This is a genomic window from Massilia paldalensis, from assembly GCF_044901715.1.
Lineage (GTDB): Bacteria > Pseudomonadota > Gammaproteobacteria > Burkholderiales > Burkholderiaceae_D > Telluria > Telluria paldalensis.
This window is the reverse complement of the sequence record NZ_JBJCIU010000002.1, coordinates 112,271-226,766: the sequence shown is the minus strand read 5'-3', so window position 1 is coordinate 226,766 and position 114,496 is coordinate 112,271. Positions and strand designations below refer to the sequence as shown.

At 67.2% G+C, this 114,496-nt stretch carries 94 protein-coding genes, 2 tRNA genes and 1 pseudogene (2 of these 97 cut by a window edge); 36 read left to right on the top strand and 61 right to left on the bottom strand.

The window, feature by feature from the left end:
* Together ACI1V7_RS10795 and map are read left to right on the top strand one after the other, a co-directional pair.
* A protein-coding gene (locus ACI1V7_RS10795) for a TonB-dependent receptor domain-containing protein (protein ID WP_404531762.1) crosses the window boundary here: on the top strand, positions 1-1,166 show its 3' portion. It extends 1,654 nt beyond the left edge of the window; 1,166 of the gene's 2,820 nt are visible here — the last part of the coding sequence; the start codon falls outside the window, past its left edge; it ends in the stop codon at positions 1,164-1,166.
* A gap of 164 nt (positions 1,167-1,330) precedes the next feature.
* On the top strand, positions 1,331-2,095 hold the full coding sequence (gene map / locus ACI1V7_RS10790) for a type I methionyl aminopeptidase (protein ID WP_404531761.1): 765 nt from the start codon (positions 1,331-1,333) through the stop codon (positions 2,093-2,095).
* 97 nt (positions 2,096-2,192) lie between these two features.
* Here the strand turns inward: map and ACI1V7_RS10785 are convergent, their stop codons facing one another.
* The 4 genes and pseudogenes from ACI1V7_RS10785 to tkt all read right to left on the bottom strand — a co-directional run bounded on the left by ACI1V7_RS10785 (position 2,193) and on the right by tkt (position 8,601).
* Positions 2,193-4,235, bottom strand: a complete 2,043-nt coding sequence (locus ACI1V7_RS10785) for a TonB-dependent receptor domain-containing protein (protein WP_404532510.1) — start codon at positions 4,233-4,235, stop codon at positions 2,193-2,195.
* 354 nt (positions 4,236-4,589) lie between these two features.
* Positions 4,590-5,108, bottom strand: a pseudogene (locus tag ACI1V7_RS10780) (TonB-dependent receptor); the annotation flags it as partial.
* 378 nt (positions 5,109-5,486) lie between these two features.
* Complete coding sequence (gap, locus tag ACI1V7_RS10775; RefSeq protein ID WP_290412200.1) at positions 5,487-6,497, bottom strand: type I glyceraldehyde-3-phosphate dehydrogenase; 1,011 nt, start codon at positions 6,495-6,497, stop codon at positions 5,487-5,489.
* A 109-nt stretch (positions 6,498-6,606) separates the two neighbouring features.
* The gene (tkt, locus tag ACI1V7_RS10770; RefSeq protein ID WP_404531760.1) at positions 6,607-8,601 is read right to left on the bottom strand and encodes a transketolase; all 1,995 of its coding nucleotides are present in this window, start codon (positions 8,599-8,601) and stop codon (positions 6,607-6,609) included.
* A gap of 126 nt (positions 8,602-8,727) precedes the next feature.
* On the opposite strand from tkt, the gene ACI1V7_RS10765 reads away from it, so the two are divergent.
* Positions 8,728-9,456, top strand: coding sequence for a 16S rRNA (uracil(1498)-N(3))-methyltransferase (locus tag ACI1V7_RS10765; RefSeq protein ID WP_404531759.1), 729 nt, complete (start codon positions 8,728-8,730; stop codon positions 9,454-9,456).
* Positions 9,457-9,625: 169 nt separating this feature from the next.
* Here ACI1V7_RS10765 and ACI1V7_RS10760 read toward each other — a convergent pair whose 3' ends face one another.
* The 3 genes from ACI1V7_RS10760 to ACI1V7_RS10750 all read right to left on the bottom strand — a co-directional run bounded on the left by ACI1V7_RS10760 (position 9,626) and on the right by ACI1V7_RS10750 (position 16,904).
* Positions 9,626-12,817 carry a TonB-dependent receptor gene (locus ACI1V7_RS10760; protein WP_404531758.1) on the bottom strand — a complete coding sequence of 1,064 codons (3,192 nt, stop codon included), beginning with the start codon at positions 12,815-12,817 and terminating at the stop codon, positions 9,626-9,628.
* Between the two features lie 621 nt (positions 12,818-13,438).
* Positions 13,439-16,237, bottom strand: coding sequence for a TonB-dependent receptor domain-containing protein (locus ACI1V7_RS10755; protein ID WP_404531757.1), 2,799 nt, complete (start codon positions 16,235-16,237; stop codon positions 13,439-13,441).
* Positions 16,238-16,568: 331 nt separating this feature from the next.
* Entirely contained in the window at positions 16,569-16,904 is a 336-nt protein-coding gene (locus ACI1V7_RS10750; RefSeq protein WP_404531756.1) for a hypothetical protein, read from the bottom strand.
* A 104-nt stretch (positions 16,905-17,008) separates the two neighbouring features.
* Here ACI1V7_RS10750 and ACI1V7_RS10745 point away from each other — a divergent pair, with 104 nt between their 5' ends.
* Positions 17,009-18,628, top strand: coding sequence for an NAD(P)/FAD-dependent oxidoreductase (locus tag ACI1V7_RS10745; protein ID WP_404531755.1), 1,620 nt, complete (start codon positions 17,009-17,011; stop codon positions 18,626-18,628).
* Between the two features lie 47 nt (positions 18,629-18,675).
* On the opposite strand, the gene corA is transcribed toward ACI1V7_RS10745, so the two are convergent.
* The 5 genes from corA to glnA all read right to left on the bottom strand — a co-directional run bounded on the left by corA (position 18,676) and on the right by glnA (position 24,667).
* A complete protein-coding gene (gene corA, locus ACI1V7_RS10740) occupies positions 18,676-19,641 on the bottom strand; it encodes a magnesium/cobalt transporter CorA (RefSeq protein ID WP_404531754.1) in 966 nt (321 codons plus the stop codon).
* Between the two features lie 197 nt (positions 19,642-19,838).
* A complete protein-coding gene (ntrC, locus tag ACI1V7_RS10735; protein ID WP_404531752.1) occupies positions 19,839-21,377 on the bottom strand; it encodes a nitrogen regulation protein NR(I) in 1,539 nt (512 codons plus the stop codon).
* Positions 21,378-21,438: 61 nt separating this feature from the next.
* On the bottom strand, positions 21,439-22,515 hold the full coding sequence (gene glnL / locus ACI1V7_RS10730; RefSeq protein WP_404531751.1) for a nitrogen regulation protein NR(II): 1,077 nt from the start codon (positions 22,513-22,515) through the stop codon (positions 21,439-21,441).
* Positions 22,516-22,549: 34 nt separating this feature from the next.
* On the bottom strand, positions 22,550-23,080 hold the full coding sequence (locus ACI1V7_RS10725) for a DUF4124 domain-containing protein (protein ID WP_404531750.1): 531 nt from the start codon (positions 23,078-23,080) through the stop codon (positions 22,550-22,552).
* 171 nt (positions 23,081-23,251) lie between these two features.
* Positions 23,252-24,667, bottom strand: coding sequence for a type I glutamate--ammonia ligase (gene glnA, locus ACI1V7_RS10720; RefSeq protein ID WP_290412706.1), 1,416 nt, complete (start codon positions 24,665-24,667; stop codon positions 23,252-23,254).
* A gap of 323 nt (positions 24,668-24,990) precedes the next feature.
* Here glnA and ACI1V7_RS10715 point away from each other — a divergent pair, with 323 nt between their 5' ends.
* Positions 24,991-25,449: a rhodanese-like domain-containing protein gene (locus ACI1V7_RS10715; RefSeq protein ID WP_404531749.1), complete on the top strand. Its 459-nt coding sequence runs from the start codon at positions 24,991-24,993 to the stop codon at positions 25,447-25,449.
* A gap of 115 nt (positions 25,450-25,564) precedes the next feature.
* On the opposite strand, the gene ACI1V7_RS10710 is transcribed toward ACI1V7_RS10715, so the two are convergent.
* From ACI1V7_RS10710 to ACI1V7_RS10700, 3 genes are all read right to left on the bottom strand, one after another.
* Entirely contained in the window at positions 25,565-26,920 is a 1,356-nt protein-coding gene (locus tag ACI1V7_RS10710; protein WP_404531748.1) for a TAXI family TRAP transporter solute-binding subunit, read from the bottom strand.
* Between the two features lie 7 nt (positions 26,921-26,927).
* On the bottom strand, positions 26,928-30,617 hold the full coding sequence (locus tag ACI1V7_RS10705) for a transglycosylase domain-containing protein (protein WP_404531747.1): 3,690 nt from the start codon (positions 30,615-30,617) through the stop codon (positions 26,928-26,930).
* A 236-nt stretch (positions 30,618-30,853) separates the two neighbouring features.
* On the bottom strand, positions 30,854-31,672 hold the full coding sequence (locus ACI1V7_RS10700; RefSeq protein WP_404531746.1) for a competence/damage-inducible protein A: 819 nt from the start codon (positions 31,670-31,672) through the stop codon (positions 30,854-30,856).
* Between the two features lie 188 nt (positions 31,673-31,860).
* Here ACI1V7_RS10700 and ACI1V7_RS10695 point away from each other — a divergent pair, with 188 nt between their 5' ends.
* Positions 31,861-33,111, top strand: a complete 1,251-nt coding sequence (locus ACI1V7_RS10695) for a beta propeller repeat protein (protein ID WP_404531745.1) — start codon at positions 31,861-31,863, stop codon at positions 33,109-33,111.
* 9 nt (positions 33,112-33,120) lie between these two features.
* On the opposite strand, the gene ACI1V7_RS10690 is transcribed toward ACI1V7_RS10695, so the two are convergent.
* Genes ACI1V7_RS10690 through ACI1V7_RS10675 form a run of 4 tightly spaced genes read right to left on the bottom strand, consistent with a single transcriptional unit; the run spans position 33,121 to position 36,784 of the window.
* Positions 33,121-33,960, bottom strand: a complete 840-nt coding sequence (locus ACI1V7_RS10690; protein ID WP_404531744.1) for an EI24 domain-containing protein — start codon at positions 33,958-33,960, stop codon at positions 33,121-33,123.
* Positions 33,957-34,994 carry a sterol desaturase family protein gene (locus ACI1V7_RS10685; RefSeq protein WP_404531743.1) on the bottom strand — a complete coding sequence of 346 codons (1,038 nt, stop codon included), beginning with the start codon at positions 34,992-34,994 and terminating at the stop codon, positions 33,957-33,959. Before ACI1V7_RS10685 ends, ACI1V7_RS10690 begins: the two co-directional genes overlap by 4 nt.
* Positions 34,995-35,015: 21 nt before the next feature.
* Complete coding sequence (locus tag ACI1V7_RS10680) at positions 35,016-35,813, bottom strand: polysaccharide deacetylase family protein (RefSeq protein WP_404531742.1); 798 nt, start codon at positions 35,811-35,813, stop codon at positions 35,016-35,018.
* Positions 35,813-36,784: a YVTN family beta-propeller repeat protein gene (locus tag ACI1V7_RS10675; protein ID WP_404531741.1), complete on the bottom strand. Its 972-nt coding sequence runs from the start codon at positions 36,782-36,784 to the stop codon at positions 35,813-35,815. The genes ACI1V7_RS10680 and ACI1V7_RS10675 overlap by 1 nt, the downstream gene beginning before the upstream one ends.
* 184 nt (positions 36,785-36,968) lie before the next feature.
* Between ACI1V7_RS10675 and ACI1V7_RS10670 the strand changes: the two genes are divergently transcribed.
* The 3 genes from ACI1V7_RS10670 to ACI1V7_RS10660 all read left to right on the top strand — a co-directional run bounded on the left by ACI1V7_RS10670 (position 36,969) and on the right by ACI1V7_RS10660 (position 37,945).
* Positions 36,969-37,325: an FKBP-type peptidyl-prolyl cis-trans isomerase gene (locus ACI1V7_RS10670; protein ID WP_404531740.1), complete on the top strand. Its 357-nt coding sequence runs from the start codon at positions 36,969-36,971 to the stop codon at positions 37,323-37,325.
* A gap of 2 nt (positions 37,326-37,327) precedes the next feature.
* The gene (locus tag ACI1V7_RS10665) at positions 37,328-37,519 is read left to right on the top strand and encodes a hypothetical protein (RefSeq protein ID WP_404531739.1); all 192 of its coding nucleotides are present in this window, start codon (positions 37,328-37,330) and stop codon (positions 37,517-37,519) included.
* 168 nt (positions 37,520-37,687) lie between these two features.
* A complete protein-coding gene (locus tag ACI1V7_RS10660) occupies positions 37,688-37,945 on the top strand; it encodes an acyl-CoA-binding protein (RefSeq protein ID WP_404531738.1) in 258 nt (85 codons plus the stop codon).
* A gap of 29 nt (positions 37,946-37,974) precedes the next feature.
* Here ACI1V7_RS10660 and ACI1V7_RS10655 read toward each other — a convergent pair whose 3' ends face one another.
* Entirely contained in the window at positions 37,975-38,253 is a 279-nt protein-coding gene (locus ACI1V7_RS10655) for a polyhydroxyalkanoic acid system family protein (protein ID WP_404531737.1), read from the bottom strand.
* A 183-nt stretch (positions 38,254-38,436) separates the two neighbouring features.
* On the opposite strand from ACI1V7_RS10655, the gene ACI1V7_RS10650 reads away from it, so the two are divergent.
* The 5 genes from ACI1V7_RS10650 (at position 38,437) to ACI1V7_RS10630 (ending at position 43,527) form a co-directional block, all read left to right on the top strand.
* Positions 38,437-40,002 carry a gluzincin family metallopeptidase gene (locus ACI1V7_RS10650; protein ID WP_404531736.1) on the top strand — a complete coding sequence of 522 codons (1,566 nt, stop codon included), beginning with the start codon at positions 38,437-38,439 and terminating at the stop codon, positions 40,000-40,002.
* A 24-nt stretch (positions 40,003-40,026) separates the two neighbouring features.
* Complete coding sequence (locus ACI1V7_RS10645; RefSeq protein ID WP_404531735.1) at positions 40,027-40,308, top strand: protealysin inhibitor emfourin; 282 nt, start codon at positions 40,027-40,029, stop codon at positions 40,306-40,308.
* 174 nt (positions 40,309-40,482) lie between these two features.
* The gene (gene fdxA / locus ACI1V7_RS10640) at positions 40,483-40,806 is read left to right on the top strand and encodes a ferredoxin FdxA (RefSeq protein ID WP_290412691.1); all 324 of its coding nucleotides are present in this window, start codon (positions 40,483-40,485) and stop codon (positions 40,804-40,806) included.
* A gap of 135 nt (positions 40,807-40,941) precedes the next feature.
* Positions 40,942-42,039, top strand: a complete 1,098-nt coding sequence (locus tag ACI1V7_RS10635; RefSeq protein ID WP_404531733.1) for an NAD(P)/FAD-dependent oxidoreductase — start codon at positions 40,942-40,944, stop codon at positions 42,037-42,039.
* Between the two features lie 252 nt (positions 42,040-42,291).
* Positions 42,292-43,527, top strand: coding sequence for a polyhydroxyalkanoate depolymerase (locus ACI1V7_RS10630; protein ID WP_404531732.1), 1,236 nt, complete (start codon positions 42,292-42,294; stop codon positions 43,525-43,527).
* Between the two features lie 218 nt (positions 43,528-43,745).
* Here ACI1V7_RS10630 and ACI1V7_RS10625 read toward each other — a convergent pair whose 3' ends face one another.
* Positions 43,746-44,156 carry an RcnB family protein gene (locus ACI1V7_RS10625; protein WP_404531731.1) on the bottom strand — a complete coding sequence of 137 codons (411 nt, stop codon included), beginning with the start codon at positions 44,154-44,156 and terminating at the stop codon, positions 43,746-43,748.
* Positions 44,157-44,345: 189 nt separating this feature from the next.
* Between ACI1V7_RS10625 and rsxB the strand changes: the two genes are divergently transcribed.
* The gene (gene rsxB, locus ACI1V7_RS10620) at positions 44,346-45,056 is read left to right on the top strand and encodes an electron transport complex subunit RsxB (protein ID WP_404531730.1); all 711 of its coding nucleotides are present in this window, start codon (positions 44,346-44,348) and stop codon (positions 45,054-45,056) included.
* A 16-nt stretch (positions 45,057-45,072) separates the two neighbouring features.
* Positions 45,073-45,720: an endonuclease III gene (gene nth / locus ACI1V7_RS10615; protein WP_404531729.1), complete on the top strand. Its 648-nt coding sequence runs from the start codon at positions 45,073-45,075 to the stop codon at positions 45,718-45,720.
* A gap of 48 nt (positions 45,721-45,768) precedes the next feature.
* On the opposite strand, the gene ACI1V7_RS10610 is transcribed toward nth, so the two are convergent.
* From ACI1V7_RS10610 to rplU, 12 genes are all read right to left on the bottom strand, one after another.
* Positions 45,769-46,182: a GtrA family protein gene (locus ACI1V7_RS10610; protein WP_404531728.1), complete on the bottom strand. Its 414-nt coding sequence runs from the start codon at positions 46,180-46,182 to the stop codon at positions 45,769-45,771.
* Positions 46,179-47,468, bottom strand: a complete 1,290-nt coding sequence (locus ACI1V7_RS10605; protein WP_404531727.1) for an NAD(P)/FAD-dependent oxidoreductase — start codon at positions 47,466-47,468, stop codon at positions 46,179-46,181. Before ACI1V7_RS10605 ends, ACI1V7_RS10610 begins: the two co-directional genes overlap by 4 nt.
* Positions 47,468-48,412, bottom strand: a complete 945-nt coding sequence (locus tag ACI1V7_RS10600) for an NAD-dependent epimerase/dehydratase family protein (protein ID WP_404531726.1) — start codon at positions 48,410-48,412, stop codon at positions 47,468-47,470. Before ACI1V7_RS10600 ends, ACI1V7_RS10605 begins: the two co-directional genes overlap by 1 nt.
* A gap of 2 nt (positions 48,413-48,414) precedes the next feature.
* Positions 48,415-50,382 carry a hypothetical protein gene (locus ACI1V7_RS10595; RefSeq protein ID WP_404531725.1) on the bottom strand — a complete coding sequence of 656 codons (1,968 nt, stop codon included), beginning with the start codon at positions 50,380-50,382 and terminating at the stop codon, positions 48,415-48,417.
* A gap of 14 nt (positions 50,383-50,396) precedes the next feature.
* Positions 50,397-51,149, bottom strand: a complete 753-nt coding sequence (locus ACI1V7_RS10590) for an SDR family NAD(P)-dependent oxidoreductase (protein WP_404531723.1) — start codon at positions 51,147-51,149, stop codon at positions 50,397-50,399.
* A gap of 1 nt (position 51,150) precedes the next feature.
* Positions 51,151-52,449, bottom strand: coding sequence for an FAD-binding oxidoreductase (locus ACI1V7_RS10585; RefSeq protein WP_404531722.1), 1,299 nt, complete (start codon positions 52,447-52,449; stop codon positions 51,151-51,153).
* Positions 52,443-53,876 (bottom strand): UbiA family prenyltransferase, encoded by a 1,434-nt coding sequence (locus tag ACI1V7_RS10580; protein ID WP_404531721.1) that lies wholly within the window; start codon positions 53,874-53,876, stop codon positions 52,443-52,445. Before ACI1V7_RS10580 ends, ACI1V7_RS10585 begins: the two co-directional genes overlap by 7 nt.
* Before the next feature lie 203 nt (positions 53,877-54,079).
* On the bottom strand, positions 54,080-55,222 hold the full coding sequence (gene proB, locus ACI1V7_RS10575) for a glutamate 5-kinase (protein ID WP_404531720.1): 1,143 nt from the start codon (positions 55,220-55,222) through the stop codon (positions 54,080-54,082).
* Positions 55,223-55,229: 7 nt separating this feature from the next.
* The gene (locus ACI1V7_RS10570) at positions 55,230-55,640 is read right to left on the bottom strand and encodes a hypothetical protein (RefSeq protein ID WP_404531719.1); all 411 of its coding nucleotides are present in this window, start codon (positions 55,638-55,640) and stop codon (positions 55,230-55,232) included.
* A 121-nt stretch (positions 55,641-55,761) separates the two neighbouring features.
* Entirely contained in the window at positions 55,762-56,874 is a 1,113-nt protein-coding gene (cgtA, locus tag ACI1V7_RS10565) for an Obg family GTPase CgtA (protein WP_404531718.1), read from the bottom strand.
* A 132-nt stretch (positions 56,875-57,006) separates the two neighbouring features.
* Positions 57,007-57,279: a 50S ribosomal protein L27 gene (gene rpmA, locus ACI1V7_RS10560; RefSeq protein ID WP_290412679.1), complete on the bottom strand. Its 273-nt coding sequence runs from the start codon at positions 57,277-57,279 to the stop codon at positions 57,007-57,009.
* 42 nt (positions 57,280-57,321) lie between these two features.
* Complete coding sequence (gene rplU / locus ACI1V7_RS10555; protein WP_036230184.1) at positions 57,322-57,633, bottom strand: 50S ribosomal protein L21; 312 nt, start codon at positions 57,631-57,633, stop codon at positions 57,322-57,324.
* Positions 57,634-57,888: 255 nt separating this feature from the next.
* On the opposite strand from rplU, the gene ispB reads away from it, so the two are divergent.
* From ispB to ACI1V7_RS10540, 3 genes are all read left to right on the top strand, one after another.
* A complete protein-coding gene (gene ispB / locus ACI1V7_RS10550; RefSeq protein WP_404531716.1) occupies positions 57,889-58,878 on the top strand; it encodes an octaprenyl diphosphate synthase in 990 nt (329 codons plus the stop codon).
* A 52-nt stretch (positions 58,879-58,930) separates the two neighbouring features.
* Positions 58,931-59,007, top strand: a tRNA-Pro gene (locus ACI1V7_RS10545).
* Between the two features lie 82 nt (positions 59,008-59,089).
* Positions 59,090-59,166, top strand: a tRNA-Pro gene (locus ACI1V7_RS10540).
* 86 nt (positions 59,167-59,252) lie between these two features.
* Here the strand turns inward: ACI1V7_RS10540 and ACI1V7_RS10535 are convergent.
* Complete coding sequence (locus ACI1V7_RS10535; RefSeq protein WP_404531715.1) at positions 59,253-60,407, bottom strand: hypothetical protein; 1,155 nt, start codon at positions 60,405-60,407, stop codon at positions 59,253-59,255.
* 331 nt (positions 60,408-60,738) lie between these two features.
* Between ACI1V7_RS10535 and ACI1V7_RS10530 the strand changes: the two genes are divergently transcribed.
* Both ACI1V7_RS10530 and ACI1V7_RS10525 read left to right on the top strand, forming a co-directional pair.
* Complete coding sequence (locus ACI1V7_RS10530; RefSeq protein WP_404531714.1) at positions 60,739-61,869, top strand: hypothetical protein; 1,131 nt, start codon at positions 60,739-60,741, stop codon at positions 61,867-61,869.
* Between the two features lie 66 nt (positions 61,870-61,935).
* The gene (locus tag ACI1V7_RS10525; RefSeq protein ID WP_404531713.1) at positions 61,936-62,895 is read left to right on the top strand and encodes a TerC family protein; all 960 of its coding nucleotides are present in this window, start codon (positions 61,936-61,938) and stop codon (positions 62,893-62,895) included.
* A gap of 3 nt (positions 62,896-62,898) precedes the next feature.
* Here ACI1V7_RS10525 and ACI1V7_RS10520 read toward each other — a convergent pair whose 3' ends face one another.
* Complete coding sequence (locus ACI1V7_RS10520; protein WP_404531712.1) at positions 62,899-64,104, bottom strand: MFS transporter; 1,206 nt, start codon at positions 64,102-64,104, stop codon at positions 62,899-62,901.
* Between the two features lie 95 nt (positions 64,105-64,199).
* Between ACI1V7_RS10520 and ACI1V7_RS10515 the strand changes: the two genes are divergently transcribed.
* Positions 64,200-65,144, top strand: a complete 945-nt coding sequence (locus ACI1V7_RS10515; RefSeq protein WP_404531711.1) for a LysR family transcriptional regulator — start codon at positions 64,200-64,202, stop codon at positions 65,142-65,144.
* Here ACI1V7_RS10515 and ACI1V7_RS10510 read toward each other — a convergent pair.
* The 7 genes from ACI1V7_RS10510 to ACI1V7_RS10480 all read right to left on the bottom strand — a co-directional run bounded on the left by ACI1V7_RS10510 (position 65,141) and on the right by ACI1V7_RS10480 (position 75,545).
* Positions 65,141-67,846, bottom strand: a complete 2,706-nt coding sequence (locus ACI1V7_RS10510; RefSeq protein ID WP_404531710.1) for a molybdopterin-dependent oxidoreductase — start codon at positions 67,844-67,846, stop codon at positions 65,141-65,143. The two genes, ACI1V7_RS10515 and ACI1V7_RS10510, sit on opposite strands and share 4 nt — an antisense overlap.
* Positions 67,847-67,861: 15 nt before the next feature.
* The gene (locus ACI1V7_RS10505; protein ID WP_404531709.1) at positions 67,862-69,085 is read right to left on the bottom strand and encodes an NAD(P)/FAD-dependent oxidoreductase; all 1,224 of its coding nucleotides are present in this window, start codon (positions 69,083-69,085) and stop codon (positions 67,862-67,864) included.
* A gap of 2 nt (positions 69,086-69,087) precedes the next feature.
* A complete protein-coding gene (nirD, locus tag ACI1V7_RS10500; RefSeq protein ID WP_404531708.1) occupies positions 69,088-69,438 on the bottom strand; it encodes a nitrite reductase small subunit NirD in 351 nt (116 codons plus the stop codon).
* A gap of 19 nt (positions 69,439-69,457) precedes the next feature.
* Entirely contained in the window at positions 69,458-72,007 is a 2,550-nt protein-coding gene (nirB, locus tag ACI1V7_RS10495) for a nitrite reductase large subunit NirB (protein ID WP_404531707.1), read from the bottom strand.
* A 22-nt stretch (positions 72,008-72,029) separates the two neighbouring features.
* A complete protein-coding gene (locus ACI1V7_RS10490) occupies positions 72,030-73,325 on the bottom strand; it encodes an MFS transporter (RefSeq protein WP_404531706.1) in 1,296 nt (431 codons plus the stop codon).
* Positions 73,326-73,608: 283 nt separating this feature from the next.
* The gene (locus ACI1V7_RS10485; RefSeq protein ID WP_404531705.1) at positions 73,609-74,784 is read right to left on the bottom strand and encodes a CmpA/NrtA family ABC transporter substrate-binding protein; all 1,176 of its coding nucleotides are present in this window, start codon (positions 74,782-74,784) and stop codon (positions 73,609-73,611) included.
* A 119-nt stretch (positions 74,785-74,903) separates the two neighbouring features.
* The gene (locus ACI1V7_RS10480; protein WP_404531704.1) at positions 74,904-75,545 is read right to left on the bottom strand and encodes an ANTAR domain-containing response regulator; all 642 of its coding nucleotides are present in this window, start codon (positions 75,543-75,545) and stop codon (positions 74,904-74,906) included.
* Between the two features lie 211 nt (positions 75,546-75,756).
* Between ACI1V7_RS10480 and ACI1V7_RS10475 the strand changes: the two genes are divergently transcribed.
* The 4 genes from ACI1V7_RS10475 (at position 75,757) to ACI1V7_RS10460 (ending at position 80,905) form a co-directional block, all read left to right on the top strand.
* Complete coding sequence (locus ACI1V7_RS10475) at positions 75,757-75,945, top strand: hypothetical protein (protein ID WP_404531703.1); 189 nt, start codon at positions 75,757-75,759, stop codon at positions 75,943-75,945.
* A 13-nt stretch (positions 75,946-75,958) separates the two neighbouring features.
* Positions 75,959-76,087 (top strand): hypothetical protein, encoded by a 129-nt coding sequence (locus ACI1V7_RS10470; RefSeq protein ID WP_404531702.1) that lies wholly within the window; start codon positions 75,959-75,961, stop codon positions 76,085-76,087.
* 212 nt (positions 76,088-76,299) lie between these two features.
* Positions 76,300-78,666 carry a prolyl oligopeptidase family serine peptidase gene (locus tag ACI1V7_RS10465; RefSeq protein WP_404531701.1) on the top strand — a complete coding sequence of 789 codons (2,367 nt, stop codon included), beginning with the start codon at positions 76,300-76,302 and terminating at the stop codon, positions 78,664-78,666.
* A 10-nt stretch (positions 78,667-78,676) separates the two neighbouring features.
* Positions 78,677-80,905: an RIFT barrel domain-containing protein gene (locus tag ACI1V7_RS10460; protein ID WP_404531700.1), complete on the top strand. Its 2,229-nt coding sequence runs from the start codon at positions 78,677-78,679 to the stop codon at positions 80,903-80,905.
* A 219-nt stretch (positions 80,906-81,124) separates the two neighbouring features.
* Here the strand turns inward: ACI1V7_RS10460 and ACI1V7_RS10455 are convergent, their stop codons facing one another.
* Together ACI1V7_RS10455 and ACI1V7_RS10450 are read right to left on the bottom strand one after the other, a co-directional pair.
* The gene (locus ACI1V7_RS10455; RefSeq protein ID WP_404532509.1) at positions 81,125-82,354 is read right to left on the bottom strand and encodes a M20/M25/M40 family metallo-hydrolase; all 1,230 of its coding nucleotides are present in this window, start codon (positions 82,352-82,354) and stop codon (positions 81,125-81,127) included.
* Between the two features lie 7 nt (positions 82,355-82,361).
* Positions 82,362-83,597 (bottom strand): urate hydroxylase PuuD, encoded by a 1,236-nt coding sequence (locus ACI1V7_RS10450; protein WP_404531699.1) that lies wholly within the window; start codon positions 83,595-83,597, stop codon positions 82,362-82,364.
* A 111-nt stretch (positions 83,598-83,708) separates the two neighbouring features.
* Here ACI1V7_RS10450 and ACI1V7_RS10445 point away from each other — a divergent pair, with 111 nt between their 5' ends.
* From ACI1V7_RS10445 to ACI1V7_RS10435, 3 genes are all read left to right on the top strand, one after another.
* The gene (locus ACI1V7_RS10445; RefSeq protein WP_404531697.1) at positions 83,709-84,647 is read left to right on the top strand and encodes a LysR substrate-binding domain-containing protein; all 939 of its coding nucleotides are present in this window, start codon (positions 83,709-83,711) and stop codon (positions 84,645-84,647) included.
* 85 nt (positions 84,648-84,732) lie between these two features.
* Complete coding sequence (locus ACI1V7_RS10440; protein WP_404531696.1) at positions 84,733-86,487, top strand: allantoate amidohydrolase; 1,755 nt, start codon at positions 84,733-84,735, stop codon at positions 86,485-86,487.
* 11 nt (positions 86,488-86,498) lie between these two features.
* On the top strand, positions 86,499-86,930 hold the full coding sequence (locus ACI1V7_RS10435) for a GNAT family N-acetyltransferase (protein ID WP_404531695.1): 432 nt from the start codon (positions 86,499-86,501) through the stop codon (positions 86,928-86,930).
* Between the two features lie 7 nt (positions 86,931-86,937).
* On the opposite strand, the gene ACI1V7_RS10430 is transcribed toward ACI1V7_RS10435, so the two are convergent.
* The 5 genes from ACI1V7_RS10430 to aptA all read right to left on the bottom strand — a co-directional run bounded on the left by ACI1V7_RS10430 (position 86,938) and on the right by aptA (position 95,284).
* Positions 86,938-88,782, bottom strand: coding sequence for a DUF885 domain-containing protein (locus ACI1V7_RS10430; RefSeq protein WP_404531694.1), 1,845 nt, complete (start codon positions 88,780-88,782; stop codon positions 86,938-86,940).
* Positions 88,783-88,853: 71 nt separating this feature from the next.
* Complete coding sequence (locus tag ACI1V7_RS10425; protein ID WP_404531693.1) at positions 88,854-90,857, bottom strand: MHYT domain-containing protein; 2,004 nt, start codon at positions 90,855-90,857, stop codon at positions 88,854-88,856.
* An 84-nt stretch (positions 90,858-90,941) separates the two neighbouring features.
* Entirely contained in the window at positions 90,942-92,411 is a 1,470-nt protein-coding gene (locus ACI1V7_RS10420) for an NCS1 family nucleobase:cation symporter-1 (protein WP_404531692.1), read from the bottom strand.
* 34 nt (positions 92,412-92,445) lie between these two features.
* On the bottom strand, positions 92,446-93,939 hold the full coding sequence (locus ACI1V7_RS10415; RefSeq protein ID WP_404531691.1) for a CoA-acylating methylmalonate-semialdehyde dehydrogenase: 1,494 nt from the start codon (positions 93,937-93,939) through the stop codon (positions 92,446-92,448).
* A 28-nt stretch (positions 93,940-93,967) separates the two neighbouring features.
* Positions 93,968-95,284 carry an omega-aminotransferase AptA gene (aptA, locus tag ACI1V7_RS10410; protein WP_404531690.1) on the bottom strand — a complete coding sequence of 439 codons (1,317 nt, stop codon included), beginning with the start codon at positions 95,282-95,284 and terminating at the stop codon, positions 93,968-93,970.
* Positions 95,285-95,398: 114 nt separating this feature from the next.
* Between aptA and ACI1V7_RS10405 the strand changes: the two genes are divergently transcribed.
* The gene (locus tag ACI1V7_RS10405; RefSeq protein ID WP_404531689.1) at positions 95,399-95,953 is read left to right on the top strand and encodes a GNAT family N-acetyltransferase; all 555 of its coding nucleotides are present in this window, start codon (positions 95,399-95,401) and stop codon (positions 95,951-95,953) included.
* A gap of 30 nt (positions 95,954-95,983) precedes the next feature.
* On the opposite strand, the gene ACI1V7_RS10400 is transcribed toward ACI1V7_RS10405, so the two are convergent.
* From ACI1V7_RS10400 to ACI1V7_RS10380, 5 genes are all read right to left on the bottom strand, one after another.
* Positions 95,984-98,014 (bottom strand): S9 family peptidase, encoded by a 2,031-nt coding sequence (locus tag ACI1V7_RS10400; RefSeq protein ID WP_404531688.1) that lies wholly within the window; start codon positions 98,012-98,014, stop codon positions 95,984-95,986.
* Positions 98,015-98,256: 242 nt separating this feature from the next.
* Entirely contained in the window at positions 98,257-99,054 is a 798-nt protein-coding gene (locus ACI1V7_RS10395; protein ID WP_404531687.1) for a c-type cytochrome, read from the bottom strand.
* On the bottom strand, positions 99,051-100,655 hold the full coding sequence (locus ACI1V7_RS10390) for a cbb3-type cytochrome c oxidase subunit I (RefSeq protein ID WP_404532508.1): 1,605 nt from the start codon (positions 100,653-100,655) through the stop codon (positions 99,051-99,053). The genes ACI1V7_RS10395 and ACI1V7_RS10390 overlap by 4 nt, the downstream gene beginning before the upstream one ends.
* A 16-nt stretch (positions 100,656-100,671) precedes the next feature.
* Positions 100,672-101,244 carry a cupredoxin domain-containing protein gene (locus ACI1V7_RS10385; protein ID WP_404531686.1) on the bottom strand — a complete coding sequence of 191 codons (573 nt, stop codon included), beginning with the start codon at positions 101,242-101,244 and terminating at the stop codon, positions 100,672-100,674.
* A 1-nt stretch (position 101,245) separates the two neighbouring features.
* Positions 101,246-101,422: a hypothetical protein gene (locus ACI1V7_RS10380; RefSeq protein WP_290412649.1), complete on the bottom strand. Its 177-nt coding sequence runs from the start codon at positions 101,420-101,422 to the stop codon at positions 101,246-101,248.
* 565 nt (positions 101,423-101,987) lie between these two features.
* Here ACI1V7_RS10380 and ACI1V7_RS10375 point away from each other — a divergent pair.
* Genes ACI1V7_RS10375 through ACI1V7_RS10360 form a run of 4 tightly spaced genes read left to right on the top strand, consistent with a single transcriptional unit; the run spans position 101,988 to position 104,470 of the window.
* The gene (locus tag ACI1V7_RS10375) at positions 101,988-102,266 is read left to right on the top strand and encodes a hypothetical protein (protein WP_404531685.1); all 279 of its coding nucleotides are present in this window, start codon (positions 101,988-101,990) and stop codon (positions 102,264-102,266) included.
* Positions 102,267-102,289: 23 nt separating this feature from the next.
* The gene (locus ACI1V7_RS10370) at positions 102,290-103,186 is read left to right on the top strand and encodes a sensor histidine kinase (protein WP_404531684.1); all 897 of its coding nucleotides are present in this window, start codon (positions 102,290-102,292) and stop codon (positions 103,184-103,186) included.
* Between the two features lie 11 nt (positions 103,187-103,197).
* Positions 103,198-103,989 (top strand): LytR/AlgR family response regulator transcription factor, encoded by a 792-nt coding sequence (locus ACI1V7_RS10365; RefSeq protein WP_404531683.1) that lies wholly within the window; start codon positions 103,198-103,200, stop codon positions 103,987-103,989.
* Positions 103,990-104,041: 52 nt separating this feature from the next.
* Positions 104,042-104,470, top strand: a complete 429-nt coding sequence (locus ACI1V7_RS10360) for a VOC family protein (protein ID WP_404531682.1) — start codon at positions 104,042-104,044, stop codon at positions 104,468-104,470.
* Between the two features lie 82 nt (positions 104,471-104,552).
* On the opposite strand, the gene ACI1V7_RS10355 is transcribed toward ACI1V7_RS10360, so the two are convergent.
* From ACI1V7_RS10355 to xapA, 7 genes are all read right to left on the bottom strand, one after another.
* The gene (locus ACI1V7_RS10355) at positions 104,553-105,308 is read right to left on the bottom strand and encodes a DUF2076 domain-containing protein (RefSeq protein ID WP_404531681.1); all 756 of its coding nucleotides are present in this window, start codon (positions 105,306-105,308) and stop codon (positions 104,553-104,555) included.
* 132 nt (positions 105,309-105,440) lie between these two features.
* A complete protein-coding gene (locus tag ACI1V7_RS10350) occupies positions 105,441-105,845 on the bottom strand; it encodes a cytidine deaminase (RefSeq protein WP_404531680.1) in 405 nt (134 codons plus the stop codon).
* A 106-nt stretch (positions 105,846-105,951) separates the two neighbouring features.
* A complete protein-coding gene (gene deoA / locus ACI1V7_RS10345) occupies positions 105,952-107,274 on the bottom strand; it encodes a thymidine phosphorylase (protein WP_404531679.1) in 1,323 nt (440 codons plus the stop codon).
* A 137-nt stretch (positions 107,275-107,411) separates the two neighbouring features.
* Entirely contained in the window at positions 107,412-109,796 is a 2,385-nt protein-coding gene (locus tag ACI1V7_RS10340) for an aldehyde dehydrogenase family protein (protein WP_404531678.1), read from the bottom strand.
* 15 nt (positions 109,797-109,811) lie between these two features.
* The gene (gene deoC, locus ACI1V7_RS10335; protein WP_404531677.1) at positions 109,812-110,768 is read right to left on the bottom strand and encodes a deoxyribose-phosphate aldolase; all 957 of its coding nucleotides are present in this window, start codon (positions 110,766-110,768) and stop codon (positions 109,812-109,814) included.
* Positions 110,765-111,958, bottom strand: coding sequence for a phosphopentomutase (locus ACI1V7_RS10330; protein ID WP_404531676.1), 1,194 nt, complete (start codon positions 111,956-111,958; stop codon positions 110,765-110,767). The genes deoC and ACI1V7_RS10330 overlap by 4 nt, the downstream gene beginning before the upstream one ends.
* A gap of 108 nt (positions 111,959-112,066) precedes the next feature.
* Entirely contained in the window at positions 112,067-112,909 is an 843-nt protein-coding gene (xapA, locus tag ACI1V7_RS10325) for a xanthosine phosphorylase (RefSeq protein WP_404531675.1), read from the bottom strand.
* 235 nt (positions 112,910-113,144) lie between these two features.
* Between xapA and ACI1V7_RS10320 the strand changes: the two genes are divergently transcribed.
* Complete coding sequence (locus ACI1V7_RS10320) at positions 113,145-114,299, top strand: carbohydrate kinase (protein ID WP_404531673.1); 1,155 nt, start codon at positions 113,145-113,147, stop codon at positions 114,297-114,299.
* 3 nt (positions 114,300-114,302) lie between these two features.
* A protein-coding gene (locus ACI1V7_RS10315) for a pseudouridine-5'-phosphate glycosidase (RefSeq protein ID WP_404531671.1) crosses the window boundary here: on the top strand, positions 114,303-114,496 show its start. 727 nt of this gene lie beyond the right edge of the window; only the first 194 of its 921 coding nucleotides appear in the window; the start codon lies at positions 114,303-114,305; its stop codon lies off the right edge, out of view.

Here is a 114,496-nt window from a genome sequence, read left to right as displayed (position 1 = left end):
TCCCGATCCTGAAGGGCGTTCGTTTCGCCGACCTGCTGAGCGTCGACCTGGCCTCGCGCTACTCGGACTACAGCAACTTCGGCAACACCCACAACAGCAAGGCCAGCTTCATGTGGAAGCCGAACAAGGACATCCTGGTCCGCGGTACCTGGGCCCAGGGCTTCCGTGCACCGACCGTGGGTGACACCTTCGGCGGCGGCTCGCAGACCTACGACACCTTCCTGGATCCGTGCGACAGCCAGTTCGGCGAAGCCGCGCGCAACCCGGTCGTGGCCCAGCGCTGCGCCCTGGGCGCTGGTTTCCGTCAAGTCGACCAGACCAACACCCCGATCACCAGCACCCGCGGCACGCAGAGTATCGCTCCGTTCCTGTCGGGCGCCGGCAACAACGCACTGCAACCGGAACGCGCGAAGACCAATACCCTGGGCTTCGTGTACAGCCCGGCCGCCGTGCCTGGCTTCTCGGGCTCGCTGGACTGGTACAACATCAAGGTCACCAACCTGATCACCGGCATCACCGCGAACGACGTTCTGAACTACTGCTACAACCAGAACATCTCGTCGTACTGCAGCTCGCTGAAGCGCGATGCCAACGGCCAGCTGGTCAACCTGTCGCGCGGCAACGCCAACCTGGGCTCGCTGGAAACCGAAGGCTGGGACCTGTCGTTCTCCTACCGCTTCCCGCGTAGCCAGTACGGCCAGTTCACCCTGCGTTCGGACTCGACCTTCGTCACGAAGTACGAGCAGAACCCGGGCGACGGTTCGGACACCATCAGCTACCTGGGCGACTACGACGAGAACGGCGTGGCCTACTACCGTGCCAAGTCGAACGTTGCGCTCGACTGGAACATGGGTAACTGGAGCGCCACCTGGACCGCCCGTATCTTCGGCCGCGTGAAGGACCTGTGCTACGACGACACCTCGTGCAAGTACCTGACCCAGGAAGCCAGCTTCGGCACCGGCTACAACAAGCTGGGCGCGATGGTCTACAACGACGTCAGCGTCGCGTACAAGACCTCGTGGAAGGGCACGATCATGGTCGGCGCCAACAACATCTTCGACAAGAACCCGCGCACCACGGTGCTGGGCGCCGCTTCGTCGTCGGCTGTTGACGCCAACCTGCCGATCGACCGCTTCGTCTACGTGCGCTACAACCAGGCCTTCTGATGACGGCGGCCACCCGGCCGCTTGCATGACAGCCTGACCGATGCCCGCCGGGTCCGCCCGGCGGGCATTTTCTTTGGTCGACGCCCATGGCCGCGACGCGGTATCATGAGCGTTTGGCCGCCGCCTCCCCTTCCCCGCGTGCGCGCCGTTACACCAACCGAACCATGGCCATCAAACTCAAGAACGACAAGGACATCGCCAAGATGCGCGTCTCCGGACGCCTCGCGGCCGAAGTGCTGGAAATGATCGGCGAGTACGTCGTCCCCGGCGTCTCGACCGAGGAACTCGACCGCCGCTGCAACGAATACATCCGCAAGGTGCAGAAGGCCACGCCGGCCAACGTCGGCTACCACGGCTTCCCGAAGACCCTGTGCACCTCGGTCAACGGCGTCGTCTGCCACGGCATCCCGAGCGAGACGGAAATCCTGCAGGACGGCGACATCATCAACATCGACGTCACCGTCATCAAGGACGGCTGGCACGGCGATACCAGCCGCATGTACTTCGCCGGCACCCCGTCGCCGGAAGCGAAGAAGCTGGTCGACACCACCTTCGACGCCATGATGGCCGGCATCCGCACCGTGCGTCCCGGCTCGCGCCTGGGCGACGTCGGCGCCGCCATCCAGAAGCTGGCCGAAGGCGCCGGCTACTCCGTGGTGCGCGAATACTGCGGCCACGGCATCGGCAAGGTCTACCACGAAGACCCGCAGGTGCTGCACTACGGCCGCCCGAACACGGGCCTGCTGCTCAAGGAAGGCATGACCTTCACGGTCGAGCCGATGATCAACCTGGGCGAGGCCGACGTCGAACAGCTCGACGACGGCTGGACCGTCGTCACGCGCGACCGCTCGCTGTCCGCGCAGTGGGAACACATGATCGCGGTGACGAAGAACGGCTTCGAGATCCTGACGCCCTGGCCCAAGGCATAAGGCGGCGACTCCCCGCCAACGAAAAAGCCCGCCGGTTCGCACCGGCGGGCTTTTTGTTTTCCTGCCGCCTGGCGAACCGGGCGGCATGGATGGCGCGTCAGAAGGTATAGCGCGCGCTGAAGTTGAAGTAGCGGCCGTACGGGTTGTGCAGGTCTTCGTTGAAGCCGGCGGTGACCGAGGAGCTGGTCGGATCGTACGGTGCCTTGGTGTCGAACAGGTTCTGCACGTTGGCGTTCAGGATCCAGTGCTTGAAGCCCGTGTAGGTGTAGCCGAGGTTGACCGTCACCCATTCCTTGATCGAGCACTTCGGATAGAACACTTCGTACAGCGGGTTCGAGGTGTCGCGGTCCTTGGCCGCGTCGGTCGGCTGCGCCTTGCCGTAATGGCAGAACGGCTGGGGATAGGTCGTGTCGCCGTCGTAACGACGCAGCAGCGAGATCGGACCCGTGTAGTTGATGCCGGCGTTGACGGCATGGTCGCCACGCGTCCAGGTGCTCGACAGCGTGCTCTTCCAGCGCGGCATGACGGTGCCGCTGCTCAGTGCCCAGTCGCTCAGGCCCGGGGCGGTGCCGGCCACGTTGTGCATGGCGTCGCCGTCGTTCTGCTGGATCTTGTAGGTCTGCACGTAGGTCGAGCGCAGCGTCGTCGACAGCGAACCCCACTCGCCCAGCTTGTTGCGCAGGCGTCCCTCGATGTCCACGCCGCCCAGCTCGGTCTTGCCCTGGTTGCGCCACGGCGTTGCGACCATCAGCAGCGAACCGGTGCCCGGAATCGGACGGCCCGAGGCATCGACCAGCAGGCTGGCCGTATTGGTGTCGCGCGACACGTTCTGCGGGAAGCGGTCCTCATCCTTCAGCGCCTGGTCCGAGCTGCCCAGGATGATCTCGTTGGTGCGCTTGATGTGGAAGAAGTCGAGCGTCATGTCGAAGTAGCTCGTCGGCGAGAAGATCAGGCCGATGTTGTAGCTCTTCGATTCTTCCGGCTTCAGGTCCGGGTTGAAACCGCCGGTACCGGCGATGCTGCGCGAGCAGTCCTGCGTGGTGCCGCCGCCCGGCAGCGGGGTGTTGTGGTCGGGGCCGCAACGCTTCGGATCCCATACGCCGGACAGGAAGTACTGGGCGCCGCCCGCCACGACCTGGCTCAGCGACGGTGCACGGAAGCCTTCGGCATAGGTGCCGCGGACAGCGAAGGTATCGCTGATGGTCCACTTGCCGCCGACCTTCGGCACGAAGTTGGTCTTGATGCTCGGGTACTTGTCGACGCGGCCGGCGAAGTCGAATTCCAGATTCTTCAGCACCGGGGTGCGGAACTCGACGAACGCCGACTTCACGGTGCGGCCGCTGTCGAGGATGGTATTGGCCAGGCCGTAGATCTGGCCCGAGGCGACCAGGGGATCCGGGTTCAGGTTGATCGTCTCGCGGCGCAGTTCGCCGCCGATCGCAACGCCGATCTTGCCGCCCGGGAGCTGGCCGAACTCGGTCGTCGCCTTGGCGTCCCACTGCGAGATCTGCGACTTGTTGTTGGCGACCACGTCATGGCCCAGGTTCGGATCGGCAGCCAGCGACGCCAGCGAACGGTTCTGGGTCATCAGGGTGCGCAGCACCGGCAGGTACAGGCGGCCGTAGGTGGTGTCGTCGCGCTCGGCGCGGTTCCACAGGCCCGCGGTCTCCCAATCCCAGCCAAAGTTGCTGCCGCGGAATCCGGCAACGGCGCGCACGCCTTCGTTCACGCTGCGCGAACCACCGCGCAGGTTCTCGAAGCGGTACTGGACCGAAGCGCGGGCATCGGTGAACGGATTGTCCGGATGGCCGATCGGCAGGATGGTCTGGTACGGCGTGGTGACGCCGGAATTGGTGAAGTTGGTGACGCTGGTCGTGCTGATCGTGATCGGGGCACCGGTATATTTGCGGTCCGAACGCGAATAGGCCACGTCCGCGAAGCCGACCACGCCCGTGCCGCCCAGCTTGATTTCGCCGTGGCTGATGACATTGATGTCGCGGCCCCAGCCCTGGGCTTCGAGGAACTGGTCGGCGTCGTAGTTACAGAAGGTACGGCCGAGATAGACGCTGGTCGGCAGCAGGCCCAACGCGGTGCTGCCCACCAGTTGCTGCGAGGTCGGGCAGCTGGTGTCGAAGCGCATATTGTTCGGGGCGGTTGCCTGCGTCACGCCGAAGCTGTTGCTACCGGGACGGGTTTCGCGGAAGTACGTCGCATACTTCGACACCGTGCTCGAATAGTTCGAACGGAAGCGGCCATTCAGGTCCTGCAGTTGCTTGTACTCGATGTCGGTGGCGTCGCGGCGCTTGGTACGGTCGCGCTGGTTGATGTCGCCGGTGATCATGAACGAGTAGCCGTCGGTGTCCAGGTTACCCTTGCCCCAGATGGCGTTGGCGCCCTTCTTGCGGAAGTTGCCGTCGTCGTTGGCGCCGCCGCGCGCCGAGATTTCCGCCCCTTCGTAGTTGGTCTTGAGGATGAAGTTGATGACGCCGGCGATCGCGTCGGAACCGTACACGGCCGATGCGCCGTCCTGCAGCACCTCGATGCGCTCGATCGCCGAGACGGGGATCTAGTTCAGGTCGTAGATGACGGAGTTGCCGTCGTTCGGATCGGCATACGGCGCCGGGGTCACGCGGCGGCCGTTCAGCAGGATCAGCGTCGAGGACGAACCCAGGCCGCGCAGCGAGGCGGTGGCCGCGCCCTTGGCGAAGCCGGAACCGCTGCCGAAGTCCTGGTTGCCATCGGTGCCCATCGACGGGATGTACTTCATCAGGTCGGACACGGTGGTCGCGCCCGTGTTCTTGATGTCCTGCGCCGTGACGACGCTGACCGGCGACGTGCCTTCCTTGTCGGTGCGCTTGATGTTCGAACCGGTCACGTAGACGGTGGCGGGAGCATTGGCGGTGGCGGTGGCACCGGTGGACGTCGTGGCGGCACTGGTGGTGCCGGACTGGGCAGCAGCATACGGAGCGGTTCCGATGGCGAGCAACACTGCGACGACGCCGGGTTTCAGCATGAGCGGTTTGTTCAAGTTCATCTCTCTTCGCGAATATTTTTGTAGTCAACGTGCATACAGCACAATTTCAGTTTGCCAAAGAGATTACTTTTGGAAAATCAATTTCTATTACATGCTCATGAATTTGTAAGAATATGTATCTTTTAGGCTACACGTAAATACTTCAATCTCCTGCGTTACGCAATTTTTAAGCAGAAAACTCATAAATAAGAGCGTAAAAGTTCGGTTTCTATCTCTTAAATAGACTTATATAGAAAATTTGGCCTGTGTTACAACTGCACACAATTCTTCCGCATACGCACCAAAGGCTCACCTGACGCACCGAAAAAGGGCAAAAAAAAAGCGCTCCCTCGGGAGCGCTTCGCTAGGCGGAACGGCTTATTTGGCGTTCATCAGCGCCACGGTGGTGTCCAGCATGCGGTTGCTGAAGCCCCACTCGTTGTCGTACCACGACGAGACCTTCACCAGGCGGCCCGAGACCTTGGTCAGCGTGGCGTCGAAGTTCGACGAGGCCGGGTTGTGGTTGTAGTCCACCGAGACCAGCGGGGCGGTGTTGTAGGTCAGGATGCCGGCCAGCGGACCGTCGGCGGCCGCCTTCATGATCTGGTTGATCTCGTCCACGGTCGTGTCGCGCTTCGCGATGAACGACAGGTCAACGATCGACACGTTGATGGTCGGCACGCGGATCGCGTAGCCGTCCAGCTTGCCGTTCAGTTCCGGCAGCACCAGGCCGACCGCGGCGGCGGCGCCGGTCTTGGTCGGGATCATCGAGTGCGTGGCCGAGCGGGCGCGGCGCAGGTCCTCGTGCATCACGTCGGTCAGCACCTGGTCGTTGGTGTAGGCGTGCACGGTGGTCATCAGGCCGTTTTCCAGGCCGATGGCATCGTTCAGCGGCTTGACCAGCGGGGCCAGGCAGTTGGTGGTGCAGGAGGCGTTCGAGATCACGGTATCCGACGCTTTCAGCACGTCGTTGTTGACGCCGAACACGATGGTGGCGTCGACGTCCTTGCCGCCCGGTGCCGAGATGATGACCTTCTTGGCGCCGCCCTTCAGGTGGGCCGATGCCTTTTCCTTGGTGGTGAAGAAGCCGGTGCACTCGAGCACGACGTCCACGCCCAGTTCGCCCCAGGGGATCTCGGCCGGATTGCGCTGTGCGAACACGCGGATGCGGTCGCCGTTGACGATCATGAAGTCGCCGTCGACTTCGACGGTGCCCGGGAACTTGCCGTGCGTGGTGTCGTAGCGGGTCAGGTGGGCGTTCGACTCCGAATTGCCGAGGTCGTTGATCGCCACGATCTGGATGTCCTGCTTCTTGCCGCCTTCGTAGAAGGCGCGCAGGACGTTGCGGCCGATGCGGCCATAACCGTTGATTGCTACTTTGATCGTCATTTATTCACTCCTGATTGAAAAAAATTCATCATCACGCAAGCATAGCGCGAAAATCGGCCGCGCGCTCCCGTCTCCTGGCGCGCGCGGCGGAGTACATCAACTCAAAGACTTATGCCAGCACCGACTTGACCTTGCCGACGACGTTCTCGACCGTGAAGCCGAAGTGCTTGAACAGCACCGGCGCCGGGGCCGATTCGCCGAAGGTGTCGATGCCGACCACGGCGCCTTCCAGGCCCACGTACTTGTACCAGAAGTCCGTCACGCCGGCTTCGATGGCCACGCGCGGGATGCCCTTGCCCAGCACCTGCGCCTTGTAGGCGGCGTCCTGGCGCTCGAACACGTCGGTCGACGGCATCGACACGACGCGGACCGGAATGCCCTGGCCGGCCAGCGCGTCGGCCGCCTTCATCGCCAGTTCGACTTCCGAACCGGTGGCGATCAGCACGGCGCGCGGCGCGTGCACGTCGCGCAGCACGTAGCCGCCCTTGGCCACGTTGGCGACGGTGGCGCCATCGCGTTCCATGTAGGGCAGGTTCTGGCGCGAGAAGATCAGCGTCGACGGGCCGTCCTTGCGCTTCAGGGCCTCGCCCCAGGCCACCATCGATTCGGTGGTGTCGCACGGACGCCAGTTGTCCAGGCCCGGGATCAGGCGCAGCGACGAGACGTGCTCGATCGACTGGTGGGTCGGGCCGTCTTCGCCCAGGCCGATCGAGTCGTGGGTGAACACGAACAGCGAACGGATCTTCATCAGCGACGCCATGCGCAGCGCGTTGCGGCTGTAGTCCGAGAAGGTCAGGAAGGTCGCGCCGAACGGGATGAAGCCGCCGTGCAGGGCGACGCCGTTCATCATGGCGGCCATGCCGAATTCGCGCACGCCGTAGTTGATGTGGTTGCCCGGGGTGCCCGAGCGCACCGGGACCGATTCCTTCCAGTTGGTCAGGTTCGAGCCGGTCAGGTCGGCCGAGCCGCCCAGGAATTCCGGCAGCACGCCGGCCAGCGCCTGGATCGCGTTCTGGCTCGCCTTGCGGGTGGCGATGGTTTCCTTCTTCTCGACGGTCGAGGCGACGGCGGCGGCCAGCGTTTCCTCGAACTTGCCCGGCAGCTCGCCCTTCATGCGGCGCTCGAATTCGGCCGCCAGTTCCGGGTACTGCGCGCGGTAGCCGGCGAACAGGGTGTCCCACTCCGCCTGCGCGGCCGCGCCCTTCTGCTTCTGGTCCCAGGCTTCGTAGATCGGGGCCGGGATGTCGAACGGGATCGCATCCCAGATCAGGTGTTCGCGCACCGCCGCGACTTCCTTCTCGCCCAGCGCGGCGCCGTGCACCTTGTCGCCGCCCTGCAGGTTCGGCGAGCCCTTGCCGATGATGGTCTTGCAGCAGATCAGCGTCGGACGGTCCGAATTCTTCGCCTGGGCGATCGCCGCATCGACGGCGGCCACATCATGGCCATCGACGTCGGGGATCACGTTCCAGCCGTAGGCCGCGAAGCGCTTCGGGGTGTCGTCGGTGAACCAGCCTTCGACCTTGCCGTCGATCGAGATGCCGTTGTCGTCGTACAGCCAGATCATCTTGTTCAGGCGCAGCGTGCCGGCCAGCGACGCCACTTCGTGCGAGATGCCTTCCATCAGGCAGCCGTCGCCGACGAAGGCGTAGGTGTAGTGGTCGACGATGTCGAAGCCCGGACGGTTGAATTCACGTGCCAGCAGCCACTCGGCCAGCGCCATGCCCACCGCGTTGGCGATGCCCTGGCCCAGCGGACCCGTGGTGGTCTCCACGCCCGGGGTGATGTGCACTTCCGGGTGGCCCGGGGTCTTGCTGTGCAGCTGGCGGAAGTTGCGGATGTCGTCCATGGTCAGGTCGTAGCCCGACAGGTGCAGCAGCGCATAGTGCAGCATCGAACCGTGGCCGTTCGACAGCAGGAAGCGGTCGCGGTTCATCCAGCCCGGATTGGCCGGGTTGTGGCGATAGTGGCCATCCCACAGCGCGACGGCGATCTCGGCCATGCCCATCGGCATGCCGGGGTGGCCGGAGTTAGCTTTCTGAACGGCGTCCATCGCCAGCGCACGGATCGCGTTGGCCATCAGGGTGGTGGTTTGCAGAGATTTCATGGGTGCGGTAGGTACTGAGGATTGGGAAGCGGGTGGCGTTGCGGCGTGCCTTAACCGAGTATTTTACCAGACAGCGGGTTCCCGGACTTAAAATGCCGGCTTGTCCTTTCCTGTCCATTGCCGTCCATGCCACGCTTCTACTGCCCGCAACCGCTTCCTCCCGGCGCCATCATCGACCTGCCGGAACCCGTCGCCCACCACCTGCACGTCGTGCGCCAGCAGGCCGGCGACGAGCTGGTGCTGTTCAACGGCGAGGGTGGCCAGGTGCGTGCCCGCCTGGTCGACATCGGCAAGCGCCGCGCCAGCGCCGAAGTCCTCGCCCACGACGCCGTCGATGCCGAACTGCCCTTTGCCGTCACGCTGGCCCAGGGCCTGCCGGAAGGCAGCAAGATGGACTGGATCGTGGAAAAGGCAGTCGAGCTGGGCGTGACGCGGATCCAGCCGCTGGCGGCCCGGCGCTCGGTGGTGAAACTGGCCGGCGAGCGCGCGGAAAAGCGCCTGGCGCACTGGGAGGGCGTGGTAGTGAGCGCTTCCGAACAATGCGGCCGCAACCGCCTTGCCGGCGTGGCCCCGGTGCAGGAATTCGGCCGCTGGATCGCCCAGCCGCAGGATGGCGCCTTGCGCATCCTGCTCAGCCCCCGCGCGGACGCCTCGCTGGCGCAATGGGCGCAGGCCAACCCGGCCCGCGACGTGGTACTGCTGGTCGGCCCCGAAGGCGGCTTCAGCGACGAGGAAGAAGCGGCGGCCGTCGCCGCCGGCGCCCTGCCCCTGTCGATGGGACCGCGCGTGCTGCGTACCGAGACGGCGGGCCTCGCCGCGCTGGCTATCCTGGCGGCGGGATGGGGCGGGATCTGACGCCGTACTCCGTACTATATATAGTCAAACAACGTCGTCCCCGCGCAGGCGGGGACCCAAGTTCTGCGCGCACCGTCCTACTGCTTGCAAATCGGGTCCCCGCCTGCGCGGGGACGACGCCTTTACTGCCACTTCGCTCGACACCATCAAGGCCGAAGCCTTGGGTGCATCAGAAGCGCTTGTTGTACTCCACGGTCAGCTTGATCGAGCGCGCAGCCTGGTAGGCCGTGTACTGGTTGTACGTGGCGGCGAGCACGTTCTCGTCACCCTCGTCGTAGGTCGGATCCTGGGTGATCGGACGCTGCGAGTTGAACACGTTGAACACATCGACCTTGACGGCGAGTCCCTTGAGCATATTGGGCGCATAGACCAGGTTCAGGTCCAGGCGCTTTTCCCAGGGCAGGCGGCCGAGCGACCCGCGTGGCGCCGGCTTGCCGCCGCAGTAGTAGTACTCGGCGCTGTAGCCCGGGCCGCCGTAGGCGACGTTGTAGGGGAAGCTCGGATCGAGGCCGTTGCCGTTCTCGTCGGAACCGTCGGACAGGTTGTTGGTCCCGAGGCACAGGCGCGGACGGCCGGACTGGATCGTCGCGAAGCCGCCGACCGTCAGTTCCGGCGTGATCTGGTACGCGCCGAAGGCCTTCAACTGGTGCTTGCGGTCGTTCGGCAGCAGGCCATCGCTACCCGGCGCGAATTCCGGGAAATCCCATGCTGCCGAGGTGCCGACGTCGGTCTGTCCGGTGTCCGAACGGGTCTGCCCTTCCATATTGCCCTTGGAACGGGACAGCGTGTAGTTGATCCGCCCGAACCAGCCGTTGCGCATCGGGTGCTCCAGGTATACATCCATCGCCGCATAGGTACGCTTGGCCTTCGGCTCGGCGATCTGCGCCGTGGTGAAGTGCGCATACTGGCCCTTGCCCGTCACGACCGGGTTGCCGGCCGCGTCGTTGCCATCCACCCACAAGGTCACGTCGCGGCCGGGGTTGTAGATGTAGCAGTTGACTGCACCGGGCGCCAGGATGGGGATGCCGTTCTTTTCCGCGAAGTCGAGGATGGGTCGGGTATCGCAGCTGTCGTCGATACCGGCACCCAGCTTGCGGTAGGTGACCCGGCCGCCGAAGTTCAGCTCCGGCGACCATGCCTTGTCGAAGCCGATCGTCAATTCGTCCTGGTAGTTCGGCTTCAGCCCCTGCGCCACGACGGCACGCGGGTCCTTGCGCTGGTTGTATTCACCGTCCGGGGACTGCTGCGTATTGATCGGCACCAGGCCCAGCGGCGCACCGGTGTTCGGATCGACACCGGTATAGGTGAAGTCCTGGTTCAGGTAGGTCGAGCGCGATGCCGCGCGCGCCGCCACCGAAGTCGGCAATTGCAGGTAGTAGCGGCCCAGGCTGCCATAGACTTTCAGCGACTGGTCGCCGTTCACGTCCCAGATCGCCGAGAAGCGCGGCGCCACCTGGCTCTTCATGTCGATGAATTTTTCGCCATCGCCGTTCGAGTTGGAATAGGTGTCGTTGCGCACGCCCAGGGTCAGCAGTACGTTCTTGCTGACCTGCCATTGGTCTTCGAGGTACTGGGCGTTCTGTTTCGCGGACGCGTCGGTGATCGAGCTGAAGATGTTCGAACGGACGTAGTAACCCGCCAGGCCCGAGCCGCCGTAATTGGCGACGACGCCCGGACGGCTGAAGGACAGGGGCACCGAGGTATTGGCGTTGCCGGCGCCGACCCAGCGGTAGCTCCAGCTCACGCCGCCACTGGTCGCGACACCCGCGCCGCTGACGTCGATCTTGACGGAGTCGATACCGGCACGCAGCTTGTGGTCGCCGATCTTGTATTCGATGTCGAAGCGGGCTGCCTTCGTCTCGTCTTCGCCCGGCGTGGCGCGGTTGCCCGGGAAAATATTGTGTGTACGGAACAGATTCGGATCGAGCGCCGGCCAACGGCCGTTGCCACCGGTGTAATTGATGACCGAAACGGTCGGCGGCACGGCGCCGCCCGTATTCTGGCCCGCCTGCTCGTAGACCGTGCCGCGCTCGCTCTTCAGGACGCCGTACAGCGCGGTGATGGTCAGGTCGTCGGTGATCTGGCCGTTGTAGCGCAGCGAGTTCAGCTTGGAACCGGGGGGCTGCGGATAATACGCGTCGGTCGGCCCCATATTGGTCGCCACGGCCGACGAGTACAAGGTGTTGTTCGGGTGGCCGTTCAGGTTGACGATGCCGTTGTTGACGGACTTGTCATCCAGCACGTAGCCATATTTCTGGTAGCGACCGCGATAGTCGTCGCCGGCGCTGGTGAACTCGAGGCGGTGGTTGTCGGTGATGTTCCAGTCCAGCTTGCCGAGCCAGCGGTTTTCCCACGTCCGGTTGGCATTCCAGCCGCTTTCGCCGATCGTCGTCGGGGCGGCGGAACTGGCTGAGCCGACGTAGCTGTCGGTGCCGAGGGTCTGGTCCGCGGCGATGAACATGAACAGCTTGTCGCGGATGATCGGACCGCCGACGTAGCCGCCATACTGGCGCGTGGTGGTCGAGCGGTTGTCGCGGCGCAGGTCGATCTGGCCATCGGTGTCGGCGCCGTTATTGGGGTAGATGATGTTGCGGCGGTTCGCGCGCCATGCGTTCGGCTCGATCGAGTAGGTGGCGCCCGCTTCCCAGGTATTGGTACCGCTCTTCGACGTCACCGCCAGCACGCCGCCGATCGAACGGCCGAACTCGGCGCCGAAGCCGCCCGTCAGTACGTTGGCTTGCTGGATCGCGCCGAACGGCAGTTCCATCGAACCCAGCTGGCTGAGCGGATTCGTGATCGGGAAGCCGTTCAGGTAGAACGCGTTCTCGGACACGCCACTGCCGCCGAAGGAAGCGGTGTTGCCGAACGCCGGATCGCCGCGCGTGGTGTTCGGGGCCAGCAGCACGATGGAAGTCAGGTTCTGCTGCACCGGCAGCTTGTTCAGTTCCTTGGCGGTAAACGTGACGCCGTTGGCGGCCGTGGTGAGGTCGATGCGGCTGCGGCGGCCCGTCACCTGGACTTCCTGGACATTGGTGAACGACGCGTCGACGCCCTGGGCCAACAACACGTCGACTTCGGTGCTGCGCACCACGTTGCCGTTCTGTACCAGGTCCACGCGATAGTGCCCCGGCGGCAGCGACGTCGCCTGGTAGCGGCCGGCAGCATCGATGGATGCCGTGCGGCGCAGGCCCGTTTCGACGTTCGTCAGGGCGATGCTGGCGCCCGGCGTGCCTTCCACGCGGCCGAACACGGTGCCGGTGGCGTTCGACTGTGCGAAAGCGGGCGAAGCAATGCCCAGTACGAGGGCGGTGCCCCCGAACGCCAGGGCGAGCGCGTGGACTACGACAGTTTTCTTCAACATGTGATCTTTCCTGTTCTGTTATCGAAGCCGGCGCTAGCGCCGGCTGCATCTGTTTTCAATCACGAAGCGGTTCATCTCTCATCTCTATCCGCCGAAAACAAACATTTCTTGGCTGGCGGATATGCATGTCATAAAAACATATCCTTTCTTTAAGCGTCAATTTAAAAAATGACACAATATTTACGACAAGAACCGCATTTGTTTGCACTTAAATAGTGCGTGAGAATCCGTGATAATGTGCGAATGCAATACAAAACACGTATTTACGGATATGGAATTGCGCTTGGAAGCGTGAATGCGCAATATCGTGGAAAGTGCGAATGGGGCAATTTGAAGGATTTATTGCATTGCACCCATAATGCTCACGAGGCGTGATGGGGCGCTGAAAATGCACAGCGGTAGCGCATTTTCACCGCGTCGTAGAACGGGTTTTCTCGAAAAGAGCGTTGGAAAGAAACAACGTATTGAGTGGCGCGTTGGCTACCGAGTGACTGCCACGAGCGAATTGAAAAAACGTCTCCGTTAACGAAAACGGGGCGGGCTAGTCATCCACGATGACTAGCCCGCCCCTGTCGGAGACGGTGATGACGGCGCAGGCGCCGTCATCCGTTCAAGCGAAGCTTAGAACGTGTAGGCCAGGCCCAGGCTGTAGAAGCGACCCACGGCGCCCGCCTGGTGCAGCGAGGCGTTGTACGGGGTCTGGACCGACGCGTTGCCGTAGGTGTTGAAGTCGATCGGCGGTTCGCGGTGGAACAGGTTCAGGATCGAACCCTTCAGCGTCAGGTTCGGGCTCAGCTTGTACTGGACGTTCAGGTTGGTCGCGGTGAACGACGACACGCGGCAGAACTGCACCGGCTGCGACAGGCCCTGGAAGTAGGCACGGCCGGTGATGGTCGACGAGCCGGTCGCGCAGTCCGTCGCGCCGACCGACGGGTCGAGCGCCGAGTAGTCGCTGGTGTAGTTGATGGTCGCATTGATGTCCAGCGGACCCTTGGCATAGCCCAGGCTCAGCTGCGCGCGGTTCTTCGGCGAACCGGTTGCGCCCGAGACCACCGACGGACCCTGGGTACCGGCCAGCTGGTAGGTCACGCCTGCGACGGTCTGCTCGTAGCTGAAGGTGTGAGCGATGCTCAGGCCGGCGCGAACCTGGCCCATGTCGCTCGGCAGGCGCCAGCGGTAGTTGACGTCGGCTTCAACGCCGTCGGTCTTGGTCGAACCGGCGTTGATGTACGGCGACTGCGCGTACAGGATCGGACCGGCCGCCGGGGTGCCGACGACGGTGTTCTGGCCCACGCCGGTAGCGATGTCGACCGGGGTGATCGGGCCGCGCACGAAGGTCGGGACGTAGCCCGGATCGTTACCCGCTGCCGTCACGATCTGGTTGTTCACGTCGATCTTGAAGTAGTCCAGGGTGGCGTTCAGGCCCTTGACCGGCTCGACCACGATACCCAGGGTGTACGACTTCGATTTCTCAGGCGACAGGTTCTTGCTGGTCGTCTGGACGTAGGCCGGCTGCAGGCCGCACGCGCCCGGCACGGTGCCGGCGGCGTACTGCTGGCCGGTCGGGCACAGGATCGGGTCGTCGATACCGTTGAACGAGAAGAACGAACCGGCATTGCCCGTCTCGGCCGGGTTCGGCGCGCGGAAACCGCGGGCGAACGTGCCGCGCAGGGCGAACTGCTGGATCGGCTGCCACTTGAAGTTGGCGGCCGGCGTGAACGAATTGCCGTAGGTGTCGAAGTGGTCGTAACGGCTGGAAATGCCCAGTTCCACGTTCTTGATCGGGGTGGCACGCAGCTCACCGAACACAGCGCTGTTGGTTTCCGAACCCATCACGAAGGCCGAGGTGTTGGCGACCTGGCCGTTGGCCGTCAGCGACGAGGCCGGCGCATCCCAGGTACGCTTGTGCCAGTGCACGCCAGCAGCCAGCGACAGCGGGCCGGCGCCCAGTTGCGGGATCAGTTCACGCGAACCGACGGCGTCGAAGTAGTTCAGCTTCGAGGTCAGCGTGTTCGAGAAGCGCGGCGAGACGGTGTCGATGAGGGCTTGCGAGTTACCGCCCAGGACGTTCCACTGGCCGGCGTTGATCGCGCGGTACAGGGCAGCGCGGTCCAGGTAGCCGCTGTAGTCGATGTCGACCTTGACCTTGGTCAGGCCGCCTGCGACTTGCACGTCCCAGCCGAAGGCGCTACCGGTCAGGTCGAGGGCGAAGCGGGTCGAGGTCGAGGTATTGTCCTGCTGGGCCTGGCCGGCGATGCCCGGCACGTAGCCGTACAGGCGGGCGTTGTTCGCGAACGGATTGGTCAAGCCGCCCGCGCCGACGACGGCGCCCGGTGCGAACAGGGTGCTCGGCACGCGGCCGACGCCGGTGTTGAGGACGCCGTTGTTCAGCGTGGTGCTGCCGGCGAAGGTCGTCGGCGAGTAGGTCAGCGGCACGCCGCGGTTGTTGGTGCTGTCACGCTTGAACATCGAGCCCTTGAAGGCCAGTTCCCAGTCCGCGTTCAGCTTCTTGGTCATGCCGACCAGGATGTTCAGGTTTTCGCTTTCCGGCTGGATGAAGCCGGTGGTGTCTTCCACCGCGCAACCGCCGGCGCGGTACAGGGTGTAGTTGCACTTCGGATCCAGGAACAGGAAGTTTGCGGCATTGTTGGCGCCGCCCGTGCCCGACGGGTTGTACAGGAACGGCGTGTTGGCGGCGACCAGGTTGCTGTTCAGCGAGGTCGGGACGCCCAGGGTCAGGTTGTTACCACCGACCGAGCGGAAGTCGCGGCGGTCCCAGTAGGTGCCGGCGCGGTCCGACGTCTTGATCGAACCCTGGTGACGCCATTCGGCGGTGATGAAGGCGTTGTAGCCGTCGGTGTCCAGGTCGCCGATACCGGTGCTCAGCGATGCGCGGTGGGTCTGGCCGCCACCGTGCTGGGTGTCGCCCGACTCGGCCGCGAAGCGGGTGCCGGTGAAGTTTTTCTTCAGCTTGATGTTGATCACACCTGCCACGGCGTCCGAACCGTACAGCGACGAGGCGCCGGACTTCAGGACTTCGATGGTCTCGATGGCGTCGAACGGGATGTTCGACACGTCGACGAAGGAGCGCTGCGAGTCGTCGCCGATTGCGTACGGCGACATGCGGTGGCCGTCGATCAGGACCAGGGTCGAGCCCACGGTCAGGCCGCGCAGCGAGACGCCCGATGCGCCGTTCGCGAATGCGCCGGAGAAGCCGGTGCCCAGGGTGCCTGCGCCGTTGGCGGCCAGGTCGTTCAGCAGCTCGGCGACCGAGGTCTTGCCGCTGCGCTGGATGTCTTGTGCGGTCAGCACCTGGACCGGGGTCGGGGTCTCGGTGTCGGCGCGGCTGATCAGCGAGCCGGTCACGACCACGCGTTGCGGGGCGGTCGATGCGCCGCCGCTTTCGGTGGTCTGTGCCATTGCAGGCGCTACGGCTGCCACCAGGGCACCGCTCGCGACGACGCACGAGACTGCAAACGGCAACGACTTCAATTTGAACGTCATGAAAACTTCTCCTTCTGGATTTCTCTCAAAGTGGTTTCTTCGACTGCATTCGCCACCGGCTCCACAGCGTCTACCGGATAGGGCGTCCCTGCGGCGGAAAATGCGTGGCCGGTGAGCCTGTTTACTGCTGGATACCGCGTTTCCTGCAACTTTCTGGTTGCGTCTTTACCCAATAGGACAAACGCTCTCAATTAACATTGGATGTAAATCAAACGTTACTGATTTATCCATAAAACCATAGTGAAAGTTAAGGTGTCAATAAAACATAGGTCATTGGATACATAGAAACAACACATGCGCCAAAAAGAACAGAGAATGTGTGCTTGTGGTGCATTGCAGCACCAAAGTGGACGAAAAACCGAAGTAAATTTGCTTGACGCATACTGATATGCGGTTTTTGATGCAAGATGGCGCAAAAAGTGTTTTCTGCGGGAATGTGCGATGCACCATGATGAATTTGACAACGCCAGTCTTTACGACTGTCATCGCGGATCACGCGAGAATGTTTGTTCTCTTTATTTGCGGCAACAAGTAGTTTTACATTCGTCGTGACTGTGGCGCGGCGGTCGCGGCCTGGCCCCATGCTTCCTATCGGCGCCGACGCCGATGCCTTATACTTGCCGTTTGTTCCGATCGACCCGCGCCGTCCGGCGCTCGCGCAAAACCAGCGCGCACCCCACTCTTGCCATGCTCCGAATTAACGAACTCAAGCTCCCCCTCGACCATCCCGAACCCGCCCTGCGCGAAGCCATCCTCAAGCGCCTGGGCATCCCCGCCGCCGACCTGGTCGACTTCACGGTCTTCAAGCGCAGCTACGATGCCCGCAAGCGCAGCGCCATCGTCCTCATCTATGCGCTCGACGTGCAGGTGCGCGACGAAGCGGCCGTACTGGCGCGCATGGCGGCCGACCCGCACGTCGGCCTCGCCCCGGACACCGGCTACAAATTCGTCACCACGGCCAAACCGGCGCCAGGTTCGAACCGTCCCGTGGTCGTCGGCATGGGGCCGTGCGGCCTGTTCGTGGCACTGATCCTGGCGCAGATGGGCTTCAATCCCCTGGTGCTGGAACGCGGCAAGACGGTGCGCGAGCGGACCGTCGACACCTTCGGTTTCTGGCGCAAGCGCAAGCTGAACACGGAGTCGAACGTGCAGTTCGGCGAAGGCGGCGCCGGCACCTTCTCGGACGGCAAGCTGTACAGCCAGATCAAGGATCCGAAGCACTACGGCCGCAAGGTGCTGTCCGAATTCGTGAAGTCCGGCGCGCCCGAGGAAATCCTGTACGTCAGCAAGCCGCACATCGGCACGTTCAGGCTGGTCAAGATGGTCGAGCAGATGCGCGCCGAGATCGTGTCGCTGGGCGGCGAGATCCGTTTCGAATCGCGCGTGGAAGACGTGCTGGTCGAGGACGGCGGCGGCAAGCGCCAGGTGGTCGGCGTCAAGCTCGCGTCCGGCGAGACGATTCCCACCCGCCACCTGGTGATGGCGGTGGGCCACAGCGCGCGCGACACCTTCCAGATGCTGTACGACCGCGGCGTGTACGTCGAAGCGAAGCCGTTCTCGATCGGCTTCCGCGTCGAGCATCCGCAGTCGCTGATCGACACCTGCCGCTTCGGCCCGAACGCCGGCAACAAGATCCTCGGCGCGGCCGACTACAAGATCGTGCACCATGCCTCGAATGGCCGCAGCGTGTACAGCTTCTGCATGTGCCCGGGCGGCACCGTGGTCGCGGCATCGTCCGAGGAAGGCCGCGTCGTCACCAACGGCATGAGCCAGTATTCGCGCGCCGAGCGCAATGCCAACAGCGCGATCGTCGTCGGCATCACCCCGGCCGACTTCCCCAGCCAGCACCCGCTGGCCGGCATCGAGCTGCAGCGCGAGCTGGAGTCGCGCGCCTTCGTCCTGGGCGGCAGCACCTACGATGCGCCGGGCCAGCTGATGGGCGACTTCGTCAAGGGCGTAGCCTCGACCGAGTTCGGTTCCGTGATCCCCTCGTTCAAGCCGGCCGTGCACCTGACCGACCTGGCCCCTTCCCTGCCCGACTATGCCATCGTCGCGCTGCGCGAAGCCTTCGTCGCCTTCGACAAGCAGATCAAGGGCTACTACAAGCACGACGCCGTGCTGACGGGCGTCGAGACCCGCACCTCCTCGCCGATCCGCATCAAGCGTCACGACGACAGCCTGGAGAGCCTGAACACGCACGGCCTGTACCCGGCCGGCGAAGGCGCCGGCTACGCGGGCGGCATCATGTCGGCGGCCGTGGACGGCATCCGCGTCGCCGAAGCCGTGGCGCTGTCGATGGTCGCCTGACCGGGACGGCTTTCCTCCGGGCCGACGCTGCCTCGCGCCGGCCCGTCCTACAGCCAGCCGGCCTTGCGGAAGCGCCGGTACATGTACAGCGCGACGCCGACCATGCAACCGATCGCGAACGGATAGCCCCACTTCCATTCCAGCTCCGGCATGAACTTGAAGTTCATGCCCCAGATGCCGGCAAAGGCGGTGAACACGGCAAAGATCGCGGCCCACGCGGCCAGCTTCTTGTTCACCTCGCTCTCGTCGATCGAGACCATCGACAGGTTCACCTGGATCGCCGTGCCGATGGTGTCGCGGATCGCATCGAGGCGGCCGGCGATGCGGATCAGGTGGTCGTGCACGTCGCGGAAGTAATCCTGGGTGCCGGACACCAGCACCGGCACGCGCCCGCCCTGCAGGCGCCCCAGCGCTTCCAGCAACGGGAACACGGCGTGGCGCAGCACCAGGCCCTTGCGCTTCAACTGGTACAGGCGCTCGACGTTCTCGCGCTGGGCGCCGTCCATGAAGATGCGGTCCTCGATGGTCTCGAGTTCCGATTCCAGCATGTCGACGATGGGGAAGTAGCGGTCGACCACGGCGTCCATCAGTGCGTACATGACGAAGGACGCGCCCATGGACAGGAGGTGCGGTTCGCGCTCGGCGCGGGCGCGCACGCCCAGGAAGCCGCGGCCGACGTCGCGCCGGACCGACAGCACGTAATTGGATCCGGCGAAGATCGCCAGTTCTCCCGTGACCAGCTCGTCGCCCTCGAGGTCGACCGTGTGCACGACGGTGAACAGGCAGTCGCCGTATTCCTCGATCTTGGGGCGCTGGTGGCCGCGCGCGGCGTCTTCCACGGCCAGTTCGTGCAGATTGAACTCTTCCTTCATCTGCGCCATCTCGGCGTCGGAGGCGTCGCGTAGCGCCACCCAGACGAAGCAGCCGGGTCGGTCCAGGTAGTCGCTGATGTTCTCGACGGGGATGTCGTCCAGCTTCTTGCCTTCCTGGTAGGCGACGCAGTTGATCAGCATGCGGGTTCTTCGAATGATGTTGTTGCTCGTGAAACAGAGCTTACACCATGATGGGGCATGCATGCGGCGCCGGTGGGCACGGGTCACGCGGGGCAACACGGCTTAGGGTGGGCATCACATGCCCACCATGACCGGCAGCGCGGCTGAACACCGGGGTCAGAGCCCTTTAAAAGAAGAACCGGGCTCTGACCCCTCCGTTATTCGTCTTTGGCCCCGTCGATGCCCAGTTCGGCGATCTTGCGCGTGATGGTGTTGCGTCCGATGCCCAGGCGGATCGCCGCGTCGTTCTTGCGGCCGTGCGTGTGCTTCAGGGCCGTGCGGATCAGCGCCGATTCGAACTGGCGGCCCAGCACGTCCATCACCTCGACCTGGCCGTCGGACAGCATGCGCGCGGCCTGCAGTTCCAGCAGGCCGATCCAGCCGTCTGCGCCGCTGGGCGCCAGCGCCGGCATCATGCCGGGCAAGCCGCCGACCAGCATGCCGTCGGCGCCCGCATGCAGCGGTCCGGCGGACGGCGCCGGCATCGCCACCGCGCCCGGCATCGCCAGCGCCGCCGACAGGCTGTTGGCGCCGGCGCTCGTCTGGGACTGGGTCAGGTCGCGCGGCAGGTCCTTGACCTCGACGGTCTGGCCCGGCGCCATCACGGTGATCCAGTTGCACAGGTTCTCGAGCTGGCGCACATTGCCCGGCAATTCCAGGCCGGACAGGAAGCGCAGCGCCTCCTCGCTCATGCGCTTGGTCTCGACGCCCAGCTGGCGTGCGCTTTGCACCAAAAAGTGGCGCACCAGAATGGGGATGTCCTCGCGCCGCTCGCGCAGGCTGGGGAGGCGCAGGCGGATGACGTTCAGGCGGTGGTACAAGTCTTCGCGGAACAGGCCGTCGCGCACGCGCTGTTCCAGGTTCTGGTGGGTGGCCGCGATCACCCGCACGTTGGCCTTCACGGGCTGGTGGCCGCCCACGCGGTAGAAATGGCCGTCGGACAGCACGCGCAGCAGGCGCGTCTGCAGGTCGAACGGCATGTCGCCGATCTCGTCCAGGAACAGCGTGCCGTTCTCGGCCTGCTCGAAGCGGCCGCGCCGCATCGCCTGGGCGCCCGTGAAGGCGCCGCGCTCGTGGCCGAACAGTTCGGATTCCAGCAAGTCCTTCGGGATCGCCGCCGTGTTCAGCGCGATGAACGGCTGCTGGGCGCGCGGGCTGTGCTTGTGCAGGGCGCGCGCGACCAGTTCCTTGCCGGTGCCGGACTCGCCCGTGATCAGCACGGTGACGTTCGACTGCGACAGGCGGCCGATGGCGCGGAACACTTCCTGCATGGCCGGCGCCTGGCCCAGGATTTCCGGGGTCTCGGTCGGCGCGATCTCGACGCTGGCTTCGCGCAGGCTCTCGTCCAGCGCGCGCCGGATCAGCGCGACGGCCTTGTCGATGTCGAAGGGCTTGGCCAGGTATTCGAAGGCGCCGCCCTGGAACGAGGCGACGGCGGAATCGAGGTCGGAAAAGGCCGTGATGACGATGACCGGCAGGCCGGGATGGGTTTCCTTGACGGCGGCCAGCAGGTCCAGGCCGGATTCGCCGGGCATGCGGATGTCCGACACCAGCACCTGCGGCGTCTCGTGCTCGAACGCGGCCAGGGCCTCGCGCCCGCTGGCAAAGCTCCGGGTGGCGAGGTTTTCGCGCGCCAGGGCTTTTTCCAGCACCCAGCGGATCGATGCATCGTCGTCGACAATCCAGATTGGTTTCATGTAGTTCTGCTTCCCGCGCTAGTTCAAGGGGGACTTCCCGTTCCGCCCTCTCACCCGGTGCTCATGGCAAGGGGATCAGGATACGGAAATCGGTCAGTCCAGGCCGGCTTTCGCATTCGATCAGTCCCATGTGCTGCTGCACGAAGGTCTGCGCCAGCGTCAGCCCGAGTCCGCTGCCGCCTTCGCGCCCGGAGACGAGCGGGTAGAAGATGCGGTCGCGGATGTCGGGGGCAATGCCCGGTCCGTTATCGATGATATGCAAGTCTAATGCCAGCCCGTAACGCACCTTCGCCAGGGTCACCTGGCGTGCGACCCGGGTGCGCAGCACGATCTCGGCGTCGCCCGCCGCGATCCGTTCGCGCAGCGCCTGGGTGGCATTGTGGACGATGTTCAGCACCGTCTGGATCAGTTGCTCCTTGTCGCCGCGGAACTCGGGAATCGAGGCGTCGTAGTCGCGCCGGATCGCCAGGCCGGCCGGGAATTCGGCCAGCACCAGGCTGCGCACCCGTTCGCAGACTTCGTGGATATTGACGTCGCCGACGATGTGCGGGCGGCGGTGCGGCGCCAGCAGGCGGTCGACCAGGGTCTGCAGGCGGTCGGCTTCCTTGATGATCACCTGCGTGTATTCGCGCAGCGCGTTCAGGTGCGCATCCGGCAGCTCCAGCTCGAGCAGCTGGGCGGCGCCGCGGATCCCGCCCAGCGGGTTCTTGATCTCATGCGCCAGGTTGCGGATCAGCTCCTTGTTGGCCTGGCTCTGGTCGAGGATGCGTTCCTCGCGGTCCAGCTTGAGCTGCTGCACGTTCTCGCGCAGCTCGACCACCACCTCGGCCTCGCCGGCGGCGCTGACGATGCTGTGCACCTGCAGCGGCTCGCGTCCCGCCCGCTGCAGCGACAATTCCTGGCGCAGGTCGGCGTACTTGTGGGCGATCGCCTGGCGGCACAGGGCCCACAGGGCGTCGCCGTTGGTGAACAGGCCGGCCAGGCGCTGGCGCGACAGCGACTTCACGGAAATCTCGAGCAGGTGCTCGGCGGCCGGGTTGGCATAGCGCACCAGGCCTTCGGCATCCACCACCAGCACGGCGGACGCCAGCAGGTCGAGGCCTGCAAATCGTTCTTGGGAAGGGAGGGAATCGTTCATCGCAGGCCGTGTTTTCCTCTTGTTGTCGCCGCCTTCAGCGGATGTTGCCGATTTCGCGCTTGAGCGCTTCGATGTTCTTTTCCGAACGGCCGATATCGTCGCGCATGCGCGCCACGCGTTCCTGGTACTTGGCATAGTTCTTCTCGTTGCCCTGGCGCTCGGGCTCGCCGTTGTTGAAGACGGCCTTCAGCTCCGCCAGCTTCTTCTCTTCGGCGCGCAACTCCTCGTTGAGGATGTCGCGGCGGTCGTCGTCGCGCTGGCGCTGGGCATAGCTGTCCACGCGCGGGAAGTTGGCAGGGCTGCTGGCGGCCGGACGGGCGGCGCCCTGGCGCATCGTGTTGCCGCCGCTGGCCGCGGGGGCCGGCACGGCCGGGCGCGTGCTGGGGGCCGGGATATAGCCGGGCAGGTCCAGCGCCTTGCAGCCGGGCTTGTTGACGTCGGTGAACTCCACCCTTCCCTCCTTGTCGACGCATTTGTAGACGGCGTCGGCATGGGCGCCGGGATGGATCGCCAGCACGGCAGCCAGCAAGATGGCCGGGCGCAACATGAAGCGCTTGCTTGTCATTCGCATCGGGTCGGTGCGGCGCGATCGCGCCTGGTTGGGAACCCGACGACTATACCGCACCGGCATAAAAAAACGCGAGGAGGCCAGCCGGCTTCCCCGCGTTCATGTTACCAGCTGGATACACTCCGATGCCATCCCGATCACAGTTTGGCATCGCAGCATGTCCGCCGATTACGACGAGTAGTACATGTCGAATTCGGCCGGGTGCGGGGTCATGCGCATGCGCTGGACTTCCGCCATCTTCAGTTCCAGGTAGGCGTCGATCATGCTGTCGCTGAACACGCCGCCGCGGGTCAGGAACTCGCGGTCCTTGTCCAGGGCTTCCAGCGCTTCTTCCAGCGAGGCGCACACGGTCGGGATCAGCTTGTCTTCTTCCGGCGGCAGGTGGTACAGGTCCTTGGTCGCGGCTTCGCCCGGGTGGATCTTGTTCTGGATGCCGTCCAGGCCGGCCATCAGCAGCGCGGCGAAGCACAGGTAGACGTTGGCCAGCGGGTCCGGGAAGCGGGTCTCGATGCGGCGGCCCTTCGGGTTCGCCACGTGCGGGATGCGGATCGAGGCCGAACGGTTGCGGGCCGAGTAGGCCAGCTTGACCGGGGCTTCGAAGCCCGGCACCAGGCGCTTGTACGAGTTGGTGCCCGGGTTGGTGATCGCGTTCAGGGCCTTGGCGTGCTTGATGATGCCGCCGATGTAGTACAGGGCCGTTTCCGACAGGCCGGCGTAGCCGTCGCCCGCGAACAGGTTCTTGCCGTCCTTCCAGATCGACTGGTGCACGTGCATGCCCGAGCCGTTGTCGCCGGCCATCGGCTTCGGCATGAAGGTGGCGGTCTTGCCGTAGCTGTGGGCGACGTTCCAGACGACGTATTTCAGGTTCTGGGTCCAGTCGGCGCGCTCGACCAGGGTCGAGAACTTGGTGCCGATTTCGTTCTGGCCGGCGCCGGCCACTTCGTGGTGGTGCACTTCGACCGGGATGCCCAGCGATTCGAGGATCAGGCACATTTCCGAGCGCATGTCCTGGAAGCTGTCGACCGGCGGGACCGGGAAGTAGCCACCCTTGACGGTCGGACGGTGGCCGCTGTTGCCGCCTTCGAAGTCCTTGTCGGTCGACCAGGATGCTTCTTCCGAATCGATCTTGACCATCGAACCGGCCATCTCGACCTTCCACTTGACGGAGTCGAAGATGAAGAATTCCGGCTCCGGGCCGAAGAAGGCGGTGTCGCCGATGCCCGACGACTTCAGGTAGGCTTCGGCGCGCTTGGCGATCGAGCGCGGGTCGCGGTCGTAGCCCTTGCCGTCCGACGGTTCAATCACGTCGCACTGCATGAAGACCGTGGTCTCTTCCATGAACGGGTCGATATTGGCGGTGTTCGGGTCCGGGATCAGCAGCATGTCGGATGCTTCGATGCCTTTCCAGCCGGCGATCGACGAGCCGTCGAAGGCGTGGCCGGATTCGAATTTGTCTTCGTCGAAATGCGAGATAGGAACGGTGACGTGCTGTTCCTTACCGCGGGTATCGGCGAAACGCAAATCAACGAATTTCACTTCGTTGTCCTTCAGCATCTGCATTACATCTGCGGCGGTCCTTGCCATTCGTATCTCCTAAAGAAAAAGGGGTGTCGGCGACGCCAACGGGGCGTGCGACAAACGCATATGCTACTAAGCAGAAATTATGCCAGCATTTGTCCATGAGCAAATCATTAATCAATCGTTGGTGGGCTTGGAATTTGCCCATTAAAATCAATGATCCAGCATGGGTGCACGGAATTGATGCAATCCACCGCCAGCGCACCGGCGCGGTGCGAGCGAGGCAGTATGCACCAAGTTGATGCGGCATGCACCAAATGTGCGAGCCCTGCCGCCGACGGATCGCCATGGTGCGTCCGTCTGCACCATACCGATATTTGGGAGGAATCATGAGCAAGACCGAAGACATTCTCGACGCCGCCAGGGAGCGCGCACCGGGCCAGCCGTATGCCGGTGCCGTCACGCCGGCCGAAGCCTATGCGCTGGTGCAGGACGATCCGCGCGTGAAACTGATCGACGTACGCACGAATGCGGAGCGCGACTGGATCGGCCGCCCCGCCATCCCGGCCGAACGCCACGGCGCGGTGCAATGGAGCCTGTATCCCGGTGGTGCGCCGAACCCCGACTTCGCCGAACAATTGCAGGCCAGCGCCGGCAAGGACGACGTGGTGCTGTTCCTGTGCCGCTCGGGCGTGCGCTCGCGCCACGCGGCCCGCGTGGCGACCGAACTGGGCTACCGGAACGCGTTCGACATCCTGGAAGGCTTCGAGGGCGACCGCGATGCCGAGGGACACCGCAAGACGGTGGGCGGCTGGTGCAAGGCGGGGTTGCCCTGGGTGGGGGCGTAAAACGCCGTCGTTCCCGGCATTGCCGGAAACGGCTCCCTGCGCAGGCAGGGCCCAAGTTCTGCAAACGCCGCCGGCTGCTCCAGATTGGGTCCCTGCCTGCGCAGGGACGACGTAGTCAGGCCTGCACGCGCTGGCGCACGAAGTTGATGTGGCTGCGCAGGCCGTACAGCGCATCCGCATAGGCCAGCGGGATCGAGATGTGGTTCACCCGCTCCTCGATCTCGTCCAGGCGGCGCAGCAGCGCCGCGCGCACCTCGTCCCGCTGCGCGGCCGGCGCATCGGCCGGCACCTGTTCCAGTTCCCCTTCCACCGCGCGCAGCTGGCCGTACCAGCGGTACACGCGCGAACGGATCCGCCACACGTACAGCGGCGGCACGATCTTCGACAGCGGGATGATCAGCGCGGCCAGCGCCACCACCACGACCCATAGCCGGTCGAACAGGTTGGCGAGCCAGAACGACAGGTAGCGCTGCAGGAAAGGCGGGCCATCCTTGTAGTACTTGGCCGCTTCCTTCGCCACCGGGATCTCCGTGTAGCGCGGCGACGGGAACTGGCCCTGCTGCTGGAACCAGCCGGCGCCGCCGTGGATGTCGATCGCCGCCTTGACGAACAGGTCGACGAGGGCCGGATGCAGGTCCTCGCGCGCGACCAGCGTGGCCGTCGGCGCGATCAGGTGGAAGTCCTGCGCCGGAATGTCGCGGCCGAGGTCGACGATCCCGCGCGGCAGCACGACGTGCGTGAGGAACGGCAGGCGCCGCGTATAGGCTTCGGCCTGGCGGAAGTCGAACAGGCGGATGCCGGGCGTCTGCAGCAGCATCTGGATCAAGGGGGCTTCCGGCGCGGAGCTGAACACGAGGCCGTCGATGCGGCCGGCCAGCAGCTCCACCGTGGCCGGCGTGTTTTCCAGGCTCGACACCTGCAGGTCCTTCGCTTCCAGGCCGTTCACGGCCAGCACCTGGCGGAACAGCTTGGGCACGCCCGTGCCTTCCGGTCCCAGGTTGATGCGCAGGCCCTTCAGGTCCGTGAGGCGCTGCACGCCGCTGTTGTCGCCCTTCTTGCCTTTCCCTGCCCCGTCGCGCAGGAATAACCACACGGGTTCGGTGAACAGGCTGCCCAGCGAGACCAGGCCGCGCTGCTGCGCATCGTCCTCGCTGGTGGAACCGCTCTGCACGAAGGCGACGTCGGCCTGGCCGTCGACGAGGCGCTGCAGGTTCTGCTCGGACCCGAGCGACCGTTCCAGCGTCACCCGGATGTCCTCGCGCTGGAGGATCGCCGCGTACTTCTTGCCGAATTCCTCGTAGGCGCCGTTCTCCTGGCCGGTGGACAGCAGCACGCGCCGCGGCGGCGCCGGGTCGACCACGACATAGGCCACCACGCAGGCGGCCAGCACCAGCACGATGGTGGGCGCCGACGCGGCCAGCAGGTCGCGCAGCGAGACGAGGCTGAACTTGCGCAGGACCCGGCGGTTCATGCGACCGTCACTGCAGGACTTCCTCCACGGCGGGCGGCTTGGCGCGCGGCTTCGGTGGCGTGTCGGCGTCCGGCGCCGGCTTGCGCGGTGCCGGCGGCACGCGGGCCGGCGCGCGTTCGGCCGCCGTTGGCTTGGGCTTGGCGGCTTCCGCCGCCGGCTGGCGCGCGCGCGGCTCGGCCTTTGGATGGCCTGCTTCGGCGGCCTTCGGATGGTCCGCCTCGGTGGCCTTGGCGGCCGGCTTCGGCGCGGCCGGCTTGGCCGGCACTGCCGGCTCGACGGCCTTCGGCGCCGGCTTGGGCGCTGCCGGCGTGGCTGCCGCGGCCGGCTCCACGTCCGCTTCGACCTCGGCCGCCGCCGCGTCGCCGCCCGTGTGCTCGGTGTCGGTCGCCACGGCATCGGTCGGGCCGGACGGCGCCGCGACGCCCGGGCGCTCGACGTGCGCGCCCGGCACCAGCACGGTGTCGGTCTTCTCGATCATCGGCATCAGGCTCGGGGCCAGCGTCACCAGCAGCTGCACCGGCAAGGCGCTGGTGAAGTCGTAGTTGGCCGATTGCGGACCGTGCACGTAGGCCGTCATGCTGCCGAAGAAGCGCTCGCCGATGTTGAACACGAAGGTCGCCGAGCGGTTCACGTAGCGCGACTCGATCAGGCGGCCGCCGGCGCCGTAGACGTCGAAGCGCTGGTCGCCGGTACCGGTCTTGCCGCCCATCGCGATCACGCTGCCGTCTTCCTTGACGAAGGCGCTCTTGACGCGCTTGGCGGTGCCCTCCTGGGCCACGCCGTGGATGGCGTCGGCGACGGCGCGCGCCACGTCGGGGCTCAGCACCTGCTCGTTCTTGACGTTGTCGCCGCGCTTGACCAGGGTCTCGTACGGCGTGCCCTTGGCGAAGTGCAGCGACTCGACGCGCTGCGTGGTCTTGCGCACGCCGCCGTTGATGATGATGCCCATCAGTTCGGCCAGCGCGATCGGACGGTCGGCCGAGGCGCCCAGCGTGGTCGCGTAGGACGGCACCAGCGAGTCGAACGGATAGCCCATCTTCTTCCACTGGGCGTGGATCTTCAGGAAGGCTTCCACTTCGAGCAGGCCGGCGATGCGCTTGTCCTGGGCGTGCTTGCGGTGGGTCTTGAACAGCCAGGAATACACTTCCTGGCGCTCCTTCACCGACGCGTTCGTGACCTCGGTCCAGCCGGCCTTCGGATGCGTGCGCAGGTAGCCGACCAGCCACAGCTCGAGCGGGTGGATCGAGGCGACGTAGCCGCGGTCGGCGAGCGACATGCTGGCCGGGTCGTACAGCGCGTACATCTTCTCGACCTTGTCTTCCTCGACTTCGTTCTCGGACGGCAGGTTGGCGTGCAGGAAGGCGCTGAACTGGGCCAGCGAGCCTTCCGGATGGATCGTGCGGTACACGGCGGCCAGCTTGCCGGCCTTCGGGCGCACGCTCTGCATCAGCGTCGGCTCGATCTCTTCCGGCGCCTTGCCGCGGTACTTGTTCCAGAAGCGCGCCAGGAAGTCCTTGCCTTCGCGGTCGGCGAAGCGCGACAGGTACTCGGCGCGGCGCGGATCGTCGGCGTCGGCCAGCAGCTGGGCCGAGGAGCCCGGCAGCTGGAACATGTAGTAGCGCACGACGTCGCGCATCAGGCGCACGAACACGAGGTTGGTCGAATTCTGCAGCGCCTGCTGCACGGTCAGGATGCGCGAGTCGTCCAGCTTGCTGAAGTTGCCGAAGGTGTGCAGGCCGCCGCCCGTGAAGAAGGCTTCGCCGGGGTTGCCCGAATACTTGCGCTCCATCGCGGCGGCCAGCATCGGCTTCAGGCCGCGGTCGGCGCCGGCCGGCAGCGTCGTGAAGTACTCGACGGCCCACTGGCTCAGGCGGTCCTTCGGATCGGGCGTGACCTTGGCCAGCTCGCCCTTCGACATCGGCTCGTAGCGCGCATGCAGCTGGTCGACGATGTCGAGGTAGCTCACGAGCGTGCGCAGCTTGGCCGTCGAGCCCAGGTCCAGCTTGGCGCCCTCGTTGATGTCGAGCGGCTGGTCGTAGTTGTCGGTCTGGACGCGCAGGTAGTTGACCTTGTCGCCGCGCTCCATCAGCGTGAAGCTGTACACGACCTTGGACGGGTCGCCGTTGCCGAGCATGCCCTTGCCGGTCAGGCCGGCCGCGGCGGCCGCCTCGTTGTCCGACAGCTTGCGCAGCGCGGCCGTGACGGCCTGCTGGGCATCGCCGTTGAGCGTCGTGACGACGGCCAGGTCGAGGCGGTCCAGGTTGTACAGGCGCGAATCGCCCAGCAGGTTGGCCAGGTGGTTGCGCACCGCGTTGGCGGCCTTGCGGGTGACGAAGGCATTCGCCGCCGGCGGCGCCACGCCCGACGCCTGGGATGGATGCAGCGTGACCTGCAGCGCGGCGTCGCGCAGCGCGGGCGAAATGACGCCGGCCTGGGCCAGCACGCGCAGGTGGCTGTTGGTCAGGACTTCCAGGTCCTTCTCGCCGGCGCCCAGGTAGTAGGCCGGGCGGCGCTGGGCGATGGTCAGCGACAGCGCTTCCTTGTACACCAGCGCCATCTCCGGCGTGACGGTCTTGCCGGACAGGATGCGGTTGACGTCGGCGAACTCGCGTCCGTACCAGACCCACATGCCGTCGCCCACGCCGTTCACTTCGCCGTAGCCCGGCTTGGCCGACAGCGGCACCGTGTTCAGGTATTCGAGCACGATGCGGCGCCGTGCCTTGCCCGTGTTCTCGCCGTCCTGGTAGGAACGCAGCATGGCCGACGCCATCTGGCGCAGCTTGTCGGTGGTGGACGCCGTGCGGCCTTCCGGCGAGTGGCGGTATTTCTCGATCTGGGTGGCGAGCGTGCTGCCGCCGGCCACGCGCGAGCCGCTGCCCAGGCCGACCGAATGCAGCGTCTTGTCGAACACCGCCTTCGAGAAGCGGTCCCATTCGACGGCCGGGTTGCGCTTCGGGTAGGTGGTGTCGAGCAGCTCGCGGTTCTCGATGAACAGCAGGCTCTCGACCAGCAGCGTGGGCACGCCTTCGAACTTGTCGTACAGGCGCTCGGGGAAGCGCGCCGAGAACAGCGGATGGCCGCCGTCGTCCAGGATGTCGAGGCCGGCGCGGGTCTTCTCGTGGTAGGTCGGGTACAGGCCCATGTCGGCCAGCTCGACCATCTTGGGCGACATGCGCGCCTGCGACGCGATCACGTAGTCGCGCGTCTTCAGCTTGGCCAGGTAGTCCGGCAGGTTCGAGTAGCCGAGGCGGTCGTCGTAGGGGCTCGCTTGCGGGAAGCGGATCGCATCGCTCGGCCCCTGCGCCACGCGGTAGTTGATCTTCTTGACCAGGCCGGCGAAGAACTTCGCCTGCATCGCCGAGGTGCGGCTCTCGTAGACGGCGAAGGCCGACGCGGCCGCGACCAGCAGCAGGAGCAGCACGAGGAAGGCGCGCTTGACCTTGCGCCAGCGGCGCCGCGGCGGTGCCGGCGGTTCGTCGCCGGGTTCGGTCGGGACGCCGTCGGCGGCCGGTTCGAGAACGGAACCGAAGCCGGGTTCGACACGCGGCCGCGAACGTGCCGGGACGTCCTGCACGGCGGCCATCGGCACGCCGGCCAGCGCCGGTTCGGTGGGGTGGCCAGGAACAACCAGGTGGCGGATGCGGCGCACGAGGCGGGCGATGAGGCGGGGCCGTCGGAGACGGCGATTACTTTCCATGATGGCTCGACCGGTTTGAATCAATTACTGCGATTGCCGTAAACCTGCTCGCCATCCCGCTACCGGTTCGAGTGATCAGGTCTGCAAAAGTTCACAATGTGGAAGCGACCTCACTCCGGATCGTTCTTCTCATTGTCCTGCTTGGAGACATCATTCCACCACATCAATGTGTCATCGCGGGTCCACATGTGAATTTTTTTGAGCTTGCCCGTCTATTTTCGCAAAAAAACAACGGCTCAGTTTGTCGGGCCGTCCCCGCTCCGCAACGGTACGACCTCGGCCCCCAGCGCATCGAGTCCGGCGCGCAAGTCGGCATAGGCCGGCGCGACGCGGGCGGGGTCGCCCTTCACGCCCAGCTCGATATGGCGCCGCGTCGTCGCATCGCCCACGCTGGGCAGGCTGAAGACGCGCACGCCGGGGTGGGATGCCTCGATCCGTTCCATCAAGGGGGTCAGCACCGACTCCGCCTGTTCGTACACGAGCACCGCCTGCTCGACATGGGCCTCGCGGTGGAAGCGGTCGGCATACAGCGTGTCCAGCACCCAGGCGATCATGGGCGCGGCCATCACGGGAAAGCCCGGCACGAAATGGTGGTGTCCGACGGTGAAGCCGGGGATCTTGTTGTACGGGTTCGGGATCAGGCTGGCGCCGCGCGGGAACTCGGCCATCTTGAGCCGTTGCAGGTTGTCGGGCGCATCCAGGTCCGCTTCGATGCCGGCTTCGCGCGCCGTTTCGCGGATGCGTTCCTGGATCAGCAGGCGCCCCTGCGGATGCAGTTCCAGTGGCACCCCGAGCGCGGCGGCCGCGCACTGGCGCGTGTGGTCGTCCGGCGTGGCGCCGATGCCGCCGCAGGAAAACACGATGTCGCCGCTCGCCATCGTGCGCGACAGCAGCGCCGTGATGCGCGCCGGATCGTCGCCGACGATCTCGGCCCAGGACAGGTGCAGGCCCCGTTCGTTCAACAGTTCGATCACCTTGGGCAGGTGCTTGTCGGCGCGCTTGCCGGACAGGATCTCGTCGCCGACGATGACGAGGCCGAATGCCGTGTGTTCCATCGCTATTCCTTTCGTGTGCAGTGCACAGTGTGACACGAAGCGGCCCCCGCCGCCGCTCCCCTGCCCGTCCCCATCCTTTGCTACAGATTCTCGACAAGTTCGCGACAAAGCCCCCGAAGACCGCGACGCCTGCCCGCTCCTAGAATCGGGCACCCGCACGGGACCATCCAAAAAAAAAGGAGAGAACAATGATGAAAGCAACAAGCTGGAGCGCGCTGGCCGCGGCCGCCATCGTGCTGGCCGCCTGCGGCGGCTCGGACGATCCGGTCGCGCCGCCGCAGGCCACTCCTGCCCGGCCGCCGGTCGCGCAAGTTCCGCAGGTCACCAAGGTCGACGTGCTGGCCACGTCGGCCAGCGGCATCGAAAGCATCGCGTACAAGGATGGGCAGGCCTACCTGGGCCTGTCGAATTCGTCGAGCGCGGGCAGTTCGGTGCTCAGGACGGCGCTACCGCTGAAGGCCGGCGCGACCTGGAGCGCGATGCCGCTGGGCGCCTGCGGCGTCGCCGCGGCCGCCGACACGCCGCTGCGCGCGCCGACGCTGCGCGTGCTGGGCGCGACGCTGTGGCTGTTCCAGCCCTGGTACGACGGCGGCACGGCGGCGGCCGACGAGCACGCGCTGTGCGCGCTCGATACCAGCGCCGGCGCCGGCGCCGGCGCCAGCGCCTTCGTCGCGCGCGACGCGGGCCTGAAGGCCTGCTACGGCGAATTCTGCTCGACGCTGTCGATGACGGACCTCAAGCAGAACGGCAACGTCCTGTACAGCAATGCGGGCGGCGCACCGAACCTGCTCGCCTCGAACGACGGCGGCAACAAGTGGACCGCGGTGCTGGGCCAGCTCGATACGATGATGTGCTACCACCAGTCCTTCGAGGTGGTCGGCGACCGCGTGCTGGTCGGCGGCGAATGCCCGCTCGACATGGCCTACGTGCGCGCCTACCGGCTGCGCGGCGACGGGCTGGGACTGGCCTCGGAACAGGCGCTGCCGGTGACCCTGCCGGACCTGGAAAACCGCAACGTCCAGTTCATCAGCCGCATCGGCACCAGCCAGCGCGTGTTCATCGGCGTCGAGGGCGGCCTGCTGCGCAGCGACGACGGCGGCCAGTCGTTCAAGTTCGTCATCGAGCAGCCGCTCTCGGGCGGCACCAGCTATCCGTACATCGGCCGGCTGCTGGCCATGCCGGACAAGCCGGACACCATCGTGGCCGGCGGCTTCGACAAGGCGACCGGCAAGCCCTACCTGGCCTGGTCGGCGGACGGCGGCGCCAAGTGGACCGACATCTCGGCGCTGCTGCCGGGCTACGCGAACGCGGCCGGACGCACGTCGGCGGCCATGGTGACCTCGCTCGGGCTCGACCCGCAGGGCCGCATCGTCGTGACGGTCAACGAAGAGGAACATGCCAAGGGCAGCGTGCTGCTGCTGACCCTCGGCACGCCCTGAGACGATCGCTCAGGAAGGCAGGTCCGCGGACGGCGCGTCCGCGGCCTTGCCGGCGGCGCGCAGGTCCGCCAGCGCCTGCAGGCAGAAATACTGGAACCACAGGCCGGTGAAGATGAAGATCACCAGGTACAGCCAGATCGACAGCACCGCCAGCACGGGGAACAGCACCACCGACAGCAGCGCGCCGCCGATCCAGACGATGCCCGGCAAGGCGCCCAGCAGGCCCGAGACGGTGCCGATCGCCAGCAACTGGCGCCGGTGCGCGCGCACGACGGCGCGGCGTTCCTCCAGGCTGGCGTGGATCGACAGCGCGTCGTAGCTCATCACGCGCGCCGTCAGCCAGCCCCACAGCGCGGCCTGCACCACCAGCGCCAGCGGCGCCAGCGCGTACAGCGGCACCGTGACGATCCACAGCAGCGCGAACACGACGATCCCGGACACGTTCACGCCCAGGCTGCCCAGGAAGCTGCCGCCCTCCTTGCGCTCCAGCTGGGGGAACTGGACGCGGCTGACGTGGCGCGCGATCGCCGGCATCGCCCCCACGCCGATGAACAGCAGCGAGGTGATGATCATCAGCGGCAGCAGCGCCAGCATCGCCACCAGCGGCACGACGACGTTGTTCAGGAAGCCGAGGCCCAGCGTCCTGAGAATGCTGCCGCTGGTCTGGAACCAGCCGTAGTCGAGGAAGACGCCGTGCAGCCAGTCCAGCAGCGGCTGCATGCTGGCATACAGCAGGCCGCCCCACAGGGCCAGCGACAGCAGCAGGGGCACCACGGACAGCAGCAGCATGCGCCGGGAGAACTGCGAGCGCAGCGCGCGCCCGTAGGCCACCGCGATGGGGCGCATCATTGGGCGGCACCCGATGCGCCATCGGGCACGCCCTCGCGCGCCTTGGCGGCCGGGCGGCGCGAAAACTCGACCATGCGCGCGAGGCCCAGCCACTGCTGGCGCCAGAAGCCGCGGCCGTAGTCGCGGCCGGCGCGCACGCTGCCGTCGGCATTCACGCGCTCGAACTGGTCGCGCACGCCGGTGCGGTGGAAGCGTTCGTCGAAATTCGCCGTGCGGAACAGGATGTCCCAGACCGGCAGCAGCACGCCGAAATTGCAGCCGCCGATGTCGCGCCCCTTCGATTCGTGGCCGATGCCGACCGCGTGGTGGGTGCGGTGGAAGCGCGGCGACACCAGCAGGCGCTCGCCCAGGCGGCCGAAGTGGATGCGCACGTTCGCGTGCTGCAGGCTTTGCAACACGCGCGAGACCGAGACGAGCAGCACGTACTGGCTCGGCGCCACGCCGATCGCCAGCGCGATGCAGGCCAGCACGACGTCGCGCAGCAAATCGTCCAGCAAGTGGTTCCGGTCATCGCTCCACAGGTTCATGTCCTGCTGGCTGTGGTGCAGGCTGTGCAGCGCCCACCACCAGCGGAACTTGTGCTGGCCGCGGTGGAACCAGTAGTCGAAGAAATCGAGCACCACCAGATACAGCAGGAAGCTGGCCAGCGGCGGCATGTCGGCCACCAGCGACTCCAGGTTGAACGGCCGCACGCCCTCCATGCGCAGCATGCCCGCCACGTGGTCCATGACGGGACCCAGCGTGAAGAATACCGCCATCGTGAAGAAGCCGAGGCGGTGGATGAGCGTGTAGACGAAGTCGTTCCAGCGCGCGCGCCGGTCCGCCATCGGCTGGGCCGGCAGCGCCGCCTCCAGCGGGCGCAGCACCAGGTACAGGGCGGCCACCTCGACGATGCCGGCCAGGAACCATTCGACGCCCTCGAAGGCATCCTCGGTGTACTCCCCCATGCCGGTATAGAACAGGAAAGGCTCGACCACGGATTCGAACAACCATCCCTGGAGGAAGGAGAACCAATCGAGAAAATGCTGGATCATGTGCTGTCGAAAAAATAAGAATCAGGGACGGCCCGCCGCCGCGCGGTAGGCCGGATGCTCGCGCAGTGTAGCGAAACAGAAGCCTTTCTGCTCGAGGCCGGTCAGCAGGGGCTCCAGGTTGGCCGGCATCCAGGGATCCTTGCGCGACCAGATGCCCATGTGGGCCATGAAGATGTCGCCGTCCTTGAGGCCGGACAGAACGCGCTTGAGCAGCACGGCGTTCGGGTAGGCGTCGCTGGACGTCTCGTCGCCCGAGAAGCCGGCCGGCGCCCAGCCGGCGTGGCGGTAGCCGCAGCTGCTGGCGGCGGCCAGCACGTTGGGCGAGGTATGGCCGCCGGGCGCGCGGAACAGCGGATCGATGTGGTGTCCCGTCAGTTCGGCGAAGCGCGCGTCGACGCGGCGCAGCTCGTCGCAGTACTGCGCCGCGCTCCAGGTCATGGTCTTGCCGGCCTGCGCGCCGAACTGCGGGCGCACGCGGATGCTGCCGTCCTTGCCGTCGCCGCGCCAGTAGACGTGGTCGAAGGTATGGGTGCCGAACGCATGGCCCTCGGCCACGCGCGCCTTCCAGTAATCGGCCCAGGAGGCATCGAGCGACCAGTCGCCGCGCACCGTCTTCTCGTTGGCGAGGAAGAAGGTGGCCCTGGCGTGGTGGCGCTTGAGCGTGTCGGCGATCAGCGCGGCCTGCGACTGGCTGCCCGTGTCGAAGGTCAGGTAGATCGTGCCCTTGCAGGCATCGGCCGCATGGGCCGACGGCAGGGCCGGAAGGATCGAGGCCGCCAGCAGCAGCGCCGCCGCGGCCCGTGCGGGCCGCGGACGCATCACATCCTCGGCGCCGCGTTGGCGAAGAACACGCCGTGCGGCGAGCGGCCGACCGGGATCTGCTTGATCACCTTGCGGCTGGCGACGTCGATCACGGCCACCTTCTTGATCCAGCGCTGCGTCACCCACAGGGTCTTGCCGTCGGCCGACAGTTCCATGCAGTCCGGACCGCCCGGCACGGGGATCATGCCGACGTTCTGCAGCGTGGTCTGGTCGATGATGTTGATCGAGTTCTGCACGCGGTTCGACACGAAGATGTGGCGGCGGTCGCCCAGCGCGCGGAAGTTGTGGGCACCGTTGCCCGTCTTGATGCGCTTGACGGTCTTCTGGGTGCGCCAGTCGATCACCTCGACGTAGTCGCTGCCCATGATGCCGACCAGCAGGTACTTGTCGTCCGGCGTCATGGAAATGCCGGCCGGGAGCTTGCCGACCGGGATCGTCCACTTGACGGTCTGGGTTTTCAGGTCGATGCCGCTGACCTGGTCGCTGCCCTGCTGGGTCACGAAGGCCATCGTGCTGGCCGCGTCGAAGGCGATGTGGCTGGGCATGCGCGCCAGCGGCAGGCGCTTGCTCAGCAGCAGATTGTTGCCGTCGTACTTGTAGACGTCGACGCGGTCCAGGCGCAGCGAGGCCGACACGAACCATTTCTGGTCCGGCGAGAAGCCGATCTGGTAGGGGTCGAGCACGTCGGTCAGGCGGCGCTGCACCTTGCCCGTCACAGAGTCCAGGAAGATCAGCTCGTTGCCCATCGAGCTGGCGACGATCACGGACTTGTTGTCCGGCGTGGCCATCAGGTGGTGCGGTTCCTTGCCGACCGGGAGCGTGCCGGCGTCGGCGCCGGTGGCCTGGTCGATCAGCTGGACGGTGGCGTCGCGCGAATTGAGCACCACGACCACGTTCGCGTGGGCGGCCTGGACGGCGGAAGCGAGGCAGAGACCGGAGAGGATGAGCTTACTGAAGCGGCGCAGCATGGCAGGATAGTTCCGGAAGGAAGAAAAACCTTATTCTACGGGGAAACTTGGCCCCTTCGCTGTGCAAGCAGCAGGAATAAGATCGTTTCGGCGCGCCGCCGCAACACAGTGGACAAGGCGTCAATAGCGCTTTGACAGGCCATGCACTACAATCGCCCTTCACTTTGAACAAGAAGGGAATCCCATGTCCACCACCACCACGAATTCCGGCCTGCAGTACGAAGACACCGTCGTCGGCGACGGCGCCGAAGCCAAGGCCGGCAGCTACGTCACCGTGCACTACACGGGCTGGCTGCAGAACGACGACGGCAGCGCCGGCGCCAAGTTCGATTCGAGCAAAGACCGCAACGACCCGTTCCAGTTCCCGCTGGGCGCCGGCCACGTGATCCGCGGCTGGGACGAAGGCGTGCAGGGCATGAAGGTCGGTGGCGCGCGCCGCCTGATCATCCCGGCCAGCCTGGGCTATGGCGCCCGCGGCGCCGGCGGCGTGATCCCGCCGAACGCGACCCTGATTTTCGACGTCGAACTGCTGGGCGTCTGAGCATGATCCGCACCCTTGCCCTGCTCGGCCTCGTTGCCGCCCTCGGCGGCTGCACGGCCATGGCCGTCGGCGGCGCCGTGATCGGCACCGGCGTCTCGGTCGCCTCGACTGCCGTCGGCGCCGGCGTGGCGGTCGGCAAGGGCGCCGTCAACGTCGCCACCTATCCGTTCCGCGGCGGCGACGACGACAAATAACGGGACGACGGCTTCGGCCTCGTCCCCGGGTGGGCACCACGTGCCCGCCGTGCGCCACCACCGAACGTTTCCTCTAAAGTTGACTCCGATCCACGCATGATGCGCTAAGATGCCGCAAGTGTTGCCACGAAGGCATCCCGAACATCGCACATCTATGAAGGAGTCACCATGAGTTTGCAAGAACAGTTCGCCCAGGCCCAGATCGATTCGAAGAACCTGCCGGAGCGTCCGGACAACATGACCCTGCTGAAGATCTATGCGCTGTACAAGCAGGGCGCGAACGGCGACGTGACGGGCGAGCGCCCGGGCTTCACCGACATGGTCGGGCGCGCCAAGTACGACGCCTGGGCGGGCCTGCAGGGCACGTCGCGGGAAGACGCGATGCAGCAGTACGTCGACCTGATCGAGGAACTGAAGGACGCGTAAGCGTCAGCGCCAGCCCGCGCCGGGCGGCGTCAGGCCGCGAACGTCTTGCGCATGCTTTCCGCCACCTTCTGCTCGATGGCCGGCGCGAACGCACTCATCATGAAGCCCAGCTTGATGCGCAAGGCGGCCTGGCTCGGCTCCAGCGCGAGCACGCCTTCCACCCCGCTGCGTTCGAAGCGCAGCACGTCGCCTTCCCACTTGCACTGCAATCCATAGTCGCTGGCCAGCTTGTCCGCCACCTTCTGGGCCGCCGCGCGCGCCGCCGGCTGGGAAAGCGTGTGTTGCTGGATGATGCTGATGTCCGCCATCTGGCTGTTCCTTCTATCTTGAATACTGATCTGCCGCAAAAGCTCGCCATGATGCCAGCTCAGCCCGTCTTAAGCCAGTATTGACCCTAGAGAATGGTCAATTGACCAAGCTCAATGCTTCTCCGAAGCAAGCAGCGACCATTCCTCGAAGCCGCCTCCCGCGGCCGCCATCGAGGAGAACCCATGGAATCGTCCACCTTGCCGCCGGTCGGCTTCATTCCCACCCCCAGCGCACCCTACCGCCAGCACCGCAAGGCGGCGCAACTGCTCGACCAGCCGGGCCGCCCGCGGCTCGCGGCCGCATCCGAGCCACCCTCTCCTGCCGACAGCGGCACCGGGGACGTGCCCCTGCCCTACGCCTTCGGCGCGCGCGTGCTGATGTGGAAACAGGATCCGTCGGTGTCCGAGATCGGCACGCGCAAGGCCTTCCTGCCCGGCATCGTGCTGGCCGGGCCGCGCGACGCCCGCATCGAGATCGTCGACACGGCCAATGCGCCGGTCGAGCCGAACGCCTTCGGCGACTTCGTCACCATGCCGGACACGCCCCAGTTCGACGCCGTGCACACCTTCGCCGTCGTGCGCCAGACGCTGACCATGTACCAGCGCGCCCTGTCCGCGGCCGGGGATGCCATGCCGCTGCCCTGGCAATGGAACAGCAGCACCGACACGACGCCGCTGCAGGTTCATCCCTACGGCCTGCCGAACGTGATGAATGCCTTCTACAGCCGTTCCCAGGGCTGCCTGAAGTTCGGCGACTTCGTCCCCAGCGGCGAGAGCGCGCGCGTGTACACCTGCCGCTCCTTCGACATCGTCGCCCACGAGACGGGCCATGCCGTGCTGGACGGCCTCAAGCCGCAATGGCTGCAGGCCGACAACCCGCCCCAGACGGGCGGCCTGCACGAAGCCTTCGGCGACCTGACCGCGATCTTCCTGGCGCTGTCCCAGCTCGACCAGTGCGAGGCCGTGGTGGCGCAGACCAAGGCGCACCTGCACGACAAGACCTTCCTGGCCGACATCGCCGAGCAGTTCGGCCTGGCGCTGGGCAGCACGACGGGCTTGCGCAATGCCGACAACGACCTGACGCTGTCGCAGGCCGGCACGGAAGTGCATGCGCTGTCGCAGGTGTTCACGGGCGCCGTCTACGACATCCTGGCCGACGCGTTCGCCTTCGAGCGGCACCCGGAGCTGGAGGATTGCGCCAGCGTGCTGCACCGTACGGCCGGCTGGCTGCGCGGCCTGGTGCTGCGCGCCCTGGTCGCCGCGCCCGACGTGGCCGCCACCTATGCCGACGTGGCCAACGAGATGCTGCGCCTGGCGGCCGAAGACGGCAAGCCGCAGGCCTACCTGGACTTCATCCGTGACCGCTTCGCCCTGCGCGAAGTGCTGGATGTGGCCGCCCCGCAGGCCGGCACGCCGGATGCCCGTACGCCGGATGCCCGTACGCCGGATGCCCGTATGCCGGATGCCCCCGCGCCGTCCGTGCCCGCGCAGCGCTTCGCGCCCTTGGTCTGCGATGCGCCCGGTGCCCGCCAGGACCGCCGCGCCTGCTGCGGCACGATGAACCTGGCCGAGTACTACCAGGTCGAACGCTTGCTGGACCGGGAAGCGCAGGCGCTGGCGCGCTGGTGCCTGGAGCATGGGCGCACGGGACCGGCCGGCGTCGCCGTGGCCGCCGTTGCCGCCGTTGCCGGTTTGGCCGTGGCCGTCGCCGGAACGGACGAGGCGTTGCCGGCGGCCGGCCGGGCATGAAAGAGCGGAGATGAGGGAGCGGAGATGAGAATCACGGCCAGGACCAGCGGCGGCTTCGCCGGCATCGCACGATGCGTCGAACTGGATACCGGCCGCCACGCCGACGGCAAGGCGGTCGAGGCGCTGCTCGAGCGCCTGGATTTCTTCGAGCCGGCGCCCGCCTGCCCCGTCGGCGCCGACCTGCGGCGCTGGGACATCACGGCGGACGACGGCCGCCGCTGCCGCACGGTGACGGTGGCGGAAGACGACTTGCCGCCCGGCGCGGCCTGGCAAGCGCTGCTGGACTACCTGCGCGGCGCCGCCTAGACATCACTCACGGCGATAATGCGTTGCGGACTGAACACATTTGCTTATGTGTATTGTGTATAAGTCCGATTTGTCGTAGAAGCCGAATTGCCCTAAAATACAGTGCTTTGCCGCGTCCGGCGAGCCTTCTCGCGCGCATCCGCCGCCGCCCCCACTCTGATTGATAGGACTGTTATGACCCACGTTGTCACCGAATCGTGCATCCGTTGTCGCTATACCGATTGCGTGGATGTATGCCCGGTAGATTGTTTCCGGGAAGGCCCGAACTTCCTCGCCATCGACCCGGACGAGTGCATCGACTGCGCCGTGTGCGTGGCCGAGTGCCCGGTGAACGCCATCTATGCGGAAGAGGACGTGCCGTCGGACCAGCAGCAATTCATCAAGATCAACGCCGACCTGGCACGCAGCTGGCCGTCGATCACCAAAACGAAGCCCGCCCTGCCCGACGCGGAAGAGTGGAAGGACGTCAAGAGCAAGCTGGACCAACTGGCCCGCTGATCCCGCCGACCGTCCAGGCATGCACGCAAGACCCTGATTGATAAAGGGTTTTGCGCCGCCAGCCCCAGCGAACATGCGCCATTCGTGGCACACTGGCCGCCCTCGCCCCCCAATACAAATCAACAGGAAGTAAGCATGACAATCAGTGCGACCTCGGAAGCGGTCACCATCGCTCCCAACAGCTCCTTTGCCGGCGCCATCGAAGCCGATGCCGTGATCATCGGTGCGGGCCCGGTCGGCCTGTTCCAGGTATTCGAGCTGGGCCTGCTGGAGATCAAAGCCCACGTGATCGATTCGCTGCCCGCCGTCGGCGGCCAGTGCGTGGAACTGTACCCGGACAAGCCGATCTACGACATTCCCGCCGTGCCCGTCTGCACCGGCCAGGAACTGACCGACAACCTGCTCAAGCAGATCGAGCCGTTCGAGCCGACGTTCCACCTGGGCCAGGAAGTGACCACCGTGCAGCGCCGCGAAGACCAGCGCTTCAACGTCGAGACCTCGACCGGCACCCGCTTCATCACCAAGACCATCTTCATCGCCGCCGGCGTCGGTTCCTTCCAGGCGCGCACGATCAAGGTCGACGGCATCGAGAAGTTCGAGAACAGCCAGCTGTTCTACCGCGTCAAGGATCCGAGCCTGTTCGACGGCAAGAACCTGGTCATCTGCGGCGGCGGCGACTCCGCGCTGGACTGGGCGCTGAACTTCGTCGGCAAGGCCGAGTCCGTCGTGCTGGTGCACCGCCGCGAAGATTTCCGCGCCGCGCCCGCTTCCGTCGCCAAGATGAAGCAGCTGTGCGACGAGTACGAGATGCAGCTGATCACCGGCCAGGTGACGGGCTTCGACGAGAAGGACGGCAAGCTGTCCGAAGTGAAAGTGACCGGTGCCGATGGCGTGACCCGCCGCGTGCCGCTGGACATGCTGATGGTGTTCTTCGGCCTGTCGCCCAAGCTGGGTCCGATCGCCGAATGGGGCCTGGACATCGAGCGCCGCCAGCTGAAAGTCATGGACACCGAGAAGTTCGAGACCAACGTGCCGGGCATCTTCGCCGTGGGTGACATCAACACCTACCCGGGCAAGAAGAAGCTGATCCTGTCGGGCTTCCACGAAGCCGCGCTGGCCGCCTTCGGCGCCGCGCCGTACATCTTCCCGGACAAGAAGATCCACATGCAGTACACGACGACCTCGCCGAAGCTGCACAAGATCCTGGGCGTCGAGACGCCGCAGTTCGACTGATCGGCCAAGATGAGCTTGCCGTTCCGTAACACGGCACCCACGAAAAACGCCCCGCTCCACGGGGCGTTTTTCTTATGTAGTGCACTTAACGAACCGGCCCGCGGGAAGTGTGATACAAATGTTGCATTGCACTATTGTCAGTTTGCGACACCAGTTTGATGTTGCCCCACGCCAAGCTGATTAAGCCTATAATGCATTACCACGTTGCGCAGACGTTTGCAATTGCGCACAGAGTCAAGAAGGAAAAAAATTATGCTTTATCAACTGCACGAGATGCAACGCTCCTTCCTGAACCCACTGATGCAGTGGGCCGATGCCTCTGCCAAACTGTTTTCGAATCCAGTTTCGCCGTTCGCGCACACCCCGTTCTCGCAGCGTATCGCTGCCGGCTACGAGCTGATGTACCGCCTCGGCAAGGACTATGAGAAACCTGCTTTCGGCCTGAACTCGACCACCATCAACGGCCAGGAAGTCGGCATCATGGAGCACACGGTCGTCAGCAAGCCGTTCTGCAAGCTGCTCCATTTCAAGAAGGACATGAGCGACAGCGACTTCGCGGCGCTCGAACAACCGACGGTCCTCGTCGTGGCGCCGCTGTCCGGCCACCACGCCACCCTGCTGCGCGACACGGTGCGCGCCCTGCTGCCCAACCAGGACGTCTACATCACAGACTGGGTCGATGCCCGCATGGTGCCGCTGTCCGATGGCCCGTTCCACCTCGACGACTACGTGTATTACGTCCAGGATTTCATCCGCCACCTGGGCCCGGACGTGCACGTGATTTCCGTGTGCCAGCCGACCGTGCCGGTGCTCGCCGCGATCTCGCTGATGGCCAGCAACAAGGATCCGAAGCTGCCCAAGTCGATGATCATGATGGGCGGCCCGATCGATCCGCGCAAGTCGCCGACGGCCGTCAACGACCTGGCCACCGAGAAACCGTTCTCGTGGTTCGAGAACACGGTGATCTATGCCGTGCCGGGCAATTACCCGGGCGTGGGCCGCAAGGTCTATCCGGGCTTCCTGCAGCACGCCGGCTTCATCGCCATGAACCCGGGCCGCCATGCCCAGTCGCACCGCGAGTTCTACCAGCACCTGGTGCGCGGCGACGACGACTCGGCCGAGGCGCACCGCAAGTTCTACGACGAATACAACGCCGTGCTCGACATGCCGGCCGAGTACTACCTCGAGACCATCAAGACGGTATTCCAGGAATCGCGCCTGCCCAAGGGCACCTGGGAAGTGGGCGGCCAGCTGGTCCGCCCGCAGGATATCGAGAACGTCGCCCTGTTCACCATCGAAGGCGAGCTGGACGACATCTCCGGCCTGGGCCAGACCCACGCGGCGCACGAGCTGTGCAGCAAGATCCCGCCCGAGCTGCACCAGCAGTTCACGGCGCCGAAGTGCGGCCACTACGGCATCTTCTCGGGCCGCCGCTGGCGCGAGATCATCTGCCCGATGATCGGCGAGTTCATCCGCAAGCACCCGTAAGCGGTCCGCTGACGAGATTGGGTCCCTGCCTTCGCAGGGACGACGGTAGATGATGCGTCGTCCCTGCGAAGGCAGGGACCCAATTTTTCATGCCCTCAAACGCAAACGGCCCGCCTCGAATCCGAAGCAAGCCGTCCACGCCGCCTCCCCCCGCGGAAGCGAAACCGTGCACACCTGGCGGGGCCGCCCTGCGGGCAGCCCACGACGCGGTGAATGACTCAGTGATTGATGATCAGGTCGGCGATGACGCCGGTGGCGATGGCCGCCAGCACGTAGTCGCTGCCCGTCTGCACCCAGTGGTAGCCGCGCGGCGGCTGGCGCAGGCGGTGGCCGCGCCAGTCGTTCACGACGTACTGGTTGTGGCGGTAGCGGTCGGGCAGGCGTTCGCCGCGGTGGAAGTTGCGGTCCGGGCCGGCGCCGTCGTGGCGGCCGTCATGGCGGGCATAGCGGTCGTCACGGTGGTCGCGGCGCTCATCGCGACGGTCGTCACGGTAATCACGGCGGTCGTCGCGCTGCTCGTGACGATCGCGGTCGCGGTCGCCGTGATAGCGGTCCTGGGCAAAGCTCGATGCGCCCGCGCCCAGCAGCGCGACCATCAGCGTCGCTACGATGATCTTTTTGTTGTTCATGGCATTTTTCCTTATTGCATAAGCTGGCTCCAGTAGACCACCGAGCCCTGCCGTTGCTTCGTGCGCTGCCTCACCGAAGCCCCCCTTGCGCCCGCCGTTTTCGTATCAAGATGTGACAGCGCACCTTTTCGACGGCTGCCGGCTTTTAGCGGATAATGACGGTTTATCCAGTTTCGCCGTTGCATTGCCGTGACCAAGACGCTCGCCGACCAGATCGAAGACCTGCTGCCGCAGACCCAGTGCACCAAGTGCGGCTACCCCGCGTGCCGCCCGTACGCGGAGGCGATCGCGCGCGGCGAGGCCGAGATCAACCAGTGCCCGCCCGGCGGCATCGAGGGCGTCGCGCGCCTGGCCGCCCTCACGGGCCGGCCCGTCATCCCGATCAATCCGGCCAACGGCGTCGAGCGCCCGCGTCCCGTCGCCTTCATCGACGAGGCGCTGTGCATCGGCTGCACGCTGTGCATCCAGGCCTGCCCCGTCGATGCCATCCTCGGCGCGGCCAAGCAGATGCACACCATCCTGCCGAGCCTGTGCACCGGCTGCGACCTGTGCGTGGCGCCCTGCCCCGTCGACTGCATCGCGATGGTCCCGCGCACGGACGACCCGGCGAACGAGCCGACCGGCTGGGCCGCCTGGTCGCAGGAACAGGCCGATGCCGCGCGCGCGCGCCACGACTTCCGCAGCGCGCGCCTGCAGCGCGAAAAGGAAGAAAACGATGCGCGCCTGGCCGCCAAGGCGGTCGAGAAGATGCGCGCCGTGACGGCTGAGGAAACCAATACGCCGGAAGAGCTGGCGGAAAAGGAACGCAAGCGCGCGATCATCGCCGCCGCCATGGAGCGCGCCAAGCAGAAGGCCGCGGCCGCCGCCCCGCCCGCCGCGCCGAAGAACGAAGAACAGTAAGCCACTGAACCCCGCGATGAACCCCGCCAAACGCCTCGAGATCTTCACCCGCTTCCGCGACGCCAATCCCCATCCGACCACCGAACTCGAATACACGACGCCGTTCGAACTGCTGATCGCCGTGCTGCTGTCGGCCCAGTCGACCGACGTCGGCGTCAACAAGGCCACCCGCAAGCTGTACCCCGTCGCGAACACGCCGCAGGCGATCCTCGACCTGGGCCTGGAGGAACTGAAGACCTATATCTCGACGATCGGCCTGTACAACACCAAGGCCAAGAACGTCATCGCCACCTGCGAGATCCTCGTGAACCAGTACGGCGGCGAAGTGCCCCGTTCGCGCGAGGCGCTCGAAGCCCTGCCCGGCGTGGGCCGCAAGACCGCCAACGTGGTGCTCAACACGGCGTTCGGCGAACCGACGATGGCCGTGGACACGCACATCTTCCGCGTGTCCAACCGCACCAAGATCGCGCCCGGCAAGAACGTCGACATCGTCGAGCAGAAGCTGCTGAAATTCGTGCCGAAGGACTTCCTGCACGACGCCCACCACTGGCTGATCCTGCACGGCCGCTATACCTGCGTGGCGCGCAAGCCCAAGTGCTGGAACTGTTTGATCAACGACCTGTGCGAGTTCAAGGACAAGACGCCGGTGCCGGCGGACGCCTGAGCCGACACAGATGGAAAGACAAAGGGCGCCGCGGCGCCCTTTCGTTCGTCACCGCGCCGTCTCGCGGAAGCTGAAGTGCTTGTGCCCCAGGTAGCTGGAAAACACGGGCACGACGACGCCGACGCCGTGCGCGATCTCGCGCGCGTAGGCGGTCACGCCCAGCGCCGGCAGCACCCATTTCAGCAGCAGCATGCTGATCGCCCAGGTCTGGGCGACGGCTACCACGTTCACGAGCACGAACCAGCCGGCCGCGCGGTGCGCCGCCTGGGTGCTGGCGCGGAACACGAACAGCTTGCTCAGCACGAAGGCCGTCACCATGCCCGTGAGGTAGGCACAGACGACGGCCCAGGAAAACGGCATCGCCCGGTTGTACAGGATGCGCGAGCCGAAATTGACGGCCGCCGCAAAGCCTCCCGTCAGCAGGAAGGCCAGGAACTGGCGGGAAGCGAAGGCCTTGATCACGCCCCCGCCTCGCGCGCCATCTTGCGGCCGAAGTCGATGCTCTCCGAGATGCCGCGGTCTTCCGGATAGTAGTACGAGGTATCGGCGACCCACAGTCCGTCCACCGGCAGCTTCGCGGGCGGCAGGCGGTCCAGGTAGCCCGGCTCGCAGATCGGCTGGGCGTAGCGGTAGCGGCTGGCGCGCATGTCGACGAAGTCCGACTCGGCCAATCGCGGATTGATCTTCATGAGATAGCGCTTGACCTTGTCCAGGAAGGCCTGGTCCGGCTCCGCGAACTTCGGATGCTCGCCCGGCACGTAGAACGGCACGTAGACGATGTGCTCGCCGTTCATCGGGCGCAGGTTCGTGTACTCGACGAGGCCGGGGATGTCCATCTCCTCGTCGTTGGTATTGAGCCAGAAGTTGTCCGTCACGGGCTTCTTCAGCTTGGCGATCACGCAGACGACGGCGATGTTTTTCTTGGCGCGGAAGGCGTCCAGCGTGGCCGGCGGCAGGTCCGGCATCACGCGCGGGACATAGGGCAGCGGGATGGTGCTGATCACCTTGTCGAAGGGAGCGAACTCGCCGCCCGCTTCCACGCCCTTCACCTTGCCGCCTTCGATGACGACCCTGGTCGCTGGCGTCTTCAGGCGCAGGATGCCGCCGTGTTGCAGGATGTCGGCGCGCATGCCCTCCAGCAGCGTCTCCGAGCCGCCGTCCAGGTAGCCCAGCTTTTCCTTGAACAGGTTGTAGCGCGAACGGCCGATGCGGCGGATGCGGCTCCAGATCCAGGCCGCGGACAGGTTGTCGCTGTAGTCGTAGAACTTGTAGTCGAACAGGCGGCGCCACAGCACTTCCCAGGCCTCCGGCCCGACGTTGCGCTTGATCCAGCCGCTCGCCTCGACGTGGTCGAGCGGCTTCCAGTCGTCGCGCTTGGTCGACAGGAAGGCGTGCAGGCCATAGCGGAACTTGGCCGCCAGGCCCAGGCCGCGGAACTTCAGCAGCGCGATTGGGTTGCCCCATTCCTGCACTTCGCCGCGGTACCAGTAGCCCATCTTCGTGGCCACCCAGTGCATCTTCGACGACAGTCCCAGCTCGTCCAGCACCTTCAGGAAGGCGTGGTCGGAGATCGCGTGGAAGTGGTAGTAGCGCTCGATCGAGGTGCCCGAGAAATCGAAATGCGCGGCCATGCCGCCGACGCGGTCGTCCGCTTCGTAGACGACGGGCTCGTGGCCATCGCGCGCCAGTTGATACGCCACCGCCAGGCCCATCGGCCCGGCCCCAAGGACGGCAATACGCTGCTTCATTAGAACTCCAGGACGACGTTGCTGTATGTCGGATCGTTGAAGGTTTCGTCGATGGCCTTGGCGAACGGGGTGCTCTGCACCTTGAACAAGCCGGGCCAGTCGATCACCTCGAAACTGTCGCGCGCGACCAGCGCGGCCAGCTGCTGCGTGGTGAACGGCGGGTTGCTGTCGAACTTGCCCCATACCCACAGCAGCGCGTAGAACAGGCCGTAGGGTATCTTGACGATCGGGGTCGTCGAGCGCGTCACGCGCTTGATCTCGCGGATGATGTCGATGTAGTCGACCTCCTCGTGACCCGAGATGTTGTAGACGCCCGTGATGCCGGGGTTCTCGATGCAGCTCATGATGACGTTGCAGAAGTCGCCCACGTACAGCGGCTGGCGCATGTAGCGGCCATGGCCGGGAATCGGAAACACGGGCACCTTGCTCATGAAGCGCGACAGCCAGCCCAGGTGCTTGCGGTCGAACCAGCCGTACATCAGCGTCGGACGCAGCACCGGACAGGCGATGCCGCTCGCCAGCACCATCGCTTCCTGTTCGCGCTTGCTGCGCGTGTAGAAATCGTCGGCCACCGACACCACCACCGAGGAGCTGATCGCGACCAGGCGCGTGTTGGGCTGGTTCTTGATGATGTCGAGCTGGTGGCGCGTGGCGTCGACGTTGTTGCGCACGAAGTCGGTCCAGTCGTTGCCGCCGATCTGGGCCTGCAGCATGACGACGGTGCATCCGTCCGTGATGTGGCGCGCCCACGCGCCCGGCTCCGCCAGGTCGGCGTACTCGACGACGATGTCGGGCTGCACGCGGCGCAGCACGTCGATGTTGGCGCGGTGCTTGTCCAGCACCACGATGTTGCGGTAGCCGCGCGCCTTCAGGCGGGCGACGAGATTTTGTCCGACCAGCCCGGCGCCGCCGGGCAGGATGATCTTGCGGTCCAATCCAGTCATGCTTACTTCTCCCTGATTCCATACAACGACACGCCGAGCCTGCGGGCATCGACCGACCAGCCGACTTCCAGCGGCGAGATCGGCCGCGCGATGCGGATCTCGACATGCAAGGGCGCGGCCGCCTCGGGACCGAGGTCGAAGCTGAACTGGCGACGCCGTTCGATGAATTCGAAGTCGCCGCCGCCGACCGGCTTGCCGTTGACGACGATGTCGAAGTGCTGGCGCCATGTGCGGTCCGGCAGGAATACGCCCAGGTCCAGGTTCAGCAGGCGGCGCTCCGGGTTGGCCGGCAGGTTCAGCTCGGCGACAGGGCCGTCCGACCAGACGAAATCGCCCTCGATCTTCGACCATCCCTTGCCGATGGCTGTGCGGAAATACTCGGGATGCTGCGCGACGGTGGTGTAGGCGGCGGGGGTCAGCACGCGGCCATGCCGGAACAGCAGCAGGCCCTGCCCCGCGATGTCCGGCTGCTCGAGGGCCATGCCTTGCATGCGCATGGCGCGCACGAGGAAGCGGCGCGGATTGTTCAGTTCCTCCGGGCGGCATTGGGCCGCGCGCGTGAACAGGATGTGCCAGTGTTCGTTGATGCACACGAGATCCCGTCCCTGGCGCCGCGCATGCAGCTGGATCGCGACGACATCGCCCCAGGCATATTCCCAGGCCTCGGGATCGGGGTCGACGTCGAGCACGATACGTCCGCTGCCCGGGACCTTGACCAGTTGTTCGTACAGCGCCTCGGTACCCGGGATGTCGTACGAAAAGTCGTAGTAGATCATCTTGCTGGCCCCGACCAGGATGCCTGCCGCTCCCGCCACTGCCGCCACCCCGGCGAGCCAGTCGCGCGCGCCCGGGCGGATCGCCTGGATCACGTACAGCGCAAGCAGCGCCGCCGCATGGGCCGGCACCGCGTAATAGAACAGGCCGACGTAGGTGAGCTCGAGGTGGTCGATGCCGAACTTGGCATAGACCAGCAGTGCGATGGACGCGCCGACCAGCGCGATGCCGATCCCGCGGCCATCGCGCAAGGCATCGCGCGAAGATGCCCGCCAGCCGGTCAGCAGCAGCAGAGCCAGTGCCAGTCCCCACGCCCATGCGCGGCCCGGCGTCCAGAAGAAGGCGACGAAATCGAAGGCTTCGCGAAGCGGGTGTGGCTGGTTGCCGCCGCCGAACTTGATGTAGTCGTACAAGGGCCCCGGAAACTCGGTGATGGTGGCGATCAGCAACGGTACCAGGAACAGGAACAGGATACCGATCGCGACCAGGATCTCGCGCGCGTGCTCGCGCAGGAAACGCGGCGCCAGGATGCGCTGGCCAGGCGTGCGCAGCGTGACGGCGACGTTTGCGGCCAGCATCACGATCAGGATCACGCCCAGCATCGGGATGAACGAGACATGGCCGTTGATGAGGAAGCCGCTGGAGACCGCCAGCGCGCGCAGGCTGTCGACGTGACCCCAGGCCAGGCGCCCGATCGCGGCCAGCATCACGGCGAAGGGCAGGATGTACAGGTCCGGGAACCAGGCGCCCAGGTAGACCTGGGGATCGAAGTAGCCGATCACGCCGGCGAAGACCAGCGTGTACGCCAGCGCCGGCAAGGCGGCGCCGGTGCCGCGGCGTATCACGGAGAACAGCAGCGTGAACCAGCCGGCGGTGTAGAAGCAGATCGCCAGCAGCTGGCCGGAGAATGGCGACGGCGCAATGCGCAGCACGTCGTGGAACAGCCACTCGCCGGCAGCGAGCACATACAGGATCGCCGGACCCGGATGGTGGGTACCGATCCGCGAATAATTGCCATACAACAGGCGCAAGCGTTTGGCATCGAGGATTTGCACGCTGTTGGCTGCAAAGTCGCCGCTTTCGTGCAGCACCTTGTGCGCATTGGCGCCCCACTGGATGTACAGGAGCACGGCCGCCACCAGCAGGAACAGCAGCGCCGGGACCCAGTACCGGTTCGAACGTTGGGAGTTGGACATGGGCAGGCGGTCCCTCAGATGTTCATCTTGTTGAAAACGACTGCCGGCAGGTGACGGATCACCATCATGATCACGGCCCATTTGCCGGGCGCATACACGACCGGCTTGCCGGCTGCCGAACCATCCACGATCAGGCGCGCCACGTCTTCCACCGGCGCCAGGCCGCGCTGCGGCAGGTGCGCCGTCATCGGCGTGGCCGTCGGACCCGGCTTGACCAGCACCACCTTCAGCGGGCTCTTGCTGCCGGCCAGGCGGTGCTGCAGGCCCTGCACGTAGCGCGTGACGAGCCCCTTGGCGGCGCCGTACACGTAGTTCGAACGGCGCCCGCGGTCGCCGGCGACGGAGCCGATGACGGTGATCACGCCGCCCGCGCCTTCCATGCGACCGGCGAAGGCCTCGGCGAACAGCACCGGCGAGACGCCATTCACGTCGAGCGCCTCGAAGGCCGCGCCGAGGTCGCGCTGGCAAGCTGCCTGGTCGGGCAGCGAGCCATGCGCGATCAGCACCTGTTGCGGCAGGCCTTCCGCCGTGACGGCATCAGCCAGCGCCGCGATGGCGACGGGATCGGAAAAGTCCACCGTGCGCACGTCGACGGTCGAGCGGGGGCTGCGCACGCGCAGGTCGGCGGCGACGCGCTCGAGGCGGCCGGCGTCGCGTCCGACCAGGGTCAGCGCGACCTCGCGGCCGGCAACCCACAGGCGCGCGCAATGCTCGGCTATGGATGAAGTGGCACCGACGATGACGATGCGTGGTAGGGTGTCCGGCATATCAGCTTCCTATCAGACGGCGCGACATCGACGAGCTGATGCCCGGGTCGCGGTATTGCAAGAATTCGGCAAGGCGCGGATAGCCCGATTCGAACAGGTCGCGCGGCATGCGCGCGTCCTTGGCGGAATAGATCCTGCCGCCGGCCGCGCGCACGATGGCGTCCAGGCGCTCGAACAGGGCCGCGGTGCGCTGGCCGCGGTTGGGGAAGTCGAGCGCCAGCGTGACGCCCGGACGGGGAAAACTCATCATGCCCACGTTCTGGCGCGCGCCGAAGGTCTTCAGCACGGCCAGGAAAGAACCCTGCCCGGCCTCCTTGATCGCCGCCAGCATGCCCTGCACGGCCTCGCGCCCGAACTCGCGCGGCACCACGCTCTGGTACTGGTAGAAACCGCGCGGTCCGTACATGCGGTTCCAGTCGTGCAGGTTGTCGAGCGGGTAGGTGTACTGCTCGAAGTGGGCGACGGCGTAGCCGGCCTTGAGGCGGTTGGCCTGGAAGTAGGCCTCGTTAAAGGCGCGCAGCGACAGGCCGTTCACCAGCGACACGGGGGGCACGAACGGCACGCGCTTCGGACGCCGCCCGGACGTTGCCTGGCGGTCGGGAATATCGGCCAGGTTGGCGCGCAAGAACAGGCCGCGCCCGACGCCCGACAGGCAGTCGATCCACGACACGGTCTGTTCCCAGCCGGCCTCGGAGCTGTCGGCCAGGTGGAAGAATTCGTCGAGATTGCGGTAGGGGACCGTGTCGGTGACGAGCCAGGGCCCGGTAACGCGGCGCAGCTGCAGCTCGGCCTCGACGATCACGCCGGTCAGGCCCATGCCGCCGACGGTGGCGGCGAACCACTCCGGTTCGCGGTCCGGGCCGCAGTCGATCACCGTGCCATCAGTGCGCGCGAGCACCAGTCCGCGCACGTGGTCGCCGAAGGTGCCCAGCACGTGGTGGTTCTTGCCGTGGACGTCGTTGGCGATGGCGCCGCCGACCGTGATCATCTGGGTGCCCGGCGTGACAGGCAGCAGCCAGCCGTGCGCGATGCTCATGCGCTGGATGTCGCGCAGCAGCGCGCCCGCCTCGCAGCGCAGGCGGCCGCTGTCCGGATCGAAGGCGATGAAGCGGTCCATGCCCGTCATGCGCCACAGGCGCCCGCCCGGGTTCAGGCAGACGTCCCCATAGCTGCGTGCATTGCCCTGGGCCAGTCCGCTGCCGTCGCGAGCGATCCGCATTGCCGCCTGGGCGCGATCGGCCAGGGCCACCAGCTCATGATCGTTGCTGTCCAGCCGGCCCCACGACGATACGCCTACCATGGCCACCCTAGCGCGCCGACGAGCATGACGGCGGCAAATGCGAGTCCGGCCAGCTGGCTGGCGCGATCCTTGACGGCGAAAACGACGGGATCGTCGTGCATATTGCCGCGATGCGCCTGCATCCAGATCCAGCTGATCCAGAACAGCAGCACGGGGACGGCGCCCCACACGGCTTCCGGCCAGCGGTACAGCATCAGGACGTTATCGCTGTTCAGGTACAGCGCCAGCACCACGGCCGACGCGTAGCCGGCGGTCACGCCCAGGTTCAGCACCAGCGGCTCGTCGGTCGTGTAGTAGCCGCGGCCATGTACCTTGCTCTTGCCGGACAGCGCCTGGCTCTGCAGCTCCGCATAGCGCTTCACGAAGGCCAGGGAAAGGAACAGGAACACGGAGAATGCCAGCAGCCAGAACGACAGCGGCATCGACAGCGCTGCCGCGCCGGCCGTGATGCGCAGCGTGTACAGCATCGCCAACGTGATGCAGTCGAGCAGGATCACACGCTTCAATCCCCAGGAATACACGCAGGTCAGTGCGAAATAGAACAGCAGCCAAGGCAGGAAGGTTCCGCCGACCAGGGCGCCCAGCGCCAGGCTGGCGGCGAACAGTAGCGGCGCCAGCAGCGCACCCTGCCAGGCCGGCACCGCGCCCGAGGCGAACGGACGCAGGCGCTTGCGCGGGTGCGCGCGGTCGCTTTCCAGGTCGAGCAGGTCATTGGCGATGTACACGGTCGATGCGCACAGGCTGAACGAGACGAACGCCAGCGCCAGCGTCAGCCAGCCGTCGATGTCGGCCAGCTGGTGCGCCGCCAGCAGAGGCATGAACAGCAGCAGGTTCTTCATCCACTGGTGAACGCGCAACACCTTGCGCCAGGCGGCGAAGCCGCGCCGCTGCGGCGGGAACTCGCGTTCCACGCCGCACAGCGCCTCGGCCTTGCCGGCCAGGCCGCGCGCGCCATTCACGACGACGGCCTTGCGAGCGCGGCGCCACACCTTGAGGTCGGCGCTGGAATTTCCGACGTAGTCAAAGCCGCCATGGCCGTACTGGCGCGCGAGCGCCTCGGCCTTGTTGTCGCCGGCCAGGTTGATGCTGCCGTCGCTGGCCAGCACGTCGTCGAACACGCCGAGGTGTTCGGCAACCGCCTCGGCAATGGCGCGGTCGGACGCCGTGCACAGCACGATGCGGCGGCCATTGGCACGCTCTTCCTTGAGCCAGTCCAGCAATTTTTCGTTGTACGGCAGTAGCGAGGCATCGAAGCTGCTGCGGCTGGCCAGCTGGCTCTTCAGCACGGCCTTGCCGCGCATCAGCCATAGCGGAATGCGCAGCGCATCCAGCGGACGGTCGCGCGTCACCCGCAGTGCGGATTCGTGCAGCATGTCGGTATGAATCAACGTGCCGTCGAGGTCGACGATCAGGGGTGCCGTATTCAAGGTAGCTTCCTGCGGAAACACTGAAGCAGCAGACTGCAGAGCCTGCCCCGACAATGTAAAATATTTAATAGCAAAACTTCAGTATTATACCTGAGCAATACTGTCATTTTGTTGATTTCATCCGCAATCGATGCCCACATTTGTTAGTATGTGTCATCGTTTCTCCGTCGCGGGAGTGGCAACGGCGCGCCGTTGCCGGCACCTCAAAGCAGAACCAGGTTGTCCCGGTGTACCAGTTCGGGCGCCTCGACGTAGCCGAGGATGCCTTCGATCTCGCTGGAGGCGTGGCGCATGATGCGCCGGGTTTCGCTGCTGGAGTAGTTGGTCAGGCCGCGCGCGATCTCGCGGCCATCCTCGGTAAGGCAGGCGACCAGGGCGCCGCGGCCGAATTCGCCGCCGACCGTGACGACGCCGATCGGCAGCAGGGACTTGCCCTCGTGCTGCAGCTTGTGCACGGCGCCGGCGTCGAGCACGAGCTCGCCGGCCGTGTGCAGGTGGTCGTGCATCCACTGGCGGCGCGCTGTCAGGCGCGCGGTGGCGGCCAGCAGCTGGGTGCCAATCGCTTCGCCGTGCGCCATGCGCACCAGCACGTCGTCCTCGCGGCCCCAGGCGATGGCCGTGTGCGCGCCGGAGCGGGCCGCGCGCTTGGCGGCCAGCACCTTGGTCAGCATGCCGCCGCGCCCGATGCTGCTGCCGGCGCCGCCGGCCATCGCTTCCAGCGCCGCGTCGCCGGCCTGGGCTTGCTGGATCAGCGTCGCGGCCGGGTCCTTGCGCGGGTCGGCCGAATACAGGCCCTTCTGGTCGGTCAGGATGACGAGGGCATCGGCCTCGATGAGGTTGGCGACGAGGGCGCCCAGCGTGTCGTTGTCGCCGAACTTGATCTCGTCGGTGACGACCGTGTCGTTCTCGTTGATGATCGGGACGACGTCCAGGCGCAGCAGCGTCGTGAGCGTCGAGCGCGCGTTCAGGTAGCGTTCGCGGTCGGCCAGGTCGGCGTGCGTGAGCAGCACCTGGGCGGTGCGGATGCCGTGGCTGGCGAAGCTCGTCTCGTAGATCTGCGCCAGGCCCATCTGGCCGCAGGCGGCGCAGGCCTGCAGTTCGTGGATATCGGTGGGGCGCACGGCAAAGCCGAGGCGCAGCATGCCTTCGGCGATGGCGCCGGACGACACGAGCACGACTTCCTTGCCCAGCTTGCGCAGCGCGGCGATCTGGGCGGCCCATTTCGCGATGGCCGCATGGTCGAGGCCACGGCCTTCATTGGTGACGAGGGAGGAGCCGACCTTGACGATGATGCGGCTGGCCTGCTGGAGGATGGAGCGGATGGCGGTGTCGGCGTGTGCGGTCATGGCGAAATCATTGCAGGAGCGGGCGCCCCGGCGGGCGCAACGCCAGCAGCGCCAGGCCGACCAGCAATTCGATCCCGCAGATGGCTAACAATACGCCCTGGGGCAGGCCGATGGCAAAGGCTGCGGCGAAGCGGCCGAGCGGCTGCGCCAGGATGAACAGTGCGGTGAGGTCGCCGAGGATGGGCTGGTCGCCCCGCCTCGCAGCCAGCAGAGCGAGCACCGCGGTGGCGAGGCGCACTCCGACATAGATGGCGTAGAACTGGCTGTAGCCGTTCACGCCGACGAGGAACAGTCCGAACCGCTCCGCGATCCGGTCCGGATCGAGCAGCGCCGACAGCGCGGCCAGCGAGCTGACGGTGGCCGTCGCCTGCAGCAGCTGGCTGCGCAGGCGGTAGCGGGTAGCGGGACTATTCTTCATGTGGTGCCTCGAAAAACCGTAGCGAGCGGCCGCAGTGTTGGCCGAGAAGCGCAGCTGTACGGATGTACAGCGAGCATCGCAGGCCGACAATGCAACGCGCAGTAGATTTTTCGACGCGCCATTAATCTTCGATGATCTTGAAGCGTGGATCGTCGGGGTCGATGGACGAGATGCCGCGCGCTTCTTCCGTCATCTGCGTTTCTTCGGAGCGCTGCTCGACGTGGCGCTCCTTCTCCAGGTGCTGGTAGATCGCGTGCACCAGGTCTTCGCAACCTTCGCGGTTCAGGGCCGAGATCTCGAACACGGGGCCCTTCCAGGCCATCTTCTTGACGAAGTCCTTGACCAGCTTCTTGCGCTCGTCTTCCGGCACGACGTCCAGCTTGTTCAGCACCAGCCAGCGCGGCTTGTTGACCAGTTCCGCGTCGTACTTCTCGAGTTCCTTGACGAGGGCCTTGGTTTCCTTGACCGGGTCGGTCTTGCCATCCATCGGCGCGATGTCGACGATGTGCAGCAGCAGGCCCGTGCGGCTCAGGTGGCGCAGGAACTGGTGGCCGAGGCCCGCGCCTTCGGCGGCGCCCTCGATCAGGCCCGGGATGTCCGCGATCACGAAGCTCTTCGCGTGCGAGACGCGCACCACGCCGAGGTTCGGGTGCAGGGTCGTGAACGGATAGTCGGCGATCTTCGGGCGCGCGTTCGACACGGCCGTGATGAAGGTCGACTTGCCGGCGTTCGGCATGCCCAGCAGGCCCACGTCGGCCAGCACCTTCAGTTCCAGGCGCAGGGAACGGCGTTCGCCTTCCTTGCCCTCGGTCTTCTGGCGCGGCGCGCGGTTGGTCGAGGTCTTGAAGTGGATATTGCCCCAGCCGCCCTCGCCGCCCTTGGCCAGCAGTTCGACCTGCTCGTGCTCGGTCAGGTCGGCGATGATCTCGCCATTGTTATCGTCGATGATCAGGGTGCCGACCGGCATGCGCAGGTAGACGTCCTCGGCGCCCTTGCCGTAGCAGTCGGAGCCGCGGCCCGGCTCGCCGTTACGCGCCGTGTGCACCTTGGAGAAGCGGAAGTCGACCAGCGTGTTGACGTTGCGGTCGGCGATCGCCCAGATCGAGCCGCCACGGCCGCCGTCGCCGCCGTCGGGGCCGCCGAACGGACGGAACTTCTCGCGGCGGAATGAGGCGCAGCCGTTGCCGCCATCGCCGCCGATGACTTCGATGCGTGCTTCGTCGATAAACTTCATGATGAGACCACTGGGAAAAGTGGGCGTTGGACGCCCAAAAAATTAAAAGGCCCTACCGATGGCAGAGCCTTTCGATTGAAGGCTTGCGCCTTGCAAAGATTGCGCCGCCCGGGGCGGCGCGTGCATGCTCAATTAAGCAGCAGCTGCTTCGGCAGCGATGACGGTCACGTACTGCTTCGAACCGACGCCTTGCTTGATGAACTTGACGGTGCCGTTGACCAGGGCGAACAGGGTGTGATCCTTGCCCAGGCCGACGTTGGTACCCGGACGGATCGTGGTACCGCGCTGGCGCATGATGATGCCGCCGGCGTTGATCGACTGGCCGCCGTAGACTTTCACGCCGAGGCGTTTGCTTTCTGAGTCACGGCCGTTTCGCGTAGTGCCGCCGCCTTTTTTGTGTGCCATTTCAAATGCTCCTTGTTATGACTGAAGAGGGACGCGCGGCAATTAGCCGTTGATCGCAACCACTTGGATTTCGGTGTAGTTCTGGCGATGGCCTTGACGCTTCTGGTAGTGCTTACGACGACGCATCTTGAAGATACGCACTTTGTCGTGACGACCGTGCGACACAACAGTCACGCGAACCGAAGCACCTTCCACCAGCGGAGCACCAAACTTGATGCTCTCGCCCTCGCCGACGGCGAGAACCTGATCGATAGTGAGTTCGGAACCAATGTCTGCCGGTATCTGTTCTACTTTGAGTTTTTCGCCAGCGACAACTTTGTATTGCTTGCCACCGGTTTTTATGACCGCGTACATGATTGAAACCTCATTAATTGTTGATAAATATTCCCGCGAATCCAGCGAAGTGGACAGCCAGGAGTTCGGGGAACAGACGATTATACATAAATTGGCGCGCTGCGTCAAAACCCTTGCGCCTGTCGCCCGCTGTCCCGGGAATGCCCCGGACCGCCCTGGCAGCCCCAGGAAAGTCGGTGGGACGGCTTCTGCTTGCATGTCGTATAATCACGACTCAACAAAATCCATCCGCATCCAACGTCAAGCAGGTCCGCCTTGTCCGCCGCCACCCACAACGTCCAACAGAATCCCCTCACCCGCACGATCGCAGCCGACATGGAGGCCGTGAACACGGTGATCCGCCAGCGCCTGCAGTCCGAAGTCGCGCTGGTGAACCAGATCGCCGAATACATCATCAGCGCCGGCGGCAAGCGGATCCGTCCTGTGCTGGTGCTGCTGCTGGCGAACGCCTACGGCTACAAGGGCGAAGGCCACCACGAACTGGCGGCCGTGGTCGAATTCATCCACACGGCCACGCTGCTGCACGACGACGTCGTCGACGAATCCTCGATGCGGCGCGGCCGCCAGACGGCGAATGCCATGTTCGGCAACGCGGCCTCGGTGCTGGTGGGCGACTACCTGTACTCGCGCTCGTTCGAGATGATGACCAGCCTGAACGACATGCGCGTGATGCAGATCCTGTCGCGCGCCACCACCGTCATCGCCGAGGGCGAGGTCCTGCAGCTGCTGAACATGCACGACCCGGACGTGACCCAGGAAAGCTATCTGCGCGTGATCCGCTCGAAGACGGCCAAGCTGTTCGAGGCGGCCGCCCAGCTGGGCGCCCTGGTCGCCGGCGCCGACGACGCCCGGATCGAGGCGGCCGGCGAATACGGCCGCTCGCTGGGCACCGCGTTCCAGCTCATCGACGACGTGCTCGACTATGCCGGCGACGCCACCGAGATCGGCAAGAACGTGGGCGACGACCTGCGCGAAGGCAAGCCGACGCTGCCCCTGATCTATGTGATGGAAAACGGCTCGCCCGAGCAGCGCGAACTGATCCGCAGCTGCATCGAACAGGGCGACGAGACCCATTTCGACGCCGTGCTGGCCGCCGTCACCTCCAGCGGCGCCCTCGATTTCACGCGCCGCGAGGCCGAAGCCGCCGCGCGCCGCGCCGCCACGGCGATCGCCGACCTGCCGGATACCGACTACAAGCAGGCCCTGCTCCAGCTCTGCAGCTTCGCTGTTGACAGGAACCATTGAGGCAACTATAGTAATGCCTTCCCGAGATTTCGGTAACGATGTCTCGAACAGTCGGGGTGTAGCTTAGCCCGGTAGAGCGCTACGTTCGGGACGTAGAGGCCGGAGGTTCGAATCCTCTCACCCCGACCACTCAGTTTCTTGTTTTATCTTGTTTGCAGCATCCAAAGCGACACTCCTCGGGTTAGCAGCTGCTTCAAAGCATTACCACCGTCGGGGTGTAGCTTAGCCCGGTAGAGCGCTACGTTCGGGACGTAGAGGCCGGAGGTTCGAATCCTCTCACCCCGACCACAGAATTCATGAAAAACAGCGGACCATGCGTCCGCTGTTTTTTTTCGTGCACGGCTGCTTGCGTCCGAGTCTCATGCGTCCGGATTTCATGCGTCCGGATCGCCGCCCTTCCCCACCATCTGCAGCAGCAAGGTGCCATCGCTTTTCCGCGCGACGACGGCAAGCCCGCTCTTCAGCACCAGCACCTTGACGGGTTCGCCGACGACGCCGCTGACGATCGTCTCCGCGCCCGTCCGCCGGTCGATGGCCGTGAGCACGGCGGGCGTCCCGGGGTCGCTGCATTCCGTGCGGACCGCGTACACGGTCGCGGCATCGGCCCCGATGTCGGCGGTCCAGCAGAACGTGCCCCGCAGCTGCACGCCCTCCCTGGCCTTGCCGTCGGCGCCGATCGCCGCCAGCTGCGTCGTCTTGCCGTCATTGCCCAGCATGACGATGTCGTTGGCCGACGAAATCGCCGCCCTTACGCCATTGCTCTTGAGCTTGATGGGGCGCTCGCTGAAGCGGTACTTCCCGCCGACGATCTTCGATGCGGCATGGTCGTCCGTGTTCGCCCCTTCCGGCTGCGATGCAGGCAGAAAATTTCCAGCCACATATAAGGTATTCCCGGCCAGCCGCGCGGCCGATCCCTGCTCGTAGGCGCCGGTAGGCAACCGGGTGACGGACGCCCCCTGCAAGCCGGGATCGAGCCTGGCGAAGAAGATCGCGTTGGATGCCGTCTTCGCCGCGACGTCGCGCGCCGCCCCGGCCACGGTGACGCCGCCCGCGTCGGCGTCGATGGCGTAGACGGTGGAGCGCGAGGCGTCCGTGTCGATCTCCTTCGACCCCAGCAGAGCGCCCTGGTCGTCGAAGCGGTAGGCGTGGACCGTCATCTCCCGCGTGGCGGGCCCGGCGCCAGGGACCACTTCCGCGCCGAGGAGAAGGGTTTTCCCGTCCGCATGGCAAGCCTTGAAGGCGACCCGGTGGGCGCCGTCCGGCGGTTCGACCGTCCGTTCCCAGACCATCCGGCTGGCGGCCGGGTCGAACAGCATGACGACGCCGCGCTCGGGGTCGCTCGCGCGCCGCCCGACGGCCACGCCGACGATGCACAGCTTGCCGTCGTCCGTCTCGCTGAGCTGCGCGATCACCGTGTCCACGCCCGGCTTGGTCAGTACCACGGGCGCGGCGCGGGCCGGCACGGCGCAGGCCCAGCCGGACAGGACAGCGGACAGGACCATGGAGGCGGCAACGAGACGGGGTTTCATCGCATCGGATTCCCAGGATGGCATGGACGCCATCATGCCACGCACGTCCGCGCGGTGGCGAACCGCACAGCGGGCCGGTGACCGTGGCCCGGGCGCGACGAATACCCCGTCATCCCACCGGCTGCGCCACCAAGCCTGCGTCCTGGATGCGCGAACGCAAACGCGACGGGACCTCACCCACTAGCATCGACTCACATGGCGCCTGATGAAGTTCATCAACACTTGCCGACGAGATCGGTGGAGATGCTTTCTTCAAATCAATCCTTGTGCCGCTGAGCGCGTGGAATCGCGACGTCGTCCATCCGGCGCAGGTCCTCCGGCGAGGCCTTCCATGTGCGACCGATTCGTCACCTTCCTCCTCATTGCGCGCTGGGCCAGCGCCATCATGGCGCTGCTGTACCACATCCGGTTCCTCGTGTTCGTCGACTACGGCGACGTGCACGACAAGACCGGCCTGGCGAAGGCCTTCTATTTCCTCACCGGCCTCGGCCACGAGGCGTTCGCCGTGTTCTTCGTCGTCGACGGCATCCTGGCCGGACTGGTCCTGCGCGCGCACCGGTCGGGTTTCCCGGCCGAGGGCGTCGTCCGTGGCGCCGTGACGCGCTACGCAGTCGCGCTGTACCGCATCCTGCTGCCCGCGCTGGCGCTGGGCGCCGCCTGCGACGTCGCGGGCAGCAGCTGGTTCGACGCCACGGGGCTGTACACGAACTTCCCCGCATTCAGCACGCTGACACTGAGCCATGCCGCGCTGCTGGGCAATGCGCTCATGCTGCAGCCGGTCCTCGTGCCCACGTTCGGCAGCAACGGCATGCTGTACCTGCTGTCCTGGCTGTTCTGGAGCTTCGTCCTGCTCGTGCTGCTGCGCATCTCGGGTATCGCGCGGCCGCTGCTGCTGACGGCCATCGTCGTCGTGCTGCCCTGGGAGTTCCTGGCGTGGGCGGCGACGTGGGTGGCGGGCGTCGCCGTGGTGGCGCTCGGGACGGTCAGCAGATGGCGCCCGGCGCCGGCCCTGGGGGCGGCCCTGCTCGTCGCCGCACTGCTGCTGTCGCGCCTGGCGGGCGCCGACACCGGTCTGGTGCCGCAACCGGTCGGCACATGGCTTGCCGGCAGCACCTACCTGCTGGTGGGCCTGGCCTTCGTCGTCCTCGCCTGGTCGCTGTATCCGGACCCCGGCGGCACCAGCCACGAAGGCGTGCGCGCCGCCGTGCTGGGCATGGCCGACAGCCCGTCCGGACAGGCCGCCGCGTTCTCCTTCTTCGGCCACTTTCCCGTGATGATGTTACTTACCGGAATCGGCGCCACGCTGCTCGACGCGCCGCTGATGCAGCAGCCGACGCCATTCGCCGGCGCCGCCTTCGCCAGCCTTGCCGTCCTGTGCCTGGGCATCACGGCGCTCGTCGGGCGGACCATCGCGCCCGGCGTCGGCTCGACGGTGCGCCGCCGTCCGGGCATGAGCGTCTAGAATCGGCTGCACGACCGTCGCGGCCGGATTTCCCGGCCGCGGTCGCGCGCCTCGGGAGGTCCATCCATGCTCGACACCATCGGCACGCCCACGCTCTACCTTTCGTTCACGGTCCTCGTCGCCCTGCTGCTCGCCGTCGATTTCTTCGTCCTCAAGCACGAGGGCGAACACAAGGTGAGCACGCGCGAGGCGGCCATGTGGTCGGTCATCTGGATCTCGATCGCGCTGGCGTTCGGCGGCTGGCTGTGGTGGTACCTGGACGGCACGCTGGGACCGGAGATCGCGAAGGCGAAGGCGCTCGAATACCTGACCGGCTACCTGATCGAGAAATCGCTGGCGGTCGACAATGTGTTCGTCTGGATCACGCTGTTCAACTTCTTCGCCGTGCCGGCGATGTTCCAGAAGCGCGTGCTGCTGTACGGCGTGCTGGGGGCGATCGTGCTGCGCGCGGTGCTGATCTACGTGGGCGCCCTGCTGCTGGCGCAATTCCACTGGATCCTCTACATCTTCGGCCTGTTCCTGCTCTACACGGGGGTGCAGATGCTGATCGTCTCCGACCAGGAACCCGACCTGGCCAACAACCGCGTGCTGCGCTGGATGCGCGGCCACATGAAGATCACGGACGAGTACCACGGCCACAGCTTCTTCACGTTCAAGAACGGCGTGCGCTACGCCACCCCGCTGTTCGTCGTGCTGGTGCTGGTGGAGGTCACCGACGTCATCTTCGCCGTCGATTCGATCCCCGCCATCTTCGCCGTCACGGGCGACCCGTTCATCGTGTTCACGTCGAACATCTTCGCCATCCTGGGCCTGCGCGCCATGTACTTCCTGCTGGCCGACATGGCGCAGCGCTTCCACCTGCTGAAGTACGGGCTCGCCTTCATCCTCGTCTTCATCGGCGCCAAGATGCTGCTGCTGGACATCTACAAGATCCCGACCGGGATCGCGCTGGGCGTGGTCGGGCTGATCCTGCTGGTGTCGGTGCTGGCGAGCCTGATGCGTCCCCCGCCGGCACCGAAACCCTGAATGTCAGGTGGCCGAGGCGGCCCTGACCCGCACCGCCAGGGCGGCCAGCGCGGCGGCCACGGCCAGCAGCACGACGCCGTTCCAGCCCCAGGCGGCCAGCGCCTGGGCGCCGAGGGCGCCGCCCGTGGCCATGCCGACGAACACGCTCGTCATCAGGATCGCATTCAGGCGGCTGCGCGACTCCGGGGCAATGCCGAACACGATGGTCTGGTGCGCGATCAGGCTCGCCTGCACGCCCAGGTCGAAGCCGATGGTGGCCAGCGCCAGCAGCGCCAGCTGCAACGGGGTGGACAGGGCCGGCATGGCGAACATGATGGCGAACGAGCCCACGGTCACGATGGCGGCGACGCGCGTCACCCATTCGGCGCCGCGGCGATCGGCCAGCCGTCCGGCGAACGGCGCGGCCAGGGCGGCCACGGCGCCGGCCAAGCCGAACGAGCCCGCCGCGGCCGAGCCGAGGTGGAACGGGGCGCCGTGCAGCATCACGGCCAGCGTCGACCAGAATGCCGAGAAACCGACCGACAGCAGGCCCTGGGCCAGCGCGGCCAGGCGCAGCTTGCGGTGCTGGCGCCACAGGGCGGCGAGCGATTGCAGCAGGGCCGGATAGCTCACCTGGCTGGTCGGCGCGAAATGGGGCAGGAAGCGTGCCATCACGCCGGCCATCGCGACGACGCCGATCGACGCCGCCACGAACACGGCGCGCCAGCCCCAGTGCTCGGCGACGAAGCCGCTGACGACGCGCGACAGCAGGATGCCCAGCAACAGGCCCGTCATCACGGTGCCGACGGCCTTGCCGCGGTGTTCGGGCTGGGCCAGCGTCGCGGCGGCCGGGACGATGTCCTGGGCCACGGTGGCGAACAGGCCGACCAGCAGGCTGGCGCCCAGCAGCACGCCCAGCGTCGGCGCGAAGCCCGTCAGCAGCAGCGCGGCGGCCAGCACCAGCGCCTTGGCGACGATGATGTTACGGCGATCGAAGCGGTCGCCCAGCGGCGCCAGCAGCAACAGGCCCAGCGCATAGCCGAACTGGGTCAGCGTCGGGATCCAGCCGACGGCGCGCGGGTCGGCGTTCAGGTCGCCGGCCAGCACGCCCAGCGTCGGCTGGCTGTAGTACAGCGCGGCGACGGACAGGCCGGTGCCCGCCGCGAGCAGGAAAGTCAGGGGGCCGGACAGGGTCGCCTGCCGCGGCATGGTGGTGGTGGTGGTGTTCATTGCTGCACTCCTTCTTGTTCGATGGGATGCATTATGCGCAGCCATGCTGCAACGCGGTAGCCACATGGGCGGCAGAACTGTTATACGATGGACGTATGAACGCAGACAATCCTCCTGGAATATCATCCGCCGACCGTATGATGCTGGTCGAGACCTTCGTCCGCATCGTCGATGCCGGCAGCCTGTCGGCGGCGGCGCGCCTGCTCGAGACGACGCAGCCGACCGTCAGCCGGCGCCTGAAGGCGCTGGAAAAATCGCTGGGCGTGCGCCTGCTGCAGCGTTCCACCCACGCGATGAAGCTGACCGACGACGGCATGCGCTGCTATGCACGGGCCAAGGAATTGCTGGCCGGCTGGCAGGAATTCGAGAGCGAGATCCGCGGCGCCGGCGACGAGCCGGTGGGCCTGCTGCGGGTGATCGCCCCGCACGCCTTCGGCCAGCAGCAGCTGGTCGCGCCGCTGGCCGAGTACCTGAAGCGCTATCCGCGCATGACGGTCGAATGGACGCTGCACGACCGCGTGCCCGACCTGATCGGCCAGGGCATCGACTGCGTGATCCGCGTGGGAGAAGATCCGCCACCGGACATGGTGGCGCTGCGCCTGGGCGACGTGCCGCGCATCGTGGTGGCCGCGCCCGGCCTGCTCGAGGGTATGCCCGTGCCCGACCACCCGGACGCGCTGCCCGCCCTGCCCTGGATCTCGGCCAGCAATTTTTACCGCGACCAGGTGACGCTGACCCATGCGCAGGACGGACGCTCGACGCAGCTGGCGATCCGTCCGCGCCTGTACACGGACAATCTGTACGCGCTGCGCAACGCCGCCGTGATGGGTGTCGGCGTGGCGCTCGGTTCGTCGTGGGCGCTGCGCGAGGAGCTGGACAGCGGCCGCCTGGTGCAGCTGGTGCCGCAGTGGCAGGCGGCGCCGCTGCCGATCTGGCTGATCTACCCGCCGGCCCGCTTCTACCCGGCGCGCCTGCGCCGCTTCATCGACATCATGCGCGTGGCGGTGCCGCAGGCGTTCGGCATCGCCCCGCTGGACTAGACTTCCGCCGCCTGCGCCGCGGCCAGCAGCGCGCGGATCTCGGGCACGCAGGAACCGCAATTGCCGCCGGCCTTCGTGCACGCGGTGACGGCGGCGGCGTCGCGGCAGCCGTGCTGGCGGATCGCGATCTCGATCGTCTTCTTCCCCACGCCGAAGCAGGAGCACACGGTCGGTCCCGGATCCGCGCCGGCCGTCTTCGCGCGGCCCGACAACAGGGCCAGGCGGTCGGCCTGCGCGAGCGTCTCCTGCGCGAACAGCGAGGCCAGCCAGGCCCGTGCCGGCAGGTCCTGGCGCTGCGAGACGAACAGGCAGGCCTGGATCCTTCCGTCGACCAGGTGGGCCGCGCGCACCACGCCGCCGCTCTTGTCCTCGACCTCGATCCAGTCGGCGTCCTCGTCGTCCCCGCGCACGCCCAGCAGCGCGCGCGTCCAGTCGGCCGCCTGGGAGAACGGCAGCCGTCCCGCCAGCTCGTAGCGGACGAAGCCCGCGCCCTGGATGCGGGTCCAGTGTGCCGCTTCCTGCAGCGGCAGTTCCGCGCGGCTCAGGATGAAGCCGTACCAGGCCACGCCGAACGGTTCGATGCGCACGGGCGTGTGCTTGAATTCCGGCTCGCCAGAGACGGGATCGACGGCGGGATTCACGACGGTGCCCACGCGCGCGTCGGACGCCGTCTGCGCGCTCCAGTGGATGGGCATGAAGGCGCTGCCGCGGGCGATGCCGCCGCCGTGCTGCACCCGCGCCACCACGGCGCCCCAGCTGCTCGTCACGCGCGCCAGCTCCCCCGCCTTCACGCCGCACAGCAGCGCGTCCTGCGGGTGCAGGTCGACGAACGGTTCCGGCACGTGCTCGGCCAGCCGCGGCGAACGGCCGGTGCGCGTCATCGTGTGCCACTGGTCGCGCACGCGTCCCGTATTCAGCACCAGCGGGAACTCGCCGTCCGGCAGGTACGCGGGCGCGCGCGGCGCCGTCGGCACGAAGCGCGCCTTGCCGTTCGGATGGGCGAAGCGGCCGTCGCCCAGCAGGCGCGCCGTCGACCCGCCCGGCGCACGCACGGGCCACTGCACCGGCGCCAGCGCATCGTAGTCCGCGCGCGTCATGCCGGCCAGGCCGCCGATGTCGAACAGGCGCGGGCGTCCACCATCGGTGCCGTTGCGCCAGGCCGACAGGCGCGCGTGCTCGTCGAAGATCTCGTGCGGCGCCGTGAAGTCGAAGCCCGTGAAACCCATGCGCCGGGCCACGTCGCAGACGATGTCCCAGTCCGCGCGTGCGCTGCCGGGCGCGCTCAGGAAAGCGCGCTGGCGCGAGATGCAGCGCTCGGAATTGGTGACGGTGCCGTCCTTCTCGCCCCAGCCCAGCGCCGGCAGCAGCACGTGGGCCACCCCGTTCGTGTCGGTGCCCGGCACGATGTCGGACGCCACCACCAGCTCGCATCGTTCCAGCGCGCGCCTTGCCTGCGCCGCATCCGGCATGCTGACGAGCGGATTGGTGGCCATGATCCACACGGCCTTGATCCTGCCCTCCTCGATGGCGCGGAACAGGTCGACGGCCTTCAGGCCGGGCTTGTCCGCCATGCGCGGCGAGGCCCAGAAGCCCTGCACGGCGGCACGCTGGTCCGCGTCCTCGATGTCCATGTGCGCGGCCAGCATGTTCGCCAGGCCGCCCACCTCGCGTCCGCCCATCGCGTTCGGCTGGCCCGTCAGCGAGAACGGGCCCATGCCCGGCTTGCCGATGCGGCCCGTGATCAGGTGGCAGTTGATGATGGCATTGACCTTGTCGGCGCCGCTGCTGGACTGGTTCACGCCCATCGTGAAGGCGGTGACGGTCTTCTCCGTCCGCGCGAACAGCGCGTAGAAGCGCTGCAGCAGGGCCGGATCGATGCGGCAGGTCCTGGCCACGTCGAGGATCGTGCCGGCCTTGCCGGCGGCGTCCAGCGCATCGGCCAGGCCCTCCGTGTGGGCGCGGACGAAGCCGGCATCCACGGCCTGCTGGGCCGCGAGATGGGCGAGCAGGCCGTCGAACAGCCACACGTCCGTGCCCGGCTTGATGGGCAGGTGCAGGTCGGCGATGTCGCAGGTGGCCGTGCGGCGCGGGTCGACCACGACCACCTGCATCTGCGGACGCGCTTCCTTGGCGCGCGCGATGCGATGGTACAGCGTCGGGTGGCACCAGGCTGCGTTCGAGCCCACCAGCACCAGCAGGTCCGCGAGCTCCAGGTCCTCGTAGCAGCCGGGCACGATATCCTCGCCGAACGCGCGCTTGTGGCCCGCCACGGCCGAGGACATGCACAGGCGCGAGTTGGTGTCGATGTTGGCGCTGCCGACGTAGCCCTTCATGAACTTGTTGGCGATGTAGTAGTCCTCGGTGAGCAGCTGGCCGGAGACGTACAGCGCCACCGCATCCGGCCCGTGCTCCGCGATGATGCGGGAGAAGCCGCCGGCGACCTTCTCCAGCGCCTCGTCCCAGGACGCCTCGCGCAAGCCATCCGCGCCGCGCAGCATCGGAGACAGCAGCCGGCCCTGCAGGCCGACCGTCTCGCCCAGCGCCGCGCCCTTCACGCACAGGCGGCCCTGGCTGGCCGGATGGAAGGCGTCGCCGGCGATGGACAACGCGCCGTCCTCCCCGACGCGGGCATCGACGCCGCAGCCGACGCCGCAGTACGGGCAGGTGGTCTTGACGGTGGTGGGGATGGCGGACAGCTTCATGCGCAGGACTCCTCGTCAGGCCGCGCTCGCGCAGGCCTGGCCGAACAACAATTGGTCGCGCATCGACGAGATGTCGGTGCGCCGCTGGATCAGGTCGAAATACCAGGGACCGTCGGCGACGTCGCCGACGAGCACGGCGCCCGCCAGGCGGTTGCCGCACACCACGAGGCGCTTGTAGACGCCGCCGCGGCGGTCGCGCAGCACCAGGTCTTCGCTGCCGTCGCCGCCGACGATGTCGCCGGCCGAGTACAGGTCCACGCCCGTCACCTTCAATTTGGTGGCCGTGGCCTGCTGCACGTAGCGGCGGTGGCCGCTGCCCGCCAGGTGGGCGGCGCACACGCACGCCTGGTCCCAGATCGGCGCCACCAGGCCGAAGGTGGCGCGGCGGTGCTGCACGCATTCGCCCACGGCGTACACGCGCGGGTCGTAGGTCTGCAGCGTGTCGTCGACGACGATGGCACGCTCGCAATGCAGGCCGGCGGAGCGCGCCAGGTCGATGTTCGGGCGCACGCCGGCCGCCATCACGACCAGGTCGGCCGGGATCTCCTCGTCGCCTTCGAACAGCACCGACTGCACCCGTCCCTCACCCGCGATCTCGACGGTCTGGCGATTCAGCAGGATGCGCAGGCCGCGCCGTTCCAGGCTGGCGCGCAGCAGCTCGGCCGCGGGCGGATCGAGCTGCTGGTTCATCAGGCTGCCCGTGACGTGCACGACCGACACGTCCATGCCCCGCCGCAGCAGGCCGTTCGCCGCTTCCAGGCCGAGCAGGCCGCCGCCGATCACGACGGCCCGTCCGCCCGCCCGCGCCGCGGCCAGCATCGTGTCGACGTCCTGCAAATCGCGGAAACCGATCACGCCCGGCAGGTCGTGGCCCGGTACGGGCACGATGAAGGGCTTCGATCCCGTCGCGATGAGGAGGCGGTCGTAGGGAACGGCCAGGCCCGACGCCGCGTGCACGGTGCGGCGCTTGCGGTCGATGCGCACGACGGGGTCGCCCGCGTGCAGCGTCACCCCGTGCTCGTCGTACCAGGTGCGGGTGTGCAGCATGATCTCGTCGACCGTCTTCTCGCCGGCCAGCACGGGCGACAGCAGGATGCGGTTGTAGTTACCGTGCGGCTCGGCGCCGAACACGGTGATGCGGTACCTGTCCGGCGCCAGCTTCAACAATTCCTCGACCGTGCGCATGCCGGCCATGCCGTTGCCGATCACGACGAGCGACAGCGACTGGGGCTGGTCCATGATCAGGCTCCTACCCAGACGTGGCCGTCCTCGACGCGCACGGGATAGCTGGCGACGGAGTTGTGCGGCGCCTCGATGCACTCGCCCGTCTGCAGGTCGAAATGCTGCTTGTAGATGGGCGAGGCGACGACGATGCGCTCGCCCAGGCTGCCGACCAGGCCGCGCGACAGCACTGCGGCGTTCGCGTTCGGATCGAAGTTGTCGATGGCGAACAGGCGCGGCGCGGCGTCCCCGACGCGGAACACGGCCACCTGGCGCCCGTCCAGCAGGGCGCACACGCCCGTATCGGGCACGATGTGCTCCAGCGGGCAGACGGGGGTCCACTCCCTGGTCAATGCGATGTCACGGTGCATGGCGTTCTCCTTGTGCTTCTCAAGCGACTGCGATGGGGATGGTGCGGCGGCGTTCCTCGATGGTGGCGGGCCGGATCTGGCCCCGCTCCGGCACGAACACGACGTTGTCGTCCACGGCGTCGCTGTTGACGAAGGTCTGGAAGCGCCGGCGCACGGCCGGGTCCTCGACGGCGTTCTTCCACTCGTCCTCGTAGGTGTCGACGACGCGCTGCATGTCCGCCTCCAGCTCGGCGGCGATGCCCAGCCTGTCGTCGACGACGACCTGCTTCAGGTAATCGAGGCCGTCTTCCAGCTCAGTGTCCAAACCCACGCGCCAGGTGCTGGTGCGCTGCAGGCGGTCCGCGGTGCGCACGTAGAACATCAGGAAGCGGTCGACCAGCCGCACGACCTGCGCCTCGTCCAGGTTCGATGCCAGCAGTTCGGCGTGGCGCGGCTTCATGCCGCCGTTGCCGCACACGTACAGGTTCCAGCCCTTGTCCGTGGCGATCAGGCCGACGTCCTTGCCCTGCGCCTCGGCGCATTCGCGCGTGCAGCCGGACACGCCGAACTTGATCTTGTGCGGCGCGCGCAAGCCTTTATAGCGGTTCTCCAGCGCGATGGCGAAGCCCACCGAATCGCCCACGCCGTAGCGGCACCAGGTCGAGCCCACGCAGGACTTCACCGTGCGCAGCGACTTGCCGTAGGCGTGGCCCGATTCGAAGCCGGCCGCGATCAGCTCTTCCCAGATGGCGGGCAGCTGGTCCACGCGGGCGCCGAACAGGTCGACGCGCTGGCCGCCCGTGACCTTGGTGTACAGGCCGTATTTCTTCGCGACCTGGCCGACGGCGATCAGGCCGTCCGGCGTCACTTCCCCGCCCGGCATGCGCGGTACGACGGAATACGTGCCGTCCTTCTGGATATTGCCGAGGAAGTAGTCGTTCGAATCCTGCAGGCTGGCGTGCTTCGGCTTGAGCACGAAGTCGTTCCAGGTCGAGGCCAGGATGTTGGCGGCGACGGGCTTGCAGATGTCGCAGCCCAGGCCCTTGCCGTGCTTGTGCAGCAGCGTGCCGAAATCCTTGATGCCGCCAACGCGCACGAGGTGGTGCAGTTCCTGGCGCGAATACGGGAAGTGCTCGCACAGGTGGTTGCTGACGGCCAGGCCCGCCTTCTGCATTTCCGCCTTCATGACCTGCGTGACGAGCGGCACGCAGCCGCCGCAGGACGTGCCCGCGTTGGTGCAGGCCTTGATGGCGCCGATGTCGCAGGCGCCGCCCGCCACCGCATCCGCGATCGCGCCCTTGGTGACGGCGTTGCAGGAACAGACCTGGGCCGTGGCCGGCAGCGCGTCGACGCCGATGGCCGGGCGCGCGCCGCCCTCCGCCTGCGGCAGGATCAGGAATTCCGGTGCTTCCGGCAGCGCGATCCCGTTCAGCATCATCTGCAGCAGCGTGCCGTACTCCGCCGCGTCGCCGACCAGCACGGCGCCCAGCAGGCGCTTGCCGCAGTCGGATACGACGATCTTTTTATAGACCTGCTTGCGCTCGTCCGTGTACTGGAAGCTGCGCGCGCCCGGCGCGGTCGCATGCGCGTCGCCGATCGAGGCCACGTCCACGCCCATCAGCTTCAGCTTGGTGCTCATGTCGGCGCCGGCGAAGGTTCCCGCCTGTCCCAGCAAGGCCCTGGCGACGGTACGCGCCATGTCGTAGCCCGGCGCGACGAGGCCGAAGGTCTGGCCGTTCCAGGCGGCGCATTCGCCGATGGCGTAGACGTTCGCATCCGAGGTCAGGCAGGCATCGTCGATGGCGATGCCGCCACGCGGGCCGATGGCCAGGCCGCAGGCGCGCGCCAGCTCGTCGCGCGGGCGGATGCCGGCCGAGAACACGATCATGTCCGTCTCGAGAACGCTGCCGTCGGCGAACTCCATGCGGTGCGTGGCGGTCTCGCCGTCGACGATGCGCAGCGTGTTCTTCTGCGTGTGCACGGTGACGCCCAGTTCCTCGATCTTGGTGCGCAGCATGCGGCCGCCCGCGTCGTCGACCTGCACGGCCATCAGGCGCGGCGCGAACTCGACGACGTGGGTGTCGAGCCGCATGTCGCGCAGCGCCTTCGCGCATTCGAGGCCCAGCAGGCCGCCGCCGACGACGACGCCGGACTTGCCGCGGGCGCCGCATTCCAGCATCGCTTCCAGGTCCTCGATGGTGCGGTAGACGAAGCAGTCCTTGCGCTCGCGCCCCGGCACGGGCGGCACGAACGGGGTCGAGCCGGTGGCGAAGACGAGCTTGTCGTAGTCCAGCACGGATCCGTCGGCCAGCGTCACGGTGCGCGCGGCGCGGTCGACCGCCACGGCCCGGGCATCGAGTTTCAGGTCGATGCGGCCGGCGTGCTCGTCGAAGAAGCCGGGCGCGACCAGCGACAGTGCATCGGCCGTCGTGCCGGAAAAGAACGAGGACAGGTGCACGCGGTCGTAGGCCGGGCGCGCTTCCTCGCACAGGACGGTGACCTCGACACCGTCCGCCGCTTGCGGATCGGCGAACAGCGTCTCGAGGAATTTATGGCCCACCATGCCGTGGCCGATGACGATCAGTTTCATGCTCGGACTCCTTGTTTGATGCTCACGCCGCCGCAGGGGCCGCGCCTTCGATGGTTGCGAGCTTGAAGCGCACGCCGATGGCGCACAGGGCCGACAGCAGCACGAGGCCGCCCAGGATCAGGAAGGTCTGGCGCACGTCGCCCGTGCCCTTCATGAGGAAGCCCGCCAGCACGGCGCCGACGTTGCCGCCCGCGCCGACGATGCCGGCCACGCCGCCCAGCGCCTTGCGGTTCACGAACGGCACCAGCGCATAGGTGGCGCCGCAGGCCATGTGGGTGCACAGGCCGAAGGCCAGCATCGCGGTGATGGCCAGCGCGGCGCTGGTCGTGTTCGAGAACCACAGCAGGCCCAGGCCCTCGCCCAGCATCAGCACGAACAGCAGCGTGACGCGCGAATTCAGGTCGCCGCGGTTGGCGGCGCGGTCGGACAGCCAGCCGCCCAGCGCGCGGGCGAACAGCGCCAGCAGGCCGAAGCTGCCGGCCGCCATGCCGGCCGCCTTCAGCGACAGGCCGAAGTGGTCGACGTAATAGGTGGCGGCGATGTTGTGGACGAACAGCTCGATGCCGAAGCAGGCGCCGTAGGTGACGAACAGCAGCCAGGCGCGGTAGTTGCCGCAGGCTTCCAGGAAGCTGGCCATGCCGCCCTTGTTGTTCGCTTCGAACGGGATGCCCTTGGCGCGCAGTTCGTCGAAGTTGCCTTCCGGGCAATCCTGGGTCAGCTTCCAGTAGGCGACGGCCGTGACCAGCATCGCCAGGCCCGGCACCAGCAGCGCGACGCGCCAGCCCATCGTCTCGCTCACGCCGAGCATGACGACGGCGCCCATCAGCAGCGGCATCAGGGCTTGGGCCGCGCCGCCGCCGCTATTGCCCCAGCCGGCCGATGCCGCGTTGGCGGTGCCGACCACCTTGGGGCCGAACATCACGGACGTGTGGTACTGGGTGATCACGAAGCTGGCGCCGACCGCGCCGATCCCCAGGCGGAACAGCAGGAAGCTTTCGTAGCTCTGCGCGGCCGCGACGCCCAGCACGGGAATGGCGCCCAGCACCAGCAGGCCCGTATAGGTCTTGCGCGGGCCGAAGCGGTCGCACAGCGGGCCGACCAGCAGGCGCACCAGGATGGTGATGGCGACGGCGGCGATGTTGATGTCGGCGATCTGCGCCATCGACAGGTGGAACTCTCCCTTGATGACGGGCATCAGCGGCGCGCAGGCGAACCAGGCGAAGAAGCACACGAAGAAGGCCACCCAGCTCATGTGGAAGGCGCGCATCTGCGGCGTATTGAAGGAGAAGAGCTTGATGCTGTTTGCTTTGCCCGACATAGTGGTTCCCCTGAAAAAAAGAAAAGGCGTCCGCTGCCTGGCCGCGGCGCGCATGCGGGTGCATGGGCGGGCGGGTGCAGCGGACGCCGTTGTCCTGTGCCGGCCCTTCGTTGGGCCGGCGCTGTGATTCGTTCGGGATCGCCGTTGATCCTTGCAGGGAGTGTTTGCAAGACGCGTGCCAGAAGCGCTTGCCCTGGCCGGCGCCCCTGAGCTCAGGGGCAGCGCTTCATTGCGGTGCACAATGCGCGAAATGGGGGCATGTTCAAGAAACCGCCCGCACCAATCACGCGCCGGCCAGCGCTGGGCGGTGGATGGGGAAGGAAGAGATATAAGCGGCGGGGTCGGCGCCCGTCCAGGCCTTGCCGTCCATGAGGGTCGAGCTGCGCATCAGGCCGGACGGCGCCGGCACGCCGGCCACCAGCGCCGCCTCGCGGTACAGGCCGACCCGGTTGACCCTCGCGGCGATGGCCGCGTAATCGACCTCCTCGCGCAGCAGTCCCCAGCGCCGGTGCTGGGTCATGAACCACATGCCGTCGGACAGGTAGGGGAAATTGGCGGCGCCGCCGGCGTGGAACTGCTGCGGATCGGCGTCCTGCCAGCGCCTGCCCAGGCCGTTGTCGTAGTCGCCGCGCAGCCTGGCGGCGATCGCCTGGCGGTCGGCGTTCACGTAGGCGGGGCTGGACAGCACCTCGGCCACCGTGGCGCGGTGCTCCACGGACTCGTCGATCCAGCGCCCCGCTTCCAGCACGGCCGCCACGAGCGAGCGGCAGGCATGCGGATTGGCGTCGACGAAGGCGGCCGTGGCGCCCAGCGCCTTGCCAGGGTGGTCGGGCCAGATGTCCTGGCTGGCGGCGGCCGTGAAGCCGCTGCCGTCCAGCACGGCGCGCGCCCCCCAGGGTTCGCCGGCGCAGAAGCCGTCCATGTGGCCGGCCGCCAGATTGCCCGCCATCTGGCTGGGCGGCACCGTCGCCACCTGCACGTCGCGCAGCGGATCGATGCCGCCGGCGGCCAGCCAGTAATACAGGAACATCGCGTGGTCGCCGGTCGGGAAGGTGTGGGCGAACGTGAGGCGGCGCGGATTCGCGCGCTGCAGTGCGGCCAGCGACGCGAGGTCCGTCACGCCCTGCGCGGCGAGCGCGCGCGACAGCGTGATCGCCTGGCCGTTGCGCGACAAATTCATCAGCGCCGCCATGCGCGTGGCGGGCGTGCCGATGCCCGTCTCGATGCCGTACAGGAGGCCCGTCAGCAGGTGGCCGGCGTCGATCTCGCCGCCCAGCAGGCGGTCGCGCATGCCCGACCACGAATGCTGGCGGTGCAGCTCGATGCGGATGCCGTGCTTTTCGTCCAGCCCCAGCACGGACGCCATCACGACCGACGCGCAGTCGGTCAGCGGCATGAAGCCGACCCGGATCACGCCCTTTTCGGGGCGGTCGGAGCCGGTTATATAAGCACCTGCCATCTCGATTCCTTGCTTTCTAGTGATCGTCGCCCCTGCGAAGGCAGGGGCCCAATGTTGCGCGCGCCACCGGACCGCATGCGACATTGGATCCCTGCCTTCGCAGGGACGACGTATGTTTTTCAGCCGAGCAGGTCTTCTACATCGAGGATGCGCTGCGCCACCTCGGCCAGTTTCAGTTTCTTGTTCATCGCCATGCCGCGCAGCTTCTGGTACGCCTGCTCCTCGCTCAAGCCGCTCTTGGCCATCAGCACGCCCTTGGCGCGCTCGATCAGCTTGCGGTCGGCCAGCTGACGGCGCGTGTCGGACAACTCGTCCAGCAGCCGCTGCTCGCGCCGGAACCGCGCCAGCGCCACGTCCAGCACGGGCTTGACGCGCTCGGCCTGCAGTCCCGCCACGATGTAGGCCGACACGCCCGCGTCGATCGCCGCGTCCATGCTGGACGTCGTCTGGTCGTCGGTGAACAGCACGATCGGGCGCGGCTCGTCGCGGGTGGCGATGACGATGTGCTCGAGCACGTCGCGCGCATCGGATTCGCTGTCGATGATGATCATGTCGGGCTGGATTTGCGCGATCCGCTCGGGCAGGAAGATGTCGGCCGGCAGCGAGGCGACGATGTCGTAGCCCGATTCCAGCAGTCCGATGCGCAGCGCCGTGTTGCGCCGCGCCTGGGCTTCCAGGGCGGCTTCGCCGGCGTCGTCGGCCGGTGCCGTGTTGACGACGACGATGCGCAGGGTACGTGGAAGCTTCGGGGGCGATTTCATGCCTGGGGGACATGCAAGTTTCGGGCCATCGCCAGTGACGTTTCCCCACAGATATTCGACAACCGTATAACCGAAGTAAAGACGACGGATAGTTTCCATACAGAAAACATTCACAAAACTGATGCGACACATCACGAACTAAAAGTTTTTTTATGACGAGGACAGTCCTATACTGCATCGCAACACGAGAGATTTTTTACCGGAGATGAGCATGAATACCGCAACGATCACCCAGGCGCAGAACAAGGGACTGCGCCACCAGTTCGCCGAAGCCGCCGCCAAGCTGCGCGCTTTCGCCATCGAGATGTACACCGCCCACGGCGGCTGGTTCGTCGTCGATGCCGCCCAGTCGGGCAGCGGCGCCCTCGCCGCCGAAATGAACCGCATCAACGCCAAATAATAGGGAGCCTGTCATGACCGCCATCGAATACGTCACCGTCGCCATCTCGGCACTCGCCATCGTCACCCGCATCGTCATGTTCGTGCGTAACCCGTCGGTCAGCGCGCCGACCGAGCAGTGGGCCGCCGACTACCGTAACTGAAAGACTGCGGCCGCCCTACCGGCCGATCCGCCATCTCCCACGCCCGGCACTGGCCGGGCGTTGTTTTTTGTGCATCGCAATAGCACCCGTGCCGGGCGCTGTTATTACGCGTGCGCGCCACGCCTCCGCGCTTCCCGCCAATTCCGACCCCAGCCGCATGACGCGCTGAGCTAGAATGCTTTTTTGCAATCTCTCATGCACGCCTCCGACTGATGATCCGACTCCCCGCCCTGACCGTACTTGCCGCGCTGACCGCGCTGCCCGCCTTCGCCTCGACGCCCGTCACCCTCGACCAGGCCATGGCCCACCCCGACTGGATCGGCACGCCCGTGGAAGCAGCGTGGTGGAACTGGGACGGCAAGCAGGTGCTGTACAAGCAGAAGCGCACCGGCTCGCCCGTGCGCGACATCTTCCGCGTCGATGCGGGCAAGGCCGGCGCCAGCCAGGTCAAGGATGCCGAACTGGCGAAGCTGGACAGCCCGGACGTGCTGTTCAACCGCGAACGCACGCGCGCCATCGTCGTGCGCAACGGCGACCTGTTCGAGCGCGACCTGAAGACGGGCACGCTGGTCCAGGTCACGCGCGGCAACGGCGCCGTCATCGCGACCCCGCAATACAGCGCCGACGGCCGCGCGATCCAGTTCCGTTCCGGCGACGACTGGTACCAGTGGGACCGCCAGGATCGCGTACTGGCGCCGCTGGCCGTGATCCGCGCCGCCAAGGATCCGGCCGCGCAGGACCCGGACGCGCTGCGCGACCTGCAGCTGCGCCTGATCGCCACCCTCAAGCGCCAGAAGGACGAGCGCGACGCCACCCGCGCGCGCGCCGAGGAAGAGCGCCGCGCCGACCCGAGCCGCGCGCCGGCTCCCATCTACCTGGGCGACAAGATCGCCATCGTGAGCAGCGCCCTGTCGCCGGACGGCCGCTGGCTGCTGGTGGTGACGGGTCCGAAGGATGCGCCGAAAGGCCGCGTCGGCAAGATGCCGCGCTACGTCACCGAGAGCGGCTACGAGGAATTCTCGGACGAGCGCACCCGCGTGGGCCGCAATCCGCCGCAGGGCCACGGCCTGAAACTGGTCAACCTGGCCACGCGCGAGGTGAAGGACCTGGCGTTCGACGCCCTGCCCGGCATCGCCGTCGATCCGCTGGCCGCCATGCGCGTCGCGCAGAAGCTCGACCCGCTCAAGGGCAACCGCCCCGTCATGATCGGTTTCCGCGGCGAGGCGATCACCTGGAGCCAGGATGGCGCCAACGTGGCCGTGATGCTGCGCTCGGTCGATAACAAGGACCGCTGGATCGCCACCGTCGACCTGCCGCGCGCGGGCCTGAAACCCGTGCATCGCCTGGGCGACGAAGCCTGGGTCAACTACGACAACAACGAATTCGGCTGGCTGCCCGACGACAAGACCCTGTGGTACCTGTCCGAGGAAAGCGGCTACTCGCACCTGTACGTGCGCGACGCCGCGGGCAAGGCCCGCGCCCTCACGAGCGGCAAGTGGGAAGCGTCCGACGTGGCCTGGTCGGCCGACGGCCAGACGGCCTGGCTGCTGTGCAACCGCAAGACGCCGGGCGCCTACGAAGTCTGCGCCGTCTCCGCGAAGGACGGCGCCACGCGCGAAGTCAGCAGCCTGGATGGCGGCGTCGAGGACTTCCGCCTGTCGCCGGACCAGAAGAAGCTGCTGGTGCACTTCTCCGGCCCCTACCTGCCGCCGCAGATCGCCACGCTGCCATCGCATGGCGGCGCGGCCGTCAAGCTGACCGACACCCGCACGGCCGACTTCAAGGCGCGCGACTGGATCCAGCCGCAATTCGTCGCGGTGCCCTCGACCCACGGCGCCGACCCCGTGTGGGCCAAGCTGTACCGCCCCGCGCAGCTCGAACCGGGCAAGCAGTACCCGGTCGTGATGTTCGTGCACGGTGCCGGCTACCTGCAGAACGTGTCGCACCGCTACACGCCCTACTTCCGTGAGCAGATGTTCCACAACCTGCTGGTGCAGAAGGGCTACCTGGTGCTCGACATGGACTACCGCGCCTCGAAAGGCTACGGCGCCAAGTGGCGCACGGCGATCTACCGCCAGATGGGCCACCCGGAACTGGACGACTACCTGGACGGCGTGAACTGGATGGTGGCGAACCAGCAGGGCGACCGCGCCAAGGTCGGCATCTACGGCGGCAGCTACGGCGGCTTCATGACGCTGATCGGCATGCTGCGTGCGCCCGGCGTGTTCCAGGCCGGCGCCGCCCTGCGCCCGGTGACCGACTGGACCACCTACAACCACGAGTACACGGCCAACATCCTGAACACGCCGGAGCTGGACCCGGAAGCCTACAAGGTCTCGTCGCCGATCGAGTATGCGCAGAACCTGCAGGGCCACCTGCTGATCGCGCACGGCATGGTCGACGACAACGTGTTCTTCCAGGATTCGGTGCGCATGGCCCAGCGCCTGATCGAACTGAAGAAGGACAACTGGGAACTCGCCCCGTATCCAATGGAGCGCCACTCCTTCGTGCAGCCTGAGAGCTGGTACGACGAGTACCGCCGCATCTACCAACTGTTCGAACGCACGTTGAAGCAGTAGGCTGGCCGTCATGATCCCGCGCTTCCTGCCGCTGCCGCTGCTGCTGCCACTCGTGCTGGCCCTGCCCGCGCAGGCCCAGTCCACCTACGTCGGCCTGCCGGAGACCGGCACGGTGGACGACGGCAAGGTCACGGCGAGCCGCTACGGCGCCGAGGGTTCCGCATCGGGGTCTGCACCTGCGCCTGCGCGCAGGATCACCGGCGGCATCACGGGCGTGTTCGTGGAGAGCACGGCCAAGGAGGCCCAGGAGCGCGTTCCCGTCACCTTCGGCCAGGTGTTCGCGCCGGGCGACGTGAAAGCGTCCGACCGGCTGGTGGGCAGGCTTGCCGATGGCAGAGCGCTGCCGCTGCAGGTCGACGCCAAGGCGCGCCACCCGGACGGCTCGCTGCGCCACGCCGTGGTCAGCGCCATCGTGCCCAAGCTGGCGCCCGGCGAATCGCTGATGCTGGCCATCGCCAAGGAGGCGGACGGCAAACCCGCCGCCGCCAGGGCCATCTCGCCCGCCGAGCTGCTGGCGCAAGGGTTCCAGGCCGGCGTGACGGTGCGCCTGGATGGCCGCGAGTGGAGCGCATCCGCCGCGCGCCTGCTGGCCGGCAAGCAGGTCAAGGCCTGGCTGGCGGGACCGCTGGCCGGCGAATGGCTGGTGTCCGCGCCGCTCGTCGATGCGCGCGGCGAGGCCCACCCGCACCTGGCGGCGCGCTTCGCGATCCGCTGGTATCCGCAAGCCAGGCAGGCACGGGTCGACGTCACCGTCGAAAACGACTGGGCCTACGAACCGGGTCCGCGCAACTTCACCTACGATGCTGCCGTCAGTGTCGGCGGCAAGGAGGTGTACGCGCAGTCCGCGCTCGTCCATTACCACCATGCGCGCTGGCGCAAGGTGTTCTGGTGGGGCGGCGACGGCGCCGCGCCCGCCCTGCACCTGCGTTACGACACGCCCTACCTGATCGCCTCGCGCGCGCTGCCCAACTACGACCAGTCGGTGCGCGTCTCCGGCGCCGCGCTGGCCGAGATGGGATCGCGCTGGAACGGCAAGAACGTCGAGCCGATGGGCACGGGCCTGACGACGGCCTATATGCCGATGACGGGCGGGCGCAACGACATCGGCCTCCTGCCCGGCTGGGCCGCCATGTACCTGCTGAGCATGGATGCGCGCGCCGCCCGCGCCACCTACGGCAGCGCCGACCTGGCCGGCAGCTTCTCGATGCACTACCGCGACAAGCGCACGGGCGATCCCGTCAGCCTGGTCGATTACCCCTACATGACCATGCTGGGCCATCCCGGCGACACGTTCAACCCGGCCACCGGCAAGCGCGAGGAATTTCCCGGATGCGCCGCGCCCGATGCCTGCAAGACGCCGTACACCCACGACATCGCGCACCAGCCGAACCTGGCCTACCTGCCCTACCTGCTGAGCGGCGATCGCTACTATCTCGACGAGCTGCTGTTCTGGGCCAGCTACGACGTGTTCGCGTCCAACCCCGGCTACCGGGACAACGTCAAGGGCCTGCTCCGGCCCGAGCAGGTGCGCGGCCAGGCATGGGCCCTGCGCACGCTGGCCGAGGCGGCCTACATCGCGCCGGACAACGAGCGCCTGAAGGGGCATCTGGCCGGCATCCTCGACCACAACCTGGCGTGGTACAACAAGACCTACACGGACAACCCGCAGGCCAACCGGCTCGGCGCGATCGTCAACGGCTATGCGCTGGGCTACCGGAACGGCACGGGCCTCGCGCCGTGGCAGGACGACTTCTTCACGGCGGCGGTCGGACACGCGGCCGAACTGGGCTTTCCCCAGGCGCGGCGCCTGCTGGCCTGGAAAGCGCGCTTCCCGATCGCGCGCATGACCGCTCCCGGCGCCTGCTGGATCGACGCCGCCGCCTACGAGATGGTCGTCAAAAAATCGGCCGAGGGGCCCTTCCTCGACTCCATGGCCGACGTCTATGCCGCGACCCACACGCCCGAGGTGCGCGCGCTGCCCTGCGGCGGATCCGAGATGGCGGCTGCCTTCAAGCTGCGCCCGGGGGAAATGACGGGCTTCGCGAACGGGGCGATGGGCTATCCGTCGAACATGCAGCCGGCCCTCGCATTCGCTGCCGACGTCGGCGGCGAGGCAGGCAAGAAGGCATGGCGCCAGTTCATGGCGCGCAGCGTCAAGCCGGACTACAGCGCGGCGCCGCAGTTCGCCATCGTGCCGCGCAGCGCGGCGGGCGACGAGGAGCGGGCACCGGCCCCCTAGGGCGGGCACGCCATCCCCAGAGGCTTGGAGCGTGTTTGACTGTTTCTAGACAGTTGACATCATTAATCCAGTAACACGTCGTTCCCGGCATTGCCGGAAACGACTCCCGGCGCAGGCCGGGATCCAATATTGCTGGCGTGGCGGCGCAACGAACTCGGGCCCCTGCCTGCGCAAGGGCGACGGTTTCACTGTTAGCTGGAAAACGCAGTCAGATAGACCCTAGCCCAGGAAGTCGAGCAGCGTCAGCGCCACCACCTTGGTGGCCTTGCGCAGGTCGTCCAGGGCCAAGCGCTCGTCGGCCTTCTTGGCATTCGACTCCGGCACCGTGCGCGGGCCGGCGCCGTACAGCACGGCCGGGATGCCGCGCTCGCCGTACAGGCGCGCGTCCGCATACAGCGGCGTGCCCTTCGCCTGCGGCGCCTCGCCCAGGATCGCCTCGCCATGGCGCTGCAGGCTGGCCACCAGCCTGGCCGAACCGGGCAGCGGGCGCAGCGCCTGCGACAGCAGCAGGCGCCGGATCTCGAGCCGGATGCCGGGCAGGCCGCGCACGGCATCCTCGACGAGCGCGCGCACCTGGGCCTCCACGGCCACCGGGTCTTCCTCGGGAATCATGCGCCGGTCCATCTTCATGACCACCTTGCCCGGCACCACGTTGGTATTGGTGCCGCCGTCGATGCGGCCCACCAGCATGGTCGGCGAATCGATGCCGGGCACCTGCGAGCGGATCTTCTTCAGTTCGGGCAGCTGCCCGTAGATGGCATTCAGGATCTTCGTCGCGGCCTGCAGCGCATCGACGGCCGTCTCCGGCATGGCGCCATGGCCGGCCTTGCCGTGCACGGTGATCTCCAGCTGCAGGCAGGCGTTGTGGGCGGTGACGATGTCGTAGGAGAAGCCGGCGGCGATCACGAAGTCGGGCTGCGTCAATCCCTGCTCCAGCAGCCAGCCGGGGCCCAGCAGGCCGCCGAATTCCTCGTCGTAGGTGAAGTGCAGCTCGAGCGCCCCCTTCAGCGGCACGCCCAGCGCCTCCAGCGCGCGCGCGGCAAACACATAGGTGGCGAAGTCGCTCTTCGACACCGCCGCCGCGCGGCCATAGATGTAGCCATCCTCGACCACGCCGCCGTAGGGCGGCTTGCTCCAGCCCTCGCCCGGCGGGACCACGTCGCCGTGGGCATTCAGCGCCACGGTCGGGCCGCCGGCGCCGTACGGACGGCGCACGATCAGGTTGGTGATGCTTTCCATGCCGTAGTCGCGCACCTGCTGCGCCGGCACCGCGTGCCGCTCGGCCGTCCAGCCCCACGCCTCCACCATGCGCGCCACGCCTTCCGCGTGCGGCGCGTTGTTGCCGGGCGGGGTGTCGGTCGGGACGCGGATCACGTCCTGCAAAAACGCCACCTGTTCGTCGAAGTGCGCGTCGATCCAGGCCAGCAGTCGTTCTCGGTTCGGTTCCATCATGTGTTCAATTCGTCTTGGCGCCGGACTCGAACCAGGCCGCGACCTGGGCCCGTTCCGCATCCGTCATATTGGTGAGGTTCGCCAGCGGCATGGCCTTGAGCTGCACCGCCTGCTGGTAGATGCGCGCGGCGTTCTGGCCGATGCCGTGCACGTCGTCCAGCGCCACGCCGGCCGGCGCGGTGGCGAAGCCCGGCTGGGTCGGATGGGCCGCATGGCAGGAGACGCAGCGCTGGTCGATGATGGTCCTGACCGCGGCGAACTGCGCGGCCGACGACGGTGCGGACGCCGCCCGGTTGCCCGCGAAGCCCGGCGGTGGCGGCAGCAGCGCCACCATCGTCGCCAGCAGGATCGCCACGCCGATGGCCGGGTATTTCCATGCGATGCGGCCCTTGTGGCGCAGGTTGAAGAAGTGGCGGATGAACACGCCGGCCAGCATGATCGCGGCCAGCACCAGCCAGGCATGGTCGTGGCGGTAGGTCATCGCGAAGTGGTTGCTGATCATGATGAACAGCACCGGCAGCGTGAAGTAGTTGTTGTGGACGCTGCGCTGCTTGCCGCGGATGCCGTAGATGGGGTCGGGCTTCCTGCCGGCGACCATCTCGTTCACCATCTTGCGCTGGCCCGGAATGATCACCATCGCCACGTTGGCGACCATGATGGTGCCGATCATCGCCCCCACGTGGATGTAGGCGGCGCGCCCGCTCAGGAAATGCGTCAGCACCCAGGCGGCGCCGACGAGCAGCAGGTAGACGACGGCGCCGAACGCCAGGTCGTGCTTGCCCAGCTTCGAGCGGCACAGCAGGTCGTAGACGATCCAGCCGACCACGAGGCTGGCCAGTCCCACGCCGATGGCCTGCCAGGAAGAGAGGTCGGCCACGCCGCGGTCGACCATCATGGCCTGGGCATTGAAGTAATAGACGATGGTGAGCAGCGCGAAGCCGGACAGCCAGGTCGAATAGGCTTCCCACTTGAACCAGTGCAGTTCCTTGGGCAGCTGGGCGGGGGCCGCCATGTACTTCTGCGGGTTGTAGAAGCCGCCGCCGTGCACGGCCCACAGTTCGCCGGACACGCCCTTCTGTGCGAGGTCGGAGCCGGGCGCCGGCGGGCGCAGCGAGTTGTCGAGCCAGACGAAATAGAAGGAAGCGCCGATCCAGGCGATGCCCGTGATGACGTGCAGCCAGCGCACCAGCAGGTTCATCCACTCCAGGCCGTAAGGCAGGTAATATCCGAGCAACTCCATGGGCATCCTTTAGACGTCGATGAATCGAAGATACGCTGGTTTTATTTTATACAACATGAAATATGCCGTATATTCGACATACTCACACAGATATACGTGTCCGCACGCGCCATGTCCAGCCTTCCCCAGCACCTCGACCTGCACCTGATCCGCATCCTGTACCTGCTGCTGGTCGAGAAGAACGTCTCGCGGGTGGCGCTCAAGCTGAACCAGCCGCAGCCTTCGATCTCGGCCTCGCTGCGCAAGCTGCGCGAGCTGACGGGCGATCCGCTGCTGGTGCGCGGGGCGCGCGGCATGGTGCCGACCCAGCATGGCGAGAGCCTGCTGAAACCGGCCAAGCGCATCCTCGACGAGACGGAGAGCCTGTTCATCCGCAAGTCGCCGTTCGTGCCCGAGGAGGCCGCGCGCACCTTCCACATCGCCGCGCCGGACTACCTGGACACCCAGTTCCTGCCGAACGTGGTCGCCAGCATCCGGCGTGGCTCGCCCAACAGCCGGGTCGCGCTGCACCACCTGGGACCGGGCACCGACTACCTGCGCATGCTGTCCGACGGCGAGATGGACCTCGTCATCGCCAACTGGGACGAGCCGCCCGCCCACCTGCACATCTCGAAACTGTTCGAGGACCCGATCACCTGCGTGATGCGCGCTGACAGCGCCTATGCCAGGCGCACGGCCAGCGACGCCATGACGCTGGACGACTACCTGACGCTGCCGCACGTGGCGCCGGCCGCCATGCTGCCCGGCTACCACGGCGTGATCGATGCCTTCCTGGAGCGCCAGGGCCTGCAGCGCAGGGTGGCCGTCGAGTCGCCCTACTTCGGCCTGATCCCCTACATGCTGACGCAGACCGACCTGGTGCTGACCACGGGCCGCCAGTTCATCCGCTTCTACGAGAACACGCTGCCCCTGAAGACCTTCACGGTGCCGCTGAAATTCCCGCCGATGCGCTTCTACCAGCTGTGGCACCAGCGCGTGCACCAGTCGGCCGAGCACAAATGGCTGCGCGACCAGGTGACGGCGGCGGCCCGCGCCTTGGTCAAACGCTGACGCGCGTATAGCCGTCATCATGGCCGGCGTATGAACGGGACGGCGACGGGACGTATCATCGGCTGCTTCGATCGGAGAATTGTGCATGACGACACTTGCGGACCTCAATCGCCTGGACCTGCCGGGCTTCGTGCAGGCGCTGCACGGCATCTACGAGCATTCGCCCTGGATACCCGAGCGCGCGGCCGCGCGCCGTCCCTTCGCCAGCCTGGCCGCACTGAAGCTGGCGCTGCAGGACGAGGTGACGCAGGCCGGCCGTGACGAGCAGCTGTCGCTGCTGCGCGCCCACCCGGAACTGGCCGGCAAGGCGGCGATCGCGGGCACGCTCACGGCCGAATCGACGGGCGAGCAGGCCGCCTCGGGCCTGGACCGCTGCAGCCCGGAAGAATACGCGGCCCTGCACGAACTGAATGCCGCCTACCGCGCCAAGTTCGGCTTTCCCTTCATCCTCGCCGTCAAGGGACCGACCGGGAAAGGCTTGACGCGCCAGGCCGTCATCGCCGCCTTCCGCCGGCGCCTGGCGAGCCAGCCGCAGGCCGAGATGGACGAATGCCTGCGCCAGGTGCACCGCATCGCCGAGATCCGCCTGAACGCCCTCCTCGGCGTCGACCTGCCCCTCGGCCCCGCCATCATGGACTGGGCCGAGCAGCTCGGCGCCATCAGCGACGACGAGCAGAATCTGACCTGCGCCTACATGACAGAGGCCCACCAGCGCACCGCGCACCAGCTGGCCGCGTGGATGCGGGATGCCGGCATGGACGTGCACATCGACGCCGTCGGCAACGTCGTCGGGCGCTACGCCGCGGCGGCGCCGGCGGCACCCGCGGCGAAGACGCTGCTCACCGGCTCGCACTACGACACGGTGAGGAACGGCGGCAAGTACGACGGCCGCCTGGGCATCCTGCTGCCGCTGGCCATCGTGCGCCACCTGCACGCGCGCGGCGAACGCCTGCCCTTCCACCTGGATGTCGTCGGCTTCGCGGAGGAGGAAGGCGTGCGCTTCAAGAGCACCTTCCTGGGCAGCAGCGCGCTGGCCGGGCGCTTCGACATGGCGCAGCTGGACCAGGTCGATGCCGACGGCATCACGATGCGCGCGGCGCTGCAGGCGGCCGGCCACGACCCACACGCCATTCCCGCCATCGCCCGCGACCCGGCCACGCTGCTCGGCTATGTCGAGGTGCACATCGAGCAGGGACCGGTGCTGCTGGAGCGCGGCCTGCCGCTGGGCGTCGTCACGGCGATCGCCGGCAGTTCGCGCTACCTCGTCGACCTGCAGGGCGTGGCCAGCCATGCGGGCACGACGCCGATGGCCATGCGCCGCGACGCCGCCGCGGCGGCCGCCGAGATCGTGCTGCTGGTCGAGCGCCGCTGCGGCGGGCGCGGCGCGCTGGTGGGCACCGTCGGCCAGCTGGCCGTGCCGGGCGGCTCCGTCAACGTGATCCCGGGCCGCTGCCGCCTGTCGCTCGACATCCGCGCCGCCGAGGACGGCGAGCGCCTGGCCGCCGTGCAGGACATCCTGGACGGCATCGCCGCCATCTGCGCGCGGCGCGGCATCGCCCACGAGGTCGAGACGCTGGTGCAGGCGGCCGCCGTGCCGTGCGCGCCCCGGCTGATGGAGCAGCTGGGCGCCGCCGTCGAACGGGCCGGCCTGCCCCGCTTCGACCTGCCGTCCGGCGCCGGCCACGACGCCATGGCGCTGGCGGGATTGACCGACGTCGCCATGCTGTTCACGCGCTGCGGCAACGGCGGCATCAGCCACAATCCGCTCGAGACCATGACGGCCGACGATGCCGACATCGCCGCCGCCGTGCTGCTCGACTTTTTCCGTTCCCACGCCTGAAAGGCCGCAGCATGTCCCTCGCCTGGACCGATTCGACGGAGCACGTCGACTGGCACGAACTGGCCGAGCTGTACCGCGTGGCGCCGCTGGCGCGCAAGGCGCCGGACGATTTGCGCCGCGCCTTCGGCAACAGCATGTTCAAGCGCTTCGTGTTCGACGACGGGAAACTGGTGGCGGCCGGCCGCGTGCTGGCGGACGGCGTCGATGTCGCCTACCTGTGCGACGTCGCCCTGCTGCCCGATTACCAGGGCCGGGGGCTGGGCCGCGCCCTCGTCGCCGACCTGCTGGCGCTGGCCCGGGGCCACAAGAAGATCTTCCTGTATGCCGTGCCGGGCAAGGAAGGCTTTTATGCGAACCTGGGATTTCGGCGCATGACGACGGCCATGGCCATTTTCGAGGACCCGGCCGCCGCGCACGCGCGCGGCTACCTGCAGGACGCCTGACGGCGCCTCACCTGGTTGCCGCGATCCAGCGCTCGACGCGCGCCTGCAGGATCGGCAGCGGCAGCGTGCCGTCGCCCAGCACGACGGCGTGGAAGCCCGCGTAGCTGAACTTCGGTCCCAGTTCCCGGCGGGCGCGCTCGCGCAGCTCGAGGATCTTCAGCGCGCCGACCTTGTAGGCAAGCGCCTGGCCCGGCCATACCATGTAGCGCTCGATCTGGTTGGCGGCCCGCGCCTCGTCGTAGCCCAGCACCTCGCGCGCGTACGCGATCGCCTTCTCGCGCGACCAGCCCTGGGCGTGCATGCCCGTGTCGACGACGAGGCGCACGGCGCGCAGCAGCTCGTCGTTCAGGTGGCCGTAGTAATAGGCGGGGTCCTCGTACAGGCCGAATTCCTTGCCCAGGGTCTCGCAGTACAGCGCCCAGCCTTCCGCGTAGGCGGCGGCGCTCGGGTGCTCGGTGAAGAACTTGCGGAAGTCCGGCAGGGGCAATTCCTTCAGCAGCGCCGCGTGCAGGTGGTGGCCCGGCACGCCCTCGTGCAGCAGCAGCGTCGCCATGCCGGTCGTGTCGTACTCCTTCGGGTCGTTGACGACGACCCAGAAGGTGCCCGGATGCGAGCCGTCGGCGGCCACCGGCGTGTAGTGGTCGGACGCCGTCGCGCGGGTCAGTTCCGGCTCCGGCTGGATGTCCAGCTTCGCCTTCGGCAGCAGCGTGAAATAGGCGGGCAGCTTGCCCTCGACGGTCGCGTACAGCTGGCGGTAGCGCGCCAGGACCTGAGCCTCGCTCGTGAAGGGCTTGAAGTGCCGCTGCGCCGCGACCCAGTGCGGGAACTGGTCCAGCGGGCCGTCGTAGCCCAGCGCATGGATGTCGTCGCGCGCCAGCTTCGCCATCTCGGCGCGGATGCGCGCGACTTCCTTCAGGCCCAGCGCGTGGATGTCGTCGGGCGCCAGGTCGAGGTTCGTATTGTTGCGGATGCGCGCGCGGTACCAGGCGGCGCCGTCCGGCAGCGCGCCGTAGCCCGCGCTCGCGCGGCCGGCCGCCAGGTAGTCCTTCTCCAGGAAGGCATTCAACCGTCCCAGCGCGGCATCGATGGCGACGGCGGCCTGGCGGTAGCCGGCCGTGAGCTGGCGCCGGTCCTGTTCGGGGAAATCCGCCGGCATGTTCTTCACGGGCGTGTAGTAGACGCTCGTCTCGGGCGTGGCGCTTCTCAGCTGGCGGAACTGCGGCAGCATGCGCTCGGTGATGACCTTCGGCTGCACGACCCCGACGTGGATGCCCTCCTTCATGTTGGCGACGGCCTGGTCGATCCATGCGGGCAGCTGCTCCAGGCGGCGCAGGTAGGCCCGGTACTGGGCCGGCGTGCCGAGCGGCTGCGAACCCGTGCCGCCGGCATAGTTGGCCAGGTTGCTGGGCACGTTGTCGAACTGGTTCAGCGGCAGCAGGTGTTCCGGGAAGCGTTCCAGGTCGAGCTGGCTGCGGATTTCCGCTTCCAGGATGTCGCGGTTCAGCTGCGCCGCCGGCGCCAGGCGCGCGCGGTCGATGGCCTGCAGCTGCTCCAGCAAGGCATGGTTCTGCGCCAGGTAGCGCTGCCGCACCTGCGGCGCGATCGCCATGCCGAGCTGATCGTCGTAGCGGCCGTCGCCGTTCGCCGTCGCGTACAGCAGGGGGTCGAAGCGCGCGCGGGCATCGTAGAAGCGCGCGGCGAGGTCATTCACCTGGCGTTCGGCGGCCGGGACGGCGGCAGCGGCATGGGCAGGCAGGATGGGAACGGCGAGGAGGGGCGCGCAGGACAGTGCGGCAAGCAGGGAGGCGACGGGGACGGCGGAGACGGCGGAGATAAACGGCGGACGGGGCATGGACATCCTTTCAGTGAATGCCGAAAAGGATACAACAGTCGCGTTGCCCGCCCCCGGATTGCGGTCGCCCGTCAGGCCGCGGGCGCCGCGTGGCTGCGTGGACCCACGGACTCGGCGATGCGCGCGACGAGCGCCCCCGCCTCCACCGGCTTGGCCATGTAGTCGGTGAAGCCGGCCTGCAGTGCCCGCTCGCGGTCGCCCTGGCGCGTGAACGCGGTCAGGGCGATGGCGGGGACGTCGCCCCCGCAGCCTTCGCGGCGGCGGATGCGGCGCATCAGCTCGAAGCCGTCGACGTCGGGCATGCCGATGTCGCTGACGATCACGTCGGGGCGTTCGCGCTCGAGCAGGTCGAGGGCGCAGCCGGCATTCGACGCCGTCACGGTCGAGGCGCCGCTGACCTTCAGGATCCGTTCCAGCACGTCGAGCGTATCGGGTGCGTCGTCGACCACCAGCACCTTCACGCCGGACAGGTCGGTCAGGCCCGTGCCCTGCCAGTCCTGCGCCGCCGCGGCCTGTACGGGGACCGATGCGGGCCGCAGGGCCGGCGCCGGTTCGCGCAGCAGCGGCAGGCGCACGGTGAACGTGGCGCCCGCATGCGCGCCCGGGCTGTCGACCTCGATGGTGCCGCCGTGCAGCTCGACCAGCTGGCGCGCGATCGACAGCCCCAGTCCGAGCCCGCCATGGCGGCGCGTGATCGACGCGTCCTGCTGGCGGAAGCGGTCGAACACGTGCGGCAGGAACTCGGGGTCGATGCCGATGCCCGAATCGATCACGCGCAGCACCATGTCGTCGCCGTCGCGCGCCAGCAGCACCTGCACGGTGCCGCCGGCGGGGGTGAACTTGACGGCGTTCGACATCAGGTTCCACATCACCTGCTGCAGGCGCGCGGGGTCGGCCAGCACCATGCCGGCGCCGCCGCCGATGTCGCGTCCGATGGCCGGGCGCAGCACGATCTGCTTGGCCACGGCGGCCGGATGCACGGTGGCCAGCGCCGACTCGACGATGCGCGCCGGATCGACGGGCTGTACCTCCAGGCGCAGGGTGCCGGACATGATGCGGCTCATGTCGAGCAGGTCGTCGATCAGCTGGCCCTGGGCGCGCGCGTTGCGCTCGATGGTGTCCAGGCCGCGCTTGACGGTGGCCGGGTCCTTGCCGCCGCGCTGCAGCATGGCGGCCCAGCCCATGATGGCATTGAGCGGCGTGCGTAGCTCGTGCGACAGCGTGGCCAGGAATTCGTCCTTCATCGCGCTCAGGTGTTCGGCCTCGTCGCGTGCGGCGCGCTCGCGCAGCAGCAGGTCCTGGCGTTCCTCGGCCATGGCCTGGAACATGGCGAGCATGCGGCCGTTGGCCTCCAGTCGCGCGTCGAACACGGACATGGCGAGCGCCAGCGCCAGCACGCACAGGGTCGCGATGATGACCAGGGTCGCCACGCCCGCGTGGTCGACGCCGCCATCCGCGGCGCGGCACACGCTGCCTTCCGGGAAGCCGGCCGCCGCCATGCCCGTGTAGTGCATGCCGGCGATGGCGGTGCCCATGACGGCGGCCGCTCCCAGCCGTGCCATCCATACGCGCGGCGCGTTGCGGCGCAGCCTGAAGGCGATCCACAGCGCCAGCGCCGAGGCGCCGATGGCGATCGCCACGGACAGCGCGAACAGTAGCGGGTCGTAGACGATGCCCGGCGCCATGCGCATCGCGGCCATGCCCGTGTAGTGCATCGCATTGATGCCGAGGCCCATCAGCACGGCGCTGACGGCCAGGCGCCTGGGATGCAGGTGGGCGCGGCCGGCCTGCCACAGCGCCAGGCCGGAGGCGGCGATCGGCAGCAGCAGGGAAACGATGGTGATGGGAATATCGAAGCCGGTCGGAATCGGCAACCGGAACGCCAGCATGCCGATGAAGTGCATGGCCCAGATGCCCGACCCCAGAGCCACGGCGCCGCCCACGGTCCAGGCCAGCATGGCGCGCCCCTGGGCATGGGCCACCCGTCCGGCCAGCCCGAGCGCCGCGTACGACGCCACCATGGCGACCAGGATGGAGGCCAGTACCAACGGCGTTTCATAATATCCGGTCAGCATGTCGGCTCTATCGGAGGAGGACTGTGAACGTATGCTACCACCAGCCGCGCCGGCCGGAACAGGCCTGACGGCCAGTCCGCCGTTTCAACGCCTGGCGCGTGCGCGCATCAGCACGCCGTAGACGAGGGCCGCGAGCGCGACGCCAACGAACCAGGCGTAGGCGTAGATGGCCTTGAAGCCGGCGCCCACGCCGGGAAAGGCGTCCGGGAAGGCCGCGTTCAGGAAGCCGGGAATATTCGGCGCCACCCCGGCGGCGAAGGCGGCGATGGCGGCCCCGTTCCAGCCGCGCAGCAGGCCATCCGCGTAGCCGTAGGCGCCATCGTCGCGGTACAGTTGCTCGACGTCCAGGCGCGTTCTGCGGACGACGTAGTAATCGACCATCAGGATGCCCGCGATCGGGCCCAGCAGGGCCGAGTAGCCGATCAGCCAGGTGAAGATATAGCCCTGGGTCGATTCGAGGATTTTCCAGGGCATCATCGCCAGCGCGATGGCCGCCGTCAGGTAGCCTCCCGCGCGGTAGGAGATGCGGCGCGGCGCCAGCGCAGAGAAATCGTAGGCCGGGCCGACCAGGTTCGCGGCCAGGTTGACGCTGACCGTATCGACCAGCAGCACAACCAGCGCCACCAGCACGGCGACGCCCGTCATGCGGCTGGCCAGGTCGACGGGATCCCACAGCGCCTTGCCGTACAGGACCACGGTGGCCGAGGTGACGATCACCGCGAGGGCCGCCAGCAATCCCATCGGCACCGGCAGGCCCACCGTTTGCCCCACCACCTGGTCGCGCTGGCTGCGGGCGAAGCGGGTAAAGTCGGGAATGTTCAGCGCCAGCGTGGCCCAGAAGCCGACCATGGCCGTCAGCGACGGCCAGAACGTGGTCCAGAACTGCCCTTCCTTCGGGCCGCCGGGCACGAAGGCGGACGGCTTGTCGAGCAGCGGGCCGAAGCCGCCCGCCTTGTCGTACACCCAGGCCAGCAGCACGAAGCAGATGGCGATCTTCAGCGGCGCCGTCCACGTCTCGAGCTTCCTGATCGATTCCATGCCGTGCACGATGAACCAGAACTGGATCGCCCAGAACGCCAGGAAACAGCCCAGCTGCGCCCCGTTGATGCCCAGGCCTGCGATGCGCTCGCCGCCGATCTCGTGGCCGGCCAGCACGCCCAGCAGCGTGTAGATCATGCTGCCGCCGAACCAGGTCTGGATGCCGTACCAGCCGCAGGCGACGATGGCGCGCATCAGCGCCGGCAGCCTGGCGCCGCGCGTGCCGAACGACGCCCGCGCCAGCACCGCATACGGGATGCCGTAGCGGGTGCCGGCGTGGCCGATCAGCAGCATCGGCAGCAGGACGATGGCGTTCGCCAGGAATACCGTCAGCACCGCCTGCCAGGCCGACATGCCCGCCTCGACGAGGCTCGCCGACAGCGTGTAGGCGGGAATGCACATGACCATCCCCATCCACAGGGCGGCAAAGTGGTACCAGCGCCAGGTGCGCTGGGCGGCGCCGGTGGGCGCCAGGTCGTCGTTCCAGAGATCGTTGTCGGCTGCGGGGCTGCTCATCGGATTCGTCGTGTGGCGCCGGCCGGGCCGGCGTTCATGTCGTGTGCGGGAACGCGAATTCTACCCCTCGGCCGGCCGTATTCGGCCAGCGCTGCATGACCGCCTTGTGGCGCGTGTAGAAGCGCACGCCCTCCGGCCCGTAGGCGTGGTGGTCGCCGAACAGGCTGCGTTTCCAGCCGCCGAAGCTGTTGAAGGCCATCGGCACCGGCAGCGGCACGTTCACGCCGACCATCCCCGCCTCGACCTGGCGCACGAATTCCCGCGCCGTGCCGCCGTCGCGGGTGAACAGGGCCACGCCGTTGCCGTACTCGTTGCCGTTGACGAGTTCGAGGGCGCTGCCGATGTCCGGCAGGCGCACCACGCACAGCACGGGGCCGAAGATCTCTTCGCGGTAGATCGACATGTCCGGCCGCACGTGGTCGAACAGCGTGCCGCCGACGAAGAAGCCGTTCTCGCGGCCCGGGACGGTGTACCCGCGGCCGTCGACGACGAGGGTGGCGCCCTGCTCCACGCCCTCGCCGATCAGCCGCTCGATGCGCTGCTTGGCCGCCTCCGTGACGACGGGGCCCATCTCGGCGCCTTCCGCCATGCCGTCGCCGATCTTCAGGGCCGCCGTGCGCTCGGCCAGCCGGGCCACCAGCGCGTCGCCCGCGTCGCCGACCGCCACCGCGACCGAGATGGCCATGCAGCGCTCGCCCGCCGAGCCGTAGGCGGCGCCGACGAGTGCGTCGATGGCCATGTCCATGTCGGCATCCGGCATCACGACCAGGTGGTTCTTGGCGCCGCCCAGGGCCTGCACGCGCTTGCCCGCCGCCGTGCCGCGGGCATGGATGTACTCGGCGACGGGCGTCGAACCGACGAAGCTGAGCGCCTCCACGTCCGGATGCTCGAGCAGCGCATCGACGGCTTCCCGGTCGCCCTGCACGACGTTGAACACGCCGTCCGGCAGGCCCGCCTGATGCAACAGGCGGGCATGCAGCAGCGCCGGCGACGGGTCGCGCTCCGACGGCTTCAGCACGAAGGTATTGCCGCAGGCGATGGCGATGGGGAACATCCACATGGGCACCATCACGGGGAAGTTGAACGGCGTGATGCCGGCCACGACGCCCAGCGGCTGGCGCATCGACCAGGCATCGATGCCGCGCGCGACCTGGTCGGTGAATTCGCCCTTGAGCAGTTGCGGGATGCCCACGGCGAATTCGACGACTTCGATGCCGCGTGCCACTTCGCCCTGGGCGTCCGCGAAAGTCTTGCCGTGCTCGCGTACCACGAGCGCCGCGAAGTCGTCCGTGTGCAGGCGGCACAGCTGCAGGTAGTTGAACAACACGCGCGCCCGCGCCAGCGGCGGCGTGGCGGCCCAGGCGGGAAAGGCGGCGGCCGCCGCCGCCACGGCGGCGGCCACGTCCGCGCGCGACGCCAGCGCCACGCGCGCGCAGGGTTCGCCCAGCGCGGGGTTGAACACGTCGGCCTGGCGCGGGCCCGTGCCGGCATGCGCCTGGCCGCCGATGTAGTGTCCGATCGTCTCCATGTTTGTCCTTTTTTTTGTCCTTTTGTTGTCAGTCCAGCCGTTTCAGCACGTCGGCGAGCTTGCCGAACAGTTCGTCGATATGTTTCTTCTCGAGCACCAGCGGCGGCGACAGCGCGATGATGTCGCCCGTGACCCGGATGAGCACGCCGTCCGCGAACGCCTGCTTGAAGGCGGCGAAGGCACGGGCGCCCGGCTTGCCGGGAATCGGCGCCAGCTCGATGCCGGCGACCAGGCCGATGCTGCGGATGTCGATCACGTGCGGCAGGCCGCGCAGCGCATGCACGGCGTCTTCCCAGTAGGGCTGCAGCGCGCGGGCGTGTTCGAGGATGCCCTGTTCCTCGAACACGTCCAGCGTGGCCAGCGAGGCGGCGCAGGCGAGCGGATGGCCGGAATAGGTATAGCCATGGGCCAGCTCGATGCCGGGCGGCGCATCCATGAACGCGTCGTGGATGAAGGCCTTGGAGAACACGGCGCCCATCGGCACGGTGCCGTTGGTGATGCCCTTGGCCGTCGTCATCATGTCGGGCTCGACGTCGAAATAGTCGGCCGCGAACGGCGTGCCCAGGCGCCCGAAGCCCGTGATGACCTCGTCGAAGATCAGCAGGATGCCGTGCTTCGTGCACAGTTCGCGCAGGCGCTTCAGGTAGCCCTTGGGCGGCACCAGCACGCCGGTGGAGCCGGACACGGGTTCGATGATGACGGCCGCGATCGTGGACGCGTCGTGCAGGGCCACGAGGCGTTCCAGCTCGTCCGCCAGCTCGACGCCGAAATCCGGTTCGCCGCGCACGAAGGCATTCCTGAGCGGATCGTGGGTGTGCGGCAGGTGGTCGATGCCCGGCAGCAAGGGGCCGAAGGCCTTGCGATTGGGGCCGATGCCGCCTACCGACAGGCCGCCGAAGCCCACGCCGTGGTAGCCGCGCTCGCGCCCGATCAGGCGCGTGCGGCTGCCTTCGCCGCGGGCACGGTGGTAGGCCAGCGCGATCTTCAGCGCCGTGTCCACGGCTTCGGAACCGGAATTGGTATAGAACACGTGGCCGAACTTGTGGCCCGTGTAGTCCATCAGGCGCTCGGCCAGGTCGAAGGCGGCCGGGTGGCCCATCTGGAAGGTGGGCGCGAAGTCGAGCTGGCCCACCATCTCGCTGACGGCCGCGACGATCTTCGGTTGCGCATGGCCGCACGGCACGCACCACAGGCCGGCCGTGCCGTCGAGGATCGCGTTGCCGTCGACATCCTTGTAGTACATGCCCTGCGCCGACACCAGCAGGCGCGGATGCGCCTTGAAGTCGCGGTTGTTCGTGAACGGCATCCAGAATGAGGACATCGATGCCGGCTTCGCTTCGTTCATGTGCACCTCCGGGCGAGTGATTTACCTGTCAGCAAAATCGTGATGCGATAATGGACGACAGGATAACAGCAGCGGAGCGCGCCGCGTTCCCCGAGCGCAGAGAAAGAGGATGCCATGCCCGACCTGACCCCGACCAAACTGTTCACACCGCGCCTGAAGCTGCGCTGGATGGACGAGCGCGACACCGACGCCCACTACGCCGTGTTTTCCGATCCGCTGGTCACGCGCTACTGGAGCAGCGAACCGTGGACCAGCCGGGACCGGGCCGTGCAGGCCATCGCCCGCATCCGCGCCGCGTATGCCGACGGCAGCGAAGCGCGCTTCGGCATCGAACTGCTGGAAACGGGGGAGTTGATCGGCAACTGCGCGCTGCACCACTTCTTCGAGGCGAGCCGGCGCTGCGAACTGGGCTACGCGATCGGCAGCCGCCACTGGGGCCGCGGCTACGTCAGCGAAGCCCTGGCGGCCCTGCTCGACTACGGCTTCGACGTGCTGGACCTGAACCGTGTCGAGGCCGACATCGACCCGCGCAACGGCGCGTCCGCGCGGGTGCTGGAAAAGCTGGGCTTCCGCAAGGAAGGCTATATGCCGGAACGCTGGATCGTGCACGGCGAGGCGGCCGATACGGTCAACTACGGCCTGCTGCGCCGCTACCGGGACGCGGCCTGAGGGCGCGCGTCCCCGTTGTCGGTCGGCTTGTTACTTCGCGGCGGCCTGCTGCAGGCCCGGCACCGCGGCGGCGCCCTCCTTCACCTGCGCCGTCGACGGCGCCAGCGCCGTGCCGATGGCTTCCGCCCGGCCGCCCAGGCAGGACGACAGGAAGTTCTCGGCCACCGCATTGAAGGCGATGTTGTTGACGGGACGGGCGAAGCCGTGGCCCTCGTCCGGGAACACGACGTAGGTGACGGGAATGTTCTTCTCCTTCATCGCCGCCACGATCTGGTCCGACTCGCGCACGTTCACGCGCGGGTCGTTCGCGCCCTGGCCGATCAGCAGCGGACGCTGGATGCGGTCGGCGAAGTTCAGCGGCGAACGCTCCTTCAGCAGCGCGCGGCCCTCTTCCGTGGTCGGGTCGCCCATGCGCTTGTAGAACTGCTGCTTGCCCGATTCCCAGTACGGCGGGATCGTCTGCAGCAGCGTGAACAGGTTGGAGGGACCGACGATGTCCACGCCGCAGGCGAAGGTCGTGGGCGTGAACGTCAGGCCCGCGAGCGTCGCGTAACCGCCGTAGGACCCGCCCATGATGGCGACCTTGTCGCGCGTGGTGACGCCGCTCCTGACGGCCCAGTCGACGGCGTCGATCAGGTCGTCGTGCATCTTGCGGCCCCATTGCTGGTCGGCCTTCGAGATGAATCCCTTGCCGAAGCCCGTCGAGCCGCGGTAGTTCACGGACAGCACCGCATAGCCGCGATTGGCCAGCCACTGGTGGTAACTGCGGTAGCCGTAGCTGTCGCGCGCCCACGGGCCGCCGTGCACCAGCAGCACCATCGGCACGGGCCGCGCGGCCTTGCCGCTGCCGGACGGATCCGCCGCCTTCGGCAGCGTCAGGTAGGACACCAGGTTCAGGCCGTCGCGGGCCTTGATCTCCTGCGGGAACATCGGCACCAGCGGCGCGCCTTCCAGCTCCGGGCGGGCCGTGAACAGCTTGCTCAGGCGCCTGCCCTTGCGCTCGTACAGCCAGGTCGACGGCGGCGCGGAGACGGGGTCGAGGTCGACGATCCACTTGTCGTCCGCATCCGTGCGCGAGCGCACCTGGAAGTCGCCCTTCAACTCCCGCTTCAGGTGGTCCAGGTCGCCCTTGACGTCCTTGTCCAGCGCGACGTATTCGTGCTTGAGGAAGTCGACCTCGTAGGCCTGCACCTGGCCCGTGCGCACGTCGAACAGGCCGGAGGCGATGTCGGCGCGGGCATCCTGGGCCACCACCCTGGACGTGCCGCCGGCGACGTCCTGCGCCACCAGGGCGGCCGTGTCGCGCCCGCGCGAGTCGTTCCAGTACAGCGTCTTGCCGTCCGTCGTGAAGCCCAGCGGCGACGTGGTCAGCGCGTCGTCCAGGTCGACGCGTGCCACCGGCGTCGCTTCGACCTTGTCCTTCACGACGCGGAAGTAATCGCTGCCGCCGTCGGGGCGGCTCTTGACGGCCAGGCGCAGCACCAGCTGCTCGTCGGCGACGAAGCCGGCGTAGTCGCCCGTGTTCTTGTAGACCAGCGCCAGCTTGCCGCTCGCGAGGTCGAGGCTGTAGACGTCGTGCCAGCGCGGGTCGCGGTCGTTCACGCCGATGAGGATGCGGTCCTTCACCTGGCGGCTGATGTTCACCACCTGCACCCGGGTCTTTTCGAACGGCGTGAGCACCTTCTGCGTGCCGCTGGCCACGTCGACGCCGTACAGCAGGAAGTTCTCGTCGCCGCCCTTGTCGTTCACGAACAGCAGCGACTTCGAATCCGGCGCCCAGAACACACTGCGGATCGGACGCGTCTTTTCCGCCGTCAGCGGCCTGGCCTGGTCGGGCTTGCCGACCGGCGCCACCCAGACGTTGAGCACGCCGTCGCGCGGGGCGATCCAGGACAGCCATTTCCCGTCCGGGCTGATGGCGGCCGCGATCTTGCTGGGGTTGCCGAACAGCTTGGCGCGCTCGATCAGCGGCACCTGGGCGGCGGGCGCCTGCGCGGATTGCGCATGCACGGATGGGACGAGAGCGACTGCGAACAATGCGGCCAGGGTGGTACGTAGCATGCGGACCTCGCAACGAAAGTGGATGGGAGTATGCGTCAGGCATGGCCGATATGGCCTTGCTGAAAATACTATGAAGCGGGCGGGTTGTGAAGCGGGCCGGTTTGCGACGGAATGCAGGATTTGGGGGATGGAAGGCAAGCAACCGTCGCCCCGGCGCAGGCCGGGGTCCAAGTTTGCTTGCTGTGGAAAGGCGAAAAAATGGGGCCCGGCCTGCGCCGGGGCGACGTGCGATCCGGCGTGCGCTAGCGGCTGGCGTAATAGCGCGCCACCAGCGCGATCTCGGCATCCGTCAGGCCGTGGGCGGCATTGCGCATCTGGCGGTTGATGTCATTGGCGCGGGTGCCGGCGCGGAATGCCGTCAGCTGCGCGCGCAGGTAGGTCTCGGACAGGCCATCCAGCACCGGGGTGGCGGCACGGCCCACGCCCGCGCCGTGGCAGGTCGCGCAGGCGCCGATGTTGCGGATCGGCGCGCCGTTGCTGACGAGCCGCGGCACATCCGGGCGCGCGTCCGGCCGGGCGGCCGGCGTAGCGCGCGGCTGCGCCGCGTAGTAGGCGGCCAGGTCGCGCATGTCCTGCTCGCTCAGGTTGGCCGCCATCGCCTGCATGATCGGGTTCGTGCGGTGGCCCGCCTTGAAGTCGCGCAGCTGCTTGTAGGTCGACGAGGCCGGCTCGCCGGCCAGGCGCGGCGCGTCGATGGCCGCCGCGGCCGGGCCGCGCGCATCGTGGCACGTGCTGCATTGCTGGGCCAGCGCGGTGCCGCGGCGCACCGCGCCCGCGTCCGGCGGTCCCATCATCGCGCTGTTGACGATGACGTCGCTCGGCTGGATCGCTTTTCCACCCTGCGGCGTGGCGTTGCGGTAGCGCGCCGGGGCGCCGGCGGCGCTGCAGATCGCGTCCCACAGCGAATCGACGGTGGCGCCGCCATGCACGCGCGGCACCCAGACGAAACCGACGGCGATCGACAGCACGGCGATCAGGACCACCGCGCCGACGCTGATCGTGAACCAGCGGTTTTTCAGAGAGAACAGGCGTTCGTTCACGGCGCGCCTCCCACCGGCACGGCCGGCACCGACGTTTCCTTGAGCGCCAGCAGCTGCGCGATCGGGTAGCCGTAGTTGAGGACCGACACGCCGATCATCAGCACCAGCCACAGCGCATAGCCGTTGAGGGCCACGGGCAGGCGCCCGGTCGCGTGCACCGGCTGGGCGAAGCGGAACTCGGGCAGGTCGACGACGGCGCTGCGGTGGCCGCGCAGCAGCACCAGCAGGAACAGCAGGCCGGACGCCACCAGCAGCAGGCCGCCGCAGAAGGTGATGACCACGCCGATCGCTTGCGCCGCCAGCTCCGGGTTGCTGTAGTCGAAATAGGCCATGCGGCGCGGCATGCCCATGACCCCTACCACGTGCCAGGGGAAGGTCAGCACGATCATGCCGACGAACCACAGCCACAGCTGCGCCTTCATCATCCGTCCCTGCACCAGCGCACGGCCGGTCAGGTGCGGCCACAGGTCGTAGGCCAGGGCGAAGTACATGATCACGATGGCGCCGCCGAAGATCAGGTGGAAGTGGCCCGTGATCCACTGGGTATTGTGGACGGCGAAGTCGAGCTGGTAGCTCATGTTGATCAGGCCGCCCGCGCCGCCGAAGCCCAGCAGGATGAAGGAAAATGCCGCCGCCAGCATCATCGGGTTATGCCAGGGCAGCGCCTTGACCCAGCCCAGCAGGCCGGTGCCGCCGCGCAGCCGTCCCGCGATCTCGACGGAGGCGACGATCGTGAACACGGTCAGGAAGGTCGGTACCGAGACCATGCCCGTGAAGACCGCGTGCAGGAACTTGACGCCGGAGCCTACCTGCGGATCCTGGAACAGGTGGTGGATCCCGATCGGCATCGAGAACACGAGGAACAGGACGAAGGAGATGCGTCCCATCGTGTCGCTGTACAGGCGGCCGCCGATGGCGCGCGGCACCAGCGTGTAGAACGCGATGTAGGCGGGCATCAGCCAGAAGTACACGATCGCGTGCAGGGTCCAGGAAAAGAACACGCGCGACAGGCCGGCGTCGATGGTGGACTTGAAGCCCAGCGCCACCGGCAGGATCAGGAACAGGATCTCGATGGCCGCGCCGAGCGAGGTCCAGGCCCACAGGTAGGCGCCGGCCAGGTTGGCGAACATGGGCAGCGGCACGTTCTCGCCCGGATGCGCCTTGCGCCAGACGCGCAGGTTCACGGCCATCAGCGCGACCCAGATCCACGACCCGACCACCACCAGCACCACGCCGATGTAGTAGGCCGGGTGGCCGATCAGCGGCGGATAGAAGGTGTACAGCACCGAGGCCAGGCCCGCGGACACGGGCCCCAGCGCCGTGATCGTGCCGGCGAGCACCAGCGCCAGCCCGGTCCAGGCCCAGCGCCGGCCGACCAGCGCCTGCTTGAGCGACAGCTCGACGATCGCATAGCCGAAGCCCATGGCCACGAGGGTCGGGAACACATAGCCCATCACGGACCCGTGCGCCGTCACCGAGCGGTAGTACAGCTCGGGATGGCCGATCCACGCCGTCAGCGGGCTGCGGATGTACATCTGCCATTCGCCGAGCAGCAGCGCGGCGAAGAACGCGGCGAAGGCGAACCAGAAATGGCCCAGCACCAGCCGCTTGGTATCGTTACTGAACACAGCTCATCCCCTTTCCCTCCTGCTCGCGCGCACGGCGCATGAATTCGTCCCTGTCGATCACCTTCACGTGCGCCCACATGGCGGCGTGGCCCGTGCCGCAGAACTCGTGGCACGGCATCAGGTGGTCGCCCGTCTTCTCGAAGCGGGTGCGGAAGTTCGTGATGTAGTCCGGCACCAGCATGACGTTGACGTTGGTGCCGCTGACCGAGAAGCCGTGCACGACGTCGGCCGCGGTGCCGCGGATCTGCACCGGCATGCCGGCCGGGACCACGATGCATTGCGGCGTGAACGAGTACTGGTTGGCCAGCACCCGCACGGTGGCCGAGCCGTCCGCCTCGGCCACCGTGCCGAGACGGGACTCGACGAACTCGCCGGCGATGTGCAGCGTGGACGGGTCGATGGTTTCCGTGCGCACGGGCGGCGTCGCCGCCCAGTGCAGGCTCATGTAGCCCATCATCCCGACCAGGAACAGCACGATGACGGCCACCACGACGCCCCAGCGTGCCTCCGCCGCGGCGGCGACGTCCGCGCCGCCATGGGCGTTCCGATCCAGCGTGTCCATGTCAGGCCCCTTCCCTGGCGACGAACACCAGGACATAGAAAACCACCCACAGCGCCACCACCACCGCCACGCCTGCCCCCGCCACGGCGAAGGCGCCGCGCGGACCCCGGGCGACGATGGCATCGACGCGCCCCTGCTCGCCGGCCCCGCCATCCTCGTCGATCTGTTCCACGATCATGCTCGTTCCTCTTGTTACACGGGTTTCGCTCGACGGTCGCCGAGCGCAGCTGGTCGACTTCGCGGGCCGGCACCGTCGCGCCCCACCGGGTCGGATCGGCGGCCGGGTCCTTGGACCATCCCGCGAAATGCTTCCAGCTAAAAAAAAATCATACGGCGCGGTCCGAACGGCAGACAATTGGCCACAAGGAGGAGGACCTGCGGCGTTTTCCCAAATTGCTCAAATTCCCGTCCCGATACGGTGAATTCCCCCCGTAGTCGACCGGGAATTCCGTCATGCCCCTGTCGAAAGAAATGCCGGTCGCCGCATCGTCGACATGGCGTCGCCGGGATCGCGGGTGCAGGAGCGGATCGGAACGCAAGAAGCGGAAAGAAGCACACGCCCCTCCCGGTCGAAGCCGGTCCAGGGCATGCCGTCGATGACCGACCGCACATTTGCCATGCATACCATCCATCGGTCGGCACGACCGTTTGTGCCCCGTTTTCGACGGTTCGTCGGCCGCCACTGGATGGCCGCGGGCCCCGGCCGTATAGTGAGACCATCGCCACGCCACCGGGAGCATCCCATGCGCCACACCACATTCCGCGAATTCGCCACTACCATGGAAGACGTCGCCCGCGACATCGTGCGCGCCTGCCGCCGCGCCCTCGACGCCATCGTCGCCATGCCCTGGCCCGCCATGCTGGCCTGCTGCCTCGGCCTGGCCCTGCTGATCAGCATCCTGCCGCTGGCCCTGTTCCTGTTCGTCCTGTTCATGCTCGTCAAGCTGGTCGCGGGCGCCTTCGTCATCGACCGCCGCCGCGCCATGCGCGAACAGGCCGACGGCCCCTGCGGCAAACAATAAGCAGACGGCGAGGGACCGACACGATGCGCGCCAGCCAGATCAACCGCATGCTCGACTTCGTGCGCGACGCCATGGGCGAAGCGCGCAAGCTGTGGTGGCGCTTCTTCGACTGGCTCGCCGTCGTCGAGTGGCGCCAGCTGCTGCTGACCTGGTTCCTGGCGTGGGCGTTCTTCATCATCGTGAACACGCCGGAGCCCGCGTTCTGGTACATGTTCGTGTCCTTCGGCGTGAAGGTGCTGGCGGGCGGCAAGAGGAAAGCCGAGCTGGCGGCGCGCGACGCCACGCTGCAGGCCAACGTCGCCACGCTGGAGCGGCGCCTGATGGAAGCGCAGATGGCCGCGCTGCAGGCCCAGGTGGAACCGCACTTCCTGTTCAACACGCTGGCCCTGATCGGCCAGCTGATCGAGACCGACCAGCGCGAGGCGGCGCGCGTGCACGCTCACCTGATCGAATACCTGCGCTCCACGCTGCCGCAGATGCGCGCGCGCGGCGGCGCCACGCTCGGCAAGCAGGTCGAGCTGTCGCGCGCCTATCTCGCCATCATGCAGGCCCGGATGAAGGAAAGGCTGCAGGTGCGCTTCGAGGTGCCGGACTTTCTATGCAGCGCGCCCTTCCCGCCCATGATGCTGCAGACGCTGATCGAGAACGCCATCAAGCACGGGCTGGAGCCGAAGATCGCCGGCGGCACCGTTGTCGTGCGCGCCGGCGTGGCGGGCAGCACGCTGCAGGTCGAGGTCTGCGACGACGGCATCGGCATCGATCCGCATGCGGACGACGGCGTGGGCCTGGCGAACATCCGCGAGCGCCTGCAGCTGCTGTACGGCGGGCAGGCCGAGCTCGCGATCTCGATGCCGGAAGGCGGCGGCGCGTGCGCGACGATCCGCCTTCCGTACAAGATGATGGAGGATGAAACCGCATGAATGAGCAAGGCATGAACAAGCGAGCCGTGACGGCGCTGATCGCCGACGACGAAGCCCCGATGCGCGACCTGCTGCGCGCGCGCCTGGCCGCCGTGTGGCCGGAGCTCGCCATCGTGGCGGAGGCGGCCAACGGCGTCGAGGCCGTCGAACTGGGCGAGCTGCACAGGCCCGACATCGCCTTCCTCGACATCCGCATGCCGGGCCTGTCCGGCATCGAGGCGGCCAAGCGCCTGTACGCGCGCTCGCACATCGTGTTCGCCACCGCCTACGACCAGTACGCGCTCGACGCCTTCGAACAGGGTGCGCTCGACTACCTGCTCAAGCCCGTGTCGCCCGAGCGCCTGGCCACCGCCTGCGCGCGCATCCGCAAGCGCCTGCAGGCCCGCGCCGGTGACGCTCCCGCGCCGCAGGACATCGGCCAGCAGCTGGCGCGCCTGACGACGCTGCTGGAACACCAGGGCAAGCCGGCCCGGCCCAACTACCTGCGCTGGATCCAGGCCCAGGTCGGCGCGAGCCTGCGCATGATCAGCACGCGCGAAGTGCTGTACTTCCAGTCCGACGAGAAATACACGCGGGTGCAGACGGCGGGCGGGGAATTTCTGATTCGCAAGACGCTGAAGGAATTACTGGACGAGCTGGATCCAGACGAGTTCTGGCGCGTGCACCGCTCGACGCTCGTGCGCGTGGATGCCATCAGCGAGGTCGTGCGCGACGCGCGCGGGCGCCACATGCTGCGCCTGCGCAACCATGCGGGCGAGGTCGAGGTGAGCCGCAATCACACCTATCTTTTCCAGCAGATGTGAATCCCCACGCAAGGCTGGTAGCATGCGGTATCGCCCATCAAGGAGAGCCGCCATGCCATCGATCGCCATCCCCTGCCTGCGCTACCGCGATACCCCTGCCGCCATCGACTGGCTCGGCGAAGTCTTCGGCTTCGCCTGCCAGGTGGCCGTTCCCGGCATGGACGGCGCCATCGCCCATGCCCAGCTGACGCTGGGCGGCGGCATGATCATGCTGGGCACCGTGACGGAAGACGACGACTATGGCCGCGTGCTGGTGCAGCCGGACCAGGTCGACGGGCGCGAGACGCAGACGGTCTACCTGCAGGTGGACGATGCCGACCGCGTCTGCGAACGCGCCCGCAATGCCGGCGCCGTCATCCTGCAGGAGCCGTCCGATACGGAATTCGGCAGCCGCGGCTTCATGTGCCGCGACCCCGAAGGCCATGTGTGGAACGTGGGGACCTACGATCCGTGGAATCCCGAGGCCTTGTTCAACCATTGACCGTCATCCCTGCACGGACGTAGGGTGGCCGCGGCCGGCGTAGGCACCACGTGCCCACCGCCCACGGGAGGGCGCAAAGGCCTCAGCTGAACAGCCCTTCGTCCGACCCGTCGCCGTCGAAGAAGCCGCCGCCATCGATGCCGTTCTCGGCATTGCTGTCGAACAAGCCCTGGCCGCGGCCGTTGTCGCTGCTGAGCGCGCTGTCGACATCACCCACACCTGCCTGGTCCGCCAGCGAGCTGCCGGACTGGTCGCTGAACAGGTTGTTGCCCTTGTCCTCGCTGTTCAACAGGTGCTGGGAACCGCCGCCCTCGTTGTGGTTGAACATGCTTTCCAGTCCGTGGAACAGGAAGCCGCCCGCGGCCACGCCGGCGGCCGTGGTGGCGATCGAACCGAGCGTCGAGCCGAAGCCCCCGCTGAGGAAGCCGCCGCGCTGCGGTTGCTGGTACTGCGGCTGGTATTGCGGTTGATACTGGGGTTCGTATTGCGGCTGGTACGGTGCCGGGGCGCCACGGGCGTAACCCGGGTCCTGCGCGGCCGGACGCGCTGCGCCGCTATTGCCCCAGGTGTCGGCGTCGAGGAAGCGGCCGTTGCCGCCCTGCTGGCCGCTGGATTGAGCCTGGCGCAGCTGGCCTTCCAGCGTGGCGATGCGGGCCTTGGCATTGTCGAGCGCCTGTCCCACCAGCAACGCGCGCTGCACCAGCAGATAGGCGGCATCGGGCTGTTGCGCGACGGCGCGCTGGATCATCGCATCCGCTTCCTGGTCCTTCTGGATGCCACGGGCCTTGACCAGCTGGTCAAGGAAGTCTTGCAACATCTGCGTGTCTTGCGGGCTCATGTTCTACTCCTTGCTGATGACAGGGGATAGCCCATCATGTTGTGGGCTTATCCATGTTTTCAAGTTTCGCAGATTTGGCCGCTGCTGACTTAAAGGGCGCTGAAGCCTGGCCTTTGGATCGGCGTCCGGCGCTTATTTCCCCAGGTCGCGGCCGCCGAAGGCGTTCGGCAGTTGGGCCGCGGCCGTCGTCTCCATCACGTCCCCCTTCAGGTTCGCCAGCACGACGGGCAGCGCGTTGCCGCCCAGCTCCAGGATCACCTGGCGGCAGGCGCCGCACGGGGCGATCGGCCCCTCGGTCTCGCCGATCACGGCCAGCGCCGCGAAATCGCCCGGCTGGCAGCCAGCGGCGATGGCCGAGAAGAAGGCGGTGCGCTCGGCGCAGTTGCACAGGCCGTAGGCGGCATTCTCGACGTTACAGCCGCGGAACACGCGGCCGTCCTTGCATTGCAGGGCGGCGCCCACCTTGAAGTTCGAGTACGGGGCGTAGGCCAGCAGGCGGGCTGCGCGGGCTTCGTCGATCAGTTGTTGGTATTGCATGGGAGATCCCCGAAAGCGTCGTCCCTGCGAAGGCAGGGACCCAATGTCGCATGCTGAGCGGCTGCGCCACATTGGGCCCCCGCCTGCGCAGGGGCGGCGGTGGTTATTACGGACGGATGGTCTTGTAGATCATCGGCTGCGGCGCCGGTGCTTGCTGGGCGATGCGGTAGGCCGCCTGCACTTCGCGCACGGCGCGCTCGGCCGCGTCCTGCGTGCGTGCGTGCACGAGCGCGAGGGGCTGGCCCGCGTCGATCTTCGTGCCCAGCTCCACCAGCCCGGTCAGGCCGACGGCGAAATCGATCGTGTCCTGCGGACGGGTACGGCCGCCGCCCAGGCCCACCACCGCCAGGCCCAGGTCGCGGCAGTCGGTCGCGTAGGCGTAACCGGCTTCCAGCGCCGGTACGGGCACGACGATGGGCGCCTGCTCCAGGTAGGCGTCCGGCTTGTCCATCAGGTCGGCCGGGCCGCCCAGCGCCGTCACCATGCGCGCGAAGCGTTCCGCCGCTTCGCCCGAATCCAGCGCCTTCTGCAGCTTGGCATGCGCTTCGGCGTCGGTGGCGGCCAGGCCCGAGACGACCAGCATCTCGGCGCACAGCGCCATCGTCACTTCGTGCAGGCGCGCCGGGCGCGATTTACCGGTCAGGTAGTCGATCGCGACGCGCACTTCGACGGCGTTGCCGGCGGCCGGGCACAGCGATTCGTTCATGCCCGTCAGGATCGCCGACGTGCGGGTGCCCGCGCCGTTGCCGACGTGGACGATGGACTCGGCCAGCTCCACGGATTTTTCATACGTCGGCATGAATGCGCCGCTGCCCGCCTTGACGTCCATGACGAGGGCGTCGAGGCCCGCCGCCAGCTTCTTCGACAGGATCGAGCCCGTGATCATCGCGACCGATTCCACGGTCGCCGTGGTATCGCGGATGCTGTAGAAACGCTTGTCGGCCGGCGCCAGCTGGGCGGTCTGGCCGATGATGGCGACGCCCACTTCGCGCACGATTTTCCGGAACAGTTCCGGCTCCGGCACGGTGCTGTAGCCCGGGATCGAGTCGAACTTGTCGAGCGTGCCGCCCGTGTGGCCCAGGCCGCGGCCCGAGATCATCGGCACGAAGCCGCCGCAGGCGGCGACCATCGGGCCCAGCATCAGCGAGACGACGTCGCCGACGCCGCCGGTCGAGTGCTTGTCGACCACGGGACCGGGCAGGTCCAGCGACTTCCACTCCATGACCTGGCCGGAATCGCGCATCGCCAGCGTGAAGGCGACGCGTTCATCCATCGTCATGTCGTTGAAGTAGACGGCCATCGCCAGCGCGGCGATCTGGCCTTCGGTGGTGCTGCCGTCCGGGATGCCGCGCACGAAGAACTGGATCTCTTCGGCGGAGAGGACGCCGCCGTCGCGCTTTTTACGGACGATTTCTTGGGGGAGGAACATGGTATTTCCCGTTTCCTAAATTGTTGGCTCAAAAACGTCGTTCCCGCGCAGGCGGGAACCCAATTTACGCTAGCGCAACGCCGGCAAACTTGGGTTCCCGCCTGCGCGGGAACGACGGGTTTTCGGATCGCGGTGAATTACACGCCGTACGGAATCCACACGTTCTTGACCTGGCTCGCATGCTGCAGCACCGTGCGTCCGGCCGCCTGCTTCGCATCGAACCAGTCGCGGCCCTTGGCGCCGCCGACCCAGGTACGCTTCAGCGACTCGGCCGACAGGCGCTCGACTTCCGCGCAGCCTTCCGCCGAACCGTCGTGGCGCCACACGGCGTCGACGTCGAAGTGCGAGGCCAGCGTGCGCGCCAGCTCGTCGGCCGAGCCGGTGACGATGTTCAGCACGCCGCCCGGCAGGTCCGAGGTGTCGAGCACCTGGTACAGGTCCAGCGCCGACAGCGGATGCGCTTCCGACGGCACGGCGATCACGCGGTTGCCCAGCGCGATGGCCGGCGCGACCAGCGAGACGAAGCCCAGCAGCGGGTTCTCGGTGGGGCACACGATGCCGATCACGCCGACCGGTTCGTTCAGCGCGACGGTGATGCCGTGCATCGGCGGCTGGTGCGCGGCGCCGTCGTACTTGTCGGCCCATGCGGCCCAGTAGAACAGGCGCTCGATCGATGCCTGCACTTCCTTCTCGGCGTTCTTGCTGCCGGTCTGGCGGGCGATGCGCTCGGCGAATTCGTCGGCGCGCACGGCCAGGTTCTCGGCGATGTAGTACAGCACCTGGGCGCGGTTGTGCGCCGTCGCCTTGGTCCAGCCGGACGCCTTGTGCGCCGCTTCCACGGCGTTGCGGATGTCCTTGCGGCTGCCTTCGCCGATGTCGGCCAGGAACTCGCCGCCGGCGCCATGGATCGCGCGGCTGTAGCCGCTGTCCGGGCGCGCCTGCTTGCCGCCGATGTACAGCTTGGCAGTGCGGTCGATCTGGAACGGATTCGCTTCCTGCGCCGGCTTGGCGTTGGCCTTCGCTTTCACGACGGCCTGCGCCAGGTTCGGCCGCGCGTCTTCCGCGCGCGGGGTCAGGTATTCGACCATGCCTTCCTTGCCGCCTTCGCGGCCGAAGCCCGATTCCTTGTAGCCGCCGAAGCCGCAGGCGGCATCGAACTGGTTCGCCGTGTTGATCCACACGACGCCGGCCTTGATTTGCGGGACCACGTCCAGCGCCAGGCTGATCGACTCGGTCCAGACGCAGGCCGCCAGGCCGTAGACGGTGTTGTTGGCCAGCTGCACGGCCTCGCCCGGGGTGCGGAAGCTCATCGCCACCAGCACGGGGCCGAAGATCTCGGTCTGGCTGACGGTGGCGGTGGTCGAAGCGCCCGTGATCAGCGTCGGCAGGTACCACGCGCCCTCGCCCGGCGTGGCGCAGGATGGCTGCCACACGTCGCAGCCTTCGGCGCGCGCCGATTCCACGAGGCCGTGGATGCGCTGCTGCTGGACCGGGTCGACGAGGGCGCCGATGTCGGTCGACTTGTCGAGCGGCGAGCCGACGCGCAGGTTCTGCATGCGCGCCTTCACTTTTCCGATGAAGCGCTCGTACACGGATTCCTGCACCAGCAGGCGCGAACCGGCGCAGCACACCTGGCCCTGGTTGAACCAGATCGAATCGACGAGGCCTTCGACGGCGGCATCCAGGTCGGCATCGTCGAACACGATGAACGGCGACTTGCCGCCCAGTTCCAGCGACAGTTTCTTGCCGCTGCCGGCGGTGGCTTTGCGGATGATGCGGCCCACGTCGGTCGAACCGGTGAACGCGAGCTTGTTGATGTCCGGATGGTTGACGATGGCTTCGCCCACGCGGCCGTCGCCCGTGACGACGTTGACCACGCCCGCCGGCACGCCGGCCATCTGGCACATCTCGGCGAACAGCAGCGCCGTCAGCGACGTGTACTCGGCCGGCTTGAACACGATGGTGTTGCCGGCGGCCAGCGCGGGCGCGACCTTCCACGCCAGCATCAGCAGCGGGAAGTTCCACGGCACGATCTGGCCGACCACGCCCACGGCGCGGTAGTCGGCGAATTCTTCCGACTGCAGCTGGGCCCAGCCGGCGTGGTGGTAGAAATGGCGCGCGGCCAGCGGCAGGTCGGCGTCGCGGGTCTCGCGGATGGTCTTGCCGTTGTCCAGCGTCTCGAGCACGGCGAACAGGCGCGCATGCTTCTGCAGCAGGCGGGCCAGCGTGTACAGCACGGTGGCGCGGCCGTGGCCGCCCATGGCGACCCAGGCCGGGTGCGCGCGGCGCGCCGCTTCCACGGCCTGCTGCACGTCGGCCTCGGTGGCCTGGGTGACCTGCGCCAGCTCGCTGCCGTCGGCCGGATTGAAGGTGCCGAAGGTCTCGCCCGGCTCGGTCCACTTGTTGTCGATGAACAGGCCGAAACGGCGGCCGCGCCCTTCCAGCCACGCGTGCGCTTCCTTGGTGCTTTCGGGTGCGGGGCCGTAATCCATAGTCTGAAGAATCTCTTTAATCGTTGGCATGGTGTTCTGTCGTGATCAGGGTTGCGCGTGGCGGTGGGCGGCCGAGTAGAAGCCCGTGACGTGGTGCTCGAGCTGGCGCTCGATGTCGGTCAGCAGGCTCGAGGCGCCGATGCGGAACAGGTGCGGCTGCAGCCATTCGTTGCCCAGCTCTTCCTTCATCACGGTCAGGTACTGCAGCGCCGACTTCGCGGTGGAGACGCCGCCGGCCGGCTTGTAGCCGACCATGAAGCCGGTCTGTTCGTAGTACTCGCGGATCGCCCGCACCATCACGAGGGACACGGGGATGGTCGCGTTCACGCCTTCCTTGCCGGTCGAGGTCTTGATGAAGTCCGCGCCCGCCATCATGCACACCCACGAGGCCTTGGCCACGTTTTCCAGCGTGACCAGGTCGCCGGTCGCGAGGATCGCCTTCACGTGGGCATCGCCGCAGGCCTCGCGGTAGGCGACCATCTCGTCGTACAGCGCCTGCCAGTTGCCCGTCAGGACGTGCTGGCGCGTGATGACGATGTCGATCTCGGTGGCGCCGGCGGCCACCGACAGTTCGATCTCGCGCACCTTGGTTTCCATGCTCGACAGGCCGGCCGGGAACGCGGTCGACACGGCGGCGATCGGCAGGCGGCCCTGCAGGATGCGGCCAGCCGGCTCGATCATCTCGTGGTACACGCAGACGGCGCCCGTGGTCAGCTCGTCCAGGCCCAGTGCCTGCATCAGGTCGGCGCGCAGCGGACGCATGGCCTTGCGGCACAGGCGCTCGACGCGGCCCGGGGTGTCGTCGCCGGACAGCGTGGTCAGGTCGATGCACTGGATGGCCTTGACCAGCCAGGCCGCCTGGTAGTCCTTCTTGACGGTGCGGCGGTTCGCCAGGCTGGCGGCGCGGCGGTCGGCGGCGTTGCGGTTGACCTTCAGGTGGTTGATCCAGCCCAGGTCGAGGCCGACGGCCGTGTTACGTTTGAATTCCGGGTTCTGGGTCATAGCAGGGCAGTTCCGTTAGCAAGGGGTTTGACGCCGAGATGCTTGGCAAGCGTGGCGCCGATGTCGGAGAAGGTGTCGGACACGGGCAGCTCGCGTGCCGGGGCGGCGGGGCCGAAGAACAGCACGGGGATGTGTTCGCGCGTGTGGTCGGAGCCCGGCCAGGTCGGGTCGCAGCCGTGGTCCGCCGTGACGACCACCAGGTCGCCTTCCTTCAGCCTGGCCAGGAAGTCCGGCAGGCGCGCATCCAGCTCGTGCAGGGCGTTCGAGTAACCGGCAACGTCGCGGCGGTGGCCGAAGTGCATGTCGAAGTCGACGAAGTTCACGAAGGTCAGCGATTGTTCCGGCGCCTCGTCCGCCACCTCGAGCAGGCGGTCGAACAGCGCCATGTTGTCGGCGCCCTTGATCAGGCGCGTGACGCCCTGCCCCGCGAAGATGTCGCTGATCTTGCCCAGCGCGATGACCTCGCCGCCAGCGTCCTTGACGTGGTCCAGCAGCGTCGGCGAGATCGGCGGCACGGCGTAGTCGTGGCGGTTGCCGGTACGCTTGTAGACTCCGGCTTCGCCGGTAAACGGACGCGCGATCACGCGGCCGATGTTGTACGGCTTGACCAGCTCATAGGCCGCTTCGCACACCTGGTACAGGCGCTCCAGGCCGAAGTGTTCCTCGTGCGCGGCGATCTGCATCACCGAGTCCGCCGACGTGTAGATGATCGGCTTGCCGGTGGCGACGTGCTCGTCGCCCAGTTCCGAGATGATCGTCGTGCCCGATGCGTGGCAGTTGCCCAGCCAGCCCGGCACGCCCGTGAGCGCCTGCAGCTTGTCCGTCAACTCTTGCGGGAACGTCGGCACGGTCTTGGGGAAGTAGCCCCAGTCGAACAGCACGGGCACGCCGGCGATTTCCCAGTGGCCGCTCTGCGTGTCCTTGCCCGTCGACTGTTCGCGGGCCACGCCCCAGGCGCCCGTGAAGCCGTCGCGCCTGGCGAAGCCGGCCGGCCAGGCGCCGCTCGCCTTGTGCGCCGCGGCGCCCAGGCCGATCTGTTCCAGATTGGGCAGGGCCATCGGCTTGCCCGCTTCCGCGGCCCACTTGGCGATGTGGCCGAGGGTGTTGGCGCCTGCGTCGCCGTATTTCTCCGCGTCGGGCAAGGCGCCGAGGCCGAAGGAGTCAAGCAGGAGGATGAATGCGCGTGACATAAGTTATCTCCAGACCGTCGTCCCTGCGAAGGCAGGGGCCCAATTTCGCCGGCGTCTACACTGCGCATGCAAAATCGGGTCCCTGCCTTCGCAGGGACGACGTATCGATTAAGCAGTTTTACCGAGGCGTTCGATGAAGCCGTGGATCAGCGCCACCATGTCCTTGGCCGCGACGGCCGCGTACTTCAGCGTCTGCTCGTGCGACAGCGGGAACGGGGTCAGGCCCTCGGCCAGGTTGGTGATGGCGGACAGGCCGGCCACCTTCAGGCCGCAGTGGCGTGCCGAGATCACTTCCGGCACCACCGACATGCCGACCACGTCGGCGCCCAGCGCCTTGAACGCGCGGATTTCGGCGGCGGTCTCGAAGTTCGGGCCCGGGCAGGCCAGGTACACGCCTTCGGCCAGGGTGATGCCCTTCTCTTCGGCGGTCGCCTTCACCAGCGCGCGCATGTCGGCGTCGTAGGCATTGGCCATGCTGAAGAAGCGCGGGCCGAAGCGCTCGTCGTTCGGGCCGGCCATCGGGCTGCCCGGCAGCAGGTTGATGTGGTCGTTCAGGACGACGACGCTGCCCGCGTCCACTTCCGGACGCAGCGAGCCGGCCGCGTTCGTGACGAACAGCAGTTCGCAGCCGATCAGCTTGAAGGTGCGCACGGCGGACGTCATCACGCCCGGGCCGTAGCCTTCGTAGAAGTGGCCGCGGCCCTTCATGCACACGACCGGCACGCCGGCCAGCATGCCGAGGACCAGTTCGCCGGCGTGGCCGTGCACGGTACTGATCGGGAAGCCCGGCAGGTCGGCATAGCTGATCGAGACGGCATCCGTCATCTGCTCGGCCAGCACGCCGAGGCCGGAACCGAGGATCAGGGCCACGCGCGGCGTGAAGCCCGGCTTGCGGGCACGGATGACGTCGGCGGCTTCGAAGGGGGTGTTGCTGAACTGGTGAGTGGTCATGGTCGGAATGGGTCGAGGATGTGGTATGCCGGCAGGAACGGTGGGTTCCGGCGCAGAGTCGTCAGTGGAATTGGGGGGAATTGCCGAACTATGCATTATCCCGGATTGGTATGGCAAATACCATTTTTCTGGACGATTTATATGTGAAAGATATAAATTAGCTGCCAAGGTCTACGTTGACGCTATTCAGACAATTGTCTAACATTAAAAACAAAAGTTTAACGCGGTTCCCTACGTGAGCGAATACTCTAAAAAACAACAATTGCTCGAGTTGATACGGTCGAATCCGTTCATCGCGCAGCAGGACCTGGCCAACCAGCTGGGCTTGTCGCGCTCGGCCGTGGCCGGCCATATCGCCGGCCTGATCCGCGAGCGCAAGCTGCTCGGCCGCGCCTACGTGCTGCCGGACCGCCGGCCCGTCGTCTGCATCGGTGCCGCCAACCTGGACCGCAAGCTGCGCTCGCACGCGCCGCTGGCCATGGGCACGTCGAATCCCGCGACCCAGACCGAATCGTTCGGCGGCGTGGCGCGCAACATCACCGAGAACCTGGCGCGCCTGGGCAGCCCGGTGGCGCTGCTGACGGCGATCGGCGGCGACAGCTCGGGCGCCGCCCTGCTCGCCCATGCCGAGACGGTGGGCATCGATACCCGCGGCGCGCTGCGCCTGGACGATGTCTCGAGCGGCACCTACACGGCGCTGCTGGACCAGGACGGCGAGATGGTCGTCGCGCTGGCCGACATGGCCCTGTACGACCGCATCGACCCCGCCTTCGTGGCCGCGCGCCAGGCCCAGGTCGCGACGGCCGCCCTCCTCGTCGCCGACCTGAACCTGCCGGCGCAGACCATCGAGGCGCTGGTCGGCCAGGCGCGCCGCGCGGAGGTGCCGCTGGTGCTGGTTGCCGTGTCCGAGCCGAAGATGGCGCGCCTGCCGCGCGACCTGGCCGGCGTGCGCCTCTTGATCCTGAACGCCGGCGAACTGGCGGCGCGCGTGGGCCGTCCGCTCGACGGCGACGCCGCGCTGGAAGCCGCCATGCGCGAGGTGCAGGCCCAGGGCGTGCGCGACGTGGTCGTCACCCGCGGCGCGGACGGCGTGCTGGTCACCGTCGGCGGCGCTGCTGGCGGCACCACTGGCGGCACGATCGCGCGCCTGCCGGCGCCGCCGGCCGACGTGGTCGACGTGACCGGCGCCGGCGACGCCTTCGCGGCCGGCGTGTGCTGGTCGCTGGTGCAGGCCGATGGCCATGGCGAGGGCGACCTGGTGCTCGCATGCCGCCGTGGCCTGCAATTGTCGGCGCTGACGCTCGCCACCGCCGAGACCGTGCACCCCGACCTGCATCCCGAGAGCCTGGCCGGCGCCCCTACCCACATGCCTTTCAACGAACAGGACTGATCCATGCAAGCCTTCCTCCAATTCTCCCCCGAAGTCCAGGCCGCGCGCGCCGCCGGCAAACCCGTCGTCGCCCTCGAGTCGACCATCATCTCGCACGGCATGCCGTATCCGCAGAACGTGCAGACGGCGCGCGAGGTCGAGCAGGTGATCCGCGACGCGGGCGCGGTGCCGGCCACCATCGCCCTCATCGACGGCAA

Bases quoted from the DNA above. Each gene is read 5' to 3' on its own strand.
- ACI1V7_RS10525 (WP_404531713.1), top strand. From the start codon at position 61,936: ATGCTCGACACCATCGGCACGCCCACGCTCTACCTTTCGTTCACGGTC.
- ACI1V7_RS10375 (WP_404531685.1), top strand. From the start codon at position 101,988: ATGCGCCACACCACATTCCGCGAATTCGCCACTACCATGGAAGACGTC.
- ACI1V7_RS10415 (WP_404531691.1), bottom strand. From the start codon at position 93,939: ATGGAGACGATCGGACACTACATCGGCGGCCAGGCGCATGCCGGCACG.
- ACI1V7_RS10490 (WP_404531706.1), bottom strand. From the start codon at position 73,325: ATGTCGGGCAAAGCAAACAGCATCAAGCTCTTCTCCTTCAATACGCCG.
- ACI1V7_RS10670 (WP_404531740.1), top strand. From the start codon at position 36,969: ATGTCCACCACCACCACGAATTCCGGCCTGCAGTACGAAGACACCGTC.
- ACI1V7_RS10570 (WP_404531719.1), bottom strand. From the start codon at position 55,640: ATGAAGAATAGTCCCGCTACCCGCTACCGCCTGCGCAGCCAGCTGCTG.
- map (WP_404531761.1), top strand. From the start codon at position 1,331: ATGGCCATCAAACTCAAGAACGACAAGGACATCGCCAAGATGCGCGTC.
- ACI1V7_RS10505 (WP_404531709.1), bottom strand. From the start codon at position 69,085: ATGGACCAGCCCCAGTCGCTGTCGCTCGTCGTGATCGGCAACGGCATG.
- ACI1V7_RS10460 (WP_404531700.1), top strand. From the start codon at position 78,677: ATGATCCCGCGCTTCCTGCCGCTGCCGCTGCTGCTGCCACTCGTGCTG.
- rpmA (WP_290412679.1), bottom strand. From the start codon at position 57,279: ATGGCACACAAAAAAGGCGGCGGCACTACGCGAAACGGCCGTGACTCA.
- ACI1V7_RS10785 (WP_404532510.1), bottom strand. From the start codon at position 4,235: ATGCGCTTCGACACCAGCTGCCCGACCTCGCAGCAACTGGTGGGCAGC.
- ACI1V7_RS10355 (WP_404531681.1), bottom strand. From the start codon at position 105,308: ATGAGCCCGCAAGACACGCAGATGTTGCAAGACTTCCTTGACCAGCTG.
- ACI1V7_RS10650 (WP_404531736.1), top strand. From the start codon at position 38,437: ATGGAATCGTCCACCTTGCCGCCGGTCGGCTTCATTCCCACCCCCAGC.
- ACI1V7_RS10675 (WP_404531741.1), bottom strand. From the start codon at position 36,784: ATGCTGCGCCGCTTCAGTAAGCTCATCCTCTCCGGTCTCTGCCTCGCT.
- ACI1V7_RS10420 (WP_404531692.1), bottom strand. From the start codon at position 92,411: ATGAGCAGCCCCGCAGCCGACAACGATCTCTGGAACGACGACCTGGCG.
- ACI1V7_RS10715 (WP_404531749.1), top strand. From the start codon at position 24,991: ATGAGCAAGACCGAAGACATTCTCGACGCCGCCAGGGAGCGCGCACCG.
- deoC (WP_404531677.1), bottom strand. From the start codon at position 110,768: ATGACCCAGAACCCGGAATTCAAACGTAACACGGCCGTCGGCCTCGAC.
- ntrC (WP_404531752.1), bottom strand. From the start codon at position 21,377: ATGAAACCAATCTGGATTGTCGACGACGATGCATCGATCCGCTGGGTG.
- ACI1V7_RS10440 (WP_404531696.1), top strand. From the start codon at position 84,733: ATGACGACACTTGCGGACCTCAATCGCCTGGACCTGCCGGGCTTCGTG.
- ACI1V7_RS10510 (WP_404531710.1), bottom strand. From the start codon at position 67,846: ATGAAGCTGTCCGCCATCCCCACCACCGTCAAGACCACCTGCCCGTAC.
- ACI1V7_RS10475 (WP_404531703.1), top strand. From the start codon at position 75,757: ATGAATACCGCAACGATCACCCAGGCGCAGAACAAGGGACTGCGCCAC.
- ACI1V7_RS10680 (WP_404531742.1), bottom strand. From the start codon at position 35,813: ATGCGTCCGCGGCCCGCACGGGCCGCGGCGGCGCTGCTGCTGGCGGCC.
- ACI1V7_RS10590 (WP_404531723.1), bottom strand. From the start codon at position 51,149: ATGCCGGACACCCTACCACGCATCGTCATCGTCGGTGCCACTTCATCC.
- ACI1V7_RS10350 (WP_404531680.1), bottom strand. From the start codon at position 105,845: ATGCAATACCAACAACTGATCGACGAAGCCCGCGCAGCCCGCCTGCTG.
- nirD (WP_404531708.1), bottom strand. From the start codon at position 69,438: ATGCACCGTGACATCGCATTGACCAGGGAGTGGACCCCCGTCTGCCCG.
- deoA (WP_404531679.1), bottom strand. From the start codon at position 107,274: ATGTTCCTCCCCCAAGAAATCGTCCGTAAAAAGCGCGACGGCGGCGTC.
- ACI1V7_RS10630 (WP_404531732.1), top strand. From the start codon at position 42,292: ATGCTTTATCAACTGCACGAGATGCAACGCTCCTTCCTGAACCCACTG.
- ACI1V7_RS10450 (WP_404531699.1), bottom strand. From the start codon at position 83,597: ATGGAGTTGCTCGGATATTACCTGCCTTACGGCCTGGAGTGGATGAAC.
- ACI1V7_RS10625 (WP_404531731.1), bottom strand. From the start codon at position 44,156: ATGAACAACAAAAAGATCATCGTAGCGACGCTGATGGTCGCGCTGCTG.
- tkt (WP_404531760.1), bottom strand. From the start codon at position 8,601: ATGAAATCTCTGCAAACCACCACCCTGATGGCCAACGCGATCCGTGCG.
- ACI1V7_RS10480 (WP_404531704.1), bottom strand. From the start codon at position 75,545: ATGAAATCGCCCCCGAAGCTTCCACGTACCCTGCGCATCGTCGTCGTC.
- ACI1V7_RS10690 (WP_404531744.1), bottom strand. From the start codon at position 33,960: ATGATGCGCCCCATCGCGGTGGCCTACGGGCGCGCGCTGCGCTCGCAG.
- ACI1V7_RS10600 (WP_404531726.1), bottom strand. From the start codon at position 48,412: ATGACTGGATTGGACCGCAAGATCATCCTGCCCGGCGGCGCCGGGCTG.
- ACI1V7_RS10695 (WP_404531745.1), top strand. From the start codon at position 31,861: ATGATGAAAGCAACAAGCTGGAGCGCGCTGGCCGCGGCCGCCATCGTG.
- ACI1V7_RS10445 (WP_404531697.1), top strand. From the start codon at position 83,709: ATGTCCAGCCTTCCCCAGCACCTCGACCTGCACCTGATCCGCATCCTG.
- xapA (WP_404531675.1), bottom strand. From the start codon at position 112,909: ATGACCACTCACCAGTTCAGCAACACCCCCTTCGAAGCCGCCGACGTC.
- ACI1V7_RS10705 (WP_404531747.1), bottom strand. From the start codon at position 30,617: ATGGAAAGTAATCGCCGTCTCCGACGGCCCCGCCTCATCGCCCGCCTC.
- ACI1V7_RS10655 (WP_404531737.1), bottom strand. From the start codon at position 38,253: ATGGCGGACATCAGCATCATCCAGCAACACACGCTTTCCCAGCCGGCG.
- ACI1V7_RS10430 (WP_404531694.1), bottom strand. From the start codon at position 88,782: ATGCCCCGTCCGCCGTTTATCTCCGCCGTCTCCGCCGTCCCCGTCGCC.
- ACI1V7_RS10750 (WP_404531756.1), bottom strand. From the start codon at position 16,904: ATGGGGCCAGGCCGCGACCGCCGCGCCACAGTCACGACGAATGTAAAA.
- ACI1V7_RS10760 (WP_404531758.1), bottom strand. From the start codon at position 12,817: ATGTTGAAGAAAACTGTCGTAGTCCACGCGCTCGCCCTGGCGTTCGGG.
- aptA (WP_404531690.1), bottom strand. From the start codon at position 95,284: ATGAACGAAGCGAAGCCGGCATCGATGTCCTCATTCTGGATGCCGTTC.
- ACI1V7_RS10665 (WP_404531739.1), top strand. From the start codon at position 37,328: ATGATCCGCACCCTTGCCCTGCTCGGCCTCGTTGCCGCCCTCGGCGGC.
- ACI1V7_RS10360 (WP_404531682.1), top strand. From the start codon at position 104,042: ATGCCATCGATCGCCATCCCCTGCCTGCGCTACCGCGATACCCCTGCC.
- ACI1V7_RS10340 (WP_404531678.1), bottom strand. From the start codon at position 109,796: ATGCCAACGATTAAAGAGATTCTTCAGACTATGGATTACGGCCCCGCA.
- ACI1V7_RS10645 (WP_404531735.1), top strand. From the start codon at position 40,027: ATGAGAATCACGGCCAGGACCAGCGGCGGCTTCGCCGGCATCGCACGA.
- ACI1V7_RS10380 (WP_290412649.1), bottom strand. From the start codon at position 101,422: ATGATCGTGGAACAGATCGACGAGGATGGCGGGGCCGGCGAGCAGGGG.
- ACI1V7_RS10700 (WP_404531746.1), bottom strand. From the start codon at position 31,672: ATGGAACACACGGCATTCGGCCTCGTCATCGTCGGCGACGAGATCCTG.
- ACI1V7_RS10755 (WP_404531757.1), bottom strand. From the start codon at position 16,237: ATGGCACAGACCACCGAAAGCGGCGGCGCATCGACCGCCCCGCAACGC.
- ACI1V7_RS10455 (WP_404532509.1), bottom strand. From the start codon at position 82,354: ATGGAACCGAACCGAGAACGACTGCTGGCCTGGATCGACGCGCACTTC.
- rplU (WP_036230184.1), bottom strand. From the start codon at position 57,633: ATGTACGCGGTCATAAAAACCGGTGGCAAGCAATACAAAGTTGTCGCT.
- proB (WP_404531720.1), bottom strand. From the start codon at position 55,222: ATGACCGCACACGCCGACACCGCCATCCGCTCCATCCTCCAGCAGGCC.
- ACI1V7_RS10385 (WP_404531686.1), bottom strand. From the start codon at position 101,244: ATGGACACGCTGGATCGGAACGCCCATGGCGGCGCGGACGTCGCCGCC.
- ACI1V7_RS10765 (WP_404531759.1), top strand. From the start codon at position 8,728: ATGCCACGCTTCTACTGCCCGCAACCGCTTCCTCCCGGCGCCATCATC.
- ACI1V7_RS10725 (WP_404531750.1), bottom strand. From the start codon at position 23,080: ATGACAAGCAAGCGCTTCATGTTGCGCCCGGCCATCTTGCTGGCTGCC.
- ACI1V7_RS10710 (WP_404531748.1), bottom strand. From the start codon at position 26,920: ATGAACCGCCGGGTCCTGCGCAAGTTCAGCCTCGTCTCGCTGCGCGAC.
- ACI1V7_RS10685 (WP_404531743.1), bottom strand. From the start codon at position 34,994: ATGATCCAGCATTTTCTCGATTGGTTCTCCTTCCTCCAGGGATGGTTG.
- ACI1V7_RS10595 (WP_404531725.1), bottom strand. From the start codon at position 50,382: ATGTCCAACTCCCAACGTTCGAACCGGTACTGGGTCCCGGCGCTGCTG.
- ACI1V7_RS10400 (WP_404531688.1), bottom strand. From the start codon at position 98,014: ATGCTACGTACCACCCTGGCCGCATTGTTCGCAGTCGCTCTCGTCCCA.
- ACI1V7_RS10470 (WP_404531702.1), top strand. From the start codon at position 75,959: ATGACCGCCATCGAATACGTCACCGTCGCCATCTCGGCACTCGCCATC.
- ACI1V7_RS10425 (WP_404531693.1), bottom strand. From the start codon at position 90,857: ATGCTGACCGGATATTATGAAACGCCGTTGGTACTGGCCTCCATCCTG.
- ACI1V7_RS10485 (WP_404531705.1), bottom strand. From the start codon at position 74,784: ATGGCAGGTGCTTATATAACCGGCTCCGACCGCCCCGAAAAGGGCGTG.
- ACI1V7_RS10535 (WP_404531715.1), bottom strand. From the start codon at position 60,407: ATGAAACCCCGTCTCGTTGCCGCCTCCATGGTCCTGTCCGCTGTCCTG.
- ACI1V7_RS10585 (WP_404531722.1), bottom strand. From the start codon at position 52,449: ATGGTAGGCGTATCGTCGTGGGGCCGGCTGGACAGCAACGATCATGAG.
- nirB (WP_404531707.1), bottom strand. From the start codon at position 72,007: ATGAAACTGATCGTCATCGGCCACGGCATGGTGGGCCATAAATTCCTC.
- ACI1V7_RS10530 (WP_404531714.1), top strand. From the start codon at position 60,739: ATGTGCGACCGATTCGTCACCTTCCTCCTCATTGCGCGCTGGGCCAGC.
- glnA (WP_290412706.1), bottom strand. From the start codon at position 24,667: ATGGCAAGGACCGCCGCAGATGTAATGCAGATGCTGAAGGACAACGAA.
- ACI1V7_RS10635 (WP_404531733.1), top strand. From the start codon at position 40,942: ATGACAATCAGTGCGACCTCGGAAGCGGTCACCATCGCTCCCAACAGC.
- corA (WP_404531754.1), bottom strand. From the start codon at position 19,641: ATGCTGATCAACTGCGTCGCCTACCAGGAAGGCAAGAAGCTGGACGAC.
- ACI1V7_RS10330 (WP_404531676.1), bottom strand. From the start codon at position 111,958: ATGTCACGCGCATTCATCCTCCTGCTTGACTCCTTCGGCCTCGGCGCC.
- ACI1V7_RS10405 (WP_404531689.1), top strand. From the start codon at position 95,399: ATGCCCGACCTGACCCCGACCAAACTGTTCACACCGCGCCTGAAGCTG.
- ACI1V7_RS10435 (WP_404531695.1), top strand. From the start codon at position 86,499: ATGTCCCTCGCCTGGACCGATTCGACGGAGCACGTCGACTGGCACGAA.
- ACI1V7_RS10465 (WP_404531701.1), top strand. From the start codon at position 76,300: ATGATCCGACTCCCCGCCCTGACCGTACTTGCCGCGCTGACCGCGCTG.
- ACI1V7_RS10370 (WP_404531684.1), top strand. From the start codon at position 102,290: ATGCGCGCCAGCCAGATCAACCGCATGCTCGACTTCGTGCGCGACGCC.
- nth (WP_404531729.1), top strand. From the start codon at position 45,073: ATGAACCCCGCCAAACGCCTCGAGATCTTCACCCGCTTCCGCGACGCC.
- ACI1V7_RS10745 (WP_404531755.1), top strand. From the start codon at position 17,009: ATGCTCCGAATTAACGAACTCAAGCTCCCCCTCGACCATCCCGAACCC.
- glnL (WP_404531751.1), bottom strand. From the start codon at position 22,515: ATGAACGATTCCCTCCCTTCCCAAGAACGATTTGCAGGCCTCGACCTG.
- ACI1V7_RS10365 (WP_404531683.1), top strand. From the start codon at position 103,198: ATGAACAAGCGAGCCGTGACGGCGCTGATCGCCGACGACGAAGCCCCG.
- cgtA (WP_404531718.1), bottom strand. From the start codon at position 56,874: ATGAAGTTTATCGACGAAGCACGCATCGAAGTCATCGGCGGCGATGGC.
- ACI1V7_RS10515 (WP_404531711.1), top strand. From the start codon at position 64,200: ATGAACGCAGACAATCCTCCTGGAATATCATCCGCCGACCGTATGATG.
- fdxA (WP_290412691.1), top strand. From the start codon at position 40,483: ATGACCCACGTTGTCACCGAATCGTGCATCCGTTGTCGCTATACCGAT.
- ACI1V7_RS10520 (WP_404531712.1), bottom strand. From the start codon at position 64,104: ATGAACACCACCACCACCACCATGCCGCGGCAGGCGACCCTGTCCGGC.
- gap (WP_290412200.1), bottom strand. From the start codon at position 6,497: ATGACGATCAAAGTAGCAATCAACGGTTATGGCCGCATCGGCCGCAAC.
- ACI1V7_RS10660 (WP_404531738.1), top strand. From the start codon at position 37,688: ATGAGTTTGCAAGAACAGTTCGCCCAGGCCCAGATCGATTCGAAGAAC.
- ACI1V7_RS10605 (WP_404531727.1), bottom strand. From the start codon at position 47,468: ATGAAGCAGCGTATTGCCGTCCTTGGGGCCGGGCCGATGGGCCTGGCG.